Below are 114,146 nucleotides of genomic sequence, written 5' to 3'. Positions count from 1 at the left end.
GCGCGTACCCCTCGGGCGGTGCGGGCCGGACCGACGGGTCGAGCCGCTTGGTCATCATGAAGCCGGGGTCGTCGGGGATCGTCCAGCCCTCGGTGATCCAGGGCGCCACGTCCTCGGGTGCCGCCATCACCTTCAGCCAGGCGCCGGGCTCGGTGACGGCGGCGCACAGTTTGCCCACGGACACCTCGTCCGGGTGCGGCAGCACGTGCCGGAAGACGTGCCCGGGCAGTCCCACGTCGATGCGGTAGCCCCACGGCTCGACGACGGCGGGCGGCGTGCCCCGGGACACGGTCCAGCCGCGCACCCAGGCCGAGGTAATGGCTGAGATATCCATGGAGGCATTACATCTGCTGTTCACGGCCTGCGGATAGCCGATCGCTCAGAGCGAACACGGCTCGGGGAACATTCCGCGGCGCAGGTGCATTGAGTCCACAGAGCTCAACTTGACTGCCGAAGGGGAGATCATGGCTTCTGAGTCCATGGCGTCCGCGCCGCTCACTCTGCCTGTGCTGCCGCTCGACGACGAGGTCGTGCTGCCTGGAATGGTGGTGCCGCTGGACCTGTCCGACGCGGACGTACGGGCCGCGGTCGAGGCCGCGCAGGCCGCCGCGCGCAGCGGGGCCGGCAAGCCGCGCGTGCTGCTCGTGCCGCGGGTGGACGGCACCTACGCCGGGACCGGTGTGCTCGGCACCGTCGAGCAGGTCGGCCGGCTGTCCGACGGAGACCCCGGCGCGCTGATCCGCGGCCGCGGCCGCGTCCGCATCGGCGCCGGGACGACCGGCCCCGGCGCGGCCCTGTGGGTCGAGGGCACCGTCGTCGAGGAGACCCTGCCCGACCCGCTGCCCGGCGCCGTGACCGAACTGGTCAAGGAGTACAAGGCCTTGGCCACCAGCTGGCTGAAGAAGCGGGGCGCCTGGCAGGTCGTCGACCGCGTCCAGCAGATCGACGGCGTCGGCGCCCTCGCCGACAACTCCGGCTACTCGCCCTTCCTGACCCTGGACCAGAAGGTCGAGCTCCTGGAGACCGCCGACCCGGTCGCCCGCCTCAAGCTCGCCACCGCGCAGCTGCGGGAGCACCTGGCCGAGCAGGACGTCGCCGAGACCATCGCGAAGGACGTCCAGGAGGGCGTCGACAAGCAGCAGCGTGAGTTCCTGCTCCGGCGTCAGCTGGAGGCCGTCCGCAAGGAGTTGCGCGAGCTCAACGGCGAGAGCGAGGGCGACGAGTCCGACGACTACCGGGCCCGCGTCGAGGCCGCCGACCTGCCCGAGAAGGTCCGCGAGGCGGCCCTCAAGGAGGTCGAGAAGCTGGAGCGGTCCAGCGACCAGTCGCCCGAGGGGTCGTGGATCCGCACCTGGCTCGACACGGTGCTGGAGCTTCCCTGGAACGAGCGGACCGAGGACGCGTACGACATCCAGGGCGCGAAGGCGGTCCTGGACGCCGAGCACGCGGGCCTGGAGGACGTGAAGGAGCGCATCACCGAGTTCCTGGCGGTGCGCAAGCGGCGCGCCGAGCGCGGGCTGGGCGTCGTGGGCGGCCGACGCGGCGGCGCCGTCCTCGCGCTGGTCGGCCCGCCCGGCGTCGGCAAGACCTCGCTCGGCGAGTCCGTCGCCCACGCGATGGGCCGGAAGTTCGTCCGGGTCGCCCTCGGCGGCGTCCGTGACGAGGCCGAGATCCGCGGCCACCGGCGTACGTACGTGGGCGCGCTGCCCGGCCGTGTCGTCCGCGCGATCAAGGAGGCCGGGTCGATGAACCCGGTGGTCCTGCTCGACGAGATCGACAAGGTCGGCTCCGACTACCGGGGCGACCCGGCGGCGGCGCTCCTGGAGGTCCTGGACCCGGCGCAGAACCACACCTTCCGCGACCACTACCTGGAGGTCGAACTCGACCTGAGCGACGTGGTGTTCCTCGCCACGGCGAACGTCCTGGAGGCCATCCCCGAGGCCCTGCTCGACCGCATGGAGCTGGTCCGCCTCGACGGCTACACCGAGGACGAGAAGGTCGTCATCGCCCGTGACCACCTGCTGCCCCGGCAGCTGGAGCGGGCCGGCCTGGAGAAGGACGAGGTCGTCCTGGAGGAGGCGGCGCTGCGGAAGCTGGCCGGCGAGTACACCCGGGAGGCGGGCGTCCGCACCCTGGAGCGCTCGATCGCCCGGCTGCTGCGGAAGGTGGCCGCCCAGCACGAACTGGGCGAGCGGGAGCTCCCGTTCGCCATCGGCGCGGACGACCTGCGCGGGCTCATCGGCCGTCCGCACCACGTGCCCGAGTCCGCCCAGGACCCGGCGGAGCGCCGCACCGCGGTGCCCGGCGTGGCCACCGGGCTCGCGGTGACCGGAGCCGGCGGCGACGTGCTCTTCGTCGAGGCCTCGCTGGCCGACCCGGAGACGGGTGCGGCGGGGCTGACGCTCACCGGCCAGCTGGGCGACGTGATGAAGGAGTCCGCGCAGATCGCGCTCTCCTTCCTCCGCTCGCACGGCGCGGAGCTGGAGCTGCCCGTCACCGGTCTCAAGGACCGCGGCGTGCACATCCACTTCCCGGCGGGCGCGGTCCCGAAGGACGGTCCGAGCGCGGGCATCACGATGACCACGGCTCTGGCCTCGCTGCTCTCCGGCCGGCTGGTCCGCACGGACGTCGCGATGACCGGCGAGGTCTCCCTGACCGGCCGGGTCCTGCCGATCGGCGGCCTGAAGCAGAAGCTCCTCGCGGCTCACCGCGCGGGCATCACGACGGTCGTGATCCCCAAGCGGAACGAGGCGGACCTGGACGACGTGCCGGCCGAGATCCTGGAGAAGCTGGACGTCCACCCGGTCACGGACGTCCGCCAGGTCCTGGAGCTCGCCCTCGCCCCGGCGGAGGTCGCGGTGAGCGCGGCAGCCTGACGCACCCTCGGCGCGGCGGTGGGGCGCCCTTGGTGCGGTGGGGCGCCCTCCGAGCGGCGGCGGCCCGTCCGCGGTGCTGCGGTGGGGCGGGCGCCCTTGGTGTGGTGGTGTGCCCGCCCTCCGAGCGGGGGCGGGCCGTCCGCGGTGCGGGTGTGGGCCGTCCGCGGTGCGGGTGTGGGCCGTCCGCGGTGCGGGTGTGGGGCGCCCTTCCTTTGGGAGGGCGCCCCACCGCCCTGACTCAGGCCGGGAGGGTTCGGCGCACGGCGTCGGCGACCACCGAGGCCAGGCCCGGGTCGCCGTCGTGGGCGGCGCGCTGGAGGTCGGCCCCGGTGCCCCGGGCGAGCAGCTGCGCGACGCCGCGCTCCGCCAGGTCCCGGTCGCCCGCGGCGTCCAGGGCGGGGCCGACATGGTCGAGCAGGGCCTCCAGGACCTCCGCCGCCCCGGCCGGCTGCCAGGTCAGCGGGTGCAGCAGCTCGTCCCCGAGGCCGTGCCGGCTGGCCCGCCACGCGGCCAGGCGCAGGACGGCGGTCGGCACCGGGTCGGCGTCCAGGCCGGCCCGCCAGGCCCTGGCCTCGGTCTCCACCAGGGCGCGGACGAGGACGGCGAGGAGCACACCGTCCTCGACGTGCTGGCACACGTCACCGACCCGGACCTCCACCGTCGGATAGCGCCGGGACAGCCGGGCGTCGAAGTAGACCATGTGGTCGTCGACGAGCACCTCGCTCGCCAGCATCGCCCGGGTGGTCTCCTCGTACGCCTCGACGTCGCCGTACAGCTCGCTCGGCCCGGCCATCGGCCAGCGCGACCACAGCTGGTGGCGCCAGCTCGCGTAGCCGGTGTCCCGGCCCTGCCAATAGGGCGAGTTGGCGCTGAGCGCGAGAAGCGGCGCCAGCCAGGGCCGGATCCGGTCGAGCACGCCGACGCCCTCCGCGGCCGAGGTGAGGTGGACGTGGACGTGGCAGGCGCAGGTGAGTTTGTCGTCGACGAGCCGGGCGAACCGGTCCTCGATGCGCCGGTACCGGTCGGCCGGGTTGAGCAGCGGGTCGAAACGCACCGGCGCGGTCGCGAGGGCCGCCACCGCGGCACCGGCCTCCTTCGCGGCGGCCGCGGCCGCGAGCCTGGCCTGCCGCAGCTGCTCGTCGAGCTCGGCCGAGGTGACGCAGGGCCGGGTGCCGATCTCCAGCATCTCGCAGAACAGCTCGGACTTCGCCGGCTCGGCCCGGTCGGAGCGCCGCAGCACGTCGGCGTGCCAGCCGGCGATCTCGGTGACGGTGCCGGAGAGCGGCTGCGGGACGCCGGTCTCGGGGTCGACGAGGAGCAGTTCCTCCTCGACCCCGAACGTGCGCAGCCCTTCTCCACGGTGGTAGGTCCACGGCTGCTCATGGCGCATGGAGGGCACTCCTTCACGGGCGGGGGCGGGCGGGGGTGCGCGGGACGGCCGTTCGAAAGAGCTATCCCCAAGCGTGTCCACGAGCGCGCCCGCTCTCACCCGTCCGCGCCGACATGGCGCGAAATGCCGCCCGGGGAGCTACCCGGGCGGCCACCTGAGGGGCGCCCGGTGCGGACGCCCCTGCGTGAGCCGGATGCGGTGTCAGTTCTCGCCGCGCCGCCGGGTCAGGAGGAGGCCGCCCGCGCCGAAGACGGCCAGGGCCCCGGCGCCCGCGAGGGCGAGCGGGAGCGGCGAGGAGGGGGCCTCGGCGGTGCCGGCGGACAGGGCCGGGGCCTGCTCGTCGCCGCCGTGGCCCGCGTGGCTGACCGTCGACAGGGACGCGCCCGCCGCGATCTTCGCCTCCGTCGGGGCCTGCGCCTTGACGGCCGTGGCGCCGCCGAAGGTGACGTCCGAGCAGCTGTAGAAGGCCTCGGGGCTGTCGTTGCGCTGCCAGACCATGTAGACGATGTGGCGGCCGGTGCGGGCCGGGAGGTTGCCGGTGAAGGCGTAGTAGCCGTCGGTCGCGGTGCGGGTGGTGGTGTGGACGGCGACCGGCGTGCTGTCGAGGTCGGACCACTTGAGCGGCTGGGTCGGGTCGAAGCCCGGCCTGGTGAGGTACATCGTCATGGTGCCGGAGTGCGGGGCGGTCACCCGGACCTTGAACCCGAAGGCGCCGGGGCTGACCGCGGTGGCCGGCCAGTCGGTGCGGGCCCAGTCCAGGGCGCGGTACTTCTCCCGGTTGGCCGAGCACAGCCTGCCGTCGGGGATGAGGGCCTGGTGGTTGCCGTCGGCGTTGGCGATGTTGACCTCGTTCCAGTCGTAGAGCGGCTGGGTGCCGGAGTCGGCGACGAGGTCCTTGCACACCTGGGAGTCGGGGGACTCCGGCCCCTCCGCGTAGCAGGCCGCGATCCGGCTGACCGGGTTGAACACGGCGCCGTGGGCCTGGGCGGCGGTCGGGGTGAGGGAGACGAGGGCGGCGGCGCCGGCGGCGGTCAGCGCGGTCGCGGCGGCGGCGCGGCGGGTCCGGGAGGTCGTGATGCGGGGCATGCGGGCAGCTCTCTCTCGTGCGTGGGGGAGGACGGGACGAGCAACAGGCCTGCGGCGCACGGCAGTTGCGGCTGAGGTGCGCCGCCCCGAGGGTCGCATTGGTCCATACCAATGAGCAAGGGGTGCGACGAAGAAGGCGGGCTCCCCGGAGTGCCGCCGCACCCCGGGGAGCCCGCCGCCCCACGTGTTCGTCCGTCGTGCGCCCGTCAGCCGTTCGCGAGCGCCTGGACGCGGGAGAGGTCCCCGTTGAAGTGGTTGTGGTCGCCGACCGTCGGGCCGGACGAGGTGTACTGCCACATCGTGTAGTAGCCCCAGCCGGCCGGGAGCTCGCCGACCTCGGAGGCGTAGCGGGCGATCCAGAGCGGGTGGTTGGTGGCGAAGCCCCCGTAGTTGCCGGTGCACTGCTTCCACCAGCTGGTCGCCGTGTAGATCACCGGGTAGCGGCCGGTCCGGTACTTGTACCGGTTGACGAAGTCCCAGATCCAGCTGACCATCCCGGACTGGGTCTTGCCGTAGCAGGTCGCCCCGTACGGGTTCCACTCGATGTCGAGCGCGCCGGGCAGCGTCTTGCCGTCCCGGGACCAGCCGCCGCCGTTGTTCACGAAGTAGTCGGCCTGCGCCGCGCCGGTCGTCGTGTCGGGCGTGGCGAAGTGGTACGAGCCGCGGATCATGCCCACGTTGTACGAGCCGTTGTACTGCTGCGCGAAGTAGGTGTTCTTGTAGTAGGTGCCTTCCGTCGCCTTGACGTAGGCCCACCTGACCCCGCTGTTCCACAGCGTCGACCAGGCGACGTTCCCCTGGTGGCTGGAGACGTCGACGCCCTCGGTCTGGACGGCCTGGACCGAGATGCCGCCCGGCTGCGCGCCCTGGCCGTCGTGGGCGATCACGCCCATGCCCATGTAGGCGGAGCCGCGGGCGGGTACCTGCCGGGTGCCGGGGTCCTCGGCGGCGCTTGCGGTGCCGGAGAGGGCGACGGGGAGGAGGAGGGCCAGGGCCGCGAGGGCGGCGCCGGCGAGGGACGTTCCGGATCTGTGCACACGCATTGCGTGCCTCCGAAAGGCTCGGTGGGGGAACCATGGCGGACAGGTCCTGGTGTGGACATGTCAGGCGGTGTCGCCGGTGATGACGCTACGCACGTAGACCCGTCCGGCGGAAGGGGGCCTGGGGGCTGCCGTTGGTCTACGCCTGCGAAATACTGAAGGAGCTGCGGCGATGGCCGCGGCCCGAAAGAAACTTTCAGCGAGCGGAAAGCGCGCGAGGGGTGCTGACGTGCACGGAAGCGGTACGGGGAGTGAATCCGGACCCAAGGGCGGGAGTGGTGTGGACCAGGAATTCCTCGCCCTGGAGCGGGAACTGGCGGTCTTCCTGCGCCGCGCCCGCGCCCAGTCCGGCGAGATGGCCCGCGAGGTCCATCCCGAACTGGAGCCCGCCGCCTACGGACTCTTCGTACGGCTCGACGAGGCCGGACCCCAGCGCGCCACCGACCTCGCCGGCTGGTTCGGCGTCGGCAAGGCCACGATGAGCCGCCAGCTGCGCGCTCTGGAGGACCTCGGCCTGGTCGCCCGCGATCCCGACCCCGCCGACGGCCGCGCCTCACTGGTCCGGCTCACCGAGGAGGGCCAGGGCCGCTTCCGGCACGTACGGGACGCCCGCCGCGAGCGGTACGTGCGCAAGCTCGCCGACTGGGACCGCGCGGAGGTCGCGGAACTGGCCCGGCTGCTGCACCACTTCAACGTACGGTCGGCGGAGGGCTGACCGGCCGGCCCGTCCCGGTGTCTCAGAGGACCGCATAGACCGCCGACGCGTCGTCGTGGAGCTTCCAGCGGCGCGGCACGCCCGCCCGGGCGTCCGCCGTTTCCAGGGCGCGCACCCGCCGGAGCAGGCCGTCCGGGCCCTCCTTGCCCAGGACCGCGAACAGGTCCGCCCAGTCGCCCTCGCGGAACAGCTCCACCCAGCGGGTCGCCCCGTCCGACAGCGCCGCGACCGCCCGGACCTCCGCCCTCGGGGTCGTACCCGTCACCGCGCGGGCCGCGACGGACGGATCGGCGGCGGCCGTGAAGAAGCCGCCCTCCTGGTTGCGCAGCCGGTCCGTAGCCTCCCGGGAGCGCAGGACCTCGGCCGGCACGTGGTCGAGCCGGTCGTCGAGGACCGCCCGTACCGTGCCGTCCGGGCCCTGGAGGAGCAGGGCCGCGTCGGACAGCACGAGGTGCTCCACCACGGTCGCGCCCCAGCGGGCCATGGCCACCGTCGCCTGCGGCGTGCGCACGTGAGAAAGGTCACAGGTGTCCCGGTGGACGTCCGCGGTGCGCCGGATTGCCAGCGACAGGATCCCGGGCAGGGTCAGATCGCCTCGCGAAGCGGACAGTTCGGTCAAAGCGCCCCCGAGCCGGGCGGTGAACCAGGGCACCCCGTGCACACAACCGTCGCCGCCCGGCGGAGGCGTCACCCCGTCCAGGACCACGACCACACCACCCACCCCCGAGGCGGGCAGAACTGCGGCCACCCAGTCCTCATTGGGCCGTTCGGGACTGCCGGGCAGGGACGCCGCTTCCGTACGCATGATCCACAGTCTGCCCCGCGGACGGCCCGTCTGCATGAGTCCTTCACGGCGCGTCCAGACGTCCCGATATGGCCTGTACCAAAGGGTTCTGACGGCCCCGGACGGCCGGAAGTGCCGCCTCCGGGAAGCTGCGGGCGCGCATCCTGCCAAAGCCCGCCCGGAAGATCCAACCGACGGTAAGCCCGGCGCCCCGGCGCTCACGGAGGAGAGTTGTTCCTCAACTACGGAGTGTTGTTCACTCGTTCGGGTGGCGGAGCGGCCGATGCGAGTCCCCTGACCAGAACCGCTGAAATGGTCGGAAGACACACCAGGGGTGGGGGCTCTTACATGTGACCGGTCGTCACCTCTGCTTCATGGGCGGACGAGTGAAGAATGCGAGCACCGGTGCAGAAGAAGCGGCCTCGGAGCAACAACGGCGCGCGGAGCCAGACCCCCGGTGACCCGCAGAACCCCGGGCTGCCCGCGGAGCCTTCGGCACCCGAGCCCGTGACCTCCGGCGGCCGCGCCAAGCGGGTCCGCGGCCGGCTCGTCGCCGGAGTCGCCCTGGTCGGCGTCACCGTGCTCGCCGCCGGCGCGCCCATGGTCCTCACCGCCTCCGCCGACCTCGACGAGTCCGTCAACCTGGTCGCCCTCGCCGAACTCGACCGCCAGGCCGTCACCCTCGCCCACTCGCTCTCCGACGAGCGCGACGAGGTCGTCGCCTACATCGCCGCGGGCCGCGACGAGCAGGGCGAGAGCGGCGCCGCCAAGGACAAGCGCCGGATCACCGACGCCCGCTCCGCGCGCGTCGACCGCCAGATCGACGAGATCCGCCCCGCCGCCCCCGAGGAGCTGCGCCGCGAGCTCGCCGGCGTGCCCTCCATCCGGCGCACCGCGCTCACCGGCAAGGGCAGCGCCCTGGAGGCCCACAAGGCCTACACCGACGTCATCACCAAGCTCCAGGCCCTCGCCGACCAGCTCGCCGAACACACCCCGGCCCGCGCCGCCGAGGCCGTACGGGCCCCCGCCGCCCTCGGCCGCGCCACCGAGCAGGCCTCCGCCGAACGCGGCCTGCTGCTCGCCGCGCTCGCCGTCCCGCGCCCCGAGTCGAGCGGCACCACCCACTACGACCCGGTCACCGGCACCTACGTCACCGACCGGCCCGAGGGCGCGGAGGAGGCCGACCGCGCCCGCAACGCGCTCAGCGCCGCCGCCCAGCAGGCCCGGGTCCGCGAGCTCGCCGCCCTCGCCGACTTCGACCAGGCCGCCGGAACCGAGGCGCGCGACTCCCTCGCCGCCACCGTCGCCGGCCCCGACGTGAAGAGCGCCGAGCGCCACCTGGCCCGGCTCACCGACCGGCCGGAGCTCTCCGAGTCCGAGCTCGACACCGACCAGGCCAAGCTGGACGCCGCGCTCTCCTCCCGCATCGAGCAGATGCGCGGCGTGGAGTCCTCGCTCGCCGCGCAGCGGGTCGAGCGGCTCTCCGCGCTCCGCGACGACGACGTCACCGCGCTCGAGATCCGCGTCGCCTTCCTCGGCGGCTGCCTGCTCGTCGCCGTCGGCATCGCCACCTACGTCGCCCGCAGCATGACCCGGCCGCTCGCCGTGGTCCGCATCGGCGCCGCCCGGCTCGCCGCCTCCCCCGAGCCGCAGCACGAGCAGCCGATCCGCTTCACCGGACGCAACGACGAGTTCGCCCAGGTCGTACGGTCCCTCAACACCCTCCAGGGCAAGCTGGCCGCGCTCGCCGCCCAGGTCGAGCGGCTCGACGGCGAACGCGCCGACCTGGCCGGCGCCCGTGAGGCCCTCGCCGCCGAGCTCGCCGCCCAGCGCGCCGAGCTCCAGGGGCAGAACGCCCTGCTCACCGCCGAGCTCGAGCGCCTGCGCGGCACCGTCCACCACACCTTCGTCAACCTCTCGCTGCGCAGCCTCGGCCTGGTCGAGCGCCAGCTCGGCGTCATCGAGAAGCTGGAGGAGCGCGAGCAGGACCCGGACCGGCTCGCCACCCTCTTCAAGCTGGACCACATGGCGACCGTGATGCGCCGCCACAGCGAGAACCTGCTGGTCCTGGCCGGCCACGAGCACCACCACGGCCACCCGGGCCCGGTGCCGCTGGTGGACGTGCTGCGCGCCGCCGTCAGCGAGATCGAGCGCTACGAGCGGGTCAGCATCCAGTCGCTGCCGCCGCACGCCCAGGTCGCCGGCTTCGCCGCGGACGACCTCAGCCACCTGATCGCCGAACTCCTGGAGAACGCGACCTCGTTCTCGCCGCCCGACACCCAGGTCCAGCTCTCCGGCTGGCTCCTGGAGTCCGGCGAGGTGATGCTCTCCGTGCAGGACGGCGGCATCGGCATCGCCGCGGCCCGCCTCGCCGAGCTCAACGCCCGGCTCGCCGACCCGGCGCCCACCGGCGCGGACGGCGAGGGACTCGGCATCCGGGTCACCGCGCTGCTCGCCGCGCGCCACGGCGTACGGGTGGAGCTGCGCGAGGACACCCAGGGCGGCACGACGGCCGTCGTGGTCCTGCCGCTGGCGCTGCTGCCCTCGGCCCCGCCGGCCAGCGTGCCGCCGACCGTGACGCTCGCGGCCCCGGGCGTCCAGGTGCCCGTCCTCACCCTTCCCGGCTCGGTCGCCGAGGCCAACTCCAACACGCTGCCCTCCCGCCACCGCGACCCGCTGGTCGAGGCGGCGGAGCGCGCGATCGCCGAGGCGGAGGCCGGTACCGGCGCCGAGGCGGAGCCGGCACCGACGGCGCAGGCGAGGCCGGAACCCGAGCCGGCGTACGAGGACCGGCCCGCGCCGGAGTCGGCGCGGCAGCAGGGCGAGCAGGTCGCGCGGGGCGAGCAGTTCGCACAGGGCGCGCCTGCCGAGCCCGGCGCGCACGCCGGGCAGAACGAGCATGCGGCGCAGTCCGAGGCGGCGGAGCCCGAGCAGGCCGAGTCCGTGCTCGGCGCGTCCGTGGCCGAGACCACGCTTCAGGTGCGGCTGCCCGATCCGCCGGCCGAGCCCGACGCCCACGAGCGGGCCGGCGAGGAGCCGCTCGCCGAGACCCCTGCGGCCGGGGCGCCGCAGCCCCGGCTTCAGCCCCGGACCGAGCCGGAGCCCGAGCCCGGGCCGCAGGCCGGGCAGTGGGAGCGGGTCACCGACAAGGGACTTCCCAAGCGGACGCCGCGGACGGTGCGCCAGGCCCGGACCCCCGCCGCACCGATACGCCGCGGCGGCGTGGACGCCGAGGCGCTGCGCAGGCGGCTCGGCGGCTTCCAGCGAGGAGCCGAGAACGGCCGCCGCGACGTGGCCGCCGAGATCCGCGCCGCTGAGACAGCACGGCCCGACACGAACACGGAGAACACGGGGGACACCGTCGAGGAGGCACGCAGTTGACTGCGACCGGAACATTCGGACTGAGCAGCGAGGCCCGCAACCTGCAGTGGCTGCTGGGGAACCTGGTCGAGGAGGTGCCGGGGGTCCGCTCCGTCGCCGTGGTGTCCTCGGACGGACTGCTCCTGCTCTCGTCGGACCCGGACGCCCAGACCGGGGCGCCCACGGCCGACCGTACGGACGGCCCCCGGGGCTCCAGCGCCGACCTCGCCACCATCGTCTCGGGCATCGGCAGCCTCACCGTGGGCGCCGCCCGGCTCATGGACGGCGGCGGCGTCAAGCAGACCATGGTGGCGATGGAGGAGGGCAGCGTCTTCGTCATGTCGATCAGCGACGGCTCGCTGCTCGGCGTGCACGCCACGCCCGACTGCGACATGAGCGTCATCGCGTACCACATGGCGCTGTTCGTGGGCCGGGCCGGGCACGTCCTCACCCCCGAGCTGCGCAGCGAACTGGCCAAGTCCGCCCGGTCCGTGGAGAGCGACCGGTGACCGCCGCCGTCCACGCCCACCGGCTGCCCATACGCGGGGAGGGGCGCCGCCCCTCCCGCGTCCGTCCCTACTCGCTCACCGGCGGCCGCACCCGCTTCGGCCACGTGCTCCTGGTGGAGACCTTCGTGGCCGCGCTGGAGGCGGCGCCCGAGCGAAGGGCCCTCACCGACGGAGGCCCCGCGGCGCGCGGCCTGATGCCGGAGATGCGGGCCATCGTCGAGGTCTGCCGCCGGATGCGCACGGTCGCGGAGATCTCGGCGCTCCTGACGATGCCGTTGGGGGTCGTCCGGGTGCTGCTCAGCGACCTGGCCGACCAGGGAAAGATCCGTGTGTACGGGACCGGTCACGGCACCGGCCAGCCCGACCGCGCGCTCCTCGAAAGGGTGCTGAGTGGACTCCGCCGTCTCTGACGCGACCTCGGTCGCCGAACCGCCGGCGGTCGCCGGCATCCCCGCCCAGCCCACGGCCGAGACCGCGGTGCCCGACACCGAGGAGGGCGCCCAGGACTGGCAGCTGGACCACTCGCGCGCCCCGATAGCGACCAAGGTCGTCGTCGCGGGCGGCTTCGGCGTCGGCAAGACGACCTTCGTCCGCGCGGTCTCCGAGATCACCCCGCTCCAGACCGAGGCGCTGATGACCTCGGCGAGCGAGGGCACCGACGACCTCACCGCCACGCCCGACAAGCTGACCACGACCGTCGCGATGGACTTCGGCCGGATCACGCTCGACGACGACCTGGTGCTCTACGTCTTCGGCACGCCCGGACAGCAGCGCTTCTGGTTCATGTGGGACGACCTCGTGCGCGGCGCGATCGGCGCGATCGTCATGGCCGACACGCGCCGGCTCACCGACTGCTTCCCGGCGCTCGACTACTTCGAGAGCTGCGGACTGCCGTACATCGTGGCCGTCAACCACTTCGAGGGCACCGAGCGCTTCGAGACGGAGGACGTACGGGACGCCCTGACCGTGCCCCCGCACGTGCCGATCCTGATCATGGACGCCCGCAAGCGGTACAGCGTGGTCGAGACGCTGCTCGCGATGGTCGAGCACGCCCTCGAAGCCACCCCCGAATAGCTCCTCCCCGAGCACACCCGAGCACATCCCCGAGCACACCCCCAAGGTCGCCCATGCGGAAGATACTCATAGTCGGCGCCGGTCAGTCCGGTCTCCAGCTCGCCCTCGGACTGCAGTCGAAGGGCTACGAAGTCACCCTGATGTCCAACCGCACGGCGGACGAGATCCGCGCCGGGCGGGTGATGTCCACGCAGTGCATGTTCGACACCGCGCTCCAGCACGAGCGTGACCTCGGCCTCAACTTCTGGGAGTCCCAGGCCCCGAGGATCGAGGGCCTCGGCGTCTCGGTCGCCGGCCCGGAGTCGGCCCGCGTGATCGACTGGGTCGGCCGGCTCGACGGCTACGCGCAGTCCGTCGACCAGCGGGTGAAGATGGCCGGCTGGATGGAGACCTTCGCCCAGCGCGGTGGCCAGCTGGTCATCCACGGCGCGGCCGTCGGCGACCTGGACTACTTCTCCCGCGGCTACGACCTCGTCCTGGTCGCGGCCGGCAAGGGCGAGCTGGTCTCCATGTTCGGCCGCGACGCCGCGCGTTCCCCGTACGACGAGCCGCAGCGCGCCCTGGCCGTGGCGTACGTCCACGGTCTCGGCCCGCGGCCGGAGCACCCGGAGTTCGACGCGGTGCGGTGCAACGTGGTGCCGGGCGTCGGCGAGCTCTTCGTCATGCCGACCCTCACCACCTCGGGCCGCGCCGACATCCTCTTCTGGGAGGGAATTCCGGGCGGACCGCTCGACGTCTTCAAGGGCGTCAAGGACCCGGCCGACCACCTGGCGCTCACCCTGGAGCTGATGGAGAAGTTCACGCCCTGGGAGTACGCGCGCGCCACCAAGGTCGAGCTGACCGACGCGGGCGCGACCCTGGCCGGCCGCTACGCCCCGACCGTCCGCAACCCCATCGGCCGCCTGCCCGGCGGCGGCCTGGTCCTCGGCGTCGCCGACGTGGTCGTGGCCAACGACCCGATCACCGGCCAGGGCTCCAACTCGGCGTCCAAGTGCGCGGCCGCGTACCTCGCGTCGATCGTCGAGCACGGCGACCGCCCCTTCGACGAGGACTGGATGCGGGCCACCTTCGACCGTTACTGGCAGACCGCCCGGCACGTCACCAAGTGGACCAACGCGATGCTCGCGCCGCCGCCGGAGCACGTCCTGAACCTGCTCGGCGCGGCCGGGCAGCTCCAGCCGGTCGCCGACCGGTTCGCGAACGGCTTCAACGACCCCGCGGACTTCGAGGACTTCTTCTTCGAGCCCGAGAAGACCGCCGCCTACCTGGCCTCGGTGTCCGCCGGCTGAGTCCCGTCCCCGGCCTGGGTCCCGTCCTCGGGCCGGGTCCCGCCGAAGCCCTCGTCCGCGCCGTCCGTGGCTCCCGCCGGGAGTTCGGGCGGCGCGTACGTCTTCAGGGCGCTGCCGTCCGGGTCCGGGCGGACGGCGCCGAGGAGCGGGTTGGCGGCGATCGGGGAGACCTTGACGCGGGCGCCGGGCCGGGGGGCGTGGACGACGAGCCCGTCGCCGAGGTAGAGGGCGACGTGGGTGGCCTCGGCGAAGTAGACGACCAGGTCGCCGGGGCGGAGCCGGTCCAGGGGCACGCGGGGGAGCACCGCCCACTGTTCCTCGCTGGTGCGCGGGATCTCGCGGCCGGCCGCCGCCCAGGCCTGCTGGGTGAGGCCGGAGCAGTCGTACGTGTCGGGGCCCTCCGCGCCCCACTCGTACGGCTTGCCGATCTGCCGCACCGCGAAGCGCAGCGCCTCGGCGCCGGCCCCGGAGGGCGTGCGGGGGCCGTCGAGGACGCCGGAGCCGAGGAGCTGGTTCTGGGCGCCGGCGGTCTGGGCCTTCTCCAGGGAGGCGAGGCGGGCGAGCTGGTCGGTGGTGAGCGAGGCGAGCAGCCGCTCGACCTCGCGGAGTCTCGTCCGGACCGCGTCCTTCTGCTTCTGCCGGCCGGCCAGCAGGGCCTTGCGGCGGTCGAGGGCCTTGCGGGAGGCCGTGGCGAGGGCGTCCGCCTTCTTCTCGGCGGCCTGGAGGCGGGTGACGACGCCGGCCCGTTCGCGGGCCGCGCGGGCGAGCAGATGCTCCTGGTCGAGGGCACGCCGGGGATCGGGCGCGAGCAGCAGTCCGAGGTACGGGGAGAGTTCGGAGCGCCCCTGGTACTGCTGCCGGGCCAGCCGCCCGGCCTCGTCGCGGCCGCGCGCGAGGGCGCGCCGGGCGGCGGTCAGCTCGGCGTCCGTCCTGCGGGTGTCGGCGGTCTGCTTCTTCAGCGCCTCGTCGGCGGCGTTGTAGGCCTCGGCGGCCCGCTCGGTCTCCTGGTAGAGGGTGCGGAGCCGGGTGAGCAGTCCGGAGACGGAGTCGGTGGGATCGCCGGGCGCCGCCGCTGCCGGGCCCGCGGCGAGGGTCGTCGCCATGGCGAGCACTCCCGTCAGGACTCCCGTCAGCCTCCCCGCCTTCGAGCCCGTTTTCCGCCCCGCCTTCCGCCCCGCCTTCGTCCCCGTGCGGACCGTGCGCAGCCGTCGTCCCGGCACGTCACCACCTCCACCGGGGATGATGACGGCAGGAATACTCCGATTAACGGATGATCCGGCGGGTGTTCGGCGCGCTCACTCCTTCGGAGCAGCCGGCTTCGACCACGGCCACCGGATCTCCCGGCGTTCCCGCCCGTCCGGCGCGTACACGTACACCCAGCCGCGCTGCAGCCCGAGCCGCTTGGTGTAGCCGGCCGGCTCGCGGCGGTAGGCGTACAGCATCGGGGGCCGCCCGTCGTGCGCCGGGACCGGCACCTCGTACCACTTCGGAGGATGACCGGTCGGGCCGACCAGGACGGGCAGCACCCGGCCGTCGAGGGGGCCGCCGCGGAAAGGGGTGTTCTCGCTCTTCACCCCACCAGTGTCCCCTCCGGTGGTCCCGGGGGAGTCCCGCGGGACCCAGCGGAGGCTCGCGGCAGGTGCGCGGCCTTGCTCACCACCGGGATGACGTTCCTGGCCAGCGTGCCGACCGGACCCGCCGCCCGCCCCTGGGCCAGGAGCCGGGCCACCACCTCGGCGGTCTCCGGATCGCCCGCCGCCGTGACCGTGAGCAGCGCCACCAGATGGTCGACCAGCCAGTCCCGCAGTTCGCCGGCCGGCGGCCGCTTGCCCTCGTCCACCCAGATCAGCGAGGCGGCCTCCACCGCCGCGATCCAGGTCCGCACCATCATCGACAGGCGCGGTCCGGGCCCGGTCACGCCCAGGTGGAACAGGATCTGCTCGGCCGCGGCCCGGCGCACCTCGTCGACGATCGCCGAGGTGCGCGAGGTCCCGGCGACGCTGCCGCCGCGCAGCAGGGCGGCGAACCCGGCGTCGTGCTGGTCGACGAAGGCCAGGTAGCGGTCGAGGACCCGGGCGAGGCGCTCGGTGGGCGGCCCCTCGGGCGGTTCCGCGAAGCAGTGCTCGAGCGCGTCCGCCGAGGAGCGCAGGGCCGCCTCGTACAGCTGCTGCTTCCCGCCCGGGAAGTAGCGGTAGACGAGCGGGCGCGAGACGCCCGCGGCCTCGGCGACGTCGTCGAGCGACACGTCCTCCGGCGGCCGGTGCGCGAACAGCGTCTGGGCCGCGTCGAGCAGCTGGAGCCGCCGCTCCTCGACGCTGAGCCGGCGGTACGCGGGCGTGGCGGCACTGGTCATGCCGGCAGCGTAACGCCGGGGTCGGGTCCTCAGGCCAGCAATCCGGACGACTTCCACAGCCTGCGGCCCGCACCCCGCAGCACCCCGATGTCGTCCAGGAAGTCCGTGAGCCGCCTGGCGCCGGACTGCATCACCTCGCGGCGGTGGCCGCTCGCCCGCACCTGGGCGACGGCCTCGCGGCGGTCCAGGCCCACGTTGTCGTAGACGGCGGGGTTGACGAAGCAGGTGGAGAAGACCCGGGCGGCCTCGCCGCAGCTGAGGCGGGTGAACTCCTGCTCCCAGCGCGGCGCGGTGATCATCTGGCGGCGCAGCTCCTCCCGCGCGTAACGGACGTGCCGTGCCTCCTCCACCACGTGGATCCGCGTGACGCCGCGCACCAGCGGCTGCACGCGCTCGTCCGGGAAGGTCAGCCGCTGCATCCAGTCGAGGATCTCCTCGCCGAGCAGGGTCGCCGCGAAGGAGCCCGGCGTGGTGGAGACGGTCTTCAGGACACGGCCCAGGTTGTGGTAGATCCGCGGCACCGGGTACTCGGGCGCGCCGCCGCGCCGGATCAGCCTGGCGAACATCATCGAGTGCCGGCACTCGTCGGCGATCTCGGTGAGCGCGTAGCGCACATGGCTGCTGGTGAGCGACTTGTCGTAGATGTGGCGGACCAGGAGCTGCATCAGGATGATCTCGAACCAGATCCCCAGCGAGGCCAGCGAGGCGGCCTCGTGGCGGGACAGGTCGATCCGCTGCTCCTCGGACATCCGCCGCCACAGCGGGGTGTCGTAGAGCGAGACCAGCTCCGGCGGCCAGAACCACTTGCCGTCCTCGAAGGGCGCGTCCCAGTCGAGGTCGGTCTCGGGGTCGAAGGAATGCCTGAGGGAGGACTCCAGGAGCCGCTCGGCGACCTGCTCGCGGTCGCGCAACGGGCCGAGGGCGTCCCGCAGAAGGGTGAAGTCGGGCTCGATGAGACTCGCCATGACACGTATGAGACTCCTCGTCAGTAACGTCGTCAATCCCTCGCGCACGACTTGTTGACTGTGCGTCTACCAACGTGTGAGCCTGCTGGAAACGTCGGAAGGAGTCGTCAGTGTCGACGCACGACCTCTACGCCCAGGCCCCGCAGGAGCCCGTCTGGCACGTACCGGCGAACGGCGCCGCGAGGCTCACCTGGGAATACGACGACGGCCGCGACCGTCTCCTCGCCCTCTACCAGAAGGGCAAGGACAAGCAGTGGGACGGCGCCACCCGCATCGACTGGGACCTGGAGGTCGACCCGTACGACCCGCTGGGCACCCCCGACGAGGCCATGTCCCTCTACGGCACCCGCCACTGGGCCGCACTCACCGACAAGGACAAGGGCGACCTGCGCCGGCACTACACCTCCTGGCAGTTCAGCCAGTTCCTGCACGGCGAGCAGGGCGCGATGGTCTGCGCCGCCCGGATCGTCGAGTCCGTGCCCGACCTGGACGCCAAGTTCTACTCGGCGACCCAGGTCATGGACGAGGCCCGGCACGCGGAGATCTACGGCCGCTTCCTGCACGAGAAGATCGGGCTGCTCTACCCGGTCAACGACAACCTGCAGAGCCTCCTCGGCGACACCCTGCGCGACTCCCGCTGGGACATGCCCTACCTCGGCATGCAGGTGCTCATCGAGGGCCTCGCCCTCGCCGCCTTCGGCATGATCCGGGACACCACGAACAAGCCGCTGCCCAAGCAGATCCTCGCGTACGTGATGCAGGACGAGGCCCGGCACGTGGCCTTCGGCCGCATGGCGCTGCGCGACTACTACAAACAGCTCACGGACGCCGAACTGCGCGAGCGCGAGGAGTTCGTCATCGAGGGCTGCTACCTGATGCGCGACCGGCTGCGCGGGGTGGAGGTCCTGGAGAACTTCGGCATCGCCAAGCGGGAGGCGGAGGAGCTCAGCGAACAGAGCGAGTTCCTGCACCTGTTCCGCAAGCTGCTGTTCAGCCGGATCGTGCCGTGCGTCAAGGACATCGGCCTGTGGGGCGAGCGCCTGCAGAAGGCCTATCTCGACATGGGCGTCTTCGACCTGGGCGACTCCAGCCTCGACCTGCTGATGACCCAGGACGAGGAGATCGCGGAGGCGCTGGACCGGGAGCGCTTCGCGGCGGAGGAGGCGGAGCGCGTGGCGGAGGTCGCGGAGGCCGTGGCGGAGGGCGAGGCCTCGTAGGACCGGGAAAGGGGTGAGCCCCCGGCGCCGTGTGGCGCCGGGGGCTCACCCGTCTTGTTCCGGCCGGATCAGCCGAAGGCCAGCTTGTCTCCCCAGCCCGACCCGATGACGGTCTTCACCGGGCCGTTGGTGTTGGTGGTCGACGGGTGGTAGATGGCCATGTGACCGTCGGACTTGAAGCGGGCCCAGATGTCCGGGATCCCGTCGCCGCTGATGTCCGGGATGCCGATCGCCGCGTCGACGTTGGCCTCGGTCCAGCTGGTGCCGAAGGGATCGTCCTGGCCGCCGGCGGAGTTGGCGCCCAGCATCAGCGAGTTGAGGTCGACACCGCCCGCCGCGCCCGGCTTGCCGCGGCGCAGGTACATGTTGCCGTTGTCCAGGTTCCGCCAGAGCAGGTCGGCGACGCCGTCCTTGTTCATGTCGGCCAGGTTGACGATCTCACGGCGCGCCCAGGCGTCCGGGTTCATCTGCGTCGCGGTCTGGAAGGCGCCACCGGTGTAGCCGGAGAGCACCCAGAACCCCGCCGCGTCGCGCAGCACCACGTCCGACAGCTTGTCACCCGTGATGTCACCCAGGACCTTCATCTGGGTCCAGGTGGACGGCGCGGGCGCGTTCGCCGGGAGCCGGACCTTCATCCGCTGCTCGACGTCGAAGGAGCCGTAGCCGTCGCCGGGGTACAGCCAGAAGCCGCCGTCCGGGGTGCGGGCGAACAGGTCCGTCGTGCCGTCGCCGGGGTAGACGTCCTGGTAGTGGCCGATCAGCGCGGCCTTGTTGCCGAGCGTGGAGGCGGCGTCGTACCAGTGACCCGGCGGGTTCAGGGTCGTCGTGCCGTCCTTGTTCTTCAGGTACGAGGAGGTCAGCTGGCCGTAGAGCTCGCCGCCAGGCTGGTCCGCCTCGGTGCCGACCGGCTGGCCCGGGTACGTCCGCAGCACGCCGCTGACGTCGATGACCATCAGGTCGGGAGTGCCGTCGCCGCCGGTGTCACCGGGAGCGTCCGCGTTCTCCTTCGGCGGGACGTACGTCGTGTAGTCCGTCCGGCCGCTCGGGTTGCCGAGGGTGTCGTAGGCGTACACCTGGAGGGTGTTGGGGCCGGCGTTGAGCGGCTTCAGATCGGGAACCGAGGCCACGCCGCTCGCGTCGGCGGGAATCTCCTTGGGAGACACCCCGCCCCACGAGTACTTGAACTTCACCGCGCCGGGCGACTCGAACCTGATCGGCCCGGTCTTGCCGAAGCTCACCGTCGCCCAGGTGGCGCCGCTCGGGGTCGTCCTGAGCCAGACGTCACTGGTGACCACCGGCGGCGGCGGGCCGGAGCCGTCGATCGTGACGGCGCACGGCGTGGTGCCGGGCGGGAAGTACGTGGAGACCGCCGGGGTCGGCGAGTCGGAGTCCTCCGCGCGCACGTCCCAGTAGTAGGTGGTCCCGTCCACGAGGTCGGCAGACGGGATCTCGTACTTGGCCCAGCCGCTGGTCAGGTTGGTGCCCATGACACCGGTCGTCGGCGCGGTCGTGCCCGCCTTCCAGAAGCGGAAACGCAGACCCTTCAGGTTGCCGTCGGGGTCGTAGCCCTTCGCCTTCAGGGTCAGCAGGGTCTTGCCGACGGTGCGGCCCGGGGAGCCGACGACGCAGTCGCCGCCGGGGGAGGTCTCACCGTCGGTGGGCTCGTACGGCTTGCGGTTGTACGTGGCCTCGATCGTCGCGGAGGTCGCCTTGAACTTGCGCCAGGTCTGCGTGTCGCCCTCGCTGGTGGCCCGCATGCCCAGGGTCACGGTCGAGTGGCCGTTGTCGGTCGCGTACTGGGCCGCGTCCTTGACGTTGAACGCCTCGTACTCGTCCCCGCACTGGGTCGCCGACCAGCCGTGCGCGAAGGACTTGCGCTGGAGCTCGTCGGACCAGGACGGCTGCGCGCTCCAGGTCGTGCCGGACGAGATGGGACCGGTGCGCCACAGCTGGAACTCGCGGGCCGTGCAGGACCAGGAGTGGTTGTTCAGCACCTTGAAGGTCGCGGTCTTGATCTCCGCGCCCTTGATGCTGCTCGACCAGTCCATGCGCCAGAACGAGCGGGCGGTGCCGTTGGTCTCGTTCTCGCTGCCGACACGGGCGTCGGAGGTACCGGAGTTGAAGTTGGTGCCGTTGAAGAAGCTGGTCTTCGGGTACGGCTTGTAGGCCACCGTCCAGGCGTCCCAGCCGGGGTTCAGCGCCGGGTCGACGAACAGCGGGTAGCTGACGCCCTCGCGGCCGGCCAGGCCGGTGGCGGCGAAACCGAGCTCCAGCCGGACGGCGCCGGAGTTCTCGCCCTCCAGGGCCATCGGCAGCGGCGCCGACTTCGCGCCGGGCTCGACACCCGTGAGGCCCGACAGCTTGAGGACGTCGGCCGGGCTCGCGACCGACGTGCGGTTCGGGGTGCCGACGGGCAGTTCGGGATCCCGGCCGCTGGAGTCCCAGGCGAACGGCGTGGGGATCGACGCGATCTCCTTGCCGGCCTTGTCCAGGACCTGGAGCCGGCTGGCCTCGTGGTCCTGGCGGAAGACGGCGGTGTCCGAGCGCAGCCCGTACGTGACGGACCGGAGGGCCTGCTGACGCGCGGCCTCCTGGGTCTTCACGATCAGGACGGTGGCCAGACCGCCCTCCTCGCGGGCGACCACCAGCAGGTCGACCCCGGGCAGGACCTCGGAGTAGAGGGCACGGGGGCCGTCGAGCACCGGCTCGGGCAGGGGGCCCGGCCAGGTGTACGCGACGGTGTGCCCCTTGACGTCCGCCTCGGCCAGAACCGTCTCACCGGGGTTCTCGGCACGGGCGAAGGAGCGGTCGGCGCGCGCCTTCGGAGCGTTGCCGCTCGCGAAGCGCACCGGAACAGCAGGGTTCACGGGTGCGATGCCAAGTCCCCTGGGGGCCTTGGCGGTTCGCTTGAGCGTGTTGTCAACCGGAGCCCACTCGCCCTCGGCGTTCCGTGCCCGGGTGGGCGCGGCCGTGATCCGGGTCTTGAGACTGCCGCTCGGCAGGGCCCAGGTCAGCGTGGTGGCCGTGGTGGCGGTGTCGACGAGCACCTCCTTGCCGGTGCGCAGGGCCTGGGCCATGGCGGCGGCCTCGTCACGCGGCCCGGTCGAGGCAGGCGTGGCGTCGGAGGTGCCGCCGGCGGTGACAGGGGACTTGTCGCCGGGCTGCCACCAGGGCAGCAGGGCGGCGACGAGGGCGGCCAGTACGAGGCCGAGGGTCAGCGACAGCCGCGTGCGCGTGCGCACGAACGGTCTGAGATATCGGGGCGGCGCGGTCACGGCGGTCTACTCCCGTGGGAACCAAGCGGATTGAGGACAGCACAGACAGCCCCGGTCGGCAGGCCGCGGGGCAGAAGGCGCGCACACGATCACACATGTGAAGGGCAGCGTCCACGTGTGGCGATGTTGTACATCTGTTATGCAAACGCGGAACCTGTTCGACGGACCGTCAATCAGTCCGTTTCAGGGCTTTCCTGGACCTGTATTGGTGACCATCGGGCGAAAGGTCCGGCCAGTCTGATAGGTCGTTGGCGGAATCGTCTGATCCGTTTCGCCCGGTGACGGAGATCACTTCGACGGCTCTCCAGCTCGCGGACCGATCTTGATATGCGCCCCGGACATGACAGAAAGTGCGCACGCACGCGCCTGGGCCAGGCGTGTGCCCTGTGGTGTTTTCGCACCTCGTCCATTGTCTGAATTGCCAGGGTGGGAGTCGACGCGCATGCGTGCTTCAGGTCCGCTGTCATGGCTGGGGCGAGGACGCCCAGCCCTGACAGAATCACAACGACGGCGACGGCGGCGAAGCCGCGCGGCGACCGTCATTCTGTTGTCCTCGACGCTGACCATCACCAGCCTCGGCGGTCAGGCGCTGGCCATCCCCGGCCCAGGCATGAGCCGCGAGGAGCAGGTCGCCAACGTCGACCTGCCGGACCTGCCGAAGGCAACGGACGTCGAGGGCGACAACACCGCGGCCACGACCCTGGCCCTGGCCGAGCAGATCCCGGTCGACCCGTACGCTCCCACCGCGACCGCGGCATGGGCCTCCGGAACCGGTAGCGCGCCGATCGCGGCGACCGACGCACCCGGCACCATGAAGACGGTCCAAACCGACTCGACCGTCCTGCCGGTCGCCATCGGCGTTCCCGAGGGCGGTGACGCCGCCGCCCTCGCCGGCACCTGGACCGTGGGCGTGGCCCCTGAGACGATCTCGCAGACTGCGGGCGTCTCCGGCGTCGTCATGAAGCTCACCCCGCCGGCCACGGTCGACCCGAACGCCGAAGTGGCGCTCAGCGTCGACACCACGGGCTTCGCCGACCTTTACGGGCCGCAGGCCGCCGACCGCTTCGGTCTGATGCTGCTGCCCGAGTGCGTCTACTCCACCCCCACCGAGGGTGACTGCGCCGACAGCGGCGGTACGCAGCCGATGTCCGGCCCCGACGGGGCCAAGGACGTCAAGAACGGCAAGAAGAACTTCCAGCGGCTGCCCAGCAAGGTGGAGACGGTGGCGGCCAAGGACGCGCCGTTCCGGTCCACGGCCGCCAAGAACGCCAAGACCCGCAAGATCGTCACGGGTACCGTCCCGGTCTCCAGCCTCCTCGGTGAGGGCTTCGTCCCCTCCGGGGCGAAGAAGGCCTCCTACCGGGACGGGGTCCAGCCGGTCGCCAACGCGACGGGCGGCGCCTCGCTCGGCATGCTCGACACGGGCTCCTCGGTGTCGGGCGACTTCACCGCCTCGCCGCTGCTGTCCTCCGGCTCCTGGTCCTCCGGCTCCTCCTCGGGCGCCTTCACCTACTCGTACCAGGTACAGGTCCCGGAGACCGCCGGCGGTCTGATGCCGAAGGTCGCCCTGTCGTACTCCTCGCAGACCGTCGACGGCCGCACCTCGTCGTCCAACAACCAGGCCTCCTGGGTCGGTGACGGCTGGGACTACAACCCGGGCTCCATCACCCGGTCGTACGCCAACTGCCGCGAGGACTCCAAGAAGGCCGGCTCCAACAACTCCACGCACCGCACCGCGGACCTGTGCTGGGGCTCGAACAACGCCACCCTCTCGCTCGGCGGCATGACCACCGAACTGGTGTGGGACGAGACCAAGAGCCAGTGGTTCACCGCCAACGGCGACGGGTCCAAGGTCGAGCGGATCATCAACACGGACCGTGCCAACGGCGCCAGGTTCAACGAGTACTGGGTCGTCACCACCAAGGACGGGACCAAGTACCACTTCGGCATGAACAAGCTGCCGGGCTGGTCCGACAAGGGCACCGCCGACAAGGCGGACGACGACCCGTACACCGACTCGGTCCTGACCGTCCCGGTGTACGGCAACCACTCGGGTGAGGACTGCTACAAGGGTCCGACCACCACCGACTGGACCAACTCCTTCTGCACCCAGGCCTGGCGCTGGGGCCTCGACTACGTCGAGGACGTCCACGGCAACGCCATGTCGCTGTGGTGGAAGAAGGCGGACCCGAACTACTACGCCCGGAACTTCAACTTCAAGGACCCGGTCCCGTACGACCGCGACGGCTGGCTCGACCACATCTACTACGGCCAGCGCAGCGACAAGATCTTCACGGAGACGGCTCCGGCCCGCATCGGCTTCAGCGTCCTCGAGCGCTGCTTCCCCGTCGACGGCGTCACCTGCTCCGAGGCCAACTTCACGTCCACGGACCCGCGCAACTACCGGCCCTGGTTCGACACGCCGGCAGACCTGCGCTGTGTGGCCGGCAAGAAGTGCTGGAACGCTGGCCCGTCCTTCTGGACCCGCAAGCGCCTCGACAAGATCACGACCTCGACCCAGCGGCGCACCGACACCACCGCCCGCCAGGTCGTCGACGAGTACCAGCTCGTTCAGAGCTTCGCCGCGAACGGCGACCCAGACAGCGCCGACCCGGTGAGGACCGGCCCGAACACCGCCCTGTGGCTGGAGTCCATCCAGCGCACCGGCTACGCCCGCAACGGCACCACCGACGCGAAGGTCACCCTCAACTCGGTGCGGTTCGAGCCCAACGCCGAGGACATGCCGAACCGCGTCGTGGCCTACAACCCGCAGCGACCCGGCTTCTCCAGGCTCCGCATCGGCCGCGTCATCAACGAGTACGGCGGCGAGACCGTCGTCACCTACAAGCCGACCTCGGGCGACTGCGTCACCGGCAACCTGCCCCGCATCGACCAGCAGGCCGGTGAGACCCGCGCGGAGGCCATAGCCCGGCTCCAGCCGCAGCTGAAGGCGAACAACCGCCTCTGCTACCCGACGTTCTGGAGCCCGGAAGCCGGGCTCGAGGACATCGACTGGTTCCACAAGTACGTCGTGGACACGGTCGAGGAACTGCCGAACATCGACGGCAACTACACCACCAGGACGGAATACCAGTACAAGAACCCGGCCTGGAAGCTTGCCGAGGCCGAGTTCACCAAGAAGACCCAGCGCACCTACTCGCAGTTCGCGGGCTTCGAGCAGACCACGACCCTCACGGGCCCGGTCGTCGAAGGCACACCGGACGCCCCCGGCCAACGCTCCAAGGCCGTCACCCGCTTCTTCCGGGGCCTCGGCGACACCGTGTCCGTCAAGGACAGCGCAGGCGTCGAGATCGCCAAGGACGAGGAGCCGTTCGCCGGCCGGATCGCCGAGGAGCTCACGTACCTCGACTCCACCAAGGCCGACTCCGAGTGGCTGAGCCGCAGCACCACCAAGCCCGCGGCCACCGAACTCGGCAAGCGCAACCGCGACGACGGCCTGAGCCCGCTGCGGGCCTGGCGGGTCACGGAGCCGGAGGAGATCGCGTACACGAGGGCGTCCGGCACCAACCCCGACGACCCGCGGACGCTGCGCACGGTGAAGACGTCGACGACGTACGACCCGACGTACGGTCTGCCGACGCAGGTGGAGTCGCTCGGCGACACCGGCAAGAGCGGCGACGAGTCCTGCACCAAGCTGGACTACCTGCACCGGACCGACAAGAACCTCATCGGTCTGTCCAAGCAGGTTCTGGTTTCGCCGACGACCTGCGCGAACGCCAACTGGGCCAACCTCGGCTCGTTGAGCGGCGGCAACCGCACCGCCTACGATGGCACGACGTACGGCACCGCGCTCGACTCCTCGACCCGGGGTCTGGCCACCGAGTCGTGGACGCTCAACGGCGCCGGCACCGACTTCCGCACCGCCGGCACCAAGGCGTTCGACGCCGTCGGACGCGTGGTCAAGGAGACCTCGGCGGAGCAGCTGAGCAAGCCGACTCCGAAGTCCTCCACGATCAAGTACGAGCCCATCGGGCCGGCCACCGGTCAGGTCTTCAAGGTCACCATGACCAACGTGCTCGGGCACCGGCAGATCCAGGAGCTGGAGCCGGGACGCTCGGTCACCGTGAAGACGACCGACGTCAACGACCTGGTCAGCGAGGCCGTGTACGACCCGCTGGGCCGTCTCTCCGAGGCATGGGCCCCCGGCCGGACCCCCGGCAGCGGCGTCGCGGACTTCCGCGCGGTCTACACGATCCCGATGGAGGAGACCGACCCGGACAACAAGAACCTCAAGATCCGCAAGCCCCCGTACGTCACCACCTACGCGCGGGGCTACGAGGACCGGATCGAGACCTCCGTCACCCTCTACGACGGCCTCGGCCGCGAGCGGCAGACGCAGGAGGAGGCCGACGGCGACGCCGGCTGGCTGATCACCGACACGCTGTACAACAGCTCCGGTGAGGTCGGGCAGACCAACAACGCCTACCTGACCGACGAGGCCACGCCGGGCCAGCTCTTCGTTCCGGTGTCCGACACGGCCGTCCCCAACATCACCCGCTACACCTACGACGGTCTCGGCCGCGTGCTCCAGGAAACCCCGTACCTGAAGTACGTGGACCCGAACACGCAGGCGTCCACCTCGAAGGCGTACCCGGAGCGGGCCGTCCGTTACGAGTACGGCGAGGACTGGTCGAAGGTCATCCAGCCGCAGGGCGACTCCTCCTACCGCGTCTGGACCGACGCGACCGGCCGCACCGTCCGCACGGACACCTTCAACCCGGCGGCCCCTGGCGGCTTCACGTCGACCCGCTACGAGTTCGACGTGCACGGCCAGCTCGCCAAGGCGACCGCATCGGCCGACGAGGCGCACCCGTGGTCGTGGACGTACAACCACAACGGCCAGGTGGAGACGGCGGTCGACCCCGACACGGGCACGACACGCACGACCTATGACGCCTTCGGCCGGGTCGAGACGACCACCAACGCCCGCGGCATCAAGGTCTGGAACAGCTACGACGAGCTGTCGCGGCCGAAGGAGGTGCGCGAGACCGACTCCCTCGGCAAGGTGCTGTCCTCGTTCACGTATGACACGGCCCCGGGCGGCAAGGGCATGCCCGCCACCGCCACGCGTTACACCGATCTCCAGGCGTACACCCAGACGGTCAACGGCTACACGAAGGACTACCAGCCGACCTCGACCACGCTGTCCCTGCCGCAGTCCATCGTCGACACCTGGGGCCTGAAGAAGGACTACAGGTACGACTACACGTACAACGACCGCGGCATGCTGGACGAGACCACCCTTCCGGCGGTGGGCAACTTCGGCACCGAGAAGCTGGTCGTCCGCTACAACAAGGACGGCAAGCCGCTCTCCATCTCCGGCAAGGACTGGTACGGCGCCGAGACCGCCTACGACCCCTACGGCCATGTGCTCCGCTCCACGCTCGGTGCCCAGCCGTACCGCGTGTGGACGCAGAACGCCTTCGACGAGTCCAGCGGCGAGCTCACGTCGCAGTCGGTCTTCCGCGAGAAGACCGGCACGGCCGCGGACAACTCCGTCGTCAACTCCCTCGTCTCCGGCAACCTGGTCTCCCACCGGGCGTACACCTACGACCCGGCGGGCAACGTCACCTCGATCCAGGAGGGTGCCTCCGGGATCGAGGAGCGGCAGTGCTTCGTCTACGACCCGATCGGCCAGCTGAAGTCGGCCTGGACCGCCAAGGACCAGACGACCTGCGTCAACCCGAGGAACCCGGACGGTTCACTCAACAAGAACCCGGACGGCACGCTCCGGGTCGCCGCGGGCGCGGACGGCTCGGGCTACTGGCAGGAGTACGACTACGACCTGCTCGGCAACCGCTCGCAGCTGACCGAGAACGACCTCAGCGGCGACACCGCCAAGAACGCGGTCACCACGTACGCGTACGGCAAGAACGCCGCCAAGGACCAGCCGCACACGCTGGCCAAGGTGACGAAGAAGTACAAGACGCCCTCCGGCGCCGATGTGACCGCCGAGGCCACCCGGCTGTACGAGCTGACGGGTGAGACCAAGTCGGTCACCTCGGTCGAGAACGGAGACAAGCAGGACCTGACCTGGACCTACGACGGCCAGGTCGACCGGATCACCGGTGCGGGCACCGGTGGCAAGACCCCGTACGTGGGTCTCGGCCAGAAGTGCCTGGACCTGAAGTCGGGTGCGGGTGCGGCCGGCCAGCCCATCCAGCTGTACGCCTGCAACACCTCGGTGGCGCAGAACTTCAAGTTCACGCCCACCCCGGGCACGGCGGCGGCGCCGCAGAGCGACCCCAACAAGGGCACGCTCTCGGTCTACGGAAACTGGTGCCTCCAGCCCGCGGCCAACACGGCCGGCTCGGCGCTCCAGATCCAGAAGTGTGACGGCTCGGCCGCGCAGGAGCTGAAGCGCAACGCCTCCGGCCAGCTGATCCACCCCGCCTCCGGCAACCTGTGCCTCGCGGTGCAGGGCGCGGCGAACGTGAACGCGACGCCGGTCGTGCTCGCCACCTGTGACGCGGCCCAGGCCGCCCAGCAGTGGCTGCCGCAGAACGACACCCGTCACGTCTACGGCCCCGACGGATCCCGCCTGCTCACCATCAAGGGCAAGCAGGCGACCCTCCACCTGGGCGAGGCCGAGGTGACCGTCCAGCAGGGCGGCGTCCTCGTCAACACCCAGCGCACCTATTCGGTTCCGGGTGGCGCGGTCATGCGCTACTCGTACGGCACCGGCTCGGAGACCCTGGTCGCCCAGACCTCGGACCACCAGGGCAGCGCGTACACGGAGGTCGCCCTCTACGGCGGCCAGTCGGTGCGCATCCGCAAGCAGGACCCCTTCGGCAACGAGCGCGGCACCGCCGGTGCCAACCTCCAGAACCACAAGGGATTCCTCGGCAAGACCCGGGACGACTCCTCCGGCTTCCAGCCGCTGGGCGCCCGCCTGTACGACCCCGTGGTCGGACGCTTCCTGTCCGCCGACCCTCTGCTCGACCTGAACGACCCGCTGCAGTCCAACGGGTACGCGTACGCGCACAACAACCCGGTCACGTACTCCGACCCGACCGGTCTCGCCATCAGCCTGACCGCCTCGGAGAAGGCCGCGGCCCTTGCCGGCGCGGGTCTGTCCGCGGCGCAGGTCGCCCAGGCGCAGGCCACCATGGGCAAGTCCCTGACCTCCGTGATCCTGTCGATCGCCTGGGAGACGCTGAAGGACTTCATCGGCATCAACGACGCCATGGCCTGCTTCGGCGGTGACATGTGGTCGTGCGGCAGCATCATCCTGGACGCCATTCCGTGGACGAAGCTGGGCAAGATCCCGTCGGTTCTGAAGGCGATCAACCGGACCATCGACGCCATCCAGGCGTTCAAGGCGGCCAAGCGGGCCGCGGAGGCGGTGCTCAAGGCCGCGAAGGCAGCCGAAGCGGCAGCCTTGAAGGCCAAGAAGGCGGCCATCGAGAAGGCCAAGAAGGAGGCCGCGCAAAGAGCCAAGAAGAAGGCGGCCGAAGCCGCCAAGAGAAAGGCGGACGCGGCGGCCGCCGCGAAGCGGAAGACGGGCAACGCGGCGCAGAAGCAGGCGCAGGCCAAGTCCGCGCCGAAGTCCTCCTCCCACGCCGGCAAGGGCGGCGGAGGCGGCTCCGGCAAGGGCGGCGGCTCCGGCAAGTCCGGCGGTGGCGGCTCCGGCAAGTCCGAGGGCGGTGGCTCCGGCAAGTCCGGCGGCTCCTCCCGCAGCAACGGCGGTACCAGCGGCGGCGGCGGCTCCGGCAAGGTCGAGGAAGGCGCTTCCTGCCCGATCAGCAACAGCTTCGTGCCGGGCACGAAGGTGCTGATGGCCGATGGCACCACCAAGCCGATCGAGCAGGTCAAGGTCGGCGACAAGGTCATCGCCACCGACCCGGAGCGCGGGGAGACGCGTGTCGAGACGGTCACCGCGGAGATCAAGGGCCAGGGCCTCAAGCACCTGGTCAAGGTCACGATCGACGTCGACGGCAAGGCCGGCTCCAAGACGGCCCAGGTCACCGCAACTGACGGTCACCCCTTCTGGGTGCCCGAGCTCGGTGAGTGGATCGACGCGACCGACCTGAAGTCCGGCAACTGGCTGCGCACCAGCTCTGGCGCGTACGTCCAGGTGGCCGCGGTCGAGCGGTGGACCAGCCAGGACAGCACGGTTCACAACCTGACCGTCTCCGACCTGCACACCTACTACGTGCTGGCCGCGCAGACCTCGGTCCTGGTTCACAACTGCCCGCCGTCGCAGGCACTGCAGGACCTGGCAGACATCGCGGAGGCGTACGGCGCGGAATACGCGGCCGAATACACGTCGCCTTCGGGTGAGGTCTACCGGGCACACAACAAGGAACAGCCCGCCGTGCCCCCGGGCATGCAGGACGAGTTCGACGAGTACGATCACCACGGCGGCTGCGCCGAGACCAAGTGTCTGATCAAGGCGTACAACGCCGAAGGCCCGAGCGCGATCCGTGGCGGCCACATGGACGTCGTCCACGTCGGTGACGACGACGACGGAAACTGGGAGCACGGCGATGTTGCCCGGCCTTGCGGACGGTGCAGTCGACTGCAGAAGGGACTGTTCATTGGGCCCTGAATCAACTGAGCCCGACCACGGGCTGAGTCTTCCCGTCCGTGAAGCCCTCCTGGCTGCCGGCTGGCAGCCAGGAAGGCGAGTGGACATCTCGGACACCGTCGAGCGGCTCGCGCTCGCCGGGTACGTGATCCACGAGAATTTCACCTCCTTCATGAGGGAATTCCGGGGTTTGAAAATCGAGCCGGTTTTGACTGCCGGTCCGAATTTCATGAATGACGAGCCCTATTGGATCAGCCCGGGCCGAGGAGTCCGGTATCTGGACGAGGCACTCCTGCTGAAGGACGTGTTCGGGGAGGATCACAACCCGGTCGGGTGGTGGTTGAGCAGCAGTCATGTGTTCATGGGGGTCAGTGGAAGGGTCCGGGCTTACTTGGACGGACTCGTCTGGGAACTCGGCGAAACGCCCTTCGAGGCATTGGAATTCGCCGTACGGCCGACCCGGCCGCTGATCTGCGTGTGGTCTGCTCCGGGACGAAGGCCGTGGCCCAAGAGGCCTGAGTCCCGCTAGCCCCTAGGTGGCGTTCCGCCACCACCGTCGCGCCCCTGCGAGGATCTCCTCGCCGCGCGTCCCCACTGCCGCCCCCCCCCCCCCCGCCCCGGGGGGGCCCCCCCCCCCCCCGCCCTCCCGCGGGGCTGCCCCCCCCGCGGGCCCCGCGACGCATGTCGGGGGCGGTACATGCCGGGAGGGGGGCGGATCCGCCTGCAGGCCGCCTTCCGCGTCTCACGCTCTTGGTGTCATCGCCCCCGCCCCTCCGCCTCCAGCCTCAGCCCCTCCTCCATCACCGCCCGCGCGATCGGTGCCGCGTCCCCGCCCCCGCTGATGTCCGTGCGGTTCGCCTCCGCGTCCTCCACGACCACCGCCACCGCCACGGCCGGCTGGGCCGAGTCGGGGGACTGGGCCCAGGCGATGAACCAGGCGTAGGGGGTGCCCGTGTTGCCGAGGCCGTGCTGGGCCGTGCCCGTCTTGCCGCCGACGCGGGCGCCCGGGATGGCGGCGTTGGTGCCGGTGCCCTCCGTCACCGCGCGGACCATCAGGTCCTGGAGGCGGGTCGCGGTGGAGGGGCGCATGGCCTGGCGGTAGGTGCGGCGGGCGGGGGAGTCGACCAGGGTGCCGGCCGAGGTGGTGGTGCGCTCGACCAGGTGGGGCTGGGCGATCTCGCCGTTGTTGGCGACGGCCGCGGCGACCATCGCCATCTGCAGCGGAGTGGCCGCCGTGTCGAACTGGCCGATCGACGACAGCGCCAGCTGGTCGTCGCTCATGTCGGTGTCGAAGTTGGACTTCGCCACCCACGACGGGATCCGCAGCCCCGTGTCGTTGAAGCCGAAGGCCTCGGCCGCCGTCACCATCCGGTCCAGCCCCACCTTCACGCTCAGCCCGGCCATCACCGTGTTGCACGACCACCGGACGGCATCGGCGAGCGAGGCGTCCGCGCAGCCCGTCGCCTCGTTGGGCAGCACCTGGCGGGTGCCCGGGAGGACGAAGGGGTCCGGGGTGTCGGTCGGGGCGTCGACGTCCGTGACCACGTCCGCGTCGAGGGCCGCGGCCGCCGTCACGATCTTGAAGGTGGAGCCCGGGGGATAGGTCTGCCGGATCGCCCGGTCGAGCATCGGCTGGTGGGGCGAGGTGTTGAGGCGGTGCCACGCGTCGGACACCGCGGGGCCCGTACCCGAGAGCAGTCCCGGGTCGTACGACGGCGAGGAGACGAGCGCCAGGATCCGGCCGCTCGACGGCTCGATCGCCGCGACCGCGCCCCGCCTGCCGTCGAGCCCCCGGAAGGCCGCCTCCTGCATCCGGGCCCGGATCGTGGTGACGACGTCGCCGCCCGGGTGCCGGCCCCGGCTCACGTCGTTCCACAGCGGCAGCGGCGCGAGCATCGGATCGGTGCCGGACAGCAGGTCGTCCTCGGCGCTCTCCAGGAGCGTCGTGCCGTACGTCTGGGAGGCGTAGCCGGTCACCGGCGCGTACAACGGGCCCTGCGTGTAGGTGCGTTCCCAGCGCAACTGCTGCCCGCTGTCCCGGGAGCCGGTGACCGGACGGCCGTCCACGAGGATCTCGCCGCGCGGCTGGCCCCAGCGGGAGATGGCGATGCGACGGTTGGCCGGGTTGTCGTCCAGCTCGTCCGCCTCCAGGACCATCACCCGGCCCGCGTTGACGAGCAGTGCCACGAGCAGGACCAGACAGAGCCCGGCGGCCCGCCGGATGTACCGGATCATCGGATGGGGCTCACCTCGCGTCCTCCACGACGGGGGCGATGACGCCCGTGTCGGCCATGTCCGGGCGCGGGGCCCGCGCCGAGTCCGAGACCCGGACGAGCAGCGCCACGATGACCCAGTTGGTGACGACCGAGGACCCGCCCTGGGCGAGGAACGGCATCGCCATGCCGGTGAGCGGGATGAGTCCCATCACCCCGCCCGCGATGACGAAGACCTGGAGCGCGAGGATCGAGGCCAGGCCGATGGCGAGCAGCCGTCCGAAGGGGTCGCGCAGGGCGAGCCCGGCGCGGTAGCCGCGGGCGACGAGCAGCGCGTACAGCAGGAAGAGCGCGGTCAGGCCGACCAGGCCCAGCTCCTCGCCCGCCGTCGCCAGGATGAAGTCCGACTTCGTGGCGAAGCCGATGAGCACCGAGTGCCCGAGGCCGAGTCCCGTGCCGAGCATCCCGCCGGCGGCGAACGCGAACAGCGACTGGGCCAGCTGCCCCGGCCCGTCACCCGCCCGGATCGAGGCGAACGGATCCAGCCAGTCCTGCACCCGGCTGTGGACGTGCGGTTCGAGGGAGCCGACGAGAAACGCGCCGGCCGAGGCGAGCAGCAGCCCGACCGCGATCCAGCCGGTCCGCCCGGTCGCCACGTACAGCATGATCACGAAGAGCCCGAAGAAGAGCAGCGAGGTCCCCAGGTCCCGCTCGAGGACGAGCACGCCGACGCTCAGCAGCCAGATCGCCACGATCGGGCCGAGCACCCGGCCCGTGGGGAACTGCAGCTTCCAGACGGTACGGCCGGTGTACGCGAGCGCGTTCCGGTTGGCGGCGAGGTAGGCGGCGAAGAAGACGGCGAGCAGGATCTTGGCGAACTCGCCCGGCTGGAAGGAGAGTCCGCCGATCCGGATCCAGATCCTGGCGCCGTTCACGGCGGGGAAGAAGATCGGCAGGATCATGAGCGCGAGCGCGGTGGCGACGGACAGGTACGCGTACCGCTGCAGCACCCGGTGGTCGCGGATCAGCAGGACGACGGCGATGAACAGGCCGACACCGAGCGTCGACCAGACCAGCTGGGTCGGCGCGGCCCGGTCGCCCGGCGTCTCCAGGTCGAGCCGGTAGATGAGGACCAGGCCGAGGCCGTTGAGCAGCACGGCGATCGGCAGCAGGAGCGGGTCGGCGTAGGGCGCGCGCAGCCGGACCGCGAGATGGGCGAGCAGCGCGAGGAGCCCGAGGCCGGCGCCGTAGCGCGCCGCGTCGGGCGGCACGGCACCGCTGCGGGCGAGCCCGACCTCCGCGTAGCCGCAGACGGAGATGAGGACCGCCCCGACGAGCAGCGAGAACTCCACACCACGACGCCGGGGCACGCGCACGCCGGGCGGGGGCGCGTCCCTGGTGTCCTTCGCGTCCGTCGGCGGCGGTGCGGTCATGGACCGCAACGTAGCAAGCAGTAAGCCTTATGTCCCTTTTGTGTGACGGTGCGCCGCCGTTGCGCGCCGGTCGCCGGTCCTCACCGGTCGGTCTCGCCGGCCCGTCCTCAGCGATCGGTCCTCGCCGGCCGGTCCTCAGCGGTCGGTCCTCACCGGTCGGTCCTCACCGGTCGGTCGTCACGCGTCCGTCGGCTCTTCCGACTCGGCCAGGCGTACGTACTCCGGCAGCGTGAGACGGGCGAGGGCCCCGCCGTCGCCGTCCTCCTCCGGCGCATTGGAGAAGACGAGTTCCGCGCCGATCACCTCGGCCTGCCCGGCGGCGATGGTCAGCCCGAGGCCGTGCCCCTTGCCGCCGCTCTCCGTACGGAACCGCTGCGGTCCTGCCTCCAGCAGGTACTCCGGGTAGCCCGCGCCGTGGTCCCGTACCGTCACCACCGGCCCGTCGACCGTCAGGACCACCGGCGGCGCGCCGTGCTTGTGGGCGTTGGCGACCAGATTCCCGAGCACCCGCTCGAGCCGCCGCTTGTCCGTCTCCACCGTCGCGTCCCGCACCACCCGGACCTCGGTGTCGGTGCCGGAGGCGCGCACGACCCGTTCGGCGAGCGGGACCAGGTCGTGCACGGCCAGGTCCACCGTCTCGGTGCCCGCGTCGAGCCGGGAGATCTCCAGCAGGTCCTCGGTGAGCGCGCGCATCGTCCGCACCCGGTCCCGCACCAGCTCCGAGGGCCGCCCCTCGGGCAGCAGTTCGGCCGCGGCGGAGAGGCCGGTGAGCGGCGTGCGCAGCTCGTGCGCCACGTCGGCGGTGAACCGCTGCTCGCTCTGCAGCTTCCGCTGGAGCGAGGAGGCCATGGTGTCGAGCGCTCCCGACACCGTGGCCACCTCGTCCTGGGGCCGTGAAGGGTCCTTCGTGCGGGGATCGTTGACGCGCGCGTCCAGGTCGCCGGCGCTGATCCGCCGCGCCACCTGCGCCGTCGCGTGCAGGCGCCGGGTGATCCGGGTGACGGCGAAGGCCCCGACGAGCAGGGTCGCCCCGATGGCGAGGACGGACGAGCCGAGGATCGAGCGGTCGAGCCCGTCGATCGTGTCGGCGCTCTGGGTGTAGTCGATGCGCACGGCGAGGGCGCGGCCGTCGGCAGGGGCCGCCGCCCACATGGTCGGGCGGCCCTCGAACTCGGTCACCATCGTGCCCCGCTCGCCCCTCAGCGCGAGCGCCCGGAGGGACTCGGGCAGCCCGGCCGGGTCGACCCCGGCGAACCGGGGCAGCGGCTCGCCCGACTCGTAGAGCCGGCTGACCTCGTCGAGCCGGGCCAGCGCCTTGTCCCGGGAGTCCTTCACGGTCTGCCCGGCGACCGAGACGTGGACGAGGGTGCCGAGGAGCGCCGCGAGGGCGCAGCACATGACGGTGATGAAGACCGCGGCCTTCCAGGTGAGGGTCGCGGTCCAGGCGGGCAGCCGGGGGAAGCGGCGGGAGGCGGACGTCGTGGGCGTACGGGGTTCTCGGGACCGGTTCACGGGCCACCCTCGGAGGGGCTCGGGGCGGGGGCGCGGTCGGGCGCGGTGGCGGAGGCGCTGGGGGTGGCCGTCGGACTCACGAACACGGGCGCCGGAACCATCGAGGTACCCGCACCGGGTTTCACCCGCACGATCTCGTCCCGCGCCGGCAGCATCGACCGCTGCTGCTCGTCCCAGGACCACGCGGTCCGGTACTCGTACCCGGGGATTCCGGCCGAGCTGACCCGCATGATGAGGTCCCGGCCGGCCAGCTCGACGCTGACGACCTGGTCGACGGTGGACATGATGCGGGTCAGTCCGCCGTTCTCGGCGAGATAGACACGGACGCCGAGCTGCTGGTCGGGCATGCGGATGCCGACGATGAGCTCGTCGCGGCCGTTGCCGGTGAGGTCGCGGTAGTACGGCTTGAGGACGGGACAGGCGGCGCTCGCGGCTCTCTCCGTGCCCTTGTCCCTGGCTTTGCCGGAGCCCTTGTCCGTGGCCTTGTCCGTGGCGTTGTCGGAGTCCTTGTCCGAGTCCTTGTCCTTGCCGCAGTCCTGCACGGCTCGGGCGGTCTCCTCGTACAACCCGTCCGGGCCGGAGCGGGCGCCCTCGCTTGCGCGCACCTCGGCCTGGACGACCGCCACGGCGTCGACGGTGTGGACGTCGTTGTCCGGGACGCTGATCCCGGGAACGCGCTGGGTGTCGGTCTCGCCGTAGTCGATCGGCGGGTTGGTCGCGGGCGGCAGGTCAGGCCAGAGCCGGACCGGGCCGACGGCGGAGGGAGCGCGGCCGGAGCTCTGCAGTTCGCCATGGCCGCCGCAGCCGGTGAGGGCGGCGGTCAGGACGAGCGCGAGCACGCCGAGGGCCGCGACCGGGACGGCCGCGGTGGCGGTGGCGGCGGAGAGCCGCGCTCGGCGTCGCGTGGTCACTGCCCTCCTCGGGCGGGTCGGATCCGTCGGCTTCCTGAGGGTGCCCCGTGGTTTCCCGGTGGGGTCACTTCACCAGGTCGGCGAAGAAGATGATGTTGTCGGTGCGGTGACCGTCCCGGACGGGTCCGCCGCAGGTGATGAGGCGGAGCTCGGGCCGGTCGGTCTTCCCATAGACCTTATTCGTAGGGAAGTCCTTTTTGTCTACTTGCTGGATCTCGCGCACCGCGAACCGCGCCGTCGAGCCGTCCGCGCGTCCCACCTCGATCAGGTCTCCGGCCTTGATCTTCGCCACGTCGCGCATCAGGGCGGGGCCCCGTGCCGTGTCGTAATGCGCGACGACCACCGCCGCCCCGCGCTCGCCCGGCGTCACGCTCCCCGTGTACCAGCCCGGCTGCTCGGCCTGCTCCACCGACGGCACCTGCATCTCCTGATCCGCGTCCAGGCCGAGCCGCAGCATCGGCCCGGCATCCACTCCGGCAGACGGTATGACCAGCCGGTTCGGTTCCGACGCAGCCATGGCCGGCGCCGCCTGATGCCCGGCGGGTCTCACGGCCACGTTCCGTACGGTCACATCCGGCGCCCCGTTCCCCGCGGCCCCGACGCTTCCGCCGCACCCGAGGACCCCGCCTCCGACGGCGACGGCGAGCGCACTGGTGACGAGCAGCGCGCGGCGGCGGAAGGGGGAGGGGCGACGGCTCATGGCGGACTCCGATCGGGTGGCGGCGGTTGACCGGATACGAAGGTAAATGTCCGGCTTTGCGGTTGTGTAACAGTGAGCCGGAGGTGAGCCTGCGGGCTCGTTACGTGGGGGCCGGCCGCCGTCGGCCATGGCACGGCAGCCGCCGACTCGGCGGCGCGTTCGAGATGCCGCGTACTCCGGCGCGCCACCCCCGCCGACCGTGGGGTGCTCGCCCCGTCGAGGGTGGGGTGGCTGGTCACCCGGGTCTACCGCCGACCGAGGGACGCCAGTCGCCGAACCGCCACCCCTGGTTGGGGGAGCCACCTGGCCCCTCGTCGGCCCGCGCCCTGGCCGTCCGGGATCGGCCTGCCTCGCGCCGCCCGGTCGGCCGGGCGTCGTCAGTACAGCCGGCGTTCCATCTGGGTCAGGGCCGCGCGGCACAACGTGAGGAGCTTTTCGTCGTCGTGGACGTCGTGGGAGCCCGCGCCGTCCTCGCGGGCGTTGTGGCGGCGCCTGCGGGAGAGTTCCGCGCGGATCGCGGGCTCCGCGTCCGCCGCCGCCGCGCCCATCTCCGCCAGGCACTCCGCCACGGCCACCCGGGTGTGCCGGTTCTCCTCCCAGGCCGCGAGCAGCACCGGCAGGGTCTCCGCCGCGTCCCCGGTCACCCGCCACAGCGCCGCCGCCGAACGCACCCGCACCCACAGGTCCCGCGAGCCGAGCCCCGCCCGCAGGGCGGGGGCCGAGCGGGCCGCGGCCGGCCCGATGGCACCCAGCGCGAGGGCCGCCGCGCACCACTCGCCGCCCGACGTACCCGGCCGCAGCCACCGGTCGAGCGCGCCGAGCGCCTCGTCCAGCGAACCGTCCAGCGCCCACATCGCCCGCGCCGCCATCGACGACACCGCCGCCGACTCCGAGCCGAGCAGCCGCCGCACGTCCGGCAGCGCCTCCTGGGCGACGGGCCCGAACGCCACGAGCGTCCGCAGGCACGCCTCCCGCACCCACTCCCGACGGTTCACCGGCGCGCCGCGCAGCACCCGCAGCACCTCAGGCAACGCCTGGGCGCCCCGTACCGAGCCCAGCGCGAACAGCAGCGGCGCCGCCCGGTCGTACAACAGGTCGTCGAGCTCCACCTCCCCGAGCCGGCGCCGCAGCACCGGCGCGAGCGGCAGCGCCGCCGGGCCCAGCGAATCGACCGCGTACAGCAGCTCGCGCCGTACCTCCCGCTCCTCCAGCGCCCTGGCGAGCAGCGGGATCGCCCGCGCGTCGCCGGCACGGGCGAGCGCAAGCAGCGCCCCGCCCCGCCCGGCCCGCGCGCCCGGCCCCGGCAGCCCGAGCGGCCCCGTCGACCCGGTGGTCAGGCGCGCGGCCAGCGCGTCCGCCGCGGGCCCGCCCAGCTCGAAGAGCCGCTCCAGGAACGACGTCGCGGCCTCGCGCAGCCGCGGCTCCGGGTCACTCAACTGCGCCCCGACCAGCCGCACCACTTCCTCGTACCGCCCCCGCCACACCCGTATCAGACCGCCGCACAACCAGATCGCGTCCGACCGCTGGCCCCAGTCGGGGCTGCGCAGCTGCGCCAGGATCAGGGCGATGCGGTCGTCGACCCGGTCGTCCAGGGCGGAGTGCAGCGTGCGCAGCAGTTCCTCCGTCCACGGCGTGGGGCGGCCCGCCGAGTGCTCCTCGAACAGCTCGCGCACCTGCCCCATCAGAGCGGAGGCGGAAGCAGAGGCAGAGGAAGAGGCGGAGGCCGAGGCCGAGGCGGACACAGGCGTGGACGAGGAGGCGGCGACCGTACGGCCCGCCTCGACACCCTCGACGCCCTCCGTACTGCCGTCGCTGCTTTCGGCGCTGCCAGAACCCTCAGCATCCTCGACGCCTTCGACGCCTTCGACGCCTTCGACGGCCTCGGCGCCTTCGACGGCCGTGAGGGAGTCCAGAGAGTCCCGCGGGGCCAGCGAGTCCAGAGAGTCCAGTGGGGCCAACGAGTCCAGGGAGTCCAGCGAGTCCAGAGAGTTCAGCGGGGCCAACGAGTCCAGCGAGGCCATCGAAGCCAGTCGGTCCAGCGGCTCCATCGCGTCCAGCGAGTCCACCGACGAGGTCGGCCGGTTCTGCGGGGCCGTGCGTACCTCGTCGAGCAGCACCGTGACCCGTTCCACCACGTCGTCCGGGATCTCGGCAGGCGCCACCCGGGCGAGCTGCGCGAGCGCCGCGAGCCGCAGACCCGGCGCCTGTGCGGCGCGGGACAGCCAGCCCAGCCAGTCCACGGTCTCGTCGCGCAGCGACTCGTGCCGCAGCGCGATCCGCCCGACCGCCGCGACCAGGGCGAGCCGTACCTCGGTGTCCTGTTCGACCGTGAGCCGCTCGCGCAGCAGGTCGAGCACGCGGACCGGGTCGCCGTGCAGCGAGGCCAGCGCGCACGGGGCCGCGAGCCGTACTTCGGGGTCGGGGTCGTCGACGAGCGCGAGGAACACGTCGGCGCCTGCCGCGACCGCGGCGGCGGCCATCGCGTAGTTGGCCGCCGGTATGAACTCCTCGTCCTCCGGGTCGAGTTCGTCCAGCTCCTCGTCCCCGGACAGGTCGATGCCGCCGATGCTGGTGAGCAACTCGACGATGCCGCCCCGGTCCTTGACCGTGGGGTCGGCGACGAGTTCGAGGAGGAAGGGGATACAAGCGAGAGTCGAGTCGTAGACGTCACCCTGGTGGTGCACCGCCCCGTACATGCCGTCGAGCGCGTTCTCCCGCTCCGCGGGGTCGTCGGAGGCGAGTCCCCGCAGCAGCTCCGGCACGTCGTCCGCGGGGCCGTACGCATGGCCCAGCGAAGCCCAGTCGACCTCCTCGATCCCCGTCAGCATGCAGGCCGCCTTCCCCGTGAGCGCTTACCAGGCAGCAAGTGTGCACCAACGCACCCGTAACAAGGACCCGCCCGCCGGAGGCTGTTCCGCAAGCCCCGCGCGGCCGCTCGCTTTGCGCCACGCCCAGGTCCGTCGGGGGCCCGCCGGAGACCCGTCGGGAGCCCTGACGGCCCCTCGCCCCGCCGATCGAGCGCCCGAGCCGGCCGCCTCCGCCCGCTCACCGACACCCCAACCGCCCGCCGGACATGCACACTTGCGCACCGGACCGCTCGCACGGGCCCCCGCGCCGGGGTGCTCGGGGACTTTGTCCGGAACGGAGCGGATGGGAGGGGTGATCGGTATCCGGCCGCGGGGCGCGTTCGCGCTGGGCCGCCGGGCCACCGGGGCGCTGGGGCGGTCCGGCTACGGTTCCGCCTCCGGCTACGGTTCCGCCTCCGGCTACGGCTCGGCCTCCGGCCACGCCTCCGCCTCCCGTACCCGCACGAACCGAGCCGTGTCCTGACGGCCTGCGATCACGCGCAGTTCGACCGTGACGGGTTCGGCGAGCGGCCGTACCGTCCCGTGTTCCGGGTGTTCCACCGGCTCCGCCGCCACCCGCCCCGCCGTCAGCTCCGCCACCTCGCGCGCCTGGGCCCCGGACAGCCGAGGCGTGGTGCGCAGCTCGCGGCCGTCGGGCAGGCGCACGAGCAGTGCGTGCGGGCGGTCGGGCGGTCCGAACACACCGGCGAGCAGGGCGTCGCCGGTGTCCGAGTGCCGTACCTTCCGCCAGGACCAGGTGCCACCCGGCCGGTACGCCGAGTTCCAGGCCTTGGCGACCACGCCCTCGACGCCCGCGTCGCGCAGCGCGTCGAACCACTCGCGCGCCGTCGCCTCGTCGTCGGTGGCGAGCACCCGCTGGAGCGGCGGGCCGATGCCCGCGAGGGCGGCGCCGAGGAGGTCCCAGCGTTCGTGCAGCGGCCGGCCGCGAAGGTCGTGGCCGGGGAGGGCGAGCAGGTCGAAGGCGATGTACGAGACGGGGATGCCGAACCGCTCGCGGTCCCGGTGCGAGCGGAGCAGGTCGGTGAAGCTCAGTCGCCCTTCGCGGTACGCGCAGAGCTCGCCGTCCAGGACGATGCCCGGGGGCAGCCGCTCGCCCAGGTACGCGGCGATGCCCGGGAACTCGGGGGAGAGGTCGCGCCGCGCACGGGACTGCAGGAAGACCTCGCCGCCCTCGAGGACGAAGGCGAGGGCGCGGAAGCCGTCGAGCTTGAGGGAGTACTGGAAGCCGCCCGGAACACCGCCCTGCCGGGGCAGCTCGTCGGCGGCGCGCGGCCGCATCACGTCGACGGGGGGCCGCAGCACCACGTCAGGGGCGGACGAGCCCCGGGGCGGATCGGGCATGCCACGGGGGTCGGACGCGCCCGGGGACGGGTCCGGCGTGCCCGGGGACGGGTCCGGCGCGCCCCGGGACGATCCGGGGGCCGCGGGGTTCATGGCAGCGGTCCGGCGATCGTGGGGTCGAACAGAGGTGCGAGCAGTTCGCCGTACATGTCCAGGCGAGGCGCGATGTCGTTCATCAGCACGACCAGCCGCCCCGCGCCGCCGGCTCCCGCCGTCCCCGCTGTGCCTGCCGTCCCCGCGGCCCCGCTCTCGCCGCTCTCCGCGGTCTCCTCGACCTCCTCCCAGGTCACCGGGGCCGAGACGGTCGGCAGCCGGCGCGCCCGCAGGGTGTAGGGGGTCGCGGTGGTCTTCGCGGCGGCGTTCTGGCTGTGGTCGACGAAGACCTTCCCGGGCCGCAGCGCCTTCGCCATCCGGTGCACGACGAGCCGCGGCAGCTCGGCCTCCGCCTCGACGGCGAGCCGGCGGGCGTAGCCGGACACGTCCGCGGAGGGCGCGGGCACCAGCGGCACGAGCAGGTGCAGGCCCTTGGAGCCCGAGGTCTTCGCGTACGCCGTGAGGCCGTCGGCCGCGAGCCGTTCCCGCAGGTGGAGGGCGACCTGGCAGCACTCGACGACGGTCGCGGGCGGTCCCGGGTCGAGGTCCAGGACGAGCCGGTCGGCGACGGCGGGGGTGTCCGCCCGCCACTGGTGGGTGTGGAACTCGACGACCAGGTTCGCCGCCCACATCAGCGACGGCAGGTCCTGGATCACCACCTGGCGGGCGCGCGGCGCGTCGGAGCGGGGCACGGGGGTGGTTTTCACCCAGGCGGGCGTGCCGGGAGGCGGGTTCTTGGTGAAGAACAGCTGCCCGTCAGGGCCGTCCGGATAGCGCAGGAAGGACACCGCCCGGTCGCGCAGATGCGGCAGGATCACGGGCCCGACCGTGGCGTAGTAGTGCAGCAGCTCGCCCTTGGTGGTGCCGCTGGCGGGGTGGAGGACCTTGTCGAGGTTCCTGAGGGCCAGGCGCCGCCCCTCCACCTCTGTGATGGGCGTCATACGATGAGAATCCCACGATTCCCGACCAATGGTGCGAAGGGGATGAATAGTGCGATCCATATGGAACGGAGCCATATCCTTCGGCCTGGTCAGCATCCCGATCAAGCTGGTCAACGCGACCGAGAGCCGCTCGGTCTCCTTCCGCCAGATCCACGCCGAGGACGGCGGACGCATCCGCTACAAGAAGGTGTGCGAGCTGGACGGGGCCGAGGTCACGCAGGCGGAGATCGGCAAGGCCTACGAGGACGCCGACGGGACCATGATCCCGATCACCGACGAGGACCTGGCCGCGCTGCCGCTGCCGACGGCCAAGACGATCGAGATCGTCGCCTTCGTGTCGGCCGGTGACATCGACCCGCTCCAGATGGACGCCGCGTACTACCTCTCCGCCAACGGCGTACCGGCCGCCAAGCCGTACACCCTGCTGCGCGAGGCGCTGAAGCGCAGCGACAAGGTGGCGGTGGCGAAGTACGCGCTGCGCGGGCGCGAGCGGCTCGGCATGCTGCGGGTGGTGGACGACGTGATCGCCATGCACGGACTGCTGTGGCCGGACGAGATCCGCGCGCCGGAGGGCGTGGCTCCGGAGACCCCGGTGACCGTGCGCGAGGCCGAACTCGACCTGGCCGACGCCCTGATGGCCACGCTCGGCGAGGTCGACATCTCCTCGCTGCACGACGACTACCGGGAGGCCGTGGAGGAGATGATCGCCGCGAAGGCCGAGGGCGGCGCCGGCCTCGCGCCGACGGAACCCGCCGCCGCCGGCGGCGGCCAGGTGATCGACCTGATGGCGGCCCTGGAAAGCAGCGTGCGGGCGGCCAAGCAGGCCCGGGGAGAGACGGCGGGCGCGGAGGGCACGGCAGAAGCGGCCGAGGGCGCGGCGGAGGCGGCCGAGGTGACCGAGCTCAGGTCGCGGAAACGGGCCGCGACCAAGAGGCCGGCGGCGACGCCGAAGGAGACCGGCGCGAAGAAGTCCACGGCGAAGACAGCGGCGAAGAAGACGGCTGCGCCCGCGAGGAAGTCGACGGCGAAGACGGCGGCCGGGTCCACCGCCAAGACGCCGGCCAAGTCCGCCGCCAAGTCGACGGTGAAGTCGACGGCCAAATCGACGGCGAAGAAGCAGCCGGCGAAGAAGGCTGCCGCGAAGAAGGCGACTCCGCGCAAGCGCACGGCGTAGGAGCGAACGACTCAACGGTGCTCAGCGGCTCAACAGCTCAACGGCTCGGCGGCTCGTGGCCGACGCCCTGGTTCTTGTCGGCCACGAGTCGTTCGACGTACGCGTGTACGGTCGACCCCGCCGCGGCACCCGCCGCGCGGAACGGGAGGAACCGACCGATGCGGGCCGACGCCTGGCTCCTGGAACTCGACGAGAAGCGTGACGAACTGCGCGGCCCCACGCGTGACGAACCACGCGGCGCGACGCCCGGTTTGGCCGACTCGGCTATATCGCCGTTCGCCACGACCGTGCTGGACCCGACCCGGCTCGACACGAGCGTGCTGGACGCGCGGGAGCGCGAGCGGGCGGCGGCGTTCCTGCGGCCCGCCGACCGGACCCTGTACACGGTGGCGCACGTCGCCCTCCGCACCGTACTGGGCAGGCTGCTGGGGGAGCGCCCGGAGGACCTGCGGTTCACGCGCGAGCCCTGCCCGTGCTGCGGCGAGCCGCACGGCCGCCCGGCCCTCGCCGTGTCCGTACCCGAGCCGCCGCTGCACTTCTCGCTCTCGCACACGCGAGGCCGGGTGCTGATCGCGACGGCGCCCGTACCGGTCGGCGCGGACGTCGAACTCCGTCCGGAGCCCGAGGCGGTGAAGGATCTGGTGTCCGTCCTCCACCCGTCGGAACGGGCCGAGATCGAAGCAGGCATCGCGGCCGAGGCCGGGACCGGGACCGGGACCGGGGCCGGGTCGGCCGGGGCCGGTCAGGAGGAGGCCCCGGCACGGCGGGCGGCGGCCTTCGGCCGCATCTGGGCACGCAAGGAGGCCTATCTGAAGGGCCTCGGCACCGGCCTCGGCCGGGCCCCGCACCTGGACGACCTGAGCACCGGGGCCGCGCCTCCGGCCGGCTGGAGCCTGTACGACCTGCCGGGCGGCCCGTCCCACCATGCCGCCATCGCGCTGCGCGCCCCGCACACGACGACCGAGCCTCCGCTGCTCCACCGCCTGACCTGACCGCGGGCCCAGACCGGTGGGCGTAAGGAGGCACCGAGCAACGAAGCCCGAGGCCTCCGCACGCCCACCGCCCCGGCCCCCGCACGCCCACGCCCCGGCCCTCGCACGCCCACGCGCCACCCACCCCGCACGCCCACCGCCCCAGCCCCGCACACCCGTGCCCCGGCGCTCCGCACGCCCTCCTGCCCCCGGCTCCCGTGCGCCTCCCGCGGGGTCTCCTGCAGGGTCCCGCGGGGTCTCCCACACGCCTCCCGCAGGGCTTCCCCCACGCCTCCGGCACCCCTCCCACACCCCTATCTGAACCCTCTATGACCCTTGGAGCGGTCAACCCTCCGCATAGCGGACCGACTTGGCCGCCCTTCGGACAACTGATGGTCAAATCCTTGTTGCATACCTGTCAATCAAGGCTGCTCGCTGGCACGCTCAACCGCGCACCACCCCCCACACAGATCCCCCACGCGTAACAGCGAAGGAGCCCGCGTGACCCGCCAGCAGTCCTCGCCTCGTCGTCACACCACCGCCCGAGCCGCCGCCCTGATCGCATCGGCCGCCATGGTCGTCGTCGGAGTCCAGACCGGATCCGCCAGCGCCGATGCCCAGCGCGAGGCCGGCGCCACCGCGCTCGTGCTCACCGGCACCCAGCGCGCCGCCGCCATCCAGGAGGCGCAGTCCGCCGCGGCCGGCACCGCCAAGGCCATCGGCCTGTCCGGCCAGGAGAAGCTGGTCGTCCGGGATGTCGTCAAGGACGCCGACGGTACGGTCCACACCCGCTACGAGCGCACCTACCAGGGCCTGCCGGTCCTCGGCGGCGACCTCGTCGTGCACCAGAAGAAGAACGGCGCCCGCTCCACCACCAAGGCGACCGAGGCCCGCATAGCGGTGGCGAGCACCACCCCGGCCGTCGCCGCCGCCACCGCCAAGCAGTCGGCCGTGGCCGCCGCCGACGCCGAGGGCGCGACCGCGTCCTCCGCCCGCAAGGTCATCTGGGCCGGCTCCGGCAAGCCCGTCCTCGCCTGGGAGACCGTCGTCGGCGGGCTCCAGCACGACGGCACCCCGAGCGAGCTGCACGTCATCACGGACGCCACCACCGGCAAGGAGCTCCACTCCTTCGAGGCGATCGAGACGGGCGTCGGCAACACCCAGTACAGCGGCCAGGTCACGCTCGGCACGGCCCCGTCGTACACCCTCACCGACACGGCCCGCGGCGGCCACAAGACGTACGACCTCAAGGGCGCCACGTCCGGCACCGGCACCCTCTTCACCAACTCCACCGACGTGTGGGGCAACGGCCTCGCCTCCAACCGCGAGACCGCGGCCGCGGACGCCCACTACGGTGCGGCCGTCACGTGGGACTTCTACAAGAACGAGCTCGGCCGCAACGGCATCCGCGGTGACGGCGTCGCCGCCTACAGCCGCGTCCACTACGGCAACGCGTACGTCAACGCCTTCTGGTCCGACCAGTGCTTCTGCATGACGTACGGCGACGGCGCGGGCAACGCCAAGCCGCTGACGTCCCTCGACGTCGCCGGTCACGAGATGACCCACGGCCTGACCGCGTCCACCGCGGGTCTGCGCTACAGCAGGGAGTCGGGCGGCCTGAACGAGGCCACCTCCGACATCCTCGGCACCGCGGTCGAGTTCTACGCCAACAACTCCTCGGACACCGGCGACTACCTCATCGGCGAGAAGATCGACATCCGCGGCAACGGCACCCCGCTCCGCTACATGGACAAGCCCAGCAAGGACGGTAACTCCGCCGACTACTGGTCCAGCAGCCTCGGCCGCCTCGACGTCCACTACTCCTCGGGCCCGGCCAACCACTTCTTCTACCTGCTGTCCGAGGGCAGCGGCACGAAGACGCTCAACGGCGTCACCTACAACTCCCCGACCTACGACGGCTCCACGGTCACCGGCATCGGCCGCGCCGCGGCGTACAAGATCTGGTACAAGGCCCTCTCCACCTACATGACCTCGTCCACCAACTACGCGGGCGCCCGCACCGCCACCCTCTCGGCGGCGACGGACCTGTACGGCGCCGGCAGCGCGGAGTACAACGCGGTGAACGCGGCCTGGAAGGCCGTCAACGTCAACTGACGCAGCGGCAGGTAGGCACACCCCGACGGGGGGACAGGGGCTGTCCGGGCCACACCCGGACAGCCCCTGTACGTGCCACCCGCACCCCTGGTGCTCACTCGTCGTCGTGCAGGGTGCCGTCCTCGTCCATCCGCGGACGCAGCCGCTGGGTACAGGCTCTGGCGCGCCTCGTGCGGGGTGGCGAACAGGGAGCCGTGCGGGCGCCGGCCGGGGCCCTGGCGTTCCGCTCATCAGGGCCGCACAGACGGCTGCGCATACGACAAGACCCCGTCCTCAGCGTTTCCGCTGATCACGGGGTCTTTAGGCACTTCCTGCGAAGTGCCCCCGGCAGGATTCGAACCTGCGCACACGGCTCCGGAGGCCGTTGCTCTATCCCCTGAGCTACGGGGGCGTCCGCCGCTTCTCGCGGCGACGGGAAGAACACTACCAGCTCCTGCAGGGTGCCTGTGAACAGGTATTTCCGCCGCGTCACCATGGGGGCGTTCCCTCGCACGGGTCAGAAGTGGGCAAAAGCCGGACGCGGGTGCTCCCCGCGACCTACTCTCGACGTGTGTCAGGGGTGTCCGGGCGGGTGCTGGTTGTGGATGACAACCGGGTGATTCGCCAGCTGATCAGGGTCAATCTCGAGCTCGAGGGGTTCGAGGTGGTGACCGCGGCCGATGGTGCCGAGTGTCTGGATGTCGTGCATGAGGTCTGTCCTGATGTCGTCACCCTCGACGTCGTCATGCCCAGACTCGACGGGCTGAGGACCGCCGCGCGGCTCCGGGAGGACCCGCGGACCAGTCATCTGCCGGTGGCGATCATCAGCGCCTGCACCGAGTACGAGACGGAGGGCGCGGGCGGGGGTGCCTCCGGCGTCGACGCCTTCCTCGCCAAGCCCTTCGAGCCGGCCGACCTGGTACGCGTCGTCCGGCAGCTCATGCACCAGGAGCGGCGCGAGCCCCGCGACGATACCGACGCCGAGGAGCCGCCCGCAGTCAGCAGGACCGGGCGCCGAGGAGAGGGATAACGGGGAAGAGGAGAGGGCTAACGCGGAAGCGGACGGCGAGGGGAGCGGCGAAGGGTTGGCCGCGCGGGAGCGGGTGAGCCGGATCCGGCGCGCCCCAGCCGCCGGGGCCCTCCGACCCGGCGCGCCTCAGCGGCCGAGGCCCCGCCCCTCCTGCGCGTCCAGCCGCCGAGGCTCTCCAACCCGACACGCCCCAGCCGGCCGAGCCCCCGCCCCCTGCGCGCCCCAGCCGCCGAGGCCCCGCCCCTCCTGGTCGTGCGCCCACCGCCCACATGCCGAAACCGGTTCGCGTTCCGACCCCCCTCCTCCCCTACGCTTGTCCCGTGACCCCCGCGGACCTCTCCCTCACCGTGCTGCACGCCGTGCGCCGTGCGGTCGACGAGGGTGTGCTGCGGGTCGACGTGCCCGCGCGCGTCGCCGTCGAGCGGTCACGGACCGGTGGTACCGGTGACTACGCCACCAGCGTCGCCCTGCGGCTCGCCCGGCCCTCCGGGCTCGAAGCCCGCGACGTCGCCGAGATCCTGAAGGAGCGGCTGAGCGACAGCCCCGGCATCAGCTCCGTCGACATCACCGGCTCCGGGTTCCTCAACTTCACCCTCGACGGAAGCAGCCAAGAGCTCGTCCACGACCGCGTCATCCGTGAGATCGCGCGCTCCGGGATCTCGTACGGGCATTCCGAGCTTCTCTCCGGCATCCACGTCCGGTTCGCTCCCGTCACCGAGCCCCGTGCCGTTCTCCTCACCGAGACCGTCATCCGGCTTCTCCGGGCACAAGGAGCCACGGGCGACATCGACGGTACCGACGGCGCCGACGACTCCGGCGCCACCGACGAAACCACCGACGCCGACGCTGCCATCGCCAGCACCACCCGCGCCACCGGCGAAACCACCGACGCCGCCGCCAGCACTGCCACCGCCACCGCCCCACCTCGCCCCGAGCGCCTCCCCGTGCTCCCCGCTGCCTGCCTGTCCGACGTCCTCGGCGTCGACGCCGCCCGCTGGGCCCTGCTCCGGCCCGCCGCGCACGACCGGGCGCTCGACGGGGCGGCGCTTCTCGTCCAGCACGAGCGCAACCCGCTCTTCCGGGTCCGGTACGCGCACGCGCGGGCCAGGCGTCTCGTGGACAACGCCGCGCAGCTCGGCTTCGCGCCCGCGTACGAGAGTGCCGTCGACGAGCCGCGGCTTCTCGCCCTCCTCGGCGACCACCCCGCCGTCCTGCTCTCCGCCGCCCGCCACCGCGCCCCCGACCGGGTCGCCCGGCACCTCGAGGCCGTCGCCGACGCGTTCCTCGCGTTCCAGCACACCGTTCTGCCCCTCGGCGACGAGAAACCCTCGGCCGCCCACCGCTCCCGGCTCGCGCTCGCCGAAGCCGCCGGGACGGTGCTCGCCGGTGGCCTGTCCCTGCTCGGCATCAGCGCACCCGACCAGATCTGAAAGACGCAGACCCATGAGCCGTTCCGCACACCCCGCCGGGCCCCGCCACGCCGACGTCCTTCCCGAGGGGCACTACTCCGCTCCGCCCGCCGACCTCAACCGGCTCGACCCCAAGGTCTGGGCCCGGACCGTGGCCCGGAACGACGAGGGCCAGGTCACCGTCGGCGGGCTGAGCGTCGCCGAGCTCGCCGAGCAGTTCGGCACGCCCGCCTACTTCCTCGACGAGGACGACTTCCGCACCCGCTGCCGCGCCTGGGCCGACGCCTTCGGCAGTGACGCGGACGTCTTCTACGCCGGCAAGGCCTTCCTCTCGCGGGCCGTCGTCCGGTGGCTCAAGGAAGAGGGGCTCAACCTCGACGTCTGCTCCGGCGGTGAGCTCAGCACCGCCCTCTCCGCCGGCATGCCCGCCGAGCGCATCGCCTTCCACGGGAACAACAAGAGCGAGGACGAGATCCGGCGGGCCGTCGAGGCCGGCGTCGGGCGGATCGTGCTCGACTCCTTCCAGGAGATCGTCCGGGTCGCGCACATCGCGCAGTCGCTGGGCAAGCGGCAGCGGGTGCAGATCCGCGTCACCGTGGGCGTGGAAGCGCACACGCACGAGTTCATCGCCACCGCCCACGAGGACCAGAAGTTCGGGATCGCGCTCGCCGGCGGGCAGGCAGCGGAAGCGGTGCGGCGGGCGCTGCGGCTCGACGGGCTGGAGCTGATCGGGATCCACTCGCACATCGGGTCCCAGATCTTCGACATGGCCGGCTTCGAGGTGTCCGCGCGGCGCGTCGTGCAGCTGCTCGCCGAGGTGCGGGACGAGCACGGGATCGAGCTGCCCGAGATCGACCTCGGCGGCGGGCTCGGGATCGCGTACACCTCGGACGACGACCCGCGCGAGCCGCACCACATCGCCAAGGCGCTCACCGAGATCGTGACGCGCGAGTGCGAGGCCGCCGGGCTCGCCACGCCCCGCATCTCCGTCGAGCCCGGGCGCGCCATCGTCGGGCCCACCGCCTTCACCCTCTACGAGGTCGGCACCGTCAAGCCGCTCGAAGGGCTGCGCACGTACGTCTCCGTCGACGGCGGCATGTCGGACAACATCCGCACCGCCCTGTACGACGCCGAGTACAGCGTCGCGCTGGTCTCGCGCACGAGCGACGCCGAGCCGATGCTGTCCCGGGTGGTGGGCAAGCACTGCGAGAGCGGCGACATCGTCGTGCGCGACGCGTTCCTGCCCGCCGACATCGCGCCCGGCGACCTGATCGCCGTGCCGGCCACCGGCGCGTACTGCCGGTCGATGGCCAGCAACTACAACCACGCGCTGCGCCCGCCGGTGGTCGCCGTGCGGGACGGAGAAGCTCGGGTCATCGTGCGCCGTGAGACGGAGGAAGATCTCCTGCGTCTCGACGTCGGGTGATGAAATAGTCAGGTGATGGAAACCATGTCTCGCCATTCGGACCAGGCGCTGAAACGTCCGTCCGGTGAGTGAGACTGGTTCCCACCGTGGGAAACGGACACCCCGATCCGGCCCCGCGGACCGAAGGGAAAAGCGACCGCAGGAATGCGCGTCGCAGTCGTAGTCGAAGTTGTACGAGAGACGAGGTCGGATGATGCGTACGCGTCCGCTGAAGGTGGCGCTGCTGGGCTGTGGAGTGGTCGGCTCAGAGGTGGCGCGCATCATGACGACGCACGCCGACGACCTTGCCGCGCGCATCGGCGCCCCGGTCGAGCTCGCCGGTGTGGCCGTCCGCCGGCCCGACAAGGTGCGCGGGGGAGTGCCCGCCGAGCTGATCACCACCGACGCGACCGCCCTCGTGAAACGCGGGGACATCGACGTCGTCGTCGAGGTCATCGGCGGGATCGAGCCGGCCCGCAGCCTCATCACCACCGCGTTCGAGCACGGCGCCTCCGTCGTCTCCGCCAACAAGGCGCTGCTCGCCCAGGACGGTGCGACCCTCTACGCCGCCGCCGACCAGCACGGGCAGGACCTGTACTACGAGGCCGCCGTCGCCGGCGCCATTCCCCTCATCCGGCCGCTGCGCGAGTCCCTCGCCGGCGACAAGATCAACCGCGTGATGGGCATCGTCAACGGCACGACGAACTTCATCCTCGACAAGATGGACACCTCGGGAGCGGGCTACAGCGAGGCGCTGGACGAGGCCACCGCGCTCGGGTACGCCGAGGCCGACCCGACCGCCGACGTCGAGGGCTTCGACGCCGCCGCCAAGGCCGCCATCCTCGCCGGGATCGCCTTCCACACGCGCGTGCGCCTCGACGACGTCTACCGCGAGGGCATGACCGAGGTCACCGCCGCCGACTTCGCCTCGGCCAAGCAGATGGGCTGCACCATCAAGCTGCTCGCCATCTGCGAGCGGGCCGCCGACGGCGAGTCCGTCACCGCGCGCGTGCACCCCGCGATGATCCCGCTCAGCCACCCCCTCGCCTCCGTCCGCGAGGCGTACAACGCGGTCTTCGTCGAGGCGGAGGCCGCCGGGCGGCTCATGTTCTACGGTCCCGGGGCCGGCGGCTCGCCGACCGCCTCGGCCGTCCTCGGCGACCTCGTCGCCGTGTGCCGCAACAAGCTCAACGAGGCCAACGGCCCCGGTGAGTCCGCGTACACCCAGCTGCCCGTGAGCCCCATGGGCGAGGTCGTGACGCGGTACCACATCAGTCTCGACGTGGCCGACAAGCCGGGCGTCCTCGCCCAGGTCGCGACGGTCTTCGCCGAGCACGGCGTGTCGATCGACACCGTCCGTCAGACGGGCAAGGACGGCGAGGCCTCCCTCGTCGTCGTCACCCACCGCGCGCCCGACGCCGCCCTCTCCGGGACCGTCGAGGCGCTGCGCAAGCTCGACACCGTGCGCGGTGTCGCCAGCATCATGCGTGTTGAAGGGGAGTAAGGACCCATGACCAGCAAGGGCACCCACCAGTGGCGCGGCATCATCGAGGAGTACCGGGACCGCCTTCCGGTCACGGACACGACGCCGGTCGTCACGCTCCGTGAGGGCGGTACGCCGCTCGTCCCCGCTCAGGTCCTCTCCGAGCGCACGGGCTGCGAGGTGCACCTCAAGGTCGAGGGCGCCAACCCCACCGGCTCCTTCAAGGACCGGGGCATGACCATGGCCATCTCCAAGGCCAAGGAGGAGGGCGCGCAGGCCGTCATCTGCGCGTCCACCGGCAACACCTCCGCCTCCGCCGCCGCGTACGCGGTGCGCGCGGGCATGGTTTCCGCCGTTCTCGTCCCGCAGGGGAAGATCGCGCTGGGCAAGATGGGCCAGGCGCTCGTGCACGGCGCCCGGATCCTCCAGGTCGACGGCAACTTCGACGACTGCCTCACCCTGGCCCGCGGGCTGTCGGAGAACTACCCGGTGGCGCTGGTCAATTCGGTCAACCCGGTCCGCATCGAGGGCCAGAAGACCGCCGCGTTCGAGATCGTGGACATGCTGGGCGACGCGCCCGACATCCACGTGCTGCCCGTGGGCAACGCCGGCAACATCACGGCCTACTGGCGCGGGTACCGCGAGTACGCGGCCGACAAGCTCGCCACCCGTACGCCGCGCATGTGGGGCTTCCAGGCCTCCGGCTCGGCGCCGCTGGTGCGCGGCGAGGTGGTCAAGGACCCGTCGACCATCGCCACCGCGATCCGCATCGGCAACCCGGCCTCCTGGGACTACGCGATCGCCGCGCGCGACGAGTCGGGCGGCTTCATCGACGAGGTGACGGACCGTGAGATCCTGCAGGCCTACCGCCTGTTGGCCGCTCAGGAGGGCGTCTTCGTCGAGCCCGCGTCGGCCGCGTCGGTCGCCGGTCTGCTGAAGGCCGCCGCCCAGGGCAAGGTCGACCCGGGGCAGACCATCGTCTGCACCGTGACCGGCAACGGCCTGAAGGACCCCGACTGGGCCGTCGCCGGCGCCCCGCAGCCGGTCACCGTCCCGGTCGACGCCGCGGCCGCGGCCGCGCGCCTCGGCCTCGCCTGAATCTGGCCGGAAATCGACGCAGTGCGCCGTGCGCTGCAGGCAGCGCACGGTAGGTTCCTGATCGGGAGTCAAACCCGATCAGGAACCTACATAGGCGCACAGGTTGGCGCGCGACACGCATCGTGCGCCTCCTGTGCGCCCTATGTCGCGACAGAACCTTCCTTCGATAGGCTGTACCGAACCCGCCCCGACGCATATGCGTCGTGTTGTTGCCGTCGTCGCGCCCGAGGCGCGAGCGGCCCCCGGGTTCTCCGTACTTCCTCCGAACAATCCCGCAAGTCCGCACGTCAAGGAGAGTCATCGAGCGATGGCCGGTCCCGCGTTCCGCGCCGCCGCCGTACGGGTGCGCGTTCCCGCCACCAGCGCCAACCTCGGCCCGGGCTTCGACGCCTTCGGCCTGTCGCTGGGGCTCTACGACGACGTCGTCGTCCGGGTCGCCGACTCCGGGCTGCACATCGACATCGCCGGAGAGGGCGCCGACACCCTGCCGCGCGACGAGAGCCACCTGCTCATCCGCTCGCTGCGCACGGCCTTCGACCTGCTCGGCGGGCAGCCGCGCGGCCTCGAGGTCGTCTGCGCCAACCGCATCCCGCACGGCCGCGGCCTCGGCTCCTCCTCCGCCGCCATCTGCGCCGGCATCGTCGCCGCCCGCGCCGTGACCATAGGCGGCGACGCGCGGCTCGACGAGACCGCGCTGCTCGAGCTCGCCACCGAGATCGAGGGCCACCCCGACAACGTCGCCGCCTGCCTGCTCGGCGGGTTCACCCTCGCCTGGACCGAGGCCGGGGCCGCGCGGGCGATCAGGATGGACCCCTCGAATTCCATCGTTCCGGTGGTTTTCGTCCCGGGGAAGCCGGTACTGACGGAGACCGCCCGCGGCCTGCTCCCGCGCACCGTCCCGCACGTGGACGCCGCCGCCAACGCCGGCCGGGCCGCGCTCCTCGTCGAGGCCCTGACCCGCCGGCCCGAGCTGCTGCTCGCGGCCACCGAGGACCGGCTGCACCAGGAGTACCGGGCGCCCGCGATGCCCGAGAGCATCGCCCTGGTGAACCGGCTGCGGGCGGACGGGGTGCCCGCGGTCATCTCCGGCGCGGGCCCCACGGTGCTCGCACTGGCCGAACACGGGACGGCCGACAAGGTCGCCCTCCTTGCGGGCGAGGGATGGGCCGCCAACCGGCTCGACCTCGACATGCCCGGCGCGAGCGTCCTGCCGCTGGCGCCCTGACGGGCAGCGCGCGGTGTCCGGGCCGGAGGGCCCGGAACTGCGCGGACACGAGATTGCCGGTGACAGAGAGGGGGAATGTTTGTTGGAGCCGGTAGTGTTAACCTCAAGCTTGCACCCGACGTCTTCGAGGCGCGGTGCTGAGTGTCCCTATCAGGGACCACCAATTCTTCCGGGAGCCTCCTCCACTGCCTGAGCAGCCTGCCTGAGCAGTTTCGAGCACGCTCCGGAACCGGCACGACACCCCTCGCTCTTCTTCCGCGTGAGGGCCGAGCAGGGGGCGCTCGGGCCGGACTTACAGCACGTTTTCTCTTCCGCCGCACCCGGCGGGACCACCGCTCCGACACGGTCCACCAAGCAGGACCGCTGCCGGACAGCACAACCGGTCGCCGAGCCAGATGGCCGACGTCCGCTCCAGGGAAGGACCCTTCGTGAGCGACACCACCGATCTGATGGGCGTGACTGCCGACAACAGCGTCGACACCGCCGCGCCCGCCGCAGGTGCTGCCACTGGCACCACCGCACGGCGCCGCCGCTCCGGCACCGGCCTCGAGGGCATGGTCCTGGCCGAGCTGCAGCAGGTCGCGTCCGGCCTCGGCATCAGGGGCACCGCGCGGATGCGCAAGAGCCAGCTGATCGAGGTCATCAAGGAGGCGCAGGCCGGAGGCTCCGCCGCCGCGCCCGCCAAGTCCGGCGACGCCGCCGAGACCAAGCCGAAGCGCCGCGCCACCTCCAAGGCCCGTACGGCCGAGACCGCTGCCGAGACCGCCGCGCCGAAGGCCGAGAAGCCCGAGAAGGCCGAGAAGGCCGAGCCGGTCGCCCAGCAGCAGATCGAGATCCCGGGCCAGCCCGCGGGCGTGGACGCCCCGGCCGGCGAGCGCCGTCGCCGGCGCGCCACCGCCCCCGCCGGTTCGCCGGAGGGAGCCGAGGCCAAGGGCGAGACCGCCCAGGTCGTCAAGACCGAGGCCCGCGCCGAGGCCCGTACGGAGACCAAGGGCGAGCCGCAGGCCGAGGCGGCCGTGGACGGCGCCGAGGGCCGTGGCCGTCGCGACCGCGGTGACCGCCGCGACCGCCGTGACCGTCAGCGCGACCGCGGCAAGGGCGACGACCAGCAGGGCGGCGGCCAGGGCGGCCAGCGCAAGGAGCGCCAGGGCCAGGGCCAGGGTCAGGGCCAGCCGCAGGGCCAGCAGGGCGGCCAGCCGGCCGGCCCGCAGGACGACGACGACTTCGAGGGCGGCCGCCGGGGCCGTCGCGGGCGCTACCGCGACCGTCGTGGCCGTCGTGGCCGTGACGACTTCGCGGGCGAGCCGCAGGTCTCCGAGGACGACGTCCTGATCCCGGTCGCGGGCATCCTCGACATCCTCGACAACTACGCGTTCATCCGGACCTCCGGCTACCTGCCCGGCCCGAACGACGTGTACGTCTCCCTCGCCCAGGTCCGCAAGAGCGGTCTGCGCAAGGGTGACCACGTCACCGGTGCCGTGCGCCAGCCGAAGGAGGGCGAGCGCCGCGAGAAGTTCAACGCGCTGGTGCGCCTCGACTCGGTCAACGGCATGGCGCCGGAGTCCGGCCGCGGCCGCCCCGAGTTCAACAAGCTCACCCCGCTGTACCCGCAGGACCGCCTCCGTCTGGAGACCGACCCGGGCGTGCTGACCACGCGGATCATCGACCTCGTGTCGCCGATCGGCAAGGGCCAGCGCGGTCTGATCGTGGCCCCGCCGAAGACCGGCAAGACCATGATCATGCAGGCGATCGCCAACGCGATCACCCACAACAACCCCGAGTGCCACCTGATGGTCGTCCTCGTCGACGAGCGTCCGGAAGAGGTCACCGACATGCAGCGGTCGGTCAAGGGCGAGGTCATCTCCTCGACCTTCGACCGCCCGGCCGAGGACCACACCACGGTCGCCGAGCTGGCCATCGAGCGCGCCAAGCGCCTCGTGGAGCTGGGTCACGACGTGGTCGTCCTGCTCGACTCCATCACCCGCCTGGGCCGCGCGTACAACCTCGCGGCGCCCGCCTCCGGCCGCATCCTGTCCGGTGGTGTCGACTCGACCGCGCTGTACCCGCCGAAGCGCTTCTTCGGTGCCGCGCGCAACATCGAGGACGGCGGCTCGCTGACCATCCTGGCCACCGCGCTGGTCGACACCGGCTCGCGCATGGACGAGGTGATCTTCGAGGAGTTCAAGGGCACCGGCAACATGGAGCTCAAGCTCGACCGGAAGCTCGCCGACAAGCGCATCTTCCCGGCCGTCGACGTCGACGCCTCGGGTACGCGCAAGGAGGAGATCCTGCTCGGCAGCGAGGAGCTCTCCATCACCTGGAAGCTGCGTCGCGTGCTGCACGCGCTCGACCAGCAGCAGGCGATCGAGCTGCTGCTCGACAAGCTGAAGCAGACGAAGTCGAACGCGGAGTTCCTGCTCCAGATCCAGAAGACGACTCCCGGCGCCAACAACGACTGACGCCGAGACGCTCGTCACACGGCGACGCCCTGACCTCCGGGTCGTCATCTCGCCGTGACCTGCGTAAACGACTGCGCCCACCGTGTCCGCACGGTGGGCGCAGTCGCGTTACGGTCCGTGGTCCGCCCAAACCTCACAGCCTCATATGCAACCCTTTCGGGTGCTTCGCCGTCACACAAGGTGAACCATAGGGCTGAGGGAAGACGATGACCGAGCAGAACCAGAGCGGCCGAATACGGGCCACGGGCCGCCGCCGCAAGCCGCCCGCCAAGGGCCGCCGCGCGGCGGTCGCCGCCGCCTGGGCCGCCGCCGTACTCGTCCTGGCCGGCGGCTCCGGACTCGGCTACGTCTACTTCAAGCTCAACGGCAACCTCGAGGGCGTCGACATCAACGGGCAGCTCGGCAAGGACCGGCCCGAGAACGTCGACAACGGCTCGATGGACATCCTCGTCCTCGGCTCCGACTCCCGCTCCGGCGCCAACGGCGACTACGGCAGGGACGAGGGCGGCGCCCGCTCCGACACCGCGATGGTCGTCCACGTCTACGAGGGCCACAAGAAGGCCTCCGTGGTCTCCATCCCGCGCGACACCCTGATCGACCGCCCCGCCTGCACCGACGGGAAGGGCGGCACCGCCGCCGCCGAGCACCGGGCCATGTTCAACACGGCGTACGAGGTCGGCGGGCCGGCCTGCGCGGTCAAGACCGTCGAGGCGATGTCCGGCATCCGCATGGACCACTACATCGAGGTCGACTTCACCGGCTTCAAGAAGCTCATCGACCGGCTCGGCGGCGTCGAGATCACCACCACCCAGGCCATCAGGGACTCCAAGAGCCACCTCGACCTCGAACCGGGCACGCACACCCTCGACGGCGAGCAGTCCCTCGGCCTGGTCCGCACCCGCAAGAGCGTCGGCGACGGCAGCGACCTCGGCCGCATCCAGCTCCAGCAGGCCTTCATGAAGGCCTTCATCGAGCAGGTGAAGAGCGTCGGCGTCCTCTCCGACCCGAAGAAGCTGCTCGACCTCGCCGACACCGCCACCAAGGCCATCACCCCCGACTCCGAGCTCGACTCCGTCACCGAGCTGATGGGCTTCGCCAGGGGCCTCGCCGGGCTCGGCGCCGACGACGTCCACATGGTGACCATGCCGGTGGAGTACGACCCCCGGGACCCGAACCGGGTCGTGCCCCTGGAGGCCCAGGCCGCCCAGGTCTGGGCGGCCCTGAAGGCGGACCGCCCGATCCCCGCCTCGGCGACGAGGAACGCGGCCACGGGCCAGGCCCAGGGCCTCGTGAAGTAGCCCGGAAGCCGCCAGGAATAGTTCCGGCCCGACCCCGGTTTTGGGAGATGCGGCCGGTCCTGGCAGACTGGTACGTCGGCCCCGGTTCACGCATGTGCATCCCGCACGGGCGACCCGGAGCCCTCCCGGAACTAGGAGACACCTTGAAGCGCGAGATCCACCCCGAGTACGTCGAGACCCAGGTCAGCTGCACCTGCGGCGCGTCGTTCACCACCCGTAGCACCCTCACCGAGGGCACCATCCGTGCCGAGGTCTGCTCCGAGTGCCACCCGTTCTACACGGGCAAGCAGAAGATCCTCGACACCGGCGGCCGCGTCGCCCGCTTCGAGGCCCGCTTCGGCAAGGCTGCCGGCTCCGCCAAGAAGTAGCGAGCCACTGCGCCGGTCTTCGGCTGCCCCTGCGCGGGGTGGCCGGGACCGGCGCTTTGCCGTCCCGTAGCAACTTACGAAAACCAGGAGCCCCCGATGTTCGAGGCGGTCGAGGAACTGGTCGGCGAGCACGCCGACCTCGAGAAGAAGCTCGCCGACCCTTCGGTCCACGCCGACCAGGCCAACGCGCGCAAGCTGAACAAGCGTTACGCGGAGCTGACCCCGATCGTCGCCACCTACCGCTCCTGGAAGCAGACCGGTGACGACATCGAGACCGCCCGCGAGTTCGCGCACGACGACCCGGACTTCGCGGCCGAGGTCAAGGAGCTGGAGAAGCAGCGCGAGGAGCTGACCGACAAGCTCCGGCTGCTGCTGGTCCCGCGCGACCCCAGCGACGACAAGGACGTCATCCTCGAGATCAAGGCCGGCGCGGGCGGCGACGAGTCCGCCCTGTTCGCCGGCGACCTCCTGCGGATGTACCTGCGCTACGCCGAGCGGGTCGGCTGGAAGACCGAGATCATCGACTCCACCGAGTCCGAGCTCGGCGGCTACAAGGACGTCCAGGTCGCCGTGAAGACCAAGGGCGGCAACGGGGCCACCGAGCCCGGCCAGGGCGTCTGGGCCCGGCTCAAGTACGAGGGCGGGGTGCACCGCGTGCAGCGCGTGCCCGCCACCGAGTCGCAGGGCCGCATCCACACCTCCGCGGCCGGTGTGCTCGTCACGCCGGAGGCCGAGGAGGTCGACGTCGAGATCCACGCCAACGACCTGCGCATCGACGTCTACCGCTCGTCCGGCCCCGGTGGCCAGTCGGTCAACACCACCGACTCCGCCGTCCGCATCACGCACCTGCCGACCGGCATCGTCGCGTCCTGCCAGAACGAGAAGAGCCAGCTCCAGAACAAGGAGCAGGCCATGCGCATCCTGCGTTCCCGGCTGCTCGCCGCCGCGCAGGAGAAGGCCGAGGCCGAGGCCGCCGACGCCCGTCGCAGCCAGGTCCGCACCGTCGACCGCTCCGAGAAGATCCGTACGTACAACTTCCCGGAGAACCGCATCTCGGACCACCGCGTCGGCTTCAAGGCGTACAACTTGGACCAGGTGCTCGACGGCGAGCTGGACGCGGTCATCCAGGCCTGCGTCGACGCCGACTCGGCCGCCAAGCTGGCCGCCGCGTAGGACCCGACCTCGTAAAGCCCCACCCGCACCACGGAGGACCAGCGTGAACCTGCTGCTTGCCGAGGTGGCCCAGGCCACCCAGCGGCTGGCCGACGCCGGCGTTCCCTCACCGCGTTTCGACGCCGAGGAGCTCGCCGCGTTCGTGCACGGCGTCAAGCGGGGGGAGCTGCACAACGTCAAGGACGCGGACTTCGACGCCCGCTACTGGGAGGCCATCGCGCGCCGCGAGGCGCGCGAGCCGCTCCAGCACATCACCGGCCGCGCGTTCTTCCGCTACCTGGAGCTCCAGGTCGGTCCCGGCGTCTTCGTGCCGCGTCCCGAGACGGAGTCGGTGGTCGGCTGGGCCATAGACGCCGTACGGGCCATGGACGTCGTCGAGCCGCTCATCGTCGACCTGTGCACCGGCTCCGGCGCGATCGCGCTCGCCCTGGCGCAAGAGGTGCCGCGCTCGACCGTGCACGCCGTGGAGCTGTCCGAGGACGCCCTCGTGTGGACCCGGAAGAACGTGCAGGGCTCGCGCGTCGTCCTGCACGAGGGCGACGCGCTGAGCGCGCTGCCGGAGCTCGACGGCCAGGTCGACCTGGTCATCTCCAACCCGCCGTACATCCCGCTCACCGAGTGGGAGCACGTGGCGCCCGAGGCCCGCGACCACGACCCGGAGATGGCACTGTTCTCCGGCGAGGACGGCCTCGACACCATCCGCGGCATCGAGCGCACCGCGCACCGGCTGCTGCGGCCCGGCGGCCTCGTGGTCGTCGAGCACGCGGACACGCAGGGCGGCCAGGTGCCGTGGATCTTCAACGAGGAGGCCGGCTGGGCGGACGCCGCCGACCACCCCGACCTGAACAACCGGCCGCGATTCGCGACCGCGCGCAAGGCGACCCCATGACGAGCATGTTCGACGTGTACGAGGAGGACCGGGACTGATGGCACGGCGATACGACTGCAACGAGGCGACGGACCGCGCGACGGGTCTGCGTGAGGCCGCGTCCGCCGTGCGCAGGGGCGAGCTGGTCGTGCTGCCCACGGACACCGTGTACGGCATCGGGGCGGACGCCTTCAGCTCGGAGGCCGTCGCGGACCTGCTGGCCGCCAAGGGCCGGGGCCGCAACATGCCCACGCCGGTGCTGATCGGCTCCCCGAACACCCTCCACGGCCTCGTCACGGACTTCTCCGAGATGGCGTGGGAGCTCGTCGACGCGTTCTGGCCGGGCGCGCTGACGCTGGTCGCCAGGCACCAGCCGTCCCTGCAGTGGGACCTGGGCGACACCCGCGGCACCGTCGCGATCCGGATGCCGCTGCACCCGGTCGCGATCGAGCTGCTCACGGAGGTCGGCCCGATGGCCGTGTCCTCGGCGAACCTGACCGGCCACCCGTCGCCGGAGGACTGCGACGCGGCGCAGGGCATGCTCGGCGACTCGGTCTCCGTCTACCTCGACGGCGGCCCGACCCCCGGCATCGTCCCCTCCTCCATCGTCGACGTGACGGGCAAGGTGCCGGTGCTGCTGCGCGAGGGCGCGCTGTCGGCGGACGAGCTCCGGAAGGTGGTACCCGACCTCGAGGTGGCCAGTTGACCGCCCCTGAGGGGCGTGGCATAGCGGGGCACGAGCACGACGGCAACACCTTCCGCATCCTCCACGTCAGCACCGGCAACGTCTGCCGCTCGCCGATCACCGAGCGGCTGACCCGCCATGCCCTGATCGACCGCCTCGGCGACCCCATGGGCGGCGGTCTGATCGTGGAGAGCGCGGGCACCTGGGGCCACGAGGGCGCCCCGATGGAGAGCAACGCGGAGCAGGTCCTCGCGGACTTCGGCGCCGACTTCAGCGGGTTCACGGGCCGCGAGCTCCTCGACGAGCACGTCATCCGCGCGGACCTGGTCCTCACCGCGACCCGCGACCACCGCGCGCAGGTCATCTCGATGGGCCACTCGGCGGGCCTGCGCACCTTCACCCTGAAGGAGTTCACCCGCCTCGTCCGTGCGATAGATCCGGCCACTCTTCCGGACCCGCGCGACGGCCACGGCACGGTCGACCGCGCCCGCGCCCTGGTCCGCGCGGCCGCGGCTCTCCGCGGGTGGCTGCTGGCCCCGTCGGCGGAGGCGGACGAGGTGAACGACCCGTACGGTGCTCCGATCACGTTCTTCCGTTCGATCGGCGAGGAGATCCAGCAGGCCCTCGACCCGGTGGTGACGGCCCTGACGGGCGTGGGCACGAAGCGCTAGCCGCCGACCCCGGTTCGCGGCCGCCCGCGTCGGGGCGCTGAGGCCGTTTCCCCGTGTTCTGGGGCCCGGGTGGAGCAGTGGGGGAGCGGAGGGAGGGGTGGGTGCCTAGAGTGGGTTTTCAGGCCCGCTCACGCACTCGGAGTGCCCCATGCCGGTCACCGCTCCAACCGAAGACGAGCACGCGCTCGACGTACTGCGCCGTCAGGACCCCGAGGTGGCCGATGTGCTGCTCGGCGAGGTGCGGCGGCAGGCGGACAGTCTGCAGCTGATCGCCGCGGAGAACTTCACCTCGCCCGCCGTGCTCGCCGCGCTGGGCTCGCAGCTGGCCAACAAGTACGCCGAGGGCTATCCCGGCGCCCGCCATCACGGCGGCTGCGAGTACGTCGACGCCGTCGAGCGGATCGCCGTCGAGCGGGCGACCTCGCTCTTCGGGGCCGAGCACGCGAACGTGCAGCCGCACTCCGGGTCGTCCGCCGTCCTCGCCGCCTATGCCGCGCTGCTGCGGCCCGGCGACACCGTCCTCGCCATGGGGCTCGCCCACGGCGGGCACCTCACGCACGGCTCGCCCGCGAACTTCTCCGGCCGCTGGTTCGACTTCGTCCCGTACGGCGTCGACGCCGAGACGGGCCTCGTCGACTACGAGCAGGTGGCCGCGCTCGCCCGGCACCACCGGCCGAAGGCGATCGTCTGCGGGTCCATCTCCTATCCGCGGCACCTCGACTACGCCGTCTTCCGTGACATCGCCGACGAGGTGGGGGCGTATCTGATCGCCGACGCCGCCCATCCGCTCGGGCTCGTCGCCGGCGGCGCGGCCCCCAGCCCCGTCCCGTACGCCGACATCGTCTGCGGGACCACCCACAAGGTGCTGCGCGGCCCGCGCGGCGGGCTGCTGCTGTGCGGGGCGGAGCTCGCCCAGCAGGTGGACCGGGCCGTGTTCCCCTTCTCGCAGGGCGGTGCGCAGATGCACACCATCGCCGCCAAGGCCGTCGCCTTCGGCGAGGCGTCCACTCCGGCCTTCACCGCGTACGCCCATCAGGTGGTGGAGCACGCCCGGGTGCTCGCCGCCGCGCTGGCCGCCGAGGGCTTCGCGCTGACCACCGGGGGGACGGACACGCATCTCATCACCGCCGATCCGGCTCCGCTCGGCATCGACGGCCGCACCGCCCGCGCCCGGCTCGCCGCCGCCGGCATCGTGCTCGACACCTGTGCGCTGCCGTACGGGGACGGGCGCGGGATCCGGCTCGGTACGGCCGCCGTCACCACCCAGGGCATGGGCGGCCCGGAGATGGCCAGAATTGCGGCATTGTTCACCGCGGCGCTACGGGACGACGCGGAGGAGACGGCGAGGGTACGGGCCGAAGTACGCGAACTTGCCGGGCGTTTTCCCCCGTATGGCCGGTAAAGAGGCCCCGCCCGGAACCGTTCGCGGCGCCCGTATGTCCTCGACCATGGGGACGGCCCGGCTAGGGTGTGGGGCTGAGATGGCCAGCGATTCCTGTGGGGCAGCCCGTGCGTGATTACCTGCTGACGCTCTGTGTCACGGCCGCGGTGACCTATCTGCTGACCGGTCCGGTGCGGAAGTTCGCCATCGCGACCGGCGCGATGCCGGAGATCCGCGCCCGCGACGTGCACCGAGAACCGACTCCGCGGCTCGGTGGCATCGCCATGTTCTTCGGGCTGTGCGCGGGACTCCTCGTCGCCGACCACCTGCAGAACCTGAACAGCGTCTTCGAGCTGTCCAACGAGCCACGCGCGCTGCTCTCCGGCGCCGCCCTGATCTGGCTGATCGGCGTCCTCGACGACAAGTTCGAGCTGGACGCGCTGATCAAGCTCGGCGCGCAGATGATCTCCGCGGGCGTGATGGTCATGCAGGGTCTGACGATCCTGTGGCTGCCCATCCCCGGCGTCGGCACGGTCGCGCTCACCCAGTGGCAGGGCACACTGCTCACGGTCGCCCTGGTCGTCCTCACCATCAACGCCGTGAACTTCGTCGACGGCCTCGACGGCCTCGCCGCCGGCATGGTCTGCATCGCCGCCGCGGCCTTCTTCCTCTACGCGTACCGGATCTGGTTCGGCTACACGATCGAGGCGGCGGCCCCCGCGACGCTGTTCGCCGCGATCCTCATGGGCATGTGCCTGGGCTTCCTGCCCCACAACATGCACCCGGCGCGGATCTTCATGGGCGACTCGGGCTCGATGCTGATCGGCCTGATCCTGGCCGCGTCCGCCATCTCCATCACGGGCCAGGTCGACCCGGACGCGCTGAAGATCTTCGAGGGTTCGACCAAGGCCGCCACGCACGCCGCCCTGCCGGTCTTCATCCCGCTGGTGCTGCCGCTGACGGTCATCGCGATCCCGATGGCGGACCTGGTGCTCGCGATCGTGCGGCGCACCTGGAAGGGCCAGTCGCCGTTCGCGGCGGACCGCGGGCACCTGCACCACCGGCTCCTGGAGATCGGGCACTCGCACAGCCGTGCCGTGCTGATCATGTACTTCTGGTCGGCACTCATCGCCTTCGGCACCCTGGCCTACTCCGTGCACTCGACATCGATGTGGATCGTGCTCGCCGTGGTCTTCCTGAGCGCGGTCGGTCTGGTGCTGCTCCTGCTGCCGCGCTTCACGCCGCGCGCCCCGCGCTGGGCGGAGGCGGTCGTGCCGCCGCGCTACCGGCGCCGCAGGCCCGCTCCGGAGCCGGAGCCGGCCCCGGCCGTCGAGGGGCCGGCCGTCGAGGAGGAGCGGGTGCCCGTGCCCGCGGGGGTCAACGGGGCGACCGCCATCGGCCACCGTTCGCGCTTCTCCGACCGGAGTAAGGCCGGGGCGCGCGGTTGACGTAAGCCGCATCGGGGGTCAATACCAGACAAGGTGCCCCCGCGTCGTGCACACACGCGCGCACTCACTCTCACGTGTGAGAGTTGGCACACCCTCTGGGTAAAGACCTATTCAAATAGTTTGTGATACGGTTCACGAGACCCGGCGACAGTGCCGAAGGACCGTAGTGCGACGGTTCGTTGGCCCCGAGACACACCTCGGACCGGGCTTACGCTCGTCCATGACGACACCATCGCCCCCTCCAGCAAGCGGAGACACCGCCATGCCGTCCAACGACGCACGCACCCTGCTGCACACCGCAGTGCCCACCGCCGCCGTAGGCGCCATCGCCACGGTTGTCAGCGGTGTGGTCGCCGGTGGCAAGGGCGCGCTCGGCGCCGTCGTCGGCACCGCGGTCGTGCTTCTCTTCATGGGCATCGGGCTGGTGGTTCTGCAGCGGACGGCGAAGAAGCTTCCGCAGCTGTTCCAGGCCATGGGGCTGATGCTCTACACGGCCCAGCTGCTGGTCCTCTTCATCTTCCTGGCCTTGCTGAAGGACACTTCGGCGTTCGACTTCAAGGCCTTCGCCTTCACGCTGCTCGCCACGACCATCGTGTGGGTCGCCGCCCAGGCCCGGGCCTATATGAAGGCCAAGATCATGTACGTCGAGCCCGAGAAAACGGGGCCGAAGTCGTGAAGGGTAGGGCCGGGATAAAGACGCGTTCGGCTTCCTGCTATCGTCCGGTGCCAACTGCGGCACTGCGGGCGCGGGCATCCGAAGCGGCGCCTGTCCCAGCGCGAGGCTCGATGCCGAACCGCCGCCCCCTTATCCGTAAGACCAGTCCAGTGCCGACCCGCGGCTGCGTGCCGCGCCGACACAACGAGGTTGCCGTACCTATGCGCCACGCTGAAGGAGCCCGCGGTGAGTGCTGACCAGACGCTTGCCTTCGACCCGGATTGCCACATCTTCACCGGATGCGGCTTCCCGGCGCCGGGCCTGCACACGTTCATGTACGAGCCCATCTTCACCGTGGGCAGCTTCGAGTTCACCAAGCCGATGCTGCTCGCCATCCTGGGTTCGATCGTGGTCGTCGGCTTCTTCTGGGCCGCTTTCAACAAGCCCAAGCTGATCCCCGGCAAGATGCAGATGGTCGGCGAGGCCGGTTACGACTTCGTGCGCCGCGGCATCGTCTACGAGATCATCGGCAAGAAGGACGGCGAGAAGTACGTCCCGCTGATGGTGTCGCTGTTCTTCTTCGTCTGGATGATGAACCTCTGGTCGATCATCCCGCTCGCCCAGTTCCCGGTCACCTCGCTGATCGCCTTCCCGGCGGCCCTCGCGCTGATCGTGTACGTGCTGTGGATCTCGCTGACCTTCAAGAAGCACGGCTTCGTCGGCGGCTGGAAGAACATCGTCGGCTACGACAAGTCGCTCGGCCCGATCCTGCCCCTGGTCGTCGTCCTCGAGTTCTTCTCGAACCTGCTCATCCGGCCCTTCACGCACGCGGTCCGACTGTTCGCGAACATGTTCGCCGGTCACCTGCTCATCGTGATGTTCTCGCTGGCCACCTGGTACCTCATGAACGGCCTCGGCTTCGTCTACGCCGGCGCCTCGTTCGTGATGGTCATCATCATGACCGCCTTCGAGCTCTTCATCCAGGCCGTCCAGGCGTACGTCTTCGTCCTCCTGGCCTGCAGCTACGTCCAGGGCGCGCTCTCCGAGCACCACTGAGCCGGCCCGGCAGCAGCCAAGAACCACTCACCCCACCCACAGTCGTCCGGTGGCCAACCCCCACCGGGTCCTTGAAAGAGAAGGAAGAACCGGCATGTCCGCTCTCGAGACTCTCGCCGCCGTCAACGGAAACGTCGCCTCCATCGGCTACGGCCTCGCTGCCATCGGCCCCGGCGTCGGCGTCGGCATCATCTTCGGTAACGGCACCCAGGCCCTCGCCCGTCAGCCCGAGGCGGCCGGCCTGATCCGTACCAACCAGATCATGGGTTTCGCCTTCTGTGAGGCGCTCGCCCTCATCGGCATCGTCATGGGCTTCGTCTACAAGTAAGCCGGACCGACAGCCCGATTCTTTTTACGGAAGGCACTGATGTGAACGCTCTGCTTCTTGCGGAAGCGGCGGAGGAGCAGCCTCCGCTCATCCCGCATCTCGACGAGCTCGTCATCGGCCTGATCGCCTTCGTCATCGTCTTCGGCTTCCTCGCCAAGAAGCTCCTCCCGAACATCAACAAGGTTCTGGACGAGCGCCGTGAGGCCATCGAGGGTGGCATCGAGAAGGCCGAGTCGGCCCAGATCGAGGCTCAGAGTGTGCTGGAGCAGTACAAGGCTCAGCTCGCCGAGGCCCGCCACGAAGCCGCGCGTCTCCGCCAGGAGGCGACGGAGCAGGGCACCGCGATCATCCAGGAGATGAAGGCGGAAGGCCAGCGCCAGCGCGAGGAGATCATCGCGGCCGGTCACGCCCAGATCGAGGCCGACCGCAAGGCCGCGTCCGCCGCGCTGCGTCAGGACGTCGGCAAGCTCGCCACGGACCTGGCCGCGAAGCTGGTCGGCGAGTCCCTCGAGGACCACGCCCGCCAGAGCCGCACCATCGACCGCTTCCTCGACGAGCTCGAGGAGAAGGCCGAGGCCGTCCGATGAACGGAGCGAGCCGCGAGGCACTGAGCGCCGCACGCGAGGCCCTCGACGCGCTGACCGACAACACCTCGGTCGACGCGGCGAAGCTCGCCGGTGAGCTGGCCGCGGTCACCGCACTGCTCGACCGCGAGGTGTCGCTGCGCCGGGTCCTGACCGACCCCGCGCAGTCGGGCGAGGCCAAGGCCGAGCTCGCGCAGCGACTCCTCTCCGGTCAGGTGGGCGGCGAGACCGTCGACCTGGTCTCCGGAATGGTGCGTTCCCGCTGGTCGCAGTCCCGCGACCTGGTCGACGGCCTGGAGGAGCTGGCGAACACCGCCGACCTCACGGCCGCGCAGAAGGCGGGCGCCCTCGACGACGTCGAGGACGAGCTGTTCCGCTTCGGCCGGATCGTCTCCTCCAGCACCGAGCTCCGCTCGGCGCTGACGGACAAGAAGGCCACGACCGCCGCCAAGGGCGAGCTGCTGCGCAGCCTGCTCGGCGGCAAGGCGAACGCCGCCACCGAGCGGCTGGTCGTCCGTCTGGTGACCCAGCCGCGGGGACGTAGCCTGGAAGCGGGACTCGAGTCCCTGTCCAAGCTCGCCGCGGCGCGCCGGGACCGCATGGTCGCCGTCGTCACCTCGGCGGTGCCGCTGACCGACCAGCAGAAGCAGCGCCTCGGTGCCGTGCTGGCCAAGCTGTACGGCCGCCAGATGCACCTGAACCTGGACGTGGACCCCACGGTCCTCGGCGGGATCTCGGTGCGCGTCGGCGACGAGGTCATCGACGGCACCATCGCGGAGCGCCTCGACGAGGCGACCCGTCGCCTGGCCGGCTGACCTCGGCCACAACGAAACAAGCATGACCAGCGGCCCGGTTGGGCCGTGCAGAGATTGCAGAAGATTCCTGGGGGTCGCCCCCAGACCCCTAAGAAACTTCGGGCCCAACAAGGAGAGCAGGGAACCCAGATGGCGGAGCTCACGATCCGGCCGGAGGAGATCCGGAACGCGCTGGAGAACTTCGTCCAGTCGTACCAGCCGGACGCGGCCTCGCGCGAGGAGGTCGGCACGGTCAGCCTGGCCGGCGACGGCATCGCGAAGGTCGAGGGTCTTCCCTCGGCCATGGCGAACGAGCTGCTGAAGTTCGAGGACGGCACCCTCGGCCTCGCCCTGAACCTCGAGGAGCGCGAGATCGGCGCGATCGTCCTCGGCGAGTTCAGCGGCATCGAGGAGGGACAGTCGGTGCAGCGCACCGGCGAGGTCCTCTCCGTCGGTGTCGGCGAGGGATACCTGGGTCGCGTCGTCGACCCGCTCGGCAACCCGATCGACGGTCTCGGCGAGATCGCGACCGAGGGCCGCCGCGCCCTCGAGCTGCAGGCGCCCGGCGTCATGCAGCGCAAGTCGGTCCACGAGCCGATGGAGACCGGCTACAAGGCCGTCGACGCCATGACCCCGGTCGGCCGTGGTCAGCGTCAGCTGATCATCGGTGACCGCCAGACCGGCAAGACCGCCCTGGCCGTCGACACGATCATCAACCAGCGCGACAACTGGCGCTCGGGCGACGTGAACAAGCAGGTCCGCTGCATCTACGTCGCCGTCGGCCAGAAGGGCTCCACCATCGCGTCCGTGCGCGCGGCCCTGGAAGAGGCCGGCGCGCTCGAGTACACGACGATCGTCGCCGCCCCGGCGTCCGACCCGGCCGGCTTCAAGTACCTCGCCCCGTACACCGGCTCGGCCATCGGCCAGCACTGGATGTACCAGGGCAAGCACGTCCTGATCATCTTCGACGACCTGTCGAAGCAGGCCGACGCCTACCGCGCCGTGTCGCTGCTGCTGCGCCGCCCGCCGGGCCGTGAGGCCTACCCGGGTGACGTCTTCTACCTGCACTCCCGCCTGCTCGAGCGCTGCGCCAAGCTCTCGGACGAGCTGGGTGCCGGCTCGATGACCGGTCTGCCGATCGTCGAGACCAAGGCCAACGACGTCTCGGCGTTCATCCCGACCAACGTCATCTCCATCACGGACGGCCAGTGCTTCCTGGAGTCCGACCTGTTCAACGCCGGCCAGCGTCCGGCCCTGAACGTCGGTATCTCCGTCTCCCGTGTCGGTGGCTCCGCCCAGCACCCGGCCATGAAGCAGATCTCCGGCCGTCTCCGCGTCGACCTGGCCCAGTTCCGTGAGCTGGAGGCGTTCGCCGCCTTCGGTTCCGACCTGGACGCCGCGTCGAAGGCGCAGCTGGAGCGCGGTCAGCGCATGGTCGAGCTGCTGAAGCAGCCGCAGTACCAGCCGATGGCCACCGAGAACCAGGTCGTCTCCATCTGGGCCGGCACCACCGGCAAGATGGACGACGTCCCGGTCGCGGACATCCGCCGCTTCGAGGCCGAGATGCTGGCGTACCTCCGCCAGAACCACTCGGGCCTGATGACCTCCATCCGTGAGGGCAAGAAGATGTCGGACGACACGCTGACGTCCGTCGCCGACGCGATCGCGGAGTTCAAGAAGCAGTTCGAGACCTCTGACGGCAAGCTGCTCGGCGACGACGCCTCCGCCGTCAACGTCTCGAAGTGACGACGGAAGGGACCTGACTCATGGGAGCGCAGCTCCGGGTCTACAAGCGTCGCATCAAATCCGTCACCGCGACGAAGAAGATCACCAAGGCGATGGAGATGATCGCCGCCTCGCGCGTCGTCAAGGCGCAGCGCAAGGTGCAGGCGTCGACGCCGTACGCCACCGAGCTCACCCGTGCGGTGACCGCGGTGGCCACCGGCGCCAACGACAAGCACGCGCTGACCACCGAGGCGGAGAACCCGACCCGCGCCGCGGTCCTGCTCCTCACGAGCGACCGCGGTCTGGCCGGCGCGTTCAACTCCAACGCCATCAAGGCGGCGGAAGCGCTCGTCCGCAAGCTGGAGGGCGAGGGCAAGGCGGTCGACATCTACGTCGTCGGTCGCCGTGGCGTCGCGCACTTCAACTTCCGTGAGCGCAAGCTGGCCGACACGTGGACCGGCTTCACGGACGAGCCGACGTACGCGGACGCCAAGAAGATCGGCGAGCCGCTGATCGAGGCGATCGAGAAGGACACGGCCGAGGGCGGCGTGGACGAGCTCCACATCGTCTACACCGAGTTCGTCTCGATGATGACGCAGACGGCGGTCGAGGCCCGGCTGCTGCCCCTCAGCCTCGACGAGGTCGCGAAGGAGGCCGGCGAGTCGGACACGCTCCGTCCGCTGTACGACTTCGAGCCTTCGGCGGAGGACGTCCTGGACGCCCTGCTGCCGCGCTACGTCGAGAGCCGGATCTACAACGCGCTGCTCCAGTCCTCGGCCTCGAAGCACGCCGCCACGCGGCGCGCGATGAAGTCGGCGACCGACAACGCGGGCGAGCTGATCACCAGCCTCACCCGACTTGCCAACGCGGCCCGCCAGGCCGAAATCACCCAGGAAATCAGCGAGATCGTCGGTGGCACCGCAGCCCTGGCCGACGCGACCGCGGGGAGTGACAAGTAATGACGACCTCTGTTGAGACCGCCGCTGCCACGGGCCGCGTCGCCCGGGTCATCGGCCCGGTCGTCGACGTGGAGTTCCCCGTCGACGCGATGCCGGAGATCTACAACGCGCTGAACGTCGAGGTTCCGGACCCGTCCGGCGACGGCACCAAGACGCTGACCCTCGAGGTCGCGCAGCACCTCGGTGACGGCCTGGTCCGCGCCATCTCGATGCAGCCCACCGACGGTCTGGTCCGCCAGGCCCCGGTGACCGACACGGGTGCGGCCATCTCCGTCCCGGTCGGTGACGTCACCAAGGGCAAGGTGTTCAACACCCTGGGCGAGGTCCTGAACGAGGACGCGTCCACGGTCGCGAGCGCCGAGCGCTGGCCGATCCACCGCAAGGCCCCGGCCTTCGACCAGCTCGAGTCCAAGACCGAGATGTTCGAGACCGGCCTGAAGGTCGTCGACCTCCTCACCCCGTACGTCAAGGGTGGCAAGATCGGTCTGTTCGGTGGTGCCGGTGTCGGCAAGACCGTTCTGATCCAGGAAATGATCATGCGTGTGGCGAAGCTGCACGAGGGTGTGTCGGTCTTCGCGGGCGTCGGTGAGCGCACCCGTGAGGGCAACGACCTCATGGTCGAGATGGAGGAGGCCGGCGTTCTCGACAAGACCGCGCTGGTCTTCGGCCAGATGGACGAGCCCCCGGGCACCCGTCTGCGCGTCGCCCTGGCCGGTCTGACCATGGCGGAGTACTTCCGCGATGTGCAGAAGCAGGACGTGCTGTTCTTCATCGACAACATCTTCCGCTTCACCCAGGCCGGTTCCGAGGTGTCGACCCTGCTCGGCCGTATGCCCTCCGCGGTGGGCTACCAGCCGAACCTGGCCGACGAGATGGGTCTCCTCCAGGAGCGCATCACCTCGACCCGTGGTCACTCGATCACCTCGATGCAGGCGATCTACGTCCCCGCCGACGACCTCACCGACCCGGCGCCGGCGACCACCTTCGCCCACCTCGACGCGACGACGGTTCTCTCCCGTCCGATCTCCGAGAAGGGCATCTACCCGGCCGTGGACCCGCTGGACTCCACGTCCCGGATCCTGGACCCGCGCTACATCGCGCAGGACCACTACGACGCCGCCATGCGCGTCAAGGGCATCCTGCAGAAGTACAAGGACCTCCAGGACATCATCGCGATCCTCGGTATCGACGAGCTGAGCGAGGAGGACAAGCTCGTTGTCCACCGCGCCCGCCGTGTCGAGCGCTTCCTGTCCCAGAACACCCACGCGGCGAAGCAGTTCACCGGTGTGGACGGTTCGGACGTTCCGCTCGACGAGTCGATCGCCGCGTTCAACGCGATCTGCGACGGTGAGTTCGACCACTTCCCGGAGCAGGCCTTCTTCATGTGTGGTGGTCTCGAGGACCTCAAGAAGAACGCCAAGGAGCTCGGCGTCTCCTGAGCCCCGTGCTCGCCTGAGGGGGGCGGGATCGGTCCCGCCCCCCTCGTCACGCCCCTTAGAATTGATCCCAACACCCGGCAGCACCGCCGGGTGGTGACCCGAGGAGCCACCCTTGGCTGCTGAGCTGCACGTCGAGCTGGTCGCCGCGGACCGGAGTGTCTGGTCCGGCGAGGCCACCCTGGTCATCGCGCGTACCACCTCCGGCGACATCGGCGTCATGCCCGGCCACCAGCCGCTGCTCGGTGTGCTGGAGTCGGGCCCGGTGACCATCCGTACGAGCGAGGGCGGCACTGTCGTGGCCGCCGTCCACGGCGGTTTCCTGTCGTTCGCCGACGACAAGCTTTCTCTGCTCGCGGAGATCGCCGAGCTGTCGGACGAGATCGACACCCAGCGCGCCGAGCGTGCGCTGGAGCGCGCGAAGGCCGACGAGGACGCCGCCGCCGAGCGGCGCGCCGAGGTCCGGCTGCGCGCGGTAGCGGTCCGCTAGCGGTCCGCACCGAGAGCCCAGCCCTCAGCCGCGGTACGGCTGGAATTTTCCAGACCGTGCCGCGGCTGAGGCGATGCAGATGCAGGTTGTATTCGGTCAGGCCGGCTCCGCCGGTCACGGGACGCAGCGAGGAGGTCGGTGAAGATGTTCCTCGCGCTGCTCGTGTGCGGCCTGGTCGTCGCACTGCTGGTGATCGGGCTCTTCGTCTTCGGCTTGCGCCGCAGACTGATCCAGCGCGCCGGCGGCACGTTCGACTGTTCGCTGCGCTGGAACGTACCCGAGACCCCGGACACCAGCGGCAAGGGCTGGTCGTACGGGGTCGCCCGTTACAGCGGTGACGAGATCGCCTGGTTCCGGGTCTTCTCGTACGCGCCCCGCCCGCGCCGGGTCCTGGAGCGCTCGGCCATCGAGGTCCTGGAGCGCCGGATGCCGGAGGGCGAGGAGGAGCTGGCGCTCCTCTCGGACTCCGTGATCCAGGGCTGTCTGGTCAAGGGCACCCGCCTGGAGCTGGCGATGAGCGAGGACGCGCTCACGGGCTTCCTGGCGTGGCTGGAGGCGGCGCCGCCCGGCCAACGAGTCAATGTCGCTTGAGCAGGCTGTCTCGTTGGATGGGGGTCCCCCCGGACGAAGTCTGGGGGAGGGTCGATGTCGCCTGAGATATGTGTACGGCCCGGTGAGTGCCATGTGTGGACCGCCCGGGCCGTTTCCGTTTCTCCCGGTCTCGTCGCGCTGCTCGACGCCGCCGAGCGCCGGGTGTACGAGTCGTTCCTGCGCGAGCGCGACCGCTCGCTGTACCTGACGGCGCACGCCCTGCTGCGGCTCGTCCTGGCCGGGGCCCTGGACGGTGACCCGGCGCGGCTGGTCTTCGCGGCCGGCCCGCACGGCAAGCCGTACGTGGAGGACGCTTCCGTCGAGTTCTCGCTGACGCACTCGGGCGAGCGGGTGGCGGTCGCCGTGACCTCGGGCACCCCGGTCGGCGTGGACGTCGAGCGGGTGCCGGAGCCGGTGGCCGAGCTGCCTCTGCCGGTGCTCTCGCCCGCGGAGCGCGCGGTGTACGACCGGGTGCCGGAGCCGGAGCGGGCCGCCGCCTTCACCGCGTACTGGGTGCGCAAGGAGGCCGTGCTCAAGGCCACGGGGGAGGGGCTGCGGGTGGATCCCGCGCGGCTCACCGTGGCCGCGCCCGACCGGCCGGCCGAGCTGCTGGGCTGGCGGGGACGCGCGAAGGCCGTACGGCCGCACCCGCCGGTGCGGCTGTACGACCTCGACGCGGGGGAGGGGTACCGGGGCGCCGTGGCCCTGCTCGGCCCGGCGCACCGGATCGTCCGGCACGACGGGGGCGGCGTGCTGCACCGCCCCCGCCGCGCGGCGGACGAAGCCCCCGGGGGCTAGTTCAGCCCGCTGTTGATGGCGCCGACGAGCTCGCCGTTGCCGGTGTCGCCGCTGAACTCCCAGAAGAAGGCGCCGCCGAGGCCCTGGTTCCTGGCCCAGCTCATCTTGGAGGTGACGGTGGCAGGGGTGTCGTAGCTCCACCAGTTGGTGCCGCAGTGGGCGTAGGCGGTGCCGGCGACGGTGCCGTTGGCCGGGCAGGAGTTCTTGAGGACCTTGTAGTCCTCGATGCCCTGCTCGTAGGTGCCGGCGGCCGGTCCGGTGGCGGTGCCGCCGGGTGCGGACTGGGTGACGCCGGTCCAGCCGCGGCCGTAGAAGCCGATGCCGAGCAGCAGCTTGCCGGCCGGGACGCCCTTGGCCTTGTACTTGGCGATCGCCTCGGCGGAGTTGAAGCCCGCCTGCGGGATGCCGGCGTACGAGGTGAGCGGGGAGTGCGGGGCGGTCGGGCCCTGCGCCGCCCAGGCGCCGAAGAAGTCGTACGTCATCACGTTGAACCAGTTCATGTACTGCGCGGCGCCCGCGTAGTCGGTGGCGTCGATCTTGCCGCCGGACGAGGCGTCGGCCGTGACGGCCGCGGTGACGAGGGCGCTGCTGCCGAACTTGGCGCGCATGGCCTGCATCATGTTCTTGAAGGCGTTCGGGCCGCTGGTGTCGCAGGACAGACCGCAGGCGTTGGGGTACTCCCAGTCGAGGTCGATGCCGTCGAAGACGTCGGCCCAGCGCGGGTCCTCCACCAGGTCGTAACACGACTGGGCGAAGGCGGTCGGGTTCTGCACGGCCTGGCCGAAGCCGCCGGACCAGGTCCAGCCGCCGAAGGACCAGATGACCTTGATGTGCGGGTAGGCCTTCTTCAGCTTGCGCAGCTGGTTGAAGTTGCCGCGCAGCGGCTGGTCCCAGGTGTCGGCGACGCCGTCGACGGACTGGTCGGCGGTGTAGGCCTTGTCGTAGTCGGCGTAGGCGTCGCCGATGGTGCACTTGCCGCCGGTGACGTTGCCGAAGGCGTAGTTGATGTGGGTGATCTTGGACGCGGAGCCCGAGGTCACGATGTTCTTGACGTGGTAATTGCGGCCGTAGACGCCCCAGTTGGTGAAGTAGCCCATCTTCACGGTGTTGCCGGGCTGCGGGTTGCCTCCGCCGCCGGTGGTGCGGACGCTGACGGCGCCGCTGGCCGGGCCGGTCTGGTCGGCGGTGTCGCGGGCGACGACCGTGTAGGTGTAGTCGGTTCCGGCGGTGAGGCCGGTGTTGGTGTACGTCAGGCCGGTGACCGTGGCGATGGTCGTGCCGCCCCGCTTGACGTCGTAGTTCTTGATGCCCTTGTCGTCGGTCGCCGCGGTCCAGGTCAGCTTGACCGAGGTGTCGGTGACGTTCGAGGCGACCGGGGTGCCGGGCGCGGAGGGCGCGGCGTCGCCGGGCTGGGTGGAGCCGTCGCAGGAGCCGCCGTTGACCTTGCAGCCGGACGGGGAGCCGGAGCCCGTGCCGTTGAAGCCGAAGGAGATGGTGGCGCCGGGGGCGAGGGTGCCGTTCCAGCCGACGTTCCTGGCGGTCCAGTGGGTGCCGGAGCTGGTGACGGTGGCGTCCCAGGCGGAGGTGACCGCGGTTCCGGAGGGGAAGTCCCACTCGACGGTCCAGGAGGAGATCGAGGTGGTGCCGGTGTTCTTCACCGTCCACTTGCCCTCGAAGCCGGTGCCCCAGTCGGAGACCTTCGTGTACGTGGCGGTGGCCGAGGTGGCCGCCTCGGCGGGGGCGGCGAGGCCGACCATGGCGGCCAGGGGCAGGGCGAGTGCGGTCAGACCGGCGGCGATACGGCGTCTGAAGCGGGTGGTGCGCGTCGGTGCTTGAGTGCTCAACGGTGCTCCTCAAGTTGCGGACGACAGGGGTGGGGGTGGTCCGGGAAGGTGCGCGCGCCCCGCGAGCGTAGAAAGGTCTGGACCAGCCGTCAAGAGGTCCAGACCAACGTCGGAGGCGGGCCGGAACCGCGCCGGCACCCGCCCGGGAGCGGACCGCACCGGATCGGCGGCCCGCTCCGTCATATCCCCAACTCCTGTGCCAGCACCGCAGCTTGGACCCTGCTGCGCAGCTCCAGCTTCCCCAGCACCTTGCTGACGTGCGTCTTCACCGTCGCCTCCGCCATGTCCAGCCGCACCGCGATCTCCGCGTTCGACAGGCCCGAGCCGAGAGCCGAGAGCACCTCGCGTTCACGCGGCGTCAGCCGGTCCACGACCGCCGGATCCGTGCCGCCGGGCACCCGGACCGGCCGGCTCGGGGCGGCGAACTCGGCGATCAGCCGCCGCGTCACGGCCGGCGCGATCAGTCCCTCGCCGCGCGCCACCGTCCGCACCGCCTCGATCAGGTCCTTCGCGTCCGTGTTCTTCAGCAGGAAGCCCGCGGCGCCAGCGCGCAGCGCCCCGAAAACGTACTCGTCCAGGTCGAAGGTGGTCAGCACCAGGACGTCCGCCAGGCCCTCGGCCACCACCTGCCGGGTCGCCGACACCCCGTCCAGCTTCGGCATCTGCACGTCCATCAGGACCACGTCCGGGCGCAGTCCACGGGCGAGCTCCACCGCCCGCTCGCCGTCGGCGGCCTCACCGACCACCTCGATGTCGGGCGCGCTGCCCAGGATCAGGACCAGCCCCGCCCGCACCGCGCTCTGATCCTCGGCCACGATCACCCGTACCATGCCTGCGGCTCCTTGTCCTTCGTACCGACGGGCAGGACCGCCCGCACCCGCCACATCTTCCCGCCGTCGCCGGCCGGCAGCGGGCCGGCCTCGAACGTCCCGTCCAGAAGCGCCACCCGCTCGCGCATCCCCACCAGGCCCGCCCCGGACCCGGGCGCGCGCGGCCCGGGCTGCCCGCCGAAGGGACTGGTCACCTCGACCGTCAGGGAGCCGTCACGCCGGCGTCCGAGCTCCACCCGCACCTCGCCGGGCGCCGCGTGCTTGAGCGCGTTCGTCAGCGACTCCTGCACGATCCGGTACGCGGCCAGCTCGACCGGCGCCGGCAGCCGCGGACCGTCCTCGTCGCGCGCGTCCTCGAGGGTGAAGACGAGACCGCTGGAGCGGCCGTTCGTCCTGGCCTGGGCCACCAGCGCCTCCAGACCGGCCAGCGTCGGGGCGGCCGCCGGCTCGGCGTCGCCGCTGCTGTCCCGGAGCAGCCCGATGAGCCGCCGCATCTCGGCCAGACCCTCGACGCTGTTCTCGCGGATGACGGTGAGCGCCTGCCGGGTGGTGGCCTCGTCGTCGAGCGAGAGCGCGGCCGTGGAGTGGATCGCGATCGCCGACAGGTGGTTGGCCACCATGTCGTGCAGCTCGCGGGCCATCCGGGCGCGCTCCGCGCCCACCGCCTGGGCCCGGTCCATCTCGGCCAGCAGCGCGGTCTGCTCGGCGCGCAGCCGGGCCGCCTCGGCGGCCTCCCGGTGATTGCGCACGATCGCACCGGTGACGGCGGGCAGGAACGAGACCATGGCCGTGATCAGGCCGACCAGCAGGGCGGCGGCGTTCTGCCACCAGACGAGGAAACCGGTCGTCGCACCGATCGTGATCAGCCCGGTGCTCCACGGGATGCGCCGGGCGGAGGCCGGGGACCCGTAGACCACGGCCGCGTAGACCACGTCCGTGAACATCAGCGCGGTGACGAGGCTGCCGTAGGTGAACTGGTCCGCCACGAGGGCGAGCGTGCCGACCGCCAGGGCGGTCTGCGGCAGGGTCCGGCGCAGGGCCTCCATCGCGGCCATCACGACGAGCGGCACGAGGGTCGCCCAGCGCGGGTGGATCAGCCGGTCGGTCTGGGTGTGCAGCCCGAAGTACCACAGCAGCAGGCCGATGGCGAGGCCGCCGGCGGCGATGAGCAGGTCGTCGCGGTGCGGTCGGGGGAGTGTCACGTCCCCATCCAACACGGCGCGCGGCCCCCGGACCTCGCCGTCCGGGCCGATCCGGCCCTCCGTCGAAGGATGTAGGCGCACTTCGTCATCGGCGACGACGAATCCGGGCCGGGGCGCCGGGAGCCTGGAAGGACGACGGGGGACGAAGAGAAGGAGTGCCGCCGTGATCGTCACGCTCATCGTGATCTGCGAGGTCGGCTTCTGGGTGCTGCTGGCCGCGGGCCTCGCGGCCCGCTACCTGCTGAAGATGCCGCGCACCGGCCTGGCCCTGCTGCTGTGCGAGCCGCTGCTCGAGGTCGTGCTGCTGGTCGTCACCGCGGTCGACCTGAAGAACGGCGCCGATCCGAGCTGGAAGCACGGCCTGGCCGCGCTGTACATCGGCTACACCGTCGGCCACGGGCACCGCACCGTGAAGTGGCTCGACGGCCACGCCGCCCACCGCCTCGGCGGCGGCCCGCGGCCGCCCAAGCCTCCTCAGTACGGGACGGCCCGCGCCCGCCACGAGGGCAGGGTCTGGCTCGGTTCGCTGGTCGGCGGCGCCGTCGCGACCGGCCTGCTGCTCGCCGCGATGGCGTACGTCGGCGGGGACGGCGACACGTCTTCGCTGAAGAGCTGGATGTACGGGGCCTGGCGGGCCGTCGGCATCCACGGCCTCATCGCCCTGTCGTACGCGGTCTGGCCGAGGAAGGAACCGGCCGGGAAGGCCCCGGCCGCCGCGGAGCGGACGTCAGCGCTCCCCGCCCGGGACCCACAGCACGTCCCCGACCTCACGGTTCGCCGTCCGCGCGAGGATGAAGAGCAGGTCTGACAGACGGTTGAGGTAGGTCGCCGTGAGCGGGTTCATGGTCTCGCCGTGCACCTCCATCGCCGCCCACGTGGACCGCTCGGCCCGCCGGACCACCGTGCACGCCTGGTGCAGCAGTGCCGCACCGGGCGTGCCGCCGGGCAGGATGAAGGAGCGCAGCTTGTCGAGCCGCTCCAGGAAGCGGTCGCAGTCCGCCTCCAGCTTGTCGACGTACGACTGCTCCACGCGCAGCGGCGGGTACTTCGGGTCCTCGACCACCGGCGTGGACAGGTCCGCGCCCACGTCGAACAGGTCGTTCTGGACGCGGACGAGGACCTTCACGACGTCCTCGTCGAGCTGCCCGAGCGCGACGGCCGTGCCGATGACGGCGTTGGCCTCGTTGGCGTCGGCGTAGGCCGAGATCCGCAGATCGGTCTTGGCGGTCCGGCTCATGTCGCCGAGGGCGGTGGTGCCCTGGTCGCCGGTGCGGGTGTAGATGCGCGTCAGATTGACCATGACTCCAGCCTAGTTACGCCCCGGCCCGCCGGAAGGTCCGTGTGCCGACCGTCACGGCGAGCGCCGCGAGCCCGAGGGCGACGAGGACGCCGTACAGCATCGTCGTGGTCGCGTAGTGCCCGACGTACGCGTCCCGGACCGCGTCCACCAGGTAGCGGAACGGCATGAAGTGGGACAGCACGTCCAGCCAGCCGGGCGCGAGGGCCATCGGCAGCATCAGTCCGGACAGCAGCATCGACGGCATGGCGAGGGTGTTGACCGCCGGGCCGAACTCCTGCGGGCTGGGCAGCCGCAGCGCGAGCACGTACGAGAGCGCGGCCAGCGAGAAGGTGAGCAGCGCGACGAAGCCGAAGCCGATCAGGATGCCCCCGAGCGGTGCCCGCAGGCCCATGGTCAGGGCGGCGAGGACCAGCAGCACGGCCTGGAAGACGAAGAGCGCGGCGTCCCGCAGAACCCGGCCGAGGAGCAGCGCGAGCCGGCTGACCGGGGTGACCTGGAGCCGTTCGAGGACGCCCCAGTTCTTCTCCATGATGACCGCGAACCCGGCGAAGGAGGCCCCGAAGAGGCCGAGCTGGAGCAGCAGTCCGGGCACCAGGACCTGCCAGGAGTCGCCCTCGCGGCCGAGCGGGAGTCCGGTGAGCAGGGGGCCGAAGAAGAACAGGTAGAGCAGCGGCATCAGGGTGCCGAAGAAGATCTGGAACGGCGAGCGGAGGGTCTGCCGGGCGTAGCGCCCGAAGAGGACCGCGGTGTCGTGGAGAAGCATCGTGGGTTCCTGGTGGTCGTCGGTCCGGGGGCATGGACACCCCCGGGGGTCTCTCGTCCCTAGACGGCGACGGGGGTCTGGTCGACGGGCGCGGGGCCGCGCCCGGTGACGGCGAGGAAGGCGTCCTGGAGGGTGTCGGCCGCGTGCGCGGCCTTGAGCGCCGCGGGTGTCCCCTCGGCGGCGACCTCGCCCTTGTCGATGATCACCAGCCGGTCGGCGAGGGCGTCCGCCTCGTCGAGGTAGTGGGTGGTGAGGACGACCGTGGTGCCCTGCTCGTCGCGCAGCCGCCGCACCAGCGCCCACAGCGCGGTCCGGCTGCCCGGGTCGAGTCCGGTGGTCGGCTCGTCGAGGAAGAGCAGTTCGGGGCGGTGGGTGAGGCCGAGGGCGATGTCGAGCCGCCGTCGCTGGCCGCCGGAGAGGGCGGTGGAGCCGCGGTCGAGCAGCTCGGTGAGGTCGAGGTCGCGGGCGAGTTCGGTGGCGCGGGCGGCCGCCTCGGCGCGGGAGAGGCCGTAGAGCCGTCCCTGGAGGACGAGTTCGGAGCGGACGGTCTCCTGCGGGTCGACGCCGCCGGACTGGGCGACGTAACCGATCTTCCGCCGGACGCCCACGGGATCGCGCAGCAGGTCGTGGCCGGCGACGGTGGCGACGCCGCCGGTGGGCGGGAGCAGGGTGCTGAGCATGCGCAGGGTCGTGCTCTTGCCCGCCCCGTTGGGCCCGAGGAAGCCGAGGATCTCGCCCGGGCGGACGGTGAGGTCGATTCCGCGGACCGCCGTCACCTCGCCCCGCCTTGTTCGGAAGGTCCGGGAAAGTCCGGAGGTGCTGATGATTGCCATGGTGACCACAAAAACAGAGTCGCTGAAATTTTGCAACGCCACCAAAAATTCAGCAGGTCTAGGATGGCCGGGTGGCTGAAGGGCTGAGGGAGCGCAAGAAGCGCCAGACAAAACAGCGGATCTCGGACATCGCGACCGGACTCTTCCTGGAGCGCGGCTTCGCGGCCGTCACGGTGGCGGAGATCGCCGAGGCCGCCGACGTCTCCGTCAACACCGTGTACAACTACTTCCCGGCCAAGGAGGACCTGTTCCTCGACCGCATGGAGGGCATCACCCACCGGCTCGCCCGGATGATCCGCGGCCGTGACGCGGGGGAGTCCGCCGCCCGGGCCGTGCTGCGCGAGATCCGCGGCCATGTGGCCGCCGTCTCGCCCGCGTACGGCCTGATGGACGGGTACGCCGACTTCATGCGGGTGATCGATGAGGCCCCCACCCTCCAGGCCCGGCTCCTCGCCCTCCAGCACCAGGTCCGCGAGGTCACCGTGGCCGCCCTCCGCGAGGAGGCCGGGGCCGGTCCGGGCGACCCGATGCCCCTGCTCGTCGGCGGCCAGATCGCCTGGATCCAGGGCACCGTCGTGGAGTTCATCAGCGGCGAGATGACCGCCGGGCGCAAGGCGACCGAGGTCTCCCGCGAAGCCCTCGACCTGCTCGACGAGATCGAGGACCTGCTCGGGGACAAGGTGCTCGACTACGCGGTGCGCGCCGCCGGCTGACGCCGATCCGGCCGGCCGCGGGGTGTCGCGAGTGTGACGTCCGTCAAACCGGGCGTGACGTGGCTTACTTACCGGTCACATAGCGCCCGCCGCCCGCTAATCTCCGCCGAAGAGCCAGAAGTGAACAGCCGTTCAGGCGATGAGGGGTGGAAGAAGTGGCCAGGAAGCTCGCCGTCATCGGAGCCGGACTCATGGGGTCCGGCATCGCGCAGGTCTCGGCCCAGGCAGGCTGGGACGTCGTCCTGCGCGACGTCACGGACGCCGCCCTGACCCGAGGCACCGACGCCATCAAGACCTCGTACGAGCGCTTCGTCGCCAAGGGCAGGCTGGACGCCGCCGACGCCGAGGCAGCGCTCGGGCGGATCACCGCCACCACCGAGCTCGACGCCGTCGCCGACGCCGACATCGTCGTCGAGGCCGTCTTCGAGAAGCTGGAGGTCAAGCACGAGATCTTCCGCTCCCTCGACAAGATCGCCAAGGACGGCGCGGTCCTCGCCTCCAACACCTCCGCGATCCCGATCACCAAGATCGCCGCGGTGACGGAGCGACCGGAGTCCGTCGTCGGCGTCCACTTCTTCTCGCCGGTCCCGATGATGCAGCTCGTCGAGCTGGTCCGCGGGTACAAGACCAGCGACGAAACCCTCGCCACCGCCCGGGAGTTCGCCGAGTCCGTCGGCAAGACCTGCATCGTCGTCAACCGCGACGTGGCCGGCTTCGTCACCACCCGCCTCATCTCGGCGCTCGTCGTCGAGGCCGCCAAGCTCTACGAGTCGGGCGTGGCCACCGCCGAGGACATCGACATCGCCTGCAAGCTCGGCTTCGGCCACGCCATGGGCCCGCTCGCCACCGCCGACCTCACCGGCGTCGACATCCTCGTCAACGCCACCGGCAACATCTACACCGAGACCCAGGACGAGAAGTTCGCCCCGCCGGAGCTGATGCGCCGGATGGTGGACGCAGGTGACATCGGGCGCAAGAGCGGGCAGGGCTTCTACACGTACTGACATCGCGGCCGAGCACGGGCCGGGGTGGCGTTCCGATGACGCACAGGGGTCCGACCGCCCCGGCACCATCGCCCCCAGGGGTGAATTTCGATATCGGTTCGCTTACAAGGCGCAACGCTTCTGCCGATGCGGCAGTCAAGCGTTGCGTAGACGGGCACACGACACGGAGCACTCTCGGGGAGCGCATATGCACATCAGGGGCGACCACGCCGAGCTGGTCGTCGGGGGCCGCCTCGACGTCCGCAGCGCGGCGGACGCCCGTACGGTCCTGCACTCGGCGGTCGACGACGGAGTCGGCGACCTCGTGCTCGACCTGACCGGCCTCGACTCCTGGGACGCCACCGGACTCGGCGTCATCATGGGCGCCCACCGCCGGGCCGGCCGCTGCGGCCGCCGCCTGGTCCTGCGCGGAGTGCCGCCCCAGATGCAGCGCCTGCTCGTCGCCACCCGGCTGCACCGCATCCTCGCGATCGAGGGCGGCCTCGCCGCGGAGTCCCTGCCCCGCGTCTGACGCCCGCGTTTCCGAGGGCCCCCGCGTCGGACGGCTCGCGTCCGACGGCCCGCCTCCCACGGCTCGCGTCCGACGGCTCGCGTCCGGCCGACCCGGGTGCGTGCGAGGGTCCCGTGTGCGGGCCACCCGTGCGGCCGGCCGTGCCCGACCGCTCCGGAGGCGTACAGGTGGCGCATATGTCACGGGCACACCACGGGGCTGTGAAGCACCTGTGCGAACCAGGCGTCACACCCAATCCTCACAAGACCGTGACGTCTTGGTCTCCACGGCCCCCCGGATGTTCCCGGAGCCCGGACAACCGTCTAGGGTCGGCTCGCCTGCACATCGCCCGCCGCTTGGGAGCTTGGACCATGGACCCGATCAACCGGGGACCGGAGGAGTACGGTCACGACGCCGAGGGCGAGGACGCCCGCCCCGGTCTCGCCGCACCCGCCCCCGTGTCCACCGCCCCCGCCCGCGTGCGCACCGCCCGCCTGGTCTCCGGCGGCCTCCTGCTCACCGTCAACCCGCTCGACGGCAGCGAGATCGAGGTCTGCCCGCCCGGGGAACAGCCCCCGGCACCCCGCCGCCGCACCGCCCAGGAGCGAGCCGAGGCCGCCCGCGCCGCCACCCCGCCCGTACCGCCCGGCCCCGCGGCGCCCGCCCTCCCCCTGCTCGAACGGCAGGAACAGCGCGACACGCTCGTCCAGCACCTCACCCGGGGCCGCTCCGCCCGCGTCACCGGGCCCGCCGGCTCCGGCCGCACCCGCCTCCTCGACGCCGTCGCCGCCGAATGCGCCACGATCGCGCCCGACGGCGTCGTCCGGCTCTCCGGCCACCACCGCACGCCCACCGACCTGCTGTACGAGCTCTTCCACACCGTGCAGCACGCACCCGGCTTCCGGCCCGACCGCGAGGAACTCCTCCTGGAGGTCCGCACCATCGGCGCCATCGTCCTCGTCGACGACCTCGAGTTCGGCGGCGCCGCCCTCGACGAACTCCTCGCCGCCACCCCCGACTGCGCCTTCCTCTTCGCCGCCGCACCCGACGCGCCCGCCGCCTCCGCCGACGCCGGACTCGAAGAGCTCGCCCTGACCGGCCTCGGCCGCGCCGCCGCCGTCGAACTCCTGGGCCACGCCACCGGCCGCGCCCTCACCGACGACGAGATCAACTGGGCCGGCGACCTCTGGTTCGAGTCCGAGGGCCTGCCGCTCCGCTTCGTCCAGGCCGGCGCCCTGCTCCGGCAGCGCGACCGGCTCCGCGTCGGCCCCGCCGAGTTCGACGCCTTCGGCGCCCTCGAAGAGGCCTTCGGCCCCTCGGGCGCCCCCGCACCCGCCGGCCCGGCACCCTCCGCCGACGACCCCGACGTCGAACTGCGCGACATACCCCTGCCCAGCCTCGGCGAGGGCGCCGCCCCCGCCGTGCTGCTCGCCTCCCGGCTCAGCCGCGCCGCCCAGGACACCCTGCGGTTCGCCGTCGCCCTCGGCGGCGAGGTCCCGCACCAGGCCCACCTGCCCGCGCTCGTCGGCGACACCCACGCCGACGCCGCCGTCGGCGAACTCATGGCCTGCGGACTGCTCTCCCCGGTCGGCACCCGCTACCGCCTCGCCGCCGGAGTCCTCACCCAGCTCGTCGCGCAGGGCTACGAGACCGACGTCACCGAACGCGCCCACACCGTCGCCCAGCACTACGCCTGGTGGGCCGGCCACCCCTCCGTCACCCCCGAACGCGCCACCGCCGAGGCCGACTCGCTGCTCGCCGCCCTCGCCGCGCTGGTCCCCGGCACCACCCCCGAGCACGCCGCCAACGCCGTCCTGCTCGCCCGCGCCGCCGCCCCCGCCTTCGCCGCCGGACTCCACTGGAGCGCCTGGGAACGGGCCCTGCGCGGCGGCCAGGAGGCCGCGCGCCTGACCGGCGAGGTCGCCGAAGAAGCCTGGTTCCACCACGAGTTGGGCGTCCTCGCGCTCTGCCGCGGCAGCCTCCAGCGGGCCCGCGCCGAACTCGAGGCCTCCATCGCCATGCGCGGCGCCCTCGCCGACAAGCGCGGCACCGTCGCCGGCCGCCGCGCCCTCGCACTCGTCGCCGACCTCACCGGCGAGACCACGCCCGTGGAACCCGCGCCCGCCACGCCCGCGGCCCCCGCCGCTCCCGTGAGCGCCACCGCGCCCACCGCCGCGCTGCCGTCGGCGCCCCGGCCCGCCGCGCTCCCGCGCCGCGACGGCCCCGCGTCGCCGCCCCGCGGCATCCCCAGGGCCGCGGCGCTCCCGGCGAAGCCCGCCTTCCCGGACCTCGCCCCGCCGACCCCGGCGCGACCGATGCCCCCCGTCGCCTCGAAGGCCTCCCTCGACGCCTTCGCGGCCTTCTCCGACGAGCCCGCGACCGTCGTCGTCGGCGGCGCGGACCGGGAAAAGGACCAGGGCCGGGACGGGAAGCGGGACGGCCTGCGCAAGGGCATCCTCGGCGGAGCCCGCCGCAACCTGGCGGCCGTCGGCGCCGGCGCCCTGCTCGTCGCCGTCCTCGGCACCGTCGTCACCCTCGGCGCCACCTCCGGCGACGCCGAGGACCCGGGCGGCACCGGACGCGTGACCTCCGACAGCACCGCCGGCCAGGACCCCTTCGACGACGACGGCGACGACGGCGAGGCCGATCCCACCGAGGACGCCACCGGCGGCCCCTCCGACCCGGCCTCCCCGACCACGACGGGCACGCCCACCCCGGGCACCACCGGCACCACGGGCACCCCGTCGCCGTCGGGCTCGCCGTCGGCGACGGGCAGCCCGACGCCGAGCAGCCCGGCGACGACGAAGCCGCCGACGTCGAGGCCTCCGTCGACGTCGCCGAAGCCGTCGAGCTCTTCCGCCTCTCCGTCGACCACGCCGACCTCCACCGGGACCGCGTCGCCTTCGTCCACCCCGTCCACCTCGACGTCTCCGAGCACCGGAACCGGCGGCGAGTCCAGCAACTCCGCCACCGCCTCCCGCTCCGAGTCCGCCACCGCCGGCACGTCCGAGAGCAGCAGCCCCGCGGCCTGACGACCGCACACGGCGAAGGGCCCGGGCGCGATCCCTCGCACCCGGGCCCTTCGCCGTACGCCCGCGGCGTCCGAAGGTCAGAACAGCCGCAGCTTGTCGTCCTCGATGCCGCGCAGCGCGTCGTAGTCGAGGACCACGCAGTCGATCCCGCGGTCGTTCGCGAGCACGCGCGCCTGCGGCTTGATCTCCTGGGCGGCGAAGATGCCCTTCACCGGCGCCAGGTGCGGGTCGCGGTTGAGCAGCTCCAGGTAGCGGGTCAGCTGCTCGACGCCGTCGATCTCGCCGCGCCGCTTGATCTCCACCGCGACCGTCCCGCCGTCGGAGTCCCGGCACAGGATGTCCACCGGGCCGATGGCCGTCGGGTACTCGCGGCGGACCAGCGTCCAGCCCTCGCCGAGGGTCTCGATGCGGTCGGCGAGCAGCTCCTGGAGGTGGGCCTCCACGCCGTCCTTGATGAGACCCGGGTCGACACCCAGCTCGTGCGAGGAGTCGTGGAGGATCTCCTCCATCGTGATGATCAGTTTCTCGCCCGCTTTGTTGATCACCGTCCACACGGCGGCCGCGCCGGCTTCGGCGGCCTCACCGTTGACGCTCTCCTTCAGCGTGCAGGGCGGCGACATCCAGTTCAGCGGTTTGTACGCCCGGTCGTCCGCGTGGATCGAGACGCTGCCGTCGGCCTTGACCAGGATCAGACGGGGGGCGGAGGGCAGGTGGGCCGTGAGCCGGCCCGCGTAGTCCACGGAACAACGGGCAATGACGAGACGCATGGTCCGCAACGCTACAAGACGGGCACGCCTCCACGCGATTCGGGCGCCGGGCGTCCGCCGGCGCCCGACCGGCGTGCGCCCCAACGCCCGTCACTTATTGGCCGGTTGTGCGCCCATTCTCCTGGTGCGGGCAGGACCCGGCGCTTAACGTGGAGGACAGGAGGTCGTCGTCCGGGCACGCTGCGTGTGCGGCTCGGCCACCTGTCCCTGCCCGCAAGACCCCGCCCGGCGGGGTCGCGAGAGGAGAACCCATGTCGCTCGACGTCTCACCGGCGCTGTTGGATCAGGCCGAGCGAGGCGAGGTCGACGAAGCCGACTTCGTCGACTGCGTCCGGACCTCCCTGCCCTACGCATGGGAGATGATCAGTTCTCTGGTGGCACAGCTGAAGGTCGACGGCGGAGAGTTCGCCGACAACCAGACGCCGCCGCCGGACGAGCAGGCACGTGGTCAGCTGCTGCGCGCTCTCGCGAGCGATGCCATCCGTGGTGCGCTGCAGCGGCACTTCGGGGTACGACTCGCTTTCCAGAACTGCCACCGTGTGGCGGTCTTCCCGCTGGACCCGTCGGTCGACGAGCGGCTCGCCCGCTTCACGTCCGTGCGGGCGCAGCTCCTCAACCAGTCGCCGGAACTGCGCGACTGCTGACAGGCCTGGTGCCGCCGCTCCGCGTCGCGGGAGAGAGAAGAGACGCGTGGCGGCGGCATGGTCCTGCCTCACCACATGCAGCCACATCGCATGCAGTACGTGCTCGTGCCGCTCGTGCGGCGGGCACGCCCTGTTTCAGTCGAGCAGCGGGAGCACCTCGGTGCCCAGGCGCCGCACGTTCTCCTCGGTGGCGGCGAGGTCGCCGGAGCCCTCGGCGAGCAGCGCGAAGCGGGTGATGCCGGTGCGCTCCGAGGTCGCCGCGAGCCGGTCCGCCGCGAGCCGGGGCGTGCCGACCGGGTGCAGTCCGCACAGCAGCTCGGTGTACGCGACCGGGTCGCGCATCGCGCGGTACCGGCCGTCCACCGTCACATGGGCGTCGAGGCCCTGCTTCAGCCAGCCCGGCATCGCCTTCACCAGGGCCTCCGCCGCGTCCGCGGTACGGTCCGCGAGCTGGACCACGCCCGCCGAGACATGGCCGGCGCCGATCCGCGCGATCTCGTCCGGGTCGTGCCCGGCCTCCCGCGCCGCCCGCTCCCAGCAGGCCACCATCTCGGCCTTCTCCTCGTCGCCGCAGTGCATGCCGAGCAGCATCGGCAGTCCGCGCTCGGCGGCGAGCCGCACGCTGTTCGCCGAGGTGCAGGCGACGACCACCTCCGGTGCGGCGGGCCCGCCGATCAGCTCGCCGGGGGCCGGGACGACGGCCACCTCACGGAAAGCGAATCGTTCCCCCTGGGCGCCGACCCGGGGCTCGCGCAGCCAGCGCAGCAGCAGGTCGAGCGATTCGGGGAAGCCCTTCTCGTACGCGGGGAGCCCCGCGCCGAACACCTCCAGGTCCACCCACGGACCGCCGCGGCCCACCCCGAGGGTGAACCTGCCGCCGGAGGTCACATGGAGCAGGGCGGCCTGCTCGCCCAGCGCCACCGGGTGGACGGTCGGCAGCACGCTGACCGCCGTGCCGACCCGGAGCCGGCGGGTGCGGCCCAGGAGCAGCGCGGCCAGCGTCACGGCCGACGGACACACCCCGTACGGCACGAAATGGTGCTCGGCCAGCCAGACCGAGTCGAGGCCCGCCTCCTCGGCGACCTCGGCGGTCCGCACCGCCCGGTGCAGTGCCTCTCCCTGACCCTGGCCCGGAAACTGGGCGGCCAGCACGAACGTACCCACGCGCATCGCTTCTGCCTCCTCGCGGTCGGCGCGTTCTCCCCCTCGCGGACTTCGCCCGCGCGTCCCCCTCGTACTGGCAACAACGTCTGACACGTGCCAAAGGCAACGGCCCGTCATGAAGTTCTTGCGATTTTCCGCTGATCCGCCACCCGCCCGTGCCGGGCCACCCCGTCGCGGCCCGTACGCTGGACGGAACCGTCCGTGTCACCGACCCCGAGCGAGGTGCCGAAGTGTCCCCGCGCCACAACCGCCCGCGAGGCGGCGCGCAGCCCCCGCGGCAGAGCGAGCCGGGCGACCGGTACGGCGGTGTGCAGAGCACCGAGACCTGGCAGGGCGAGGAGTGGTACGTGCGCCACGTCGCCGGCGCGAGCGCGCCCGGCAAGCGCTACCGCTGCCCCGGCTGCGACCAGGAGATCCCCTCCGGCGCGCCGCACCTGGTGGCCTGGCCCGAGTACGGCGGCGTCGACGACCGCCGCCACTGGCACAAGGCCTGCTGGAACGCGAAGGACCGCCGCACCACCCGGGTGCAGCGGTCCCGCAACGCGCCTCGCCACTGAGGAGATCGCCCGGGCGATCCCCGTCAGCGGGGCGGCCTCAGACGTCCCTGCTGTTGATCAGCGCGAACGCGCCGCCGAGCACCGCGGCCGCCAGGACCGCCATGATCCACACCGGGTCCCAGCCCGAGGGGCCGTCCACGGTCACCGCCGAGCGCCCCGCGTACAGCGCGATCAGCTGGCTCGGGATCGCGTAGTCGAGGAGCCACTCCCGCACCTTGGCGAGCGACTCCGAGAACATGAACATCGCCGACACCAGCGGCAGCAGCAGCACACCGATCATGATGGTGATCGCGCCCGCCGAGTGCCGGATGATCGCGCCGACGCCCAGCGACAGCAGCCCGAGCAGCGCGACGAACAGGCCGACGCCGACCGTGGCCCGCAGCCACTCCGCCGTGGTGGGCTCGGCGGCCTCGACCATCGCCACCTGGACCAGCGCGACGACGGTCGCCGTCAACGTGGTGATGCCGAAGACCAGCAGGAAGAAGACGATCGCCTTCGCCGCGAGCACCCGCGCCCGGCTCGGGCAGGCCGTCAGCGTGGTGCGGATCATGCCCGTGCCGTACTCGGACGCGATCGTCAGCACGCCGAGCGTGATCACGCAGATCGAGCCGAGCAGCACACCGAAGAAGCCGAGACCGAGCGCGGTCTCGCCCTCGGTGGACACCTCCGACGCCGACACGATCGCGCCGACGCCGAGCCCGATGCCGAGCATCAGCAGGATCATGATCCCGAGGGTCCAGATCGTGGAGCGGACCGAGCGGATCTTGGTCCACTCCGAGGCGAGCGCGTCGCCGAGGTGCGCCTTGCGCACGGGGATGGGGGAGACGTACGAGTACGGGGTCGTCATCGGGCGTCCTCGGTGTTCGGGCCCTGCGCCTGCGGGTTCTGCGGGGTGGTGTACGGGTTCTGTCCGGGCGGCGGCGGGGCGTACCAGCCCTGCTGCGGCACCTCGGGGACCACGTACTGCTGCTGCGGCGGCGGCAGCTGGTGCGGCGGCATCGGCGGCTGGAGGTGGGCCAGCCGGTCGTCGGTGGAGCGGTAGTCCACGGCGCCCTGCGTCATCCGCATGTACGCCTCCTCCAGCGAGGCCTGGTGCGGGGAGAGCTCCCACAGCCGCACGTCCGCGTCGTGCGCGAGGTCGCTGATCCGCGGCAGCGGCAGGCCGGTCACGCGCAGCGCGCCGTCCGGCTCCGGCATCACCTGGCCGCCGGCCTCGGTGAGCACCGTGGTCAGCTTCTCGCGCTGCTGCGGCTCGGTGTGCGGGGTGCGCACCCGGGCGAAGTCGGCCGAGTTCGCCGAGATGAAGTCCTTGACGCTCATGTCGGCGAGCAGCTGGCCGCGGCCGATCACGATCAGGTGGTCGGCGGTCAGCGCCATCTCGCTCATGAGGTGGCTGGAGACGAAGACGGTCCGGCCCTCGGCGGCCAGCTTCTTCATCAGGTTGCGCACCCAGAGGATGCCCTCGGGGTCGAGGCCGTTGACCGGCTCGTCGAAGAGCAGCACCTGCGGGTCGCCGAGCAGCGCCGCCGCGATGCCGAGGCGCTGCCCCATGCCGAGCGAGAAGCCGTTGGAGCGCCGCTTGGCGACGTCCTGGAGGCCGACGACGCCGAGCACCTCGTCGACCCGCTGGGCCGGGATGCCGGCCAGCTGGGCGAGCGACAGGAGGTGGTTGCGGGCGCTGCGGCCGCCGTGTACGGCCTTCGCGTCGAGCAGCGCGCCGACCTGCCGCGGCGCGTTCGGCAGCTGCCGGAACGGGTGCCCGCCGATCGTGACATGGCCGGACGTCGGCCGGTCGAGCCCGAGGATCATGCGCATCGTGGTCGACTTGCCCGAGCCGTTGGGGCCCAGGAAGCCGGTCACGTGACCCGGTCTCACCTGGAAGGAAAGGTTGTACACGGCCGTCTTGGCGCCGTAGCGCTTCGTCAGGCCGACTGCCTCGATCATTCTCCAGCCCCATCGACATGGTCGGGTGTTTCTCGGGGCGTGACGGCCGGCGGCCGGAGCCCCCCGTATGAGCTAGGAGCTTATCCAGCCGTTGACGGTTCCGGCGAAGCCCGGATCGTGATCCGGCGAAAGGTCAGGGAAAGGTCAGGGGCGGGTCGGGCTCGCCAGGGCCTGTCCGGCGGATCATGGCCGGGTCCGCGGCCTGTCCGGCCCTGATCCGCCGGACAGGCCCTAGGCGTCCCGGTGCTTCAGCACCAGATAGCCGCCGGCCAGCGCGGCCGCCACCCAGACCAGCATGATCCCGAGGCCGCCCCACGGCCCGTACGGGGCCTTCTCCGTGCCCATCGCGTCCGGCAGCACTTGCATGATCTTGGAGCCGGCCTGGTCCGGGAAGTAGCGGGCGACCTCCTTGGCCTTCGGCACCGCCGACAGGATCTGCGAGATCAGGAAGAAGAACGGCACCAGGATGCCGAGCGACAGCATCGAGGAGCGCAGCATCGCCGCCACGCCCATCGAGAAGATCGCGATCAGACCCATGTAGAGGCCGCCGCCGATCACGGCCCGCAGCACGTTGTCCGCGCCGAGCGTCGTGCGGTGCTCGCCCAGCAGCGCCTGGCCGAGGAAGAAGGACAGGAAGCTGGTCGCCAGGCCCACCAGCAGGGCGAGGGCGCCGGCCACGGCGATCTTCGAGAAGAGGAAGGAGGCCCGCTGGGGCACGGCGGCCAGCGAGGTGCGGATCATGCCCGAGGAGTACTCGGTGCCCACCACCAGGACGCCGAAGACCACCATCGCCAGCTGGCCGAGCATCATCCCGGAGAAGCTGAGGAAGGTCGGGTCGAAGGTGGCCCGCTCGATCTCCTTGAGGTTGTCGAACTCCGACGCCATCAGCGCGCACAGCGCCGCGCTCATCGCCACCGTGACGAGCAGGGCGCTCGCCAGCGTCCACACGGTCGACGAGACCGTCCGGATCTTGGTCCACTCCGACTGGAGGACCGCGGATGCCGCTGCCATCGATCAGACTCCCTCGAAGCTCTCGCCCCACCGGGGCCCGGCCGGCTCGCCGCCGCCGTGTACGTCCGTGCCGTGCGCGTGGTACTCCACCGCGCCCGCCGTCATCTGCATGAACGCCTCTTCGAGCGAGGCCCGCTGGGAGCTCAGCTCGTGCAGCACGATCTGGTTCGCGGCCGCCAGCTCGCCCAGCTTCTCCGTCGTCGTGCCGTCCACCTCGAGCGTCCCGCCACCGGCCTCGACCACGACGAATCCGTTCGCGTGGAGCACGTCCCGCAGGCGTTCCTGCTGCGGAGAGCGCAGTCGCACGTAACTCCGCGAATTCTGCTGGATGAAATCCGCCATCGACGTGTCGGCGAGGAGCTTTCCCTGCCCGATCACGATCAGATGATCGGCCGTCAGCGCCATTTCACTCATCAGATGACTGGAAACGAAGATCGTCCGGCCCTCCGCCGCGAGCGTCTTCATCAGATTGCGGATCCAGTGAATTCCCTCGGGGTCCAGACCATTGACGGGTTCGTCGAACATCAGGATCTCGGGATCACCCAGCAACGCGGAGGCGATTCCCAGCCGTTGCCCCATGCCGAGCGAGAAGCCCTTCGACTTCTTCTTCGCGACCGCCGTCAGACCGACCAGGTCGAGCACCTCGCCGACCCGTCGCTCCGGGATGCGGTTCGACTGGGCCAGGCACAGCAGGTTGTTGTACGCGGAGCGGCCGCCGTGCATCGCCTTGGCGTCGAGCAGCGCCCCGATGTACGTCAGCGGCTCCTGCAGCTCCCGGTAGTGCCGGCCGTCGATCAGGACCGTCCCGCTCGTCGGGTTGTCCAGGTCCAGCATCATCCGCATCGTGGTCGACTTGCCCGCCCCGTTCGGCCCCAGGAAGCCCGTGATCATCCCGGGCCGCACGGTGAAGGTGAGATGGTCGACCGCCGTCTTCGATCCGTAGCGCTTGGTGAGGCCCTCGAGCTCGATCATGCGTACCAACCTACGGGCGCGCGAAACCCCCCGCCACCGGAATGGCAGGGGGTTTTCGGGTCAGCGGTACGCCGGTACGCCCGGCGCCGGATCAGCCCGTCGGCGGGTCAGCGGGTCTGCTGCGCCGGGACGCCCGCGGTCCGCTCGTCGTCGATCGGGGAACCGGCCGCGGCCACCGCGGCACCGGTCAGCGTGGCCAGCATCTCGCGGACGTTGGTCAGCTGGGCGTTGATCGAGTCGCGGCGGTTCGTCAGCGCCGCCAGCTCGCGCTCCGATTCGCTGCGGATGCGGTCCGCCTTGGCGTTGGCGTCGGCCACGATGTCCTCGGCCTGGCGCTGCGCGGTCTCCACCGTCTGGCGGGCCCGGCGCTCCGCGTCCGTACGCAGCTTCTCCGCCTCCAGGCGCAGCTGCTCGGCGCGGTGCTCGATCTCCGCCAGGCGCTTCTCGGCCTTCGCCTGACGCGAGGCCAGGTCGCGCTCCGACTGCTCGCGGCGCTTGGCCAGGTTGGTCTCGAAGTCCGCGGCGGCCTGGGCGGCCTTGGCACGGGTCTCCTCGAAGAGGGCGTCGGCCTCCTCGCGCTTCGACTGCGCGTCCTTCTGGGCCTCGGCGCGCAGGGAGTTCGCCTCGCCCTGGGCCTTCTCGACGATCCGGACGCCCTCGTCCTCGGCCTTGGCCTTGCGCTCGGCCGCGAACGCCTCGGCGTCGTTGCGGACCTGCTGCGCCGCGGACTCGGCCAGCTCGCGGTGCTGCTCGGCGGCGCGCCGGGCCTCCTCGCGCAGGTCCTTCGCCTCCTCCTCGGCCAGCCGGAGGATCTTCTCGACGCGAGCACCGAGACCGGCGTACGACGGCTCGGCGTCGGTGACCTGGGCCTGGGCGTTCTGCGTTTCGAGGTGCAGCTCCTCGATGCGCTTTTCCAGAGAGGTGATTCGGGCCAGAGCACTGTCACGGTCGGCGACGAGCTTGGTAATGCGGTCGTCCACCTGACCGCGGTCGTAACCACGCCGCACGAGCTCGAAGCCGAAGGGGGAGGAAGTGTCGCTCATGGGGTTCCTGTCGAATGAGACCGGTGAGGTGTTAGAGGGAATCCTAGGGGTCGAAGCGGCGTGTCATCGAGCGTATGCCCGTTTGATCTGGAGAATGTCCAGCCTTTTGAGTGGCTAGCTCTCGGAGGACTTGCCCCCCGAACGAGTGGACCCCGCCGACGCACCCGCCTTGACCCCGTCCCGGCCGCCGTCGGACTTCGATCCCGCTGACGGCGTCTCGAAAGACTCCAACGCCTCGAGCACGTCCTGGACACGGGAGATCTCGGCATTGATGTCCTCGCGCCTGCGCACCAGGACGTCCAGCTCGCGCTTGCCCTCCGAGACGGTCTGCTCCGCCTCGCGCTCGGCCTCCGCCCTGATCCGCTCGGCCTCCGCCTTGATCCGCTCCGCCTCCGCGGTCAGCGAGGCCTTCTTCTGCTCGGCCTCCTTCAGCAGCGCCTCGGCCTTCTTCACGGCGGCGATACGGACCTTGCTCGCCTCCGAAGTCGCCTCCGAGACCAGCTCCCTGGCCTTCTCCTCCGCCTCGGCGCGCTGCTCCTCCGCGGCCTTCACCAGCTTGTCCACGCGCTCGCCGGCCGTCTTCATCTGCTCGGCCGTCTCGCGCCGCGCCCGCTCGTGCAGCTCCTCGATCTCGCCCTCGACGCGGGAACGCAGCTCCTCCGCGCGCTCCCTTATGGCGGTCGCGTCGCTGCGCGCCCCGACGAGGAGCTCGTCGGCGTCCGTACGGGCCTTCTCCACCAGCGAGTTGCCCTCGATGGTGGCCTCGGCGACGATCCGGTCGGCCTCCTTGCGGGCCGCGCCCACCATGGTGTCCGCCTGCTCCTCGGCCTCGGTGGTGGCGCGCAGCGCCTCCTCCTGGGCCTTGGTGATCAGCTGGTCGGCCTGCTCGGCGGCGTCCGCGCGCTTCTTCGCCCCCGCCTCGCGGGCCTCGTCGAGCGTGCGGTCGGCCTCGGCGCGCGCCTCGGAGCGCATCTCCTCCGCCGCCGCCTCGGCGTCCGCCTTGATCCGGGCCGCCTCCTCGGCGATCCGCTCGGCCTCCGCGCGCGCCTCGCCGACGAGCGTGTCCGCCTGCTCGGCGGCGTCCGCGCGCCGCTTGTCGGCGGCCTTGCGGGCCTCGTCCAGGATCCGGTCGGCGTCCGCGAGCGCGGCGCTGCGCAGCGCCTGCGCGTGCGCCTCGCCGTCCACCTTGACCTGCTCGGCCTCGGCACGGATCCGCTGTGCGTCCTGCTCGGTCGCCTCCAGGAGCTCGGCCGCCTCCGCGGTGAGCCGCTCGGCCTCGGCGGTGGCCTCGGTGATGAGGGTGTCGGCCTGTTCGGCGGCGTCGGCGCGGCGCTTGTCGGCGGCCTTGCGGGCCTCGTCGAGGACCTGCTCGCCGTCGGCGCGGGCAGCGGCCCGCAGCGCGTCGGCCTCCGCCTCGCCGTCGGCCTTGACCTGCTCGGCCTCGACCTTGAGCTGCTCCGCCTCCGCGGTGAGCCGCTCGGCCTCGGCCGTGGCCTCGGTGATGAGGGTGTCGGCCTGCTCGGCGGCGTCGGCGCGGCGCTTGTCGGCGGCCTTGCGCGCCTCGTCGAGGACCTGCTCGCCGTCGGCGCGGGCAGCGGCCCGCAGCGCGTCGGCCTCCGCCTCGCCGTCGGCCTTGACCTGCTCGGCCTCCGCGAGCAGCCGCTCGGCCTCCTCGGCGAGCCGATCGGCCTCGGCCGCGGCCTCGCCGAGAAGGGCGTCGGCCTGTTCGGCGGCGTCCGCGCGGCGCTTGTCGGCGGCCTCGCGTGCCTCGTCGAGGACCCGCGCCGCCTCCTCGGCGATCCGCTCGGCCTCCGCCCTCGCGTCGCCGACGACCTTCTCGCCCTGCGCCGCCGCCTCCGAACGGATCCGGTTGGCGTCCTCGCGGGCGTCGGCACGCGTGCGGGCCGCGTCCTGCTCGGCCGAGGCCAGCGCGTCCGTCGCCTCGGTCCGTACCCGCTGGGCGTACTCCGCGGTGTCCGACCGCAGCTTCTCCGCCTCGGCGAGGGCGTCCGTGACCGTCCGCTCGGCCAGCGCCTTCGCCGCGTCGGACTCCTCCTGGGCGCGCTCACGGATGCGGTTGGCGTCCTCGGTGGCCCGCTCCCGCTCCTCGTACGCGTCGGCGCGGACCCGGTCCGCCTCCTCCTGCGCCTCGGTCCTCGTGCGCTCGGCCGCGTGCTCGGCGGCGCTGCGCAGCCCGGCGATCTCCTCCTCGGCCGTCTCGCGCAGGCCCGAGACCGAGTCCCGCACCTCCTGCGCGGTGGTCTCGGCGGCCGACACCATCTCGGTCGCGCGGGCGTCCGCCTCCTCGACCAGACGGTGTGCCTCGGCCTGTGCCTCCTCGACCCGCTTGCGGGCGGAGGCGAGCAGCTCCTCGCTCTGCTCGCGGGCCAGTTCACGCTCGCGGCCGGCCTCGGTACGGGCCGAGTCCAGCGTCTCCTCGGCCTCGCGGCGGCGCCGGTTGGCCTCCTCCTGGGCGGCGGCCAGCGCCTCCGCGGCCTCGGCGGCGACCCGCTCGGCGGCGGCGGCGGCCTCGGCGCGCATCCGGTCCGCGGCCTCCTGCGCCTCGGACTTCAGCCGCTCGGCCTCGGCGTCGGCCTCCTCGCGCACGGCGGTGGCCGCGGCCTCCGCCTCGGAACGGGCGGTGGACGCGTCCGCCGCCGCCTCCGTGCGCAGCCGCTCGGCCTCCTGCTCGGCCTGCGCCTGAAGGGTACGGATCCGCTCGGCGGACTCGGTGCGCAGCCGCTCGGTCTCCTCCGCGGCCTCGCGCCGGATCCGCTCGCCCTCGGCGCGCGCGTCCGTCAGTGCCTCGCCGGCCGACGCCAGCTTCGCCTCGGCCTCGGTGTGCAGCCGGGCCAGCTCGTCGGCGGCCTCCGCCTGCCGGGCCGCGGCGGCCCGCTCGGCCTCCTCGCGCAGCGCCACGGCGGCGGCCTCCGCGGCCTCCCTGACCGACTCCGCCTGCTCCTCGGCCTCGGCGCGCATCCGCTCGGCCTCGGCCCGGGTGCGCTCCAGCGTCTCCTCGGCCTGGGTGCGCAGGGTCTGCGCCCGCTCCATGGCCTCGCCGCGGACCCGCTCGCTCTCGGCGCCCGCGCTCGTACGCAGCTCGTCGGCGTCCTTACGGGCCTTGGTGAGCAGCTCCTCGGCGGTCTTCGCCGCCTCCTCGATCTGCCCCACGGCCTCGCGCCGGGCCTCGCCGCGGATCCGCTCGCCCTCGGCGATGGCCTCGGCGCGCAGCTGCTCGGCCTCGCCGCGCAGCCGGCGCGCCTCCTCCTGCAGCTCGACCGTCTTGGCGCGGTACTCCTTGGTGTCGTCCTTCGCCGAGCCGAGCAGCTCGTCGGCCTGCTCCTCGGCCTGCGAACGCAGCCGGTCGGCCTCGGCCTCGGCCTCGCGGCGGATCCGCTCGGCCTCCTCGGCGGCCTTCCGGGTGGTCTCCTGGGCGTTCTCGGAGGCCTTGGTCAGGATCTCCTCGGCGCTGCGGGCGGCCTTGGCGAGCGCGGCGGCGGAGTCCTCGGCGGCGACCGTACGGGCCTTCTCGGCAGCCTCCGAGACCAGCTTCTCGGCCTCGGCGGTGGCCTCGCGGAGCTTCTCCTCGGCCTGCTCCTTGAGGGCCTCGGCCTCCTTGGTGGCCTCGCCGACGAGGCGGGCGATCTCCGTCTTGGCCGTACGGGTGCGCTGCTCGTTGACGGACTCGGCGCTCGCGAGCTGCTTGGCCGCGGCCTCCTTGGCCTCGGCGAGGGTGCGCTCGGCCTCCACCCGGGCCTCGCGCAGCCGGAGCTCGGCCTCCTGGACGCGCACCTCGGCCGTACGGGACAGCTCGGCGGCCTCGCGGCGGGCCTGGTCGGTCTCGGCGGTGGCGGAGGAACGCAGCCGCTCGGCGTGGCTGGTGGCCTCCTCGGCCTGGCTGGAGGCGGCGGAGAGCAGGCGCTCGGCGTCCTTGCGGGCGCGCAGCAGAATCGCTTCGGCCTCGGCCCGGGCCGCCTCCGCCTCGGAACCCACCCGGCGGCGGGTCTCCTCGGCGATCCGGGCGGCCTCGGCGCGTGCGGCGGCCAGCGACTGCTCGGCCTCGGCGCGGGACTCCTCCATCAGGCGCCGGGCCTGGGACTCGGTGCGGGCCCGCAGCTGTTCGGCCCACGCCACGTTCTCGTTGACGTGCGACTCGACGGTCTGCCGGCGCTCGTTCAGCTCCTGGTCGAGCTGCTGGCGCCGCTGCACGGCCTCGGCGTGCAGCTCGGCCTGCAGGCGGGCCTGCTGCTCGGCGTGCTCCTGGAGGATGCGCTGGGTCTGGGCACGGGCCTCGCGCAGCTCGCGCTCGGCGTCCTGGCGCAGCTGCTCGGCCTGCATCTGCGCGTTGCGCAGCATCTGTTCGGCCTGGTAGCCGATGTCCGCGCTGTCGTACGCGGGCCGGGACGCGATGGTCCGGCGCGCCTCGTGGAGCTTGGCGCGCAACACCTCGACCTGGTACCCGAGGTCCTCGGCGTGCTGGACGGCCTTCTCTCGCTCCTTCTTCAGCCGGTCCATCTCGGCTTCGAACCGCGAAAGATGGTCGTCTTCAGCTCGGTGGCTCTCCTGGCGTTCGTAGCCCCGCACTGCGCGGTCCATCCTTCCCCGAGCTCTCCGAGCAGGGGAGACCCCAACCCTGCTCGCAACTCCAACGAGCACCGTTCACCGGACAGAACGGCCCCCCGGGGAATCGTGGCAGATCGGACGACCCCGACATCCCGACTTCGGTGCCGCACGTACTCGGCCCCGACCGGCCCCGGCCCGGAGTGGCCCACTCTACCGGGCCGGGAATCCGGAGGTCAGTGCTCCGCTGAGGAGTGGTCAGCCGAGGGCTTCGCCGAGGTGACCAGTTCCGTCAGGACGCCGTGGCAGTCCTTGGGGTGGAGGAAGGTGATGCGGGAGCCCATGGAGCCGATCCGCGGCTCGTCGTAGAGGACCCGGACGCCCTTGGAACGGATGGCCTCGGCGTCCCCGTCCACGTCCGCGGTGCCGAAGGCGATGTGGTGCACGCCCTCGCCGTTCTTCGCGAGCCACTTGCCCACGGCGGAGTCCTCGCGGGTGGGCTCCAGGAGCTGGAGGTAGGACGCCCCGCCGTCGGAGGTCTCGTTGATCTTGAGCATGGCCTCGCGGACGCCCTGCTCCTCGTTGACCTCCTCGTGGAACACCTCGAAGCCGTACGTCGCCCGGTAGAACTCGACGGTCTCGTCGAGGTTCCGGCAGGCGATCCCGATGTGGTCGATACGCGTCAGCATGCGTCCAGTGCAGCGCCCTGGCGATGGTTACGCAACGTGCGCGCGATCACACCGGCGGGCCGGTGACCGGGCCGCGCACCGCTCAGTACATTGAACGTAAACCCTCGTTCACTCCTCATCCCTAGGGGCCGTGCCTCATGTCTGGAACGACCGGTACCACCTCAGTGATCGTCGCGGGCGCCCGCACGCCCATGGGTCGCCTGCTCGGCTCGCTCAAGTCCTTCTCGGGCGCCGACCTGGGCGGCTTCGCCATCAAGGCCGCCCTCGACCGGGCCGGCATCGGCGGCGACCAGGTGCAGTACGTGATCATGGGCCAGGTGCTCCAGGCGGGCGCCGGGCAGATCCCCGCCCGCCAGGCCGCCGTCAAGGCCGGCATCCCGATGCACGTCCCCGCCCTCACCATCAACAAGGTGTGTCTGTCAGGTCTGGACGCCATCGCGCTGGCCGACCAGCTGATCCGCGCCGGCGAGTTCGACGTGATCGTGGCCGGCGGCCAGGAGTCCATGACGAACGCCCCGCACCTGCTGCCGAAGTCCCGCGAGGGCTACAAGTACGGCGCCATCGAGATGCTCGACGCCATGGCGTACGACGGCCTCACCGACTCCTTCGAGGGCATCGCGATGGGCGAGTCCACCGAGAAGCACAACACCCGCCTGGGCATCCCGCGCGAGGTCCAGGACGAGATCGCCGCCCTGTCGCACCAGCGCGCCGCCGCCGCCCAGAAGAACGGCGTCTTCGAGGCCGAGATCACCCCGGTCGAGATCCCGCAGCGCAAGGGCGAGCCGGTCGTCTTCTCCCAGGACGAGGGCATCCGCGCCGAGACCACCGCCGAGTCCCTCGGCAAGCTGCGCCCGGCCTTCGCCAAGGACGGCACCATCACCGCCGGCACCTCCTCGCAGATCTCCGACGGCGCCGCCGCCGTGGTCGTGATGAGCAAGGCCAAGGCCGAGGAGCTCGGCCTGGAGTGGATCGCCGAGATCGGCGCCCACGGCAACGTGGCCGGCCCGGACAACTCGCTGCAGTCGCAGCCGTCCAACGCGATCCGCCACGCCCTCGGCAAGGAGGGCCTGGACGTCTCCGACCTCGACCTCATCGAGATCAACGAGGCCTTCGCCGCGGTCGCCCACCAGTCGATGAAGGACCTCGGCGTCACCCCCGAAAAGGTGAACGTCAACGGCGGCGCGATCGCGCTCGGCCACCCCATCGGCATGTCCGGCGCCCGCGTGGTGCTGCACCTCGCCCTGGAGCTCAAGCGGCGCGGCGGCGGCGTCGGCGCGGCGGCCCTGTGCGGCGGCGGCGGCCAGGGCGACGCCCTGATCATCAGGGTCCCCGGCAAGTAAGCACCCGGCCCAACCAGCAAGGAGCAGCTGCACATGGTGGACGTCCCCGCTCTGGTCGACCAGGCACGGGAGGGCCGGCCGCGCGCCGTGGCCCGGCTGATCTCGCTCGTGGAGGGGGCGTCCCCGCAGCTGCGCGAGGTGATGGCGGCGCTCGCCCCGCTGACCGGCAACGCCTACGTGGTCGGCCTGACGGGTTCGCCCGGCGTCGGCAAGTCGACCTCGACCTCGGCGCTGGTCTCCGCGTACCGCCGGGCCGGCAAGCGGGTCGGCGTCCTGGCCGTCGACCCCTCCTCGCCGTTCAGCGGCGGCGCGCTCCTGGGCGACCGGGTGCGGATGTCGGAGCACGCCTCCGACCCGGGCGTCTACATCCGCTCCATGGCCACCCGCGGCCACCTCGGCGGGCTCGCCTGGTCCGCCCCGCAGGCCATCCGCGTCCTGGACGCGGCCGGCTGCGAGGTGATCCTCGTGGAGACCGTCGGCGTCGGCCAGTCCGAGGTGGAGATCGCCTCCCAGGCCGACACCTCGGTGGTGCTGCTCGCGCCGGGCATGGGCGACGGCATCCAGGCCGCCAAGGCGGGCATCCTGGAGATCGGCGACGTGTACGTGGTCAACAAGGCCGACCGGGACGGCGCCGACGCCACCGCCCGCGAGCTCAACCACATGCTGGGCCTCGGCGAGGCCCGCGCCCCCGGCGACTGGCGCCCGCCGATCGTGAAGACGGTCGCGGCGCGCGGCGAGGGCGTCGACGAGGTCGTGGAGGCCCTGGAGAAGCACCGCGCCTGGATGGAGGAGCACGGCGTCCTGGCGGAGCGCCGCCGCGCCCGCGCCGCCCGTGAGGTCGAGACGATCGCGGTCACGGCGCTGCGCGAGCGGATCGGCGACCTGCACGGCGACCGCCGGCTCGACGCGCTCGCGGAGCGCATCACGGCGGGAGAGCTCGACCCGTACGCGGCCTCCGACGAGCTGATCGCGAGCCTGACGGGCCACTGAGCCCGCGGACGCGCAAGGGCCCGGCACCTGCTTCCAGGTGCCGGGCCCTTCCCGTGCGTCCGCGCCGCGTCGCGCCGCCGCTGCTACGGCTTGCCGCGGCGGCCGCGCAGCTCCTCGGCGATCGGCTTCAGCGACTCGTGGAGGTCGCCGAGCGCGTCCGGGCTGAGCTGGTCGATGAAGTGCTTGCGCACCGACTCGACGTGGTGCGGGGCGACCTTGTGCATGGTGGTCATGCCCTCGTCGGTCAGGACCGCGTACAGCCCGCGCCGGTCGGACTCGCAGTTCTCGCGGCGGACGAGCCCGGCGTTCTCCATCCTGGTGATCTGGTGGGAGAGCCGGCTCTTGGACTGCAGGGTGGCGGCCGCCAGGTCGCTCATCCGCAGACGCCGGTCGGCCGACTCCGAGAGGTTCACCAGGATCTCGTAGTCGTTGATCGTCAGGCCGAAGGGCTGGAGGTCCTTCTCCAGCTGGTACATCAGCATTCTGTTGACGTCCAGGTAGGTGCGCCAGGCGCACTGCTCGGCGTCGGTGAGCCAGGGGGTGGCCGTCTCGGTCTCCATGTGTGGATTCTACCTAAAGAAGTTGAATACTGGACGAGTTCTGGGAGTGTGTTCGACGCGTCACGCTCCGCAGACTACCGCTCACAAACCGAAGCGACGCTGCAGGTCGCCGAGCTGTCCGGGAAGGCGCGGTACCGAACCCAGCGGCCCCTGGCCGGATCCGTGCGCTCCCGCACCGCCATGACCGCCCGGCACACCCGGCTGCGCCCCCGGCTCGCCGATCGCCCGTTCGGGCATCAGCAGCTCCGTCGACTGGAGCAGTACGGTACCCGCTCCGACGAACTCGAACTGATGCTCCTCGCCCGAGCTGCCGCCGATGCCCGTCAGGGCCCGCACGCCGCCCATCACGCCGGTCAGGTACCCGTGGTCGTAGTGGTGGCAGGGCGACGGGCAGTCGGCCCAGCCCACCAGCGCCTGCGGATCCACCCGCAGCGGCGGCTCCATGAAGACCACCGGACCGTTCGACGCGGCGACGAACTTGCCCGTGCCGATCAGCGTGACGAAGCCCGGCACGATCGACTGCTTCAGCGCCAGCGTCGGCTGGTACGCGAGCAGATTTCCCGAACGGATCGTCAGGTTGCCCTCGTCCAGGTCGTACGAGTTCACGTCGAAGGCCCGGTCGGCCAGCAGCATCTTTCCGCTGCCCTCGGCCACCACCCAGTCGCTCGCGTGCAGCGGCGAGTGGAAGGACGTCCGCACCAGCCGGTCGAGCCGGCCGTGCCCGATGCCGTTGAACTCGATCTGCCCGTAGTAGGCGATCATCTTGCCCTTCTGCAGGAACCACTGGGAGCCCTTGAGCTCCACGCAGAAGGTGTACGGATTGACGTTGTCGTCGCTCGGCAGGGAATGCGGGTCGAGCACCGTCGGGCCCCCGGCCATAAAGGTGTTCACAGCTTCTCCTCCGACGCCTGCACGTACACCGCACCGCTGCCGCTCAGCTCCAGCTGGAACGCCTCGCCCGAGCCGCGGCCCACCATGTCCCGCCAGCCCAGCGCGGTCGACAGCTTGTTGCGCACGTCGCCGTGGTGCGCCACGTACGCCTGCGGGTCGACGTGCACCGGGCGGCCCGGCGTGATCGGCAGCTCGATGACCCCGCCGTGCGCCATCACGGCCACCGAGCCGTGGCCCTTGAGCGTGGTGGTGAACAGGCCCTGGCCGGTCACCTGGCCGCGGACCATCCCCATGACGCCGCCCTGCGAGCCCATGAACATGGTGCCCTGCTCCAGGGTGCCGTCGAAGGCGAGCAGCCGGTCGGCCTCCACGTAGAGGGTGTCACCGGTCAGCGCGATCACCTGGATGTGGTGACCGCCGTGCCCGAACATCACCGTGCCGCTGCCCTCGACGGTCATCAGCGGGGTCGCCTCGCCGGCCACCCGGCGCCCGATCATCGACATCAGGCCGCCCTGGCCGCCGGCGATGTTCGGCGTGAAAGTGACGTCGCCGCGGTACGCCAGCATCGCGCCCCGCTGGCTGAACAGCCGCTGCCCCGGGATCACCGTGGCCTCGACCATCTTGGAGTTGATCTCCCGGAACGGCATCAGACGTCGCCTCCGATCGTGTTCCGCTCGCTGGGCTGGACGTACACGAGCCCGTCGCCCTCGAAGCGGATCTGGAAGGCCTCGCCGCCGCCCTCGCCCATGAAGGTGCGGAAGGTCACGCCCGACTGGAAGTGCTGCTGGAGGTTGCCCTGGTGGGCGATGTACGCGCCGGGGTCGACGGACAGCGGGTACTGCGGGGTCACCCGCAGCACGACCGCGGGGCCGTCGGACATGATCGCCGCCTGGCCGGTGCCCTCGACCGTCGTCGTGAACAGGCCGTTGCCGGTCGCGCCGCCGCGCAGCCCGGTGAAGGTCGTGCCGGTGCGCAGGCCGGCGTCGGTGCAGAGCAGGTTGCTCGCCTCGACGTACAGCTTGTCGCCGTGGAGCTGGACGAGGTTGATCTCGGAGGCCCGGTCGGCGAACCAGCAGGTTCCCTGACCGCGGACCTCCATCACCTCCATCTGCTCACCGGTCAGCCTGCGGGTGACCATGCCGCGCAGGCCCTCACCGCCGCCGGACATCTTCTTGAAGGCCATCTGGCCGTCGTAGGCGACCATCGAGCCGTTCTTCGCCTTCACGGCGTCACCGGTCATGGTCACGGCGAGCACTTTGCTGCCTTGGAGTCGGAACGTTGCCACGAAGGGAAGGTACTGGGCCCCCGGATAAAGAGACAGCAAAGTCGCCGTGCACAATGGAACGGCCCTTGTGCATCCGTTCACAAGATCCGAACGAAGGTGACCCCTCCCGTGGACATCAAGACCGCATCCTCCCTGCACCGGCTCCGGCTCGTCTCCGCGCCGGAGGCCGTGTCGTTCCTGCTGCTCCTGGTCTGCTCGGTGCTGAAGCGGACGACGGACTTCAACGCGGTGCCGGTGATGGGCGCGATCCACGGCATCCTCTTCATCCTGTACGTGCTCTTCTGGCTGGACGCCTGGAACCGCACCAAGTGGTCCTTCAAGACGGCGGCGGTCTACTTCGTCCTCTCCGTGCTGCCCTTCGGCGGCTTCTTCGCGGAGCGCAAGCTCAAGCGCGAGGCCGAGGCGGCGGTCATCGCCTCCCGCGCCCGCCGCGAAGGCGTGGTGAACGCATGATCGTCGCCTTCTCGGTGACCCCGCTGGGCGTGGGGGAGGAGGTCGGCGAGTACGTCGCCGACGCGGTACGGGTCGTGCGCGAGTCCGGCCTGCCGAACCGTACGGACGCCATGTTCACGTCGATCGAAGGTGAGTGGGACGAGGTGATGGACGTCGTGAAGCGCGCCGTCGCCGCCGTGGAGGCGCGGGCGCCGCGCGTCTCCGTCGTCCTGAAGGCCGACATCCGGCCCGGTGTCACGGACGGGCTGACCGCGAAGGTCGACACCGTGGAGCGCCATCTGGCCGGCTGAGCCGGCCCCGCTCGCGTACGTGGGGAGCCCCGGACCGCCTCAGGCGGTGCGGGGCTCCGCCGCGTCCAGGTGGGCGGCGACGCGCCGGAGGAGGTCCACGAGCGTCCCGTACTCCTCGGGCGACAGGCTCTCCGTCACCCGGGCCCGGAGGGCGCCGACCTGTTCGGCGATCCGCCGGTGCGCCCGGCGGCCCTCCTCGGTCAGTGCCACGGTGCCGTCCCCGGAGCGGCTCGCCCAGCCGCGCCCGGCGAGGTCGTCGACGTACGGGCGTACGGTCGGCTCGCCGGCGGTCAGGAACGGCGCGACGGCGCGGTCGAGCTCGGCGAGCGTGGCCGGTTCGTGCGCGAGTGTGTGCAGGACCTGCCAGTGCCGGCGGGCGAGGCCGTCCGCCGCGAACAGGCGGGCCATGGCCGCCTCGATGGCGCCGTCGATGTGCTTCAGCCAGTAGCCGAACGGGCGCTGCGTACGGACGTCTTCTTCGCTGTTCACGGCATTCATGACATCCCCCGATGCATGTAGTTTTACAACAGTTGTAAACTAGCATGCATGTCGGAGGAGCGCATGCAGGAAAAGGAGCAGCGGGAGGCCCTGGTCGCCGTCGAGCGGGCCATGGTCGCCATCCGCCGCAGTCAGACCCGCCGCTCGCTCGGCCGCCTCGTGCCGCCGGACGGCGGCCGGGCGGTCGACCCCACGCTCTTCGGCGTCCTCGACGCCGTCGAGGGCCGGGGCGGGAGCTGCTCGGTCACCGACGTCGCCGCCGCGCTCGGCGTGGACCAGCCCCGGGCCAGCAGGCTCGTCCTGCGTGCCGTCGAGGAGGGCTGGGTCAGCCGCTGGCCCGACCCTGCCGACGCCCGGCGCGCGCTGCTCGCGCTCACCGTCGAGGGGCAGGAGCAGGTCGACCGTACCCACCGCTTCCGGCAGCGGGTCTTCGCCCGGGCGATGGCGGACTGGCCGGACGCCGACCGGCTCGCGTTCGCGCGGCTGCTGACCGCCTTCGTGGACGGTTTCGGGCGCGCGGCCGACTCCGGTGACGGGCGGGCGGGCTGAGGCTGCCGTGGGGCCGGACGGCGGACGCCGGCCGTCACCCGTCAGGCCGAGGGGCCCGCCTCTCGTGAAATACCCTCACTCGGACGCTTCCCAGTCGACACGCCGATAAATGTCCCCTTTCGTGGGGCTATCGACAGGTTCGACGACAGCTGGAGGCACCGTGCGGCCGCGAGGCTACGACTACGACACCTACAGCCGACTCGCCGGTCCCCTCACGGAACCGGACCGGGCAGGGGGCACCTACCGGGTGCAGTACCGGAGTCTGCTCTCGAAGGAACCGCACCGAATACGAGCCGTCGTCCTCATGGGTCTCGCGCCGCTGCTCTCGGCGCTGCTCCTGGTCTACCTCGTCTGGCCGAGCCACTGGACCGTCCGCGAGGGCGACGACGCCTGGCGGGTGCCGTACGACACGGTGATGCTCGTGTCGATCGGGCTCATCTGCTTCTTCATGCTGGTCAACGTCACCTCGATCGCCCACGCCACCCTCGTCGCCCGCGACCCCATACCCGTGCGCCCCGAGCCCGGCACCCGGGTCGCCTTCCTCACCACCTACGTGCCCGGCAAGGAACCGCTCTCCATGGTCCGGGCCACCCTCGAAGCCGCCGTACGGCTGCGCCACGACGGGCCGCTCGACGTGTGGCTGCTCGACGAGGGCGACGACCCCGGCGCCAAGGCGCTGTGCGAGCAGCTCGGCGTCCGGCACTTCACCCGCGCGGGAGTCCCCGAGTGGAACCGCGCGAAGGGCGTCCACAAGGCCCGCACCAAGCACGGCAACTACAACGCCTGGCTCGCCATGCACGGCGACGCCTACGACTTCTTCGCCTCCGTGGACACCGACCACGTGCCGCTGCCGAACTTCCTGGAGCGCATGCTCGGCTACTTCCGCGACCCCGACGTCGCCTTCGTCGTCGGCCCGCAGGTCTACGGCAACTACACCTCGGCCGTCACCAAGGCGGCCGAGTCGCAGCAGTTCCTCTTCCACGCGCTCATCCAGCGGGCCGGCAACCGCTACCGCGCCCCCATGTTCGTCGGCACCAACAACGTCGTCCGCGTCACCGCCCTCCGGCAGATCGGCGGACTGTACGACTCCATCACCGAGGACATGGCCACCGGCTTCGAGCTGCACCGGCGAAGGAACCCGCGCACCGGCCGCTTCTGGCGCTCCGTCTACACGCCCGACGTCCTCGCGGTGGGCGAGGGCCCCGCCTCCTGGACGGACTTCTTCACCCAGCAGCTGCGCTGGTCGCGCGGCACCTACGAGACGCTGCTCAAGCAGTACTGGAAGGCGCCCTTCCGTACCCCGCCCGGGCGGCTCCTCAACTACACGCTGATGCTCGTCTACTACCCGATGACGGCCGTCAACTGGTTCCTCGGCATCCTCTCCTGCGTCCTCTTCCTGTGGCTCGGCGCCTCCGGCACCCAGGTCTCCTCCCCGGTCTGGCTGATGATCTACAGCGACGCCGTTGCCCTCCAGATCGGCCTCTACCTCTGGAACCGCCGCCACAACGTCTCGCCCCACGAACCCGAGGGCTCCGGCGGCCTCGCCGGCATGGCGATGTCCGCGCTGTCCGCGCCGATCTACCTCAAGTCCCTCGGCTCTGCGCTCCTGCGCACCCGCGGCCGCTTCGTCGTCACCCCCAAGGGCGGCGAGGCCAGCCCCGACCGGCTCCTCACCTTCCGCATCCACCTCTACTGGGCGGCGGTCCTCGTCGCCTCCCTCGTCGCCTCCGTCCGCCTCGGACACACCCACGCCGCCATGCGCACCTGGGCGGTGCTCGCCCTGGTCATCGCGCTCGCCCCGGTCGCCGTGTGGGCCCTCGGCGAGCTGCGCGACCGGCGCCGGCTGCGGATCCGCGCCGCCGCCAGGGCCCGGGCCCGCGCCCGCGGCCGGGCCCACGCCGCCGCCGGCGTCACCGTCGTCGCCACTCCCGCCAAGACCGGGCCGGCGCCCACCACGGCGACCGCGCCCACGACGACCGGAGGGAACTGAGCCATGGCCTACCGGCCGTCCCGGCAGTTCAAGAAGACCCTGCTCGGCAGCGGCGCCGTGCTCGTGCTCGCGGCCCTCAACGCCCCGGCCGCCGTCTCCTTCGCCACCGAGAAGTACCACGCATACAAGATCGCCCAGCCCGGGTACATGCGGAAGTACGGCTCCTGGGGCGTGGTCGACGTGCCCGAGCAGTACCGCGTCAACGCCATCCACGCCGCCCTGCTGCACACCGGCAAGGTGCTGCTCATCGCCGGATCCGGCAACGACCAGAAGAAGTTCGACTCGGGCACCTTCGAGACGATCCTCTGGGACCCGGTGAAGAACACCTTCAAGTCCGTCCCGACGCCGGAGGACTTCTTCTGCTCCGGCCACACCCAGCTGCCCGACGGCCGCCTCCTGGTGGCCGGCGGCACCGCCCGCTACGAGGTCCTCGACGGCGAGGTCAAGAAGGCCGGCGGCGGCATGCGGGTCAAGAACGAGAGCCCCGACAAGGCCGTCACCCTCAAGAAGGGCACCGTCTTCCGCTCGCCGTCCGGCGTCGAGTACGTGTCGAAGTTCGACGTCACCGTGCCCAGGGCCAAGCGCGAGTTCGAGATCTCGTACTTCAAGAGCGGCCAGATGAAGCCGTGGAAGACGAAGGTCACCGCCGCCGAGGCCAGGGTCTTCGTCGAGGCGAGGAAGGAGGGCCCGCAGGCGCTCACCACCGAGGCCGCGCAGTACGAGGTCGTCGGCCTCAAGGGCGAGGACGCCGACAACGTCTACGGGCTCGCGCAGAAACTCACCACCGAGAAGCAGGACTTCCAGGGCATCAAGGCCGCGTACGAGTTCGACCCGAAGGCGGAGCGCTACATCCCGGTCGCGCCCATGAAGGACGCCCGCTGGTACCCGACGCTCGTCACCCTCGACGACGGCAGGGTGCTCGCCGTGTCCGGGCTCAACGACGTCGGCGACGTCGTCCCCGGCGACAACGAGATCTACGACCCGAAGACCAAGAAGTGGTCCAAGGGCCCCTTCCGTTACTTCCCCACCTACCCGGCGCTCTTCCTCACCAAGGGCGGCAAGCTCCTCTACACCGGCTCCAACGCCGGCTACGGCCCGGCCGAGAAGGGCCGCGAGCCCGGCCTGTGGGACCTGAAGAAGAACTCCTTCACCAGGCTGGGCGGGCTCACCGACCCGGACCAGCTGGAGACCTCCGCCTCCCTGATGCTGCCGCCCGTGCAGGACCAGAAGGTCATGGTCCTCGGCGGCGGCGGGGTCGGCGAGTCGCCCGCCTCCACCGCCCGCACCTCGATCATCGACCTGTCCGAGGACAGCCCCGTCTTCAGCGACGGGCCGGCGCTGCCGCAGGGCACCCGCTACCTCAGCAGCGTGCTCATGCCCGACGACACCGTCTTCACCAGCGGCGGCTCGGCCGACTACCGCGGCCGCGGCGGCAGCGACATCCTCAAGGCCCAGTTCTACGACCCGAGGTCCAACACCTTCAACGAGGCCGCCGCGCCCACGGTCGGCCGCAACTACCACTCCGAGGCGCTGCTGCTGCCCGACGGACGGGTCGCCACCTTCGGCTCCGACCCGCTCTTCGACGACGCCGACAACACCAAGCTCGGCACCTTCGAACAGCGCATCGAGGTCTTCACCCCGCCCAGTCTGCACCGCGGCGGCACCAACCGGCCGGTGCTCGGCGAGGGCCCGCAGGAACTCGACCAGAACGGCCGCGCCACCTTCAAGACCAAGGACGCGGCCCGGATCACCAAGGCCCGGCTGATGCGGCCCAGCGCCGTCACGCACACCACCGACGTCGAACAGCGCTCGGTCGAACTGGGCCTGCGGAAGGGCGCGGACGGGACGACCGTCACCGTGGAGGTGCCGAAGGAGAAGACGCTGGTGCCGCCCGGCTGGTACATGCTGTTCGTGACCGACCAGGACGGCATCCCGTCCGAGGCGAAATGGATCCAGGTGTCGTGAGGCGCGCGTCCGGCCCGGGTCAGGACCTGGCCCGGCGGGCCAGGCCCAGGGCGTAGTCGGGCCACCAGGTGCCGGCGGCCGGGCCGCCCCGGCAGGGGCCGTCCGAGTCGCCCGGCCGCTTGATCCACAGATAGGCGTCGACCAGCTCGTCCCCGGTCCGGTCGGTCGGCGGTACGCCGAGCGCCCGGCCCGGCGGATTGCACCAGGCCTCCTCCCGGTCGCCCGGGAGGGGGCCGAAGCCGTTGCGGCTGGTGTCCACGGTGAAGTGGGCGCCGCCGAGCAGCCGGGACAGACCGGCGCCGAAGCCGCGGACGACGTCGTTGGTCTGGAAGTTGGAGACGTTCAGCGCGAAGCCGTCGGCGCGGGCGATGCCCGCCCGGCGCAGCGGCTCCACCAGCTTGTTCGGGTCGTCGATCCAGGCCGGGTTGCCCGCGTCGAGATAGACCCGGGTGCGCGGCTGCCGCTTGAACCGCAGGACGGCCTCGGAGAGCAGCCCGAGCCGCTCCTCGTGGTACTCGCCGGGGGTGCAGCCGTCCACGACGTGCGGCACCGCGTCCGGCTCCAGGACCACGATCGCGGGCGCGTCGCCGATGGCGGAGGCGAAGGAGTCCACCCACTGACGGTAGGCCTGCGCGTCGTGCGCGCCGCCCGCCGAGTACATGCCGCAGTCGCGGTGCGGGATGTTGTACGCGACGAAGACCACCGTGCGCCCGTCCCGCGCCGCGCCGTCGACCGCCCGGGTCACGTCCGGCACGGGGTTGTCGCCGGCCGGCCATTCGGCCACCGGCCGCTCCGAGATCCGCCGCAGGACCTTGGCGTCCTCCGTGCGGCCCTGGGCCTCGTACACCTTCACCTGCCGGGCCGCGTCGCTCTCCGGGTCCACCCAGAACGGCGAGCCGCCGGTGGGCGCCGCGGCCTCGCCGCGCGCCGAGGGCGGCCCGACGGGGGAGGGCGGCCCGTCGCCGTCCGTGCCGCACCCCGTGAGCAGCAGCGCGGCGGCGAGGGCGGCGGTGGCGAGGGAACGACGGCGACGGGACATCCGGCCCCCAGGGTCGGCTACGGGCTACGGGCTACGGGTACGGCCTACGGCGACGAGTCACGCGATACGGCACAGGCCGGGCCATCGTGACATAACGGTCAGTCGTCGTCCTGCTGCGACACCGCGAGCGCGATCCCCAGCGGCGTCCGCTCGTACAGCACCTGGTGCCCGTAACGGCGGGAGGCCAGCAGCCCGGCCGCCCGCAGTACCGACAGATGCGCCGACACCGACGACGGCGCGAGACCGAGCCGGTGCGCGAGCGCCGAGGTGCCCGCCGGCTCGTCCAGCGCGCACAGCACCTCGGCCCGCGCCCGGCCGAGCAGCCGGGCCAGCGCCTCCGGCGTCCGCTCCCGGGGCTCCGTCCACAGCCCGCCGATGCCCCGCGCCGGATAGGCGACGGTCGGCTGCCAGGGAGGATCGAAACCGCTCACCACCTCCGGCCAGATGAACACCGACGGCAGGAGGACGAGCCCCTGGCCCTCCAGCGCGCGGACGTGCTCACCGCGGTAGTGGTCCACCACGAGCGTGGCCGTCTCCTCCGACCAGCCGAAGGCCGGGTGCAGATCGTCGAGCAGCCGCTCCAGACCGCCCTCGGCCAGCCGCCGCGAGTGATAGGCGACGTCCGCCTCCAGAAGCGCCCGCAGCCGCGGCCACTCCGGCTCGACCAGCACCTCCCAGGCCCGCTCCAGGAGGTCCGCGAGCCGCGCGAGCGAGGCCGCCGGGTCCGCCAGGATCCGCCGGCCCTCCGCGCTCTCGGACGCCCCCCGCGTGTCCGCCAGCGCCCGCGCGAAGTCCGCGGCGGCGACGGCCGGATCCGTCGCCCGTACGGCCGCGATCTCCTCGGCGAAGTCGCCGGAGGGCCGCAGCGGCGGGGGATACAGACAGTCCGGGCTGTGCCCGCGCAACGGCATCAGGAGCTGCAACGGCGCGAGGTCGAGCCCCCGCGCCGCCTCCGCGATCCGCCGCAACCACGGCAGGTGGTACCTCTGCTGCCCCGGCCGCGCGAGCACCCGCACCGCCGACTGCGTCTCCCACAGGGGCGAGATCGCGAACCGGATGCGCAGCGGATCGGCCTCACCGAAGTGCAGGTGGTACGGCACGGGGCCTCCGGAGACGGGCGGACGGCCAGGATTCGGCCTGAGCCGAAAGTCTAGGGCGCGACCGCCGCCCGCCCGCACCCTGCGTCCATGCCCACGAACGACACCCGGGCGCCCGCGACGGCGCCCGCGCCCACCCCTGTCCCCGAACCGCCCGCCACCGGCTACCGCGCCGTCTTCGCCGTCCGCGAGTTCCGCTTCGTGTTCGCCGCCCACCTCTGCTCGCTGCTCGGCGTCGTCGTCAGCGAACTCGCCCTCACCGTCCTCGTCTACCACCTCACCCGCTCGCCGCTGCTCTCCTCGCTCACCTTCGCGCTCGGCTTCCTGCCCTACCTCTTCGGCGGCACCGTGCTCGCCGGGCTCGCCGACCGGGTGCCGCCGCGACGGGTGCTCGTCGCCTGCGACCTGCTCTGCGCGGGCTGCGTCGCCCTCATGGCCGTGCCCCTCACGCCCGTCGCCGCGCTGCTCGCCCTCCGGTGCGCCGTCGCCGTCGTCGCACCCGTGTTCCAGGGCACGCGGACCGCGACCCTCGCCGACATCCTCGGCGAGGGCGACCTCTTCGTCCTCGGCCGCTCGCTCCTGCGGATCGTCTCGCAGAGCGCCCTGCTCACCGGCTTCGCCGTCGGCGGCGTCCTGCTCACCGTCGTGCCGCCGCGCGGCGCGCTGCTCGTCACCGCCGCCACCTTCCTGCTCTCCGCGCTGCTCCTCCGCCTCGGCACCGCCCGCCGGCCCGCCCGCGCCGCCGACGGCGGGCGCGAGGGGTTCCGCGCCACCTGGGGCCTGCTGCGCGACCGACGGATCCGCGCGCTCCTGCTGATGTTCTGGGTGCCACCGATGTTCGCCGTCGTGCCCGAGGCACTCGCCGCGCCCTACGCCGACGAGACCGGCCTCTCCACCGCCGCCCTCGGCCTGCTCATGTGCGCACTGCCCGTCGGCACGATCGCGGGCGAGCTGCTCGCCGGGTCCTTCCTGGGCCCCGCCGTCCGCTCGCGGATCGTGATCCCGCTCGCCGTCACCGGCACGCTGCCCTTCCTCCTGTACGCCCTCGCCCCCGGCGCCGCGCTCGCCGCCGCCGCGCTCCTCCTGGCCGGCGCCACCGCCGCGTACACCCTCGGCCTCGACGCCTGGTTCGTCGCCGCCGTCCCCGGTGACCGGCGGGGCCGGGCGATGACACTGATGTCCGCCGGGATGATGACCGCGCAGGGCGTCGGGATGGCCGCGGCAGGCCTCGCCGCCGAGTTCGCCGCCGTGCACACCGTCGTCGCCGGCGCCGGGGTCCTCGGCACGCTCGGCGCGGTCCTGCTGGCCCTGCAGGTCCGGGCGACCGAAAGGCGAGACGCGGCTGACCGCCATATGACCAGTGGGTAAGGTCGAGGCGTGCCGAAGCCGCTGAGTCTCCCCTTCGACCCCATCGCCCGCGCCGACGAGCTCTGGCAGAAGCGCTGGGGCCCGGTCCCCTCCATGGCCGCGATCACCTCGATCATGCGGGCCCACCAGATCCTGCTGGCGGAGGTCGACGCCGTGGTCAAGCCGTACGGGCTGACCTTCGCCCGCTACGAGGCACTGGTGCTGCTCACCTTCTCCAAGGCCGGCGAGCTGCCGATGTCCAAGATCGGCGAGCGGCTCATGGTGCACCCCACCTCGGTGACCAACACCGTCGACCGCCTGGTGAAGTCGGGTCTCGTC

95 protein-coding genes and 1 tRNA gene (2 of these 96 running past the window's edge) are annotated in these 114,146 nt (G+C 71.8%); 55 read left to right on the top strand and 41 right to left on the bottom strand.

Going from position 1 to position 114,146, the window contains the following annotated elements; genetic code table 11:
• A protein-coding gene (locus ACFVGS_RS13885) for a GNAT family N-acetyltransferase (RefSeq protein WP_384422360.1) crosses the window boundary here: on the bottom strand, positions 1 to 334 show its 5' portion. The gene continues 302 nt to the left of window position 1, outside the view; 334 of the gene's 636 nt are visible here — the first part of the coding sequence; it begins with the start codon at positions 332 to 334; the stop codon falls past the left edge of the window.
• Between the two features lie 130 nt (positions 335 to 464).
• On the opposite strand from ACFVGS_RS13885, the gene lon reads away from it, so the two are divergent.
• Complete coding sequence (lon, locus tag ACFVGS_RS13880; RefSeq protein ID WP_384422358.1) at positions 465 to 2,876, top strand: endopeptidase La; 2,412 nt, start codon at positions 465 to 467, stop codon at positions 2,874 to 2,876.
• Positions 2,877 to 3,114: 238 nt separating this feature from the next.
• On the opposite strand, the gene ACFVGS_RS13875 is transcribed toward lon, so the two are convergent.
• The 3 genes from ACFVGS_RS13875 to ACFVGS_RS13865 all read right to left on the bottom strand — a co-directional run bounded on the left by ACFVGS_RS13875 (position 3,115) and on the right by ACFVGS_RS13865 (position 6,395).
• Positions 3,115 to 4,266 carry a glutamate--cysteine ligase gene (locus ACFVGS_RS13875; RefSeq protein WP_384422356.1) on the bottom strand — a complete coding sequence of 384 codons (1,152 nt, stop codon included), beginning with the start codon at positions 4,264 to 4,266 and terminating at the stop codon, positions 3,115 to 3,117.
• A 201-nt stretch (positions 4,267 to 4,467) separates the two neighbouring features.
• Positions 4,468 to 5,352, bottom strand: coding sequence for a lytic polysaccharide monooxygenase (locus tag ACFVGS_RS13870; RefSeq protein WP_385692567.1), 885 nt, complete (start codon positions 5,350 to 5,352; stop codon positions 4,468 to 4,470).
• A gap of 206 nt (positions 5,353 to 5,558) precedes the next feature.
• Positions 5,559 to 6,395, bottom strand: a complete 837-nt coding sequence (locus ACFVGS_RS13865) for a lysozyme (RefSeq protein ID WP_384422352.1) — start codon at positions 6,393 to 6,395, stop codon at positions 5,559 to 5,561.
• A gap of 226 nt (positions 6,396 to 6,621) precedes the next feature.
• On the opposite strand from ACFVGS_RS13865, the gene ACFVGS_RS13860 reads away from it, so the two are divergent.
• Positions 6,622 to 7,107: a MarR family winged helix-turn-helix transcriptional regulator gene (locus ACFVGS_RS13860; protein WP_384422350.1), complete on the top strand. Its 486-nt coding sequence runs from the start codon at positions 6,622 to 6,624 to the stop codon at positions 7,105 to 7,107.
• Between the two features lie 22 nt (positions 7,108 to 7,129).
• Here the strand turns inward: ACFVGS_RS13860 and ACFVGS_RS13855 are convergent, their stop codons facing one another.
• Positions 7,130 to 7,912 carry a hypothetical protein gene (locus tag ACFVGS_RS13855; protein WP_385692566.1) on the bottom strand — a complete coding sequence of 261 codons (783 nt, stop codon included), beginning with the start codon at positions 7,910 to 7,912 and terminating at the stop codon, positions 7,130 to 7,132.
• A 372-nt stretch (positions 7,913 to 8,284) separates the two neighbouring features.
• Here ACFVGS_RS13855 and ACFVGS_RS13850 point away from each other — a divergent pair, with 372 nt between their 5' ends.
• The 5 genes from ACFVGS_RS13850 to ACFVGS_RS13830 are packed head-to-tail and all read left to right on the top strand — an operon-like array spanning position 8,285 to position 14,123.
• Positions 8,285 to 11,272: a nitrate- and nitrite sensing domain-containing protein gene (locus ACFVGS_RS13850; RefSeq protein WP_385692565.1), complete on the top strand. Its 2,988-nt coding sequence runs from the start codon at positions 8,285 to 8,287 to the stop codon at positions 11,270 to 11,272.
• Positions 11,269 to 11,760, top strand: coding sequence for a roadblock/LC7 domain-containing protein (locus ACFVGS_RS13845; RefSeq protein ID WP_384422345.1), 492 nt, complete (start codon positions 11,269 to 11,271; stop codon positions 11,758 to 11,760). Before ACFVGS_RS13850 ends, ACFVGS_RS13845 begins: the two co-directional genes overlap by 4 nt.
• Positions 11,757 to 12,170 carry a DUF742 domain-containing protein gene (locus ACFVGS_RS13840; protein ID WP_385692564.1) on the top strand — a complete coding sequence of 138 codons (414 nt, stop codon included), beginning with the start codon at positions 11,757 to 11,759 and terminating at the stop codon, positions 12,168 to 12,170. Before ACFVGS_RS13845 ends, ACFVGS_RS13840 begins: the two co-directional genes overlap by 4 nt.
• A complete protein-coding gene (locus tag ACFVGS_RS13835; RefSeq protein WP_384422341.1) occupies positions 12,151 to 12,834 on the top strand; it encodes an ATP/GTP-binding protein in 684 nt (227 codons plus the stop codon). The genes ACFVGS_RS13840 and ACFVGS_RS13835 overlap by 20 nt, the downstream gene beginning before the upstream one ends.
• Positions 12,835 to 12,887: 53 nt before the next feature.
• Positions 12,888 to 14,123, top strand: coding sequence for a styrene monooxygenase/indole monooxygenase family protein (locus tag ACFVGS_RS13830; RefSeq protein ID WP_384422339.1), 1,236 nt, complete (start codon positions 12,888 to 12,890; stop codon positions 14,121 to 14,123).
• Here ACFVGS_RS13830 and ACFVGS_RS13825 read toward each other — a convergent pair.
• The 4 genes from ACFVGS_RS13825 to ACFVGS_RS13810 form a co-directional block, all read right to left on the bottom strand.
• Positions 14,096 to 15,226 (bottom strand): NlpC/P60 family protein, encoded by a 1,131-nt coding sequence (locus ACFVGS_RS13825; RefSeq protein WP_384422337.1) that lies wholly within the window; start codon positions 15,224 to 15,226, stop codon positions 14,096 to 14,098. The two genes, ACFVGS_RS13830 and ACFVGS_RS13825, sit on opposite strands and share 28 nt — an antisense overlap.
• Before the next feature lie 192 nt (positions 15,227 to 15,418).
• Complete coding sequence (locus ACFVGS_RS13820) at positions 15,419 to 15,697, bottom strand: hypothetical protein (protein WP_384422335.1); 279 nt, start codon at positions 15,695 to 15,697, stop codon at positions 15,419 to 15,421.
• On the bottom strand, positions 15,694 to 16,476 hold the full coding sequence (locus tag ACFVGS_RS13815; protein WP_385692563.1) for a TetR/AcrR family transcriptional regulator: 783 nt from the start codon (positions 16,474 to 16,476) through the stop codon (positions 15,694 to 15,696). The genes ACFVGS_RS13820 and ACFVGS_RS13815 overlap by 4 nt, the downstream gene beginning before the upstream one ends.
• A gap of 29 nt (positions 16,477 to 16,505) precedes the next feature.
• A complete protein-coding gene (locus ACFVGS_RS13810; RefSeq protein ID WP_384422331.1) occupies positions 16,506 to 17,441 on the bottom strand; it encodes a diiron oxygenase in 936 nt (311 codons plus the stop codon).
• A 110-nt stretch (positions 17,442 to 17,551) separates the two neighbouring features.
• Between ACFVGS_RS13810 and ACFVGS_RS13805 the strand changes: the two genes are divergently transcribed.
• The gene (locus ACFVGS_RS13805; protein WP_385692562.1) at positions 17,552 to 18,658 is read left to right on the top strand and encodes a ferritin-like domain-containing protein; all 1,107 of its coding nucleotides are present in this window, start codon (positions 17,552 to 17,554) and stop codon (positions 18,656 to 18,658) included.
• Between the two features lie 68 nt (positions 18,659 to 18,726).
• Here ACFVGS_RS13805 and ACFVGS_RS13800 read toward each other — a convergent pair whose 3' ends face one another.
• The gene (locus tag ACFVGS_RS13800; RefSeq protein ID WP_385692561.1) at positions 18,727 to 21,933 is read right to left on the bottom strand and encodes a DNRLRE domain-containing protein; all 3,207 of its coding nucleotides are present in this window, start codon (positions 21,931 to 21,933) and stop codon (positions 18,727 to 18,729) included.
• Between the two features lie 610 nt (positions 21,934 to 22,543).
• On the opposite strand from ACFVGS_RS13800, the gene ACFVGS_RS13795 reads away from it, so the two are divergent.
• Both ACFVGS_RS13795 and ACFVGS_RS13790 read left to right on the top strand, forming a co-directional pair.
• Positions 22,544 to 30,505 (top strand): ricin-type beta-trefoil lectin domain protein, encoded by a 7,962-nt coding sequence (locus ACFVGS_RS13795; RefSeq protein ID WP_385692571.1) that lies wholly within the window; start codon positions 22,544 to 22,546, stop codon positions 30,503 to 30,505.
• Positions 30,444 to 31,013, top strand: coding sequence for an SUKH-3 domain-containing protein (locus ACFVGS_RS13790; RefSeq protein WP_385692560.1), 570 nt, complete (start codon positions 30,444 to 30,446; stop codon positions 31,011 to 31,013). Before ACFVGS_RS13795 ends, ACFVGS_RS13790 begins: the two co-directional genes overlap by 62 nt.
• A 227-nt stretch (positions 31,014 to 31,240) precedes the next feature.
• Here ACFVGS_RS13790 and ACFVGS_RS13785 read toward each other — a convergent pair whose 3' ends face one another.
• The 8 genes from ACFVGS_RS13785 to ligD all read right to left on the bottom strand — a co-directional run bounded on the left by ACFVGS_RS13785 (position 31,241) and on the right by ligD (position 42,495).
• Positions 31,241 to 32,719, bottom strand: coding sequence for a penicillin-binding transpeptidase domain-containing protein (locus ACFVGS_RS13785; protein ID WP_385692559.1), 1,479 nt, complete (start codon positions 32,717 to 32,719; stop codon positions 31,241 to 31,243).
• 10 nt (positions 32,720 to 32,729) lie between these two features.
• Positions 32,730 to 34,130 (bottom strand): FtsW/RodA/SpoVE family cell cycle protein, encoded by a 1,401-nt coding sequence (locus ACFVGS_RS13780; protein ID WP_384420603.1) that lies wholly within the window; start codon positions 34,128 to 34,130, stop codon positions 32,730 to 32,732.
• 177 nt (positions 34,131 to 34,307) lie between these two features.
• Entirely contained in the window at positions 34,308 to 35,642 is a 1,335-nt protein-coding gene (locus ACFVGS_RS13775; protein ID WP_385692558.1) for a histidine kinase dimerization/phospho-acceptor domain-containing protein, read from the bottom strand.
• Entirely contained in the window at positions 35,639 to 36,553 is a 915-nt protein-coding gene (locus ACFVGS_RS13770; RefSeq protein WP_385692557.1) for a hypothetical protein, read from the bottom strand. Before ACFVGS_RS13770 ends, ACFVGS_RS13775 begins: the two co-directional genes overlap by 4 nt.
• Before the next feature lie 64 nt (positions 36,554 to 36,617).
• Positions 36,618 to 37,070 carry a class F sortase gene (locus tag ACFVGS_RS13765; protein ID WP_384420608.1) on the bottom strand — a complete coding sequence of 151 codons (453 nt, stop codon included), beginning with the start codon at positions 37,068 to 37,070 and terminating at the stop codon, positions 36,618 to 36,620.
• Between the two features lie 560 nt (positions 37,071 to 37,630).
• Positions 37,631 to 40,081: a PBS lyase gene (locus tag ACFVGS_RS13760; protein ID WP_384420610.1), complete on the bottom strand. Its 2,451-nt coding sequence runs from the start codon at positions 40,079 to 40,081 to the stop codon at positions 37,631 to 37,633.
• A 438-nt stretch (positions 40,082 to 40,519) separates the two neighbouring features.
• Entirely contained in the window at positions 40,520 to 41,461 is a 942-nt protein-coding gene (locus ACFVGS_RS13755) for a DNA ligase (protein WP_385692556.1), read from the bottom strand.
• Positions 41,462 to 41,550: 89 nt separating this feature from the next.
• Positions 41,551 to 42,495, bottom strand: coding sequence for a non-homologous end-joining DNA ligase (gene ligD, locus ACFVGS_RS13750; protein WP_384420614.1), 945 nt, complete (start codon positions 42,493 to 42,495; stop codon positions 41,551 to 41,553).
• Positions 42,496 to 42,544: 49 nt separating this feature from the next.
• On the opposite strand from ligD, the gene ACFVGS_RS13745 reads away from it, so the two are divergent.
• From ACFVGS_RS13745 to ACFVGS_RS13735, 3 genes are all read left to right on the top strand, one after another.
• Positions 42,545 to 43,669: a Ku protein gene (locus ACFVGS_RS13745; protein WP_384420615.1), complete on the top strand. Its 1,125-nt coding sequence runs from the start codon at positions 42,545 to 42,547 to the stop codon at positions 43,667 to 43,669.
• Positions 43,670 to 43,827: 158 nt separating this feature from the next.
• Positions 43,828 to 44,661: a 4'-phosphopantetheinyl transferase family protein gene (locus ACFVGS_RS13740; RefSeq protein ID WP_385692555.1), complete on the top strand. Its 834-nt coding sequence runs from the start codon at positions 43,828 to 43,830 to the stop codon at positions 44,659 to 44,661.
• A gap of 552 nt (positions 44,662 to 45,213) precedes the next feature.
• Positions 45,214 to 46,755, top strand: a complete 1,542-nt coding sequence (locus ACFVGS_RS13735; protein ID WP_384420680.1) for a M4 family metallopeptidase — start codon at positions 45,214 to 45,216, stop codon at positions 46,753 to 46,755.
• Between the two features lie 319 nt (positions 46,756 to 47,074).
• Here ACFVGS_RS13735 and ACFVGS_RS13730 read toward each other — a convergent pair.
• Positions 47,075 to 47,146 (bottom strand) — tRNA-Arg (locus ACFVGS_RS13730).
• A 159-nt stretch (positions 47,147 to 47,305) separates the two neighbouring features.
• On the opposite strand from ACFVGS_RS13730, the gene ACFVGS_RS13725 reads away from it, so the two are divergent.
• The 26 genes from ACFVGS_RS13725 to ACFVGS_RS13600 all read left to right on the top strand — a co-directional run bounded on the left by ACFVGS_RS13725 (position 47,306) and on the right by ACFVGS_RS13600 (position 74,151).
• Complete coding sequence (locus ACFVGS_RS13725; protein WP_385692554.1) at positions 47,306 to 47,764, top strand: response regulator; 459 nt, start codon at positions 47,306 to 47,308, stop codon at positions 47,762 to 47,764.
• Positions 47,765 to 48,084: 320 nt separating this feature from the next.
• The gene (nrtL, locus tag ACFVGS_RS13720; RefSeq protein ID WP_385692553.1) at positions 48,085 to 49,194 is read left to right on the top strand and encodes an ArgS-related anticodon-binding protein NrtL; all 1,110 of its coding nucleotides are present in this window, start codon (positions 48,085 to 48,087) and stop codon (positions 49,192 to 49,194) included.
• Positions 49,195 to 49,207: 13 nt separating this feature from the next.
• Positions 49,208 to 50,599 carry a diaminopimelate decarboxylase gene (lysA, locus tag ACFVGS_RS13715; RefSeq protein ID WP_384420623.1) on the top strand — a complete coding sequence of 464 codons (1,392 nt, stop codon included), beginning with the start codon at positions 49,208 to 49,210 and terminating at the stop codon, positions 50,597 to 50,599.
• A 190-nt stretch (positions 50,600 to 50,789) separates the two neighbouring features.
• On the top strand, positions 50,790 to 52,082 hold the full coding sequence (locus tag ACFVGS_RS13710) for a homoserine dehydrogenase (protein WP_384420625.1): 1,293 nt from the start codon (positions 50,790 to 50,792) through the stop codon (positions 52,080 to 52,082).
• A 6-nt stretch (positions 52,083 to 52,088) separates the two neighbouring features.
• On the top strand, positions 52,089 to 53,159 hold the full coding sequence (thrC, locus tag ACFVGS_RS13705) for a threonine synthase (RefSeq protein ID WP_384420627.1): 1,071 nt from the start codon (positions 52,089 to 52,091) through the stop codon (positions 53,157 to 53,159).
• A gap of 307 nt (positions 53,160 to 53,466) precedes the next feature.
• Positions 53,467 to 54,384 (top strand): homoserine kinase, encoded by a 918-nt coding sequence (thrB, locus tag ACFVGS_RS13700; protein WP_385692552.1) that lies wholly within the window; start codon positions 53,467 to 53,469, stop codon positions 54,382 to 54,384.
• A gap of 428 nt (positions 54,385 to 54,812) precedes the next feature.
• The gene (gene rho, locus ACFVGS_RS13695) at positions 54,813 to 56,843 is read left to right on the top strand and encodes a transcription termination factor Rho (RefSeq protein ID WP_385692551.1); all 2,031 of its coding nucleotides are present in this window, start codon (positions 54,813 to 54,815) and stop codon (positions 56,841 to 56,843) included.
• 206 nt (positions 56,844 to 57,049) lie between these two features.
• Complete coding sequence (locus ACFVGS_RS13690; RefSeq protein ID WP_385692550.1) at positions 57,050 to 58,141, top strand: LCP family protein; 1,092 nt, start codon at positions 57,050 to 57,052, stop codon at positions 58,139 to 58,141.
• Between the two features lie 143 nt (positions 58,142 to 58,284).
• Positions 58,285 to 58,509 (top strand): 50S ribosomal protein L31, encoded by a 225-nt coding sequence (gene rpmE / locus ACFVGS_RS13685; RefSeq protein ID WP_030761597.1) that lies wholly within the window; start codon positions 58,285 to 58,287, stop codon positions 58,507 to 58,509.
• 96 nt (positions 58,510 to 58,605) lie between these two features.
• Positions 58,606 to 59,682, top strand: coding sequence for a peptide chain release factor 1 (prfA, locus tag ACFVGS_RS13680; RefSeq protein ID WP_384420634.1), 1,077 nt, complete (start codon positions 58,606 to 58,608; stop codon positions 59,680 to 59,682).
• A 43-nt stretch (positions 59,683 to 59,725) separates the two neighbouring features.
• Complete coding sequence (gene prmC / locus ACFVGS_RS13675; RefSeq protein ID WP_384420636.1) at positions 59,726 to 60,571, top strand: peptide chain release factor N(5)-glutamine methyltransferase; 846 nt, start codon at positions 59,726 to 59,728, stop codon at positions 60,569 to 60,571.
• A gap of 37 nt (positions 60,572 to 60,608) precedes the next feature.
• A complete protein-coding gene (locus ACFVGS_RS13670) occupies positions 60,609 to 61,256 on the top strand; it encodes an L-threonylcarbamoyladenylate synthase (RefSeq protein ID WP_384420638.1) in 648 nt (215 codons plus the stop codon).
• Positions 61,253 to 61,906, top strand: a complete 654-nt coding sequence (locus ACFVGS_RS13665) for a protein-tyrosine-phosphatase (RefSeq protein ID WP_384420640.1) — start codon at positions 61,253 to 61,255, stop codon at positions 61,904 to 61,906. Before ACFVGS_RS13670 ends, ACFVGS_RS13665 begins: the two co-directional genes overlap by 4 nt.
• A gap of 148 nt (positions 61,907 to 62,054) precedes the next feature.
• Entirely contained in the window at positions 62,055 to 63,308 is a 1,254-nt protein-coding gene (glyA, locus tag ACFVGS_RS13660) for a serine hydroxymethyltransferase (RefSeq protein WP_384420642.1), read from the top strand.
• A 107-nt stretch (positions 63,309 to 63,415) separates the two neighbouring features.
• Entirely contained in the window at positions 63,416 to 64,735 is a 1,320-nt protein-coding gene (locus tag ACFVGS_RS13655) for an MraY family glycosyltransferase (RefSeq protein ID WP_384420644.1), read from the top strand.
• A gap of 262 nt (positions 64,736 to 64,997) precedes the next feature.
• Positions 64,998 to 65,411 carry a hypothetical protein gene (locus ACFVGS_RS13650; RefSeq protein WP_384420646.1) on the top strand — a complete coding sequence of 138 codons (414 nt, stop codon included), beginning with the start codon at positions 64,998 to 65,000 and terminating at the stop codon, positions 65,409 to 65,411.
• A 225-nt stretch (positions 65,412 to 65,636) separates the two neighbouring features.
• Positions 65,637 to 66,446, top strand: coding sequence for a F0F1 ATP synthase subunit A (gene atpB, locus ACFVGS_RS13645; RefSeq protein WP_385692549.1), 810 nt, complete (start codon positions 65,637 to 65,639; stop codon positions 66,444 to 66,446).
• Between the two features lie 94 nt (positions 66,447 to 66,540).
• Complete coding sequence (gene atpE, locus ACFVGS_RS13640) at positions 66,541 to 66,774, top strand: ATP synthase F0 subunit C (protein WP_010474382.1); 234 nt, start codon at positions 66,541 to 66,543, stop codon at positions 66,772 to 66,774.
• A 41-nt stretch (positions 66,775 to 66,815) separates the two neighbouring features.
• Entirely contained in the window at positions 66,816 to 67,361 is a 546-nt protein-coding gene (locus ACFVGS_RS13635) for a F0F1 ATP synthase subunit B (protein WP_384420649.1), read from the top strand.
• Positions 67,358 to 68,173: a F0F1 ATP synthase subunit delta gene (locus ACFVGS_RS13630; protein ID WP_384420650.1), complete on the top strand. Its 816-nt coding sequence runs from the start codon at positions 67,358 to 67,360 to the stop codon at positions 68,171 to 68,173. The genes ACFVGS_RS13635 and ACFVGS_RS13630 overlap by 4 nt, the downstream gene beginning before the upstream one ends.
• Positions 68,174 to 68,302: 129 nt before the next feature.
• Entirely contained in the window at positions 68,303 to 69,898 is a 1,596-nt protein-coding gene (atpA, locus tag ACFVGS_RS13625; RefSeq protein ID WP_384420652.1) for a F0F1 ATP synthase subunit alpha, read from the top strand.
• Between the two features lie 20 nt (positions 69,899 to 69,918).
• Positions 69,919 to 70,836, top strand: coding sequence for a F0F1 ATP synthase subunit gamma (locus ACFVGS_RS13620; protein WP_384420654.1), 918 nt, complete (start codon positions 69,919 to 69,921; stop codon positions 70,834 to 70,836).
• On the top strand, positions 70,836 to 72,275 hold the full coding sequence (atpD, locus tag ACFVGS_RS13615; protein ID WP_384420655.1) for a F0F1 ATP synthase subunit beta: 1,440 nt from the start codon (positions 70,836 to 70,838) through the stop codon (positions 72,273 to 72,275). The genes ACFVGS_RS13620 and atpD overlap by 1 nt, the downstream gene beginning before the upstream one ends.
• 112 nt (positions 72,276 to 72,387) lie before the next feature.
• Positions 72,388 to 72,762, top strand: coding sequence for a F0F1 ATP synthase subunit epsilon (locus ACFVGS_RS13610; RefSeq protein ID WP_384420657.1), 375 nt, complete (start codon positions 72,388 to 72,390; stop codon positions 72,760 to 72,762).
• A gap of 144 nt (positions 72,763 to 72,906) precedes the next feature.
• Positions 72,907 to 73,353 (top strand): DUF2550 domain-containing protein, encoded by a 447-nt coding sequence (locus ACFVGS_RS13605; protein WP_128984701.1) that lies wholly within the window; start codon positions 72,907 to 72,909, stop codon positions 73,351 to 73,353.
• Between the two features lie 54 nt (positions 73,354 to 73,407).
• Positions 73,408 to 74,151 carry a 4'-phosphopantetheinyl transferase family protein gene (locus ACFVGS_RS13600; protein WP_385692548.1) on the top strand — a complete coding sequence of 248 codons (744 nt, stop codon included), beginning with the start codon at positions 73,408 to 73,410 and terminating at the stop codon, positions 74,149 to 74,151.
• Here the strand turns inward: ACFVGS_RS13600 and ACFVGS_RS13595 are convergent.
• The 3 genes from ACFVGS_RS13595 to ACFVGS_RS13585 all read right to left on the bottom strand — a co-directional run bounded on the left by ACFVGS_RS13595 (position 74,148) and on the right by ACFVGS_RS13585 (position 78,027).
• Positions 74,148 to 75,995: a glycosyl hydrolase family 18 protein gene (locus tag ACFVGS_RS13595; RefSeq protein ID WP_384420661.1), complete on the bottom strand. Its 1,848-nt coding sequence runs from the start codon at positions 75,993 to 75,995 to the stop codon at positions 74,148 to 74,150. The two genes, ACFVGS_RS13600 and ACFVGS_RS13595, sit on opposite strands and share 4 nt — an antisense overlap.
• A 179-nt stretch (positions 75,996 to 76,174) precedes the next feature.
• Positions 76,175 to 76,825 (bottom strand): response regulator, encoded by a 651-nt coding sequence (locus ACFVGS_RS13590; protein WP_384420663.1) that lies wholly within the window; start codon positions 76,823 to 76,825, stop codon positions 76,175 to 76,177.
• Positions 76,813 to 78,027: a sensor histidine kinase gene (locus tag ACFVGS_RS13585; RefSeq protein ID WP_385692547.1), complete on the bottom strand. Its 1,215-nt coding sequence runs from the start codon at positions 78,025 to 78,027 to the stop codon at positions 76,813 to 76,815. Before ACFVGS_RS13585 ends, ACFVGS_RS13590 begins: the two co-directional genes overlap by 13 nt.
• Positions 78,028 to 78,190: 163 nt before the next feature.
• On the opposite strand from ACFVGS_RS13585, the gene ACFVGS_RS13580 reads away from it, so the two are divergent.
• Positions 78,191 to 78,835 carry a hypothetical protein gene (locus ACFVGS_RS13580; protein WP_384420667.1) on the top strand — a complete coding sequence of 215 codons (645 nt, stop codon included), beginning with the start codon at positions 78,191 to 78,193 and terminating at the stop codon, positions 78,833 to 78,835.
• Here the strand turns inward: ACFVGS_RS13580 and ACFVGS_RS13575 are convergent.
• From ACFVGS_RS13575 to ACFVGS_RS13565, 3 genes are read right to left on the bottom strand one after another with little or no spacing between them, the layout of a single operon-like run.
• Entirely contained in the window at positions 78,755 to 79,327 is a 573-nt protein-coding gene (locus tag ACFVGS_RS13575) for a cob(I)yrinic acid a,c-diamide adenosyltransferase (protein WP_384420668.1), read from the bottom strand. The two genes, ACFVGS_RS13580 and ACFVGS_RS13575, sit on opposite strands and share 81 nt — an antisense overlap.
• Before the next feature lie 13 nt (positions 79,328 to 79,340).
• Positions 79,341 to 80,090, bottom strand: a complete 750-nt coding sequence (locus ACFVGS_RS13570) for an ABC transporter permease (RefSeq protein WP_384420670.1) — start codon at positions 80,088 to 80,090, stop codon at positions 79,341 to 79,343.
• A 59-nt stretch (positions 80,091 to 80,149) separates the two neighbouring features.
• A complete protein-coding gene (locus ACFVGS_RS13565; RefSeq protein WP_384420672.1) occupies positions 80,150 to 80,923 on the bottom strand; it encodes an ABC transporter ATP-binding protein in 774 nt (257 codons plus the stop codon).
• A 71-nt stretch (positions 80,924 to 80,994) separates the two neighbouring features.
• On the opposite strand from ACFVGS_RS13565, the gene ACFVGS_RS13560 reads away from it, so the two are divergent.
• The 4 genes from ACFVGS_RS13560 (at position 80,995) to ACFVGS_RS13545 (ending at position 86,162) form a co-directional block, all read left to right on the top strand.
• Positions 80,995 to 81,636 (top strand): TetR/AcrR family transcriptional regulator, encoded by a 642-nt coding sequence (locus tag ACFVGS_RS13560; protein ID WP_384420674.1) that lies wholly within the window; start codon positions 80,995 to 80,997, stop codon positions 81,634 to 81,636.
• A 155-nt stretch (positions 81,637 to 81,791) separates the two neighbouring features.
• Positions 81,792 to 82,640, top strand: coding sequence for a 3-hydroxyacyl-CoA dehydrogenase family protein (locus tag ACFVGS_RS13555; RefSeq protein ID WP_385692546.1), 849 nt, complete (start codon positions 81,792 to 81,794; stop codon positions 82,638 to 82,640).
• A 187-nt stretch (positions 82,641 to 82,827) separates the two neighbouring features.
• Complete coding sequence (locus ACFVGS_RS13550) at positions 82,828 to 83,151, top strand: STAS domain-containing protein (RefSeq protein ID WP_019889522.1); 324 nt, start codon at positions 82,828 to 82,830, stop codon at positions 83,149 to 83,151.
• A gap of 350 nt (positions 83,152 to 83,501) precedes the next feature.
• Positions 83,502 to 86,162 carry an ATP-binding protein gene (locus ACFVGS_RS13545; protein ID WP_385692545.1) on the top strand — a complete coding sequence of 887 codons (2,661 nt, stop codon included), beginning with the start codon at positions 83,502 to 83,504 and terminating at the stop codon, positions 86,160 to 86,162.
• Positions 86,163 to 86,239: 77 nt separating this feature from the next.
• On the opposite strand, the gene nucS is transcribed toward ACFVGS_RS13545, so the two are convergent.
• Positions 86,240 to 86,929, bottom strand: a complete 690-nt coding sequence (nucS, locus tag ACFVGS_RS13540) for an endonuclease NucS (RefSeq protein ID WP_384413612.1) — start codon at positions 86,927 to 86,929, stop codon at positions 86,240 to 86,242.
• Between the two features lie 251 nt (positions 86,930 to 87,180).
• Here nucS and ACFVGS_RS13535 point away from each other — a divergent pair, with 251 nt between their 5' ends.
• Positions 87,181 to 87,573, top strand: coding sequence for an SCO5389 family protein (locus tag ACFVGS_RS13535; protein ID WP_384413606.1), 393 nt, complete (start codon positions 87,181 to 87,183; stop codon positions 87,571 to 87,573).
• Positions 87,574 to 87,708: 135 nt separating this feature from the next.
• Here ACFVGS_RS13535 and ACFVGS_RS13530 read toward each other — a convergent pair whose 3' ends face one another.
• Positions 87,709 to 88,743, bottom strand: coding sequence for an LLM class flavin-dependent oxidoreductase (locus tag ACFVGS_RS13530; RefSeq protein ID WP_385692544.1), 1,035 nt, complete (start codon positions 88,741 to 88,743; stop codon positions 87,709 to 87,711).
• A 224-nt stretch (positions 88,744 to 88,967) separates the two neighbouring features.
• Between ACFVGS_RS13530 and ACFVGS_RS13525 the strand changes: the two genes are divergently transcribed.
• Positions 88,968 to 89,294, top strand: a complete 327-nt coding sequence (locus tag ACFVGS_RS13525; RefSeq protein WP_384413601.1) for an ATP/GTP-binding protein — start codon at positions 88,968 to 88,970, stop codon at positions 89,292 to 89,294.
• A 37-nt stretch (positions 89,295 to 89,331) separates the two neighbouring features.
• On the opposite strand, the gene ACFVGS_RS13520 is transcribed toward ACFVGS_RS13525, so the two are convergent.
• The 7 genes from ACFVGS_RS13520 to mce form a co-directional block, all read right to left on the bottom strand.
• Entirely contained in the window at positions 89,332 to 90,141 is an 810-nt protein-coding gene (locus ACFVGS_RS13520; RefSeq protein WP_385692543.1) for an ABC transporter permease, read from the bottom strand.
• On the bottom strand, positions 90,138 to 91,238 hold the full coding sequence (locus ACFVGS_RS13515; RefSeq protein WP_385692542.1) for an ABC transporter ATP-binding protein: 1,101 nt from the start codon (positions 91,236 to 91,238) through the stop codon (positions 90,138 to 90,140). The genes ACFVGS_RS13520 and ACFVGS_RS13515 overlap by 4 nt, the downstream gene beginning before the upstream one ends.
• 231 nt (positions 91,239 to 91,469) lie before the next feature.
• Positions 91,470 to 92,249: an ABC transporter permease gene (locus ACFVGS_RS13510; RefSeq protein ID WP_385692541.1), complete on the bottom strand. Its 780-nt coding sequence runs from the start codon at positions 92,247 to 92,249 to the stop codon at positions 91,470 to 91,472.
• Between the two features lie 3 nt (positions 92,250 to 92,252).
• Complete coding sequence (locus ACFVGS_RS13505; RefSeq protein WP_384413590.1) at positions 92,253 to 93,221, bottom strand: ABC transporter ATP-binding protein; 969 nt, start codon at positions 93,219 to 93,221, stop codon at positions 92,253 to 92,255.
• Between the two features lie 107 nt (positions 93,222 to 93,328).
• Positions 93,329 to 94,264 (bottom strand): cellulose-binding protein, encoded by a 936-nt coding sequence (locus ACFVGS_RS13500; protein WP_384413587.1) that lies wholly within the window; start codon positions 94,262 to 94,264, stop codon positions 93,329 to 93,331.
• A gap of 114 nt (positions 94,265 to 94,378) precedes the next feature.
• Positions 94,379 to 98,848 carry a polarized growth protein Scy gene (gene scy, locus ACFVGS_RS13495; RefSeq protein ID WP_384413632.1) on the bottom strand — a complete coding sequence of 1,490 codons (4,470 nt, stop codon included), beginning with the start codon at positions 98,846 to 98,848 and terminating at the stop codon, positions 94,379 to 94,381.
• A 212-nt stretch (positions 98,849 to 99,060) separates the two neighbouring features.
• Positions 99,061 to 99,513, bottom strand: coding sequence for a methylmalonyl-CoA epimerase (gene mce, locus ACFVGS_RS13490; protein ID WP_345485589.1), 453 nt, complete (start codon positions 99,511 to 99,513; stop codon positions 99,061 to 99,063).
• Positions 99,514 to 99,650: 137 nt separating this feature from the next.
• Between mce and ACFVGS_RS13485 the strand changes: the two genes are divergently transcribed.
• Both ACFVGS_RS13485 and meaB read left to right on the top strand, forming a co-directional pair.
• Positions 99,651 to 100,853 carry an acetyl-CoA C-acetyltransferase gene (locus ACFVGS_RS13485; protein WP_384413584.1) on the top strand — a complete coding sequence of 401 codons (1,203 nt, stop codon included), beginning with the start codon at positions 99,651 to 99,653 and terminating at the stop codon, positions 100,851 to 100,853.
• A gap of 33 nt (positions 100,854 to 100,886) precedes the next feature.
• Entirely contained in the window at positions 100,887 to 101,843 is a 957-nt protein-coding gene (gene meaB, locus ACFVGS_RS13480) for a methylmalonyl Co-A mutase-associated GTPase MeaB (RefSeq protein WP_384413581.1), read from the top strand.
• Between the two features lie 83 nt (positions 101,844 to 101,926).
• On the opposite strand, the gene ACFVGS_RS13475 is transcribed toward meaB, so the two are convergent.
• The 4 genes from ACFVGS_RS13475 to ACFVGS_RS13460 all read right to left on the bottom strand — a co-directional run bounded on the left by ACFVGS_RS13475 (position 101,927) and on the right by ACFVGS_RS13460 (position 104,579).
• Positions 101,927 to 102,403 carry a MarR family winged helix-turn-helix transcriptional regulator gene (locus ACFVGS_RS13475; protein ID WP_384413579.1) on the bottom strand — a complete coding sequence of 159 codons (477 nt, stop codon included), beginning with the start codon at positions 102,401 to 102,403 and terminating at the stop codon, positions 101,927 to 101,929.
• Between the two features lie 81 nt (positions 102,404 to 102,484).
• Entirely contained in the window at positions 102,485 to 103,282 is a 798-nt protein-coding gene (locus ACFVGS_RS13470) for an AIM24 family protein (protein ID WP_384413629.1), read from the bottom strand.
• 8 nt (positions 103,283 to 103,290) lie between these two features.
• On the bottom strand, positions 103,291 to 103,941 hold the full coding sequence (locus tag ACFVGS_RS13465) for an AIM24 family protein (protein ID WP_384413576.1): 651 nt from the start codon (positions 103,939 to 103,941) through the stop codon (positions 103,291 to 103,293).
• Positions 103,941 to 104,579 carry an AIM24 family protein gene (locus ACFVGS_RS13460; RefSeq protein WP_352076234.1) on the bottom strand — a complete coding sequence of 213 codons (639 nt, stop codon included), beginning with the start codon at positions 104,577 to 104,579 and terminating at the stop codon, positions 103,941 to 103,943. Before ACFVGS_RS13460 ends, ACFVGS_RS13465 begins: the two co-directional genes overlap by 1 nt.
• A 108-nt stretch (positions 104,580 to 104,687) precedes the next feature.
• Here ACFVGS_RS13460 and ACFVGS_RS13455 point away from each other — a divergent pair, with 108 nt between their 5' ends.
• Both ACFVGS_RS13455 and ACFVGS_RS13450 read left to right on the top strand, forming a co-directional pair.
• On the top strand, positions 104,688 to 105,032 hold the full coding sequence (locus tag ACFVGS_RS13455; RefSeq protein ID WP_384413573.1) for a DUF3817 domain-containing protein: 345 nt from the start codon (positions 104,688 to 104,690) through the stop codon (positions 105,030 to 105,032).
• Entirely contained in the window at positions 105,029 to 105,322 is a 294-nt protein-coding gene (locus ACFVGS_RS13450; RefSeq protein ID WP_384413570.1) for an MTH1187 family thiamine-binding protein, read from the top strand. Before ACFVGS_RS13455 ends, ACFVGS_RS13450 begins: the two co-directional genes overlap by 4 nt.
• 39 nt (positions 105,323 to 105,361) lie before the next feature.
• Here ACFVGS_RS13450 and ACFVGS_RS13445 read toward each other — a convergent pair whose 3' ends face one another.
• Positions 105,362 to 105,811: a MarR family winged helix-turn-helix transcriptional regulator gene (locus tag ACFVGS_RS13445; RefSeq protein ID WP_385692540.1), complete on the bottom strand. Its 450-nt coding sequence runs from the start codon at positions 105,809 to 105,811 to the stop codon at positions 105,362 to 105,364.
• Positions 105,812 to 105,868: 57 nt separating this feature from the next.
• On the opposite strand from ACFVGS_RS13445, the gene ACFVGS_RS13440 reads away from it, so the two are divergent.
• The 3 genes from ACFVGS_RS13440 (at position 105,869) to ACFVGS_RS13430 (ending at position 110,324) form a co-directional block, all read left to right on the top strand.
• A complete protein-coding gene (locus ACFVGS_RS13440) occupies positions 105,869 to 106,369 on the top strand; it encodes a MarR family winged helix-turn-helix transcriptional regulator (protein WP_384413565.1) in 501 nt (166 codons plus the stop codon).
• A 160-nt stretch (positions 106,370 to 106,529) separates the two neighbouring features.
• Positions 106,530 to 108,359, top strand: a complete 1,830-nt coding sequence (locus tag ACFVGS_RS13435) for a glycosyltransferase family 2 protein (RefSeq protein WP_384413563.1) — start codon at positions 106,530 to 106,532, stop codon at positions 108,357 to 108,359.
• Between the two features lie 3 nt (positions 108,360 to 108,362).
• The gene (locus ACFVGS_RS13430) at positions 108,363 to 110,324 is read left to right on the top strand and encodes a galactose oxidase-like domain-containing protein (protein ID WP_384413560.1); all 1,962 of its coding nucleotides are present in this window, start codon (positions 108,363 to 108,365) and stop codon (positions 110,322 to 110,324) included.
• A gap of 19 nt (positions 110,325 to 110,343) precedes the next feature.
• On the opposite strand, the gene ACFVGS_RS13425 is transcribed toward ACFVGS_RS13430, so the two are convergent.
• On the bottom strand, positions 110,344 to 111,363 hold the full coding sequence (locus ACFVGS_RS13425; RefSeq protein WP_384413557.1) for a glycoside hydrolase family 6 protein: 1,020 nt from the start codon (positions 111,361 to 111,363) through the stop codon (positions 110,344 to 110,346).
• Positions 111,364 to 111,461: 98 nt separating this feature from the next.
• Entirely contained in the window at positions 111,462 to 112,463 is a 1,002-nt protein-coding gene (locus ACFVGS_RS13420; RefSeq protein WP_385692539.1) for a DUF5937 family protein, read from the bottom strand.
• Positions 112,464 to 112,550: 87 nt separating this feature from the next.
• On the opposite strand from ACFVGS_RS13420, the gene ACFVGS_RS13415 reads away from it, so the two are divergent.
• Together ACFVGS_RS13415 and ACFVGS_RS13410 are read left to right on the top strand one after the other, a co-directional pair.
• Positions 112,551 to 113,828: an MFS transporter gene (locus tag ACFVGS_RS13415; RefSeq protein WP_385692538.1), complete on the top strand. Its 1,278-nt coding sequence runs from the start codon at positions 112,551 to 112,553 to the stop codon at positions 113,826 to 113,828.
• 9 nt (positions 113,829 to 113,837) lie between these two features.
• Positions 113,838 to 114,146 carry the 5' portion of a MarR family winged helix-turn-helix transcriptional regulator gene (locus tag ACFVGS_RS13410; RefSeq protein WP_384413549.1) on the top strand. It continues 201 nt past the right edge of the window, so only the first 309 of its 510 coding nucleotides appear in the window; its start codon is at positions 113,838 to 113,840; its stop codon lies off the right edge, out of view.

Origin of the sequence: Streptomyces sp. NPDC127114 (genome assembly GCF_042677525.1) — a bacterium.
Classification (GTDB): domain Bacteria; phylum Actinomycetota; class Actinomycetes; order Streptomycetales; family Streptomycetaceae; genus Streptomyces.
The sequence above is the reverse complement of the archived record's forward strand: the minus strand, read 5'-3'. Positions and strand labels throughout refer to the sequence as shown.

What these genes read in the sequence shown, in the direction of transcription:
- lon (WP_384422358.1), top strand. Translation starts at nt 465, where the DNA reads ATGGCTTCTGAGTCCATGGCGTCCGCGCCGCTCACTCTGCCTGTGCTG.
- ACFVGS_RS13875 (WP_384422356.1), bottom strand. Translation starts at nt 4,266, where the DNA reads ATGCGCCATGAGCAGCCGTGGACCTACCACCGTGGAGAAGGGCTGCGC.
- ACFVGS_RS13870 (WP_385692567.1), bottom strand. Translation starts at nt 5,352, where the DNA reads ATGCCCCGCATCACGACCTCCCGGACCCGCCGCGCCGCCGCCGCGACC.
- ACFVGS_RS13865 (WP_384422352.1), bottom strand. Translation starts at nt 6,395, where the DNA reads ATGCGTGTGCACAGATCCGGAACGTCCCTCGCCGGCGCCGCCCTCGCG.
- ACFVGS_RS13855 (WP_385692566.1), bottom strand. Translation starts at nt 7,912, where the DNA reads ATGCGTACGGAAGCGGCGTCCCTGCCCGGCAGTCCCGAACGGCCCAAT.
- ACFVGS_RS13850 (WP_385692565.1), top strand. Translation starts at nt 8,285, where the DNA reads ATGCGAGCACCGGTGCAGAAGAAGCGGCCTCGGAGCAACAACGGCGCG.
- ACFVGS_RS13830 (WP_384422339.1), top strand. Translation starts at nt 12,888, where the DNA reads ATGCGGAAGATACTCATAGTCGGCGCCGGTCAGTCCGGTCTCCAGCTC.
- ACFVGS_RS13825 (WP_384422337.1), bottom strand. Translation starts at nt 15,226, where the DNA reads ATGGCGACGACCCTCGCCGCGGGCCCGGCAGCGGCGGCGCCCGGCGAT.
- ACFVGS_RS13815 (WP_385692563.1), bottom strand. Translation starts at nt 16,476, where the DNA reads ATGACCAGTGCCGCCACGCCCGCGTACCGCCGGCTCAGCGTCGAGGAG.
- ACFVGS_RS13810 (WP_384422331.1), bottom strand. Translation starts at nt 17,441, where the DNA reads ATGGCGAGTCTCATCGAGCCCGACTTCACCCTTCTGCGGGACGCCCTC.
- ACFVGS_RS13795 (WP_385692571.1), top strand. Translation starts at nt 22,544, where the DNA reads ATGAGCCGCGAGGAGCAGGTCGCCAACGTCGACCTGCCGGACCTGCCG.
- ACFVGS_RS13790 (WP_385692560.1), top strand. Translation starts at nt 30,444, where the DNA reads ATGTTGCCCGGCCTTGCGGACGGTGCAGTCGACTGCAGAAGGGACTGT.
- ACFVGS_RS13785 (WP_385692559.1), bottom strand. Translation starts at nt 32,719, where the DNA reads ATGATCCGGTACATCCGGCGGGCCGCCGGGCTCTGTCTGGTCCTGCTC.
- ACFVGS_RS13780 (WP_384420603.1), bottom strand. Translation starts at nt 34,130, where the DNA reads ATGACCGCACCGCCGCCGACGGACGCGAAGGACACCAGGGACGCGCCC.
- ACFVGS_RS13765 (WP_384420608.1), bottom strand. Translation starts at nt 37,070, where the DNA reads ATGGCTGCGTCGGAACCGAACCGGCTGGTCATACCGTCTGCCGGAGTG.
- ACFVGS_RS13760 (WP_384420610.1), bottom strand. Translation starts at nt 40,081, where the DNA reads ATGCTGACGGGGATCGAGGAGGTCGACTGGGCTTCGCTGGGCCATGCG.
- ACFVGS_RS13755 (WP_385692556.1), bottom strand. Translation starts at nt 41,461, where the DNA reads ATGCCCGATCCGCCCCGGGGCTCGTCCGCCCCTGACGTGGTGCTGCGG.
- ligD (WP_384420614.1), bottom strand. Translation starts at nt 42,495, where the DNA reads ATGACGCCCATCACAGAGGTGGAGGGGCGGCGCCTGGCCCTCAGGAAC.
- ACFVGS_RS13740 (WP_385692555.1), top strand. Translation starts at nt 43,828, where the DNA reads ATGCGGGCCGACGCCTGGCTCCTGGAACTCGACGAGAAGCGTGACGAA.
- ACFVGS_RS13735 (WP_384420680.1), top strand. Translation starts at nt 45,214, where the DNA reads ATGGTCGTCGTCGGAGTCCAGACCGGATCCGCCAGCGCCGATGCCCAG.
- lysA (WP_384420623.1), top strand. Translation starts at nt 49,208, where the DNA reads ATGAGCCGTTCCGCACACCCCGCCGGGCCCCGCCACGCCGACGTCCTT.
- ACFVGS_RS13710 (WP_384420625.1), top strand. Translation starts at nt 50,790, where the DNA reads ATGATGCGTACGCGTCCGCTGAAGGTGGCGCTGCTGGGCTGTGGAGTG.
- thrC (WP_384420627.1), top strand. Translation starts at nt 52,089, where the DNA reads ATGACCAGCAAGGGCACCCACCAGTGGCGCGGCATCATCGAGGAGTAC.
- thrB (WP_385692552.1), top strand. Translation starts at nt 53,467, where the DNA reads ATGGCCGGTCCCGCGTTCCGCGCCGCCGCCGTACGGGTGCGCGTTCCC.
- ACFVGS_RS13690 (WP_385692550.1), top strand. Translation starts at nt 57,050, where the DNA reads ATGACCGAGCAGAACCAGAGCGGCCGAATACGGGCCACGGGCCGCCGC.
- prfA (WP_384420634.1), top strand. Translation starts at nt 58,606, where the DNA reads ATGTTCGAGGCGGTCGAGGAACTGGTCGGCGAGCACGCCGACCTCGAG.
- ACFVGS_RS13670 (WP_384420638.1), top strand. Translation starts at nt 60,609, where the DNA reads ATGGCACGGCGATACGACTGCAACGAGGCGACGGACCGCGCGACGGGT.
- glyA (WP_384420642.1), top strand. Translation starts at nt 62,055, where the DNA reads ATGCCGGTCACCGCTCCAACCGAAGACGAGCACGCGCTCGACGTACTG.
- ACFVGS_RS13650 (WP_384420646.1), top strand. Translation starts at nt 64,998, where the DNA reads ATGCCGTCCAACGACGCACGCACCCTGCTGCACACCGCAGTGCCCACC.
- atpE (WP_010474382.1), top strand. Translation starts at nt 66,541, where the DNA reads ATGTCCGCTCTCGAGACTCTCGCCGCCGTCAACGGAAACGTCGCCTCC.
- ACFVGS_RS13630 (WP_384420650.1), top strand. Translation starts at nt 67,358, where the DNA reads ATGAACGGAGCGAGCCGCGAGGCACTGAGCGCCGCACGCGAGGCCCTC.
- atpA (WP_384420652.1), top strand. Translation starts at nt 68,303, where the DNA reads ATGGCGGAGCTCACGATCCGGCCGGAGGAGATCCGGAACGCGCTGGAG.
- ACFVGS_RS13620 (WP_384420654.1), top strand. Translation starts at nt 69,919, where the DNA reads ATGGGAGCGCAGCTCCGGGTCTACAAGCGTCGCATCAAATCCGTCACC.
- atpD (WP_384420655.1), top strand. Translation starts at nt 70,836, where the DNA reads ATGACGACCTCTGTTGAGACCGCCGCTGCCACGGGCCGCGTCGCCCGG.
- ACFVGS_RS13605 (WP_128984701.1), top strand. Translation starts at nt 72,907, where the DNA reads ATGTTCCTCGCGCTGCTCGTGTGCGGCCTGGTCGTCGCACTGCTGGTG.
- ACFVGS_RS13600 (WP_385692548.1), top strand. Translation starts at nt 73,408, where the DNA reads ATGTCGCCTGAGATATGTGTACGGCCCGGTGAGTGCCATGTGTGGACC.
- ACFVGS_RS13590 (WP_384420663.1), bottom strand. Translation starts at nt 76,825, where the DNA reads ATGGTACGGGTGATCGTGGCCGAGGATCAGAGCGCGGTGCGGGCGGGG.
- ACFVGS_RS13575 (WP_384420668.1), bottom strand. Translation starts at nt 79,327, where the DNA reads ATGGTCAATCTGACGCGCATCTACACCCGCACCGGCGACCAGGGCACC.
- ACFVGS_RS13570 (WP_384420670.1), bottom strand. Translation starts at nt 80,090, where the DNA reads ATGCTTCTCCACGACACCGCGGTCCTCTTCGGGCGCTACGCCCGGCAG.
- ACFVGS_RS13565 (WP_384420672.1), bottom strand. Translation starts at nt 80,923, where the DNA reads ATGGCAATCATCAGCACCTCCGGACTTTCCCGGACCTTCCGAACAAGG.
- ACFVGS_RS13550 (WP_019889522.1), top strand. Translation starts at nt 82,828, where the DNA reads ATGCACATCAGGGGCGACCACGCCGAGCTGGTCGTCGGGGGCCGCCTC.
- ACFVGS_RS13545 (WP_385692545.1), top strand. Translation starts at nt 83,502, where the DNA reads ATGGACCCGATCAACCGGGGACCGGAGGAGTACGGTCACGACGCCGAG.
- nucS (WP_384413612.1), bottom strand. Translation starts at nt 86,929, where the DNA reads ATGCGTCTCGTCATTGCCCGTTGTTCCGTGGACTACGCGGGCCGGCTC.
- ACFVGS_RS13535 (WP_384413606.1), top strand. Translation starts at nt 87,181, where the DNA reads ATGTCGCTCGACGTCTCACCGGCGCTGTTGGATCAGGCCGAGCGAGGC.
- ACFVGS_RS13530 (WP_385692544.1), bottom strand. Translation starts at nt 88,743, where the DNA reads ATGCGCGTGGGTACGTTCGTGCTGGCCGCCCAGTTTCCGGGCCAGGGT.
- ACFVGS_RS13520 (WP_385692543.1), bottom strand. Translation starts at nt 90,141, where the DNA reads ATGACGACCCCGTACTCGTACGTCTCCCCCATCCCCGTGCGCAAGGCG.
- ACFVGS_RS13515 (WP_385692542.1), bottom strand. Translation starts at nt 91,238, where the DNA reads ATGATCGAGGCAGTCGGCCTGACGAAGCGCTACGGCGCCAAGACGGCC.
- ACFVGS_RS13510 (WP_385692541.1), bottom strand. Translation starts at nt 92,249, where the DNA reads ATGGCAGCGGCATCCGCGGTCCTCCAGTCGGAGTGGACCAAGATCCGG.
- ACFVGS_RS13505 (WP_384413590.1), bottom strand. Translation starts at nt 93,221, where the DNA reads ATGATCGAGCTCGAGGGCCTCACCAAGCGCTACGGATCGAAGACGGCG.
- ACFVGS_RS13500 (WP_384413587.1), bottom strand. Translation starts at nt 94,264, where the DNA reads ATGAGCGACACTTCCTCCCCCTTCGGCTTCGAGCTCGTGCGGCGTGGT.
- mce (WP_345485589.1), bottom strand. Translation starts at nt 99,513, where the DNA reads ATGCTGACGCGTATCGACCACATCGGGATCGCCTGCCGGAACCTCGAC.
- ACFVGS_RS13485 (WP_384413584.1), top strand. Translation starts at nt 99,651, where the DNA reads ATGTCTGGAACGACCGGTACCACCTCAGTGATCGTCGCGGGCGCCCGC.
- meaB (WP_384413581.1), top strand. Translation starts at nt 100,887, where the DNA reads ATGGTGGACGTCCCCGCTCTGGTCGACCAGGCACGGGAGGGCCGGCCG.
- ACFVGS_RS13475 (WP_384413579.1), bottom strand. Translation starts at nt 102,403, where the DNA reads ATGGAGACCGAGACGGCCACCCCCTGGCTCACCGACGCCGAGCAGTGC.
- ACFVGS_RS13470 (WP_384413629.1), bottom strand. Translation starts at nt 103,282, where the DNA reads ATGGCCGGGGGCCCGACGGTGCTCGACCCGCATTCCCTGCCGAGCGAC.
- ACFVGS_RS13465 (WP_384413576.1), bottom strand. Translation starts at nt 103,941, where the DNA reads ATGCCGTTCCGGGAGATCAACTCCAAGATGGTCGAGGCCACGGTGATC.
- ACFVGS_RS13450 (WP_384413570.1), top strand. Translation starts at nt 105,029, where the DNA reads ATGATCGTCGCCTTCTCGGTGACCCCGCTGGGCGTGGGGGAGGAGGTC.
- ACFVGS_RS13440 (WP_384413565.1), top strand. Translation starts at nt 105,869, where the DNA reads ATGTCGGAGGAGCGCATGCAGGAAAAGGAGCAGCGGGAGGCCCTGGTC.
- ACFVGS_RS13430 (WP_384413560.1), top strand. Translation starts at nt 108,363, where the DNA reads ATGGCCTACCGGCCGTCCCGGCAGTTCAAGAAGACCCTGCTCGGCAGC.
- ACFVGS_RS13425 (WP_384413557.1), bottom strand. Translation starts at nt 111,363, where the DNA reads ATGTCCCGTCGCCGTCGTTCCCTCGCCACCGCCGCCCTCGCCGCCGCG.
- ACFVGS_RS13415 (WP_385692538.1), top strand. Translation starts at nt 112,551, where the DNA reads ATGCCCACGAACGACACCCGGGCGCCCGCGACGGCGCCCGCGCCCACC.